71 protein-coding genes, 1 tRNA gene and 1 pseudogene (1 of these 73 running past the window's edge) are annotated in these 82246 nt (G+C 61.0%); 28 read left to right on the forward strand and 45 right to left on the reverse strand.

The features are described 5' to 3' along the window. The 3 genes from WF331_RS11055 to gnd all read right to left on the reverse strand — a co-directional run. Positions 1–1264, reverse strand: the 5' portion of a protein-coding gene (locus WF331_RS11055) for a glycoside hydrolase family 15 protein (protein WP_340622895.1). Its footprint begins 533 nt before the window's first position; only the first 1264 of its 1797 coding nucleotides appear in the window; it begins with the start codon at positions 1262–1264; its stop codon lies off the left edge, out of view. A 144-nt stretch (positions 1265–1408) separates the two neighbouring features. Continuing rightward, positions 1409–2914, reverse strand: a complete 1506-nt coding sequence (gene zwf / locus WF331_RS11060) for a glucose-6-phosphate dehydrogenase (RefSeq protein ID WP_174369994.1) — start codon at positions 2912–2914, stop codon at positions 1409–1411. Next, complete coding sequence (gene gnd / locus WF331_RS11065) at positions 2911–3894, reverse strand: phosphogluconate dehydrogenase (NAD(+)-dependent, decarboxylating) (RefSeq protein WP_016488154.1); 984 nt, start codon at positions 3892–3894, stop codon at positions 2911–2913. The genes zwf and gnd overlap by 4 nt, the downstream gene beginning before the upstream one ends. Before the next feature lie 203 nt (positions 3895–4097). Here gnd and WF331_RS11070 point away from each other — a divergent pair, with 203 nt between their 5' ends. The 9 genes from WF331_RS11070 (at position 4098) to WF331_RS11110 (ending at position 17938) form a co-directional block, all read left to right on the forward strand. Beyond that, positions 4098–4265: a DUF6026 family protein gene (locus WF331_RS11070; protein WP_016498822.1), complete on the forward strand. Its 168-nt coding sequence runs from the start codon at positions 4098–4100 to the stop codon at positions 4263–4265. Positions 4266–4807: 542 nt separating this feature from the next. Then, positions 4808–6367 (forward strand): glycogen synthase GlgA, encoded by a 1560-nt coding sequence (gene glgA / locus WF331_RS11075; RefSeq protein ID WP_016498821.1) that lies wholly within the window; start codon positions 4808–4810, stop codon positions 6365–6367. Positions 6368–6381: 14 nt separating this feature from the next. Continuing rightward, positions 6382–8124: a malto-oligosyltrehalose trehalohydrolase gene (gene treZ / locus WF331_RS11080; RefSeq protein WP_084967436.1), complete on the forward strand. Its 1743-nt coding sequence runs from the start codon at positions 6382–6384 to the stop codon at positions 8122–8124. Then, entirely contained in the window at positions 8121–10190 is a 2070-nt protein-coding gene (gene malQ, locus WF331_RS11085) for a 4-alpha-glucanotransferase (RefSeq protein ID WP_340622896.1), read from the forward strand. The genes treZ and malQ overlap by 4 nt, the downstream gene beginning before the upstream one ends. Continuing rightward, positions 10187–12961 carry a malto-oligosyltrehalose synthase gene (locus WF331_RS11090; RefSeq protein WP_340622897.1) on the forward strand — a complete coding sequence of 925 codons (2775 nt, stop codon included), beginning with the start codon at positions 10187–10189 and terminating at the stop codon, positions 12959–12961. Before malQ ends, WF331_RS11090 begins: the two co-directional genes overlap by 4 nt. A gap of 14 nt (positions 12962–12975) precedes the next feature. Next, positions 12976–13260, forward strand: coding sequence for a DUF2934 domain-containing protein (locus tag WF331_RS11095; protein WP_019470132.1), 285 nt, complete (start codon positions 12976–12978; stop codon positions 13258–13260). Positions 13261–13412: 152 nt separating this feature from the next. After that, positions 13413–15566, forward strand: a complete 2154-nt coding sequence (gene glgX, locus WF331_RS11100; RefSeq protein WP_049275048.1) for a glycogen debranching protein GlgX — start codon at positions 13413–13415, stop codon at positions 15564–15566. A gap of 181 nt (positions 15567–15747) precedes the next feature. Then, positions 15748–16542, forward strand: coding sequence for an endonuclease/exonuclease/phosphatase family protein (locus WF331_RS11105; protein ID WP_016498815.1), 795 nt, complete (start codon positions 15748–15750; stop codon positions 16540–16542). A 319-nt stretch (positions 16543–16861) separates the two neighbouring features. Continuing rightward, positions 16862–17938, forward strand: coding sequence for an autotransporter domain-containing protein (locus WF331_RS11110; RefSeq protein ID WP_016498814.1), 1077 nt, complete (start codon positions 16862–16864; stop codon positions 17936–17938). Positions 17939–18040: 102 nt separating this feature from the next. On the opposite strand, the gene glgB is transcribed toward WF331_RS11110, so the two are convergent. The 3 genes from glgB to WF331_RS11125 form a co-directional block, all read right to left on the reverse strand. After that, entirely contained in the window at positions 18041–20251 is a 2211-nt protein-coding gene (gene glgB, locus WF331_RS11115; protein ID WP_284364095.1) for a 1,4-alpha-glucan branching protein GlgB, read from the reverse strand. After that, positions 20252–23569 (reverse strand): maltose alpha-D-glucosyltransferase, encoded by a 3318-nt coding sequence (gene treS / locus WF331_RS11120; RefSeq protein WP_340622898.1) that lies wholly within the window; start codon positions 23567–23569, stop codon positions 20252–20254. Positions 23570–23724: 155 nt separating this feature from the next. Beyond that, on the reverse strand, positions 23725–25743 hold the full coding sequence (locus WF331_RS11125; RefSeq protein WP_340622899.1) for an alpha-1,4-glucan--maltose-1-phosphate maltosyltransferase: 2019 nt from the start codon (positions 25741–25743) through the stop codon (positions 23725–23727). Between the two features lie 139 nt (positions 25744–25882). Between WF331_RS11125 and WF331_RS11130 the strand changes: the two genes are divergently transcribed. The 3 genes from WF331_RS11130 to WF331_RS11140 all read left to right on the forward strand — a co-directional run bounded on the left by WF331_RS11130 (position 25883) and on the right by WF331_RS11140 (position 27542). Next, positions 25883–26044, forward strand: a complete 162-nt coding sequence (locus WF331_RS11130) for a hypothetical protein (RefSeq protein WP_340622900.1) — start codon at positions 25883–25885, stop codon at positions 26042–26044. 98 nt (positions 26045–26142) lie between these two features. After that, positions 26143–26379, forward strand: coding sequence for a hypothetical protein (locus WF331_RS11135; protein WP_284364087.1), 237 nt, complete (start codon positions 26143–26145; stop codon positions 26377–26379). 302 nt (positions 26380–26681) lie between these two features. After that, positions 26682–27542, forward strand: a complete 861-nt coding sequence (locus tag WF331_RS11140) for an RHS repeat-associated core domain-containing protein (protein WP_340622901.1) — start codon at positions 26682–26684, stop codon at positions 27540–27542. 199 nt (positions 27543–27741) lie between these two features. Here WF331_RS11140 and WF331_RS11145 read toward each other — a convergent pair whose 3' ends face one another. Beyond that, on the reverse strand, positions 27742–29424 hold the full coding sequence (locus tag WF331_RS11145) for an AMP-binding protein (protein WP_284396090.1): 1683 nt from the start codon (positions 29422–29424) through the stop codon (positions 27742–27744). A 322-nt stretch (positions 29425–29746) separates the two neighbouring features. On the opposite strand from WF331_RS11145, the gene WF331_RS11150 reads away from it, so the two are divergent. From WF331_RS11150 to WF331_RS11165, 4 genes are read left to right on the forward strand one after another with little or no spacing between them, the layout of a single operon-like run. Beyond that, entirely contained in the window at positions 29747–30910 is a 1164-nt protein-coding gene (locus WF331_RS11150) for an isovaleryl-CoA dehydrogenase (RefSeq protein ID WP_284396087.1), read from the forward strand. A 19-nt stretch (positions 30911–30929) separates the two neighbouring features. After that, positions 30930–32537 (forward strand): carboxyl transferase domain-containing protein, encoded by a 1608-nt coding sequence (locus WF331_RS11155; RefSeq protein ID WP_340622902.1) that lies wholly within the window; start codon positions 30930–30932, stop codon positions 32535–32537. 3 nt (positions 32538–32540) lie between these two features. Further along, the gene (locus tag WF331_RS11160; RefSeq protein WP_049278012.1) at positions 32541–33356 is read left to right on the forward strand and encodes a gamma-carboxygeranoyl-CoA hydratase; all 816 of its coding nucleotides are present in this window, start codon (positions 32541–32543) and stop codon (positions 33354–33356) included. Beyond that, positions 33353–35305: an acetyl/propionyl/methylcrotonyl-CoA carboxylase subunit alpha gene (locus WF331_RS11165; protein WP_340622903.1), complete on the forward strand. Its 1953-nt coding sequence runs from the start codon at positions 33353–33355 to the stop codon at positions 35303–35305. The genes WF331_RS11160 and WF331_RS11165 overlap by 4 nt, the downstream gene beginning before the upstream one ends. Positions 35306–35641: 336 nt before the next feature. Here the strand turns inward: WF331_RS11165 and WF331_RS11170 are convergent, their stop codons facing one another. Next, entirely contained in the window at positions 35642–36349 is a 708-nt protein-coding gene (locus WF331_RS11170; RefSeq protein WP_033692800.1) for a LexA family transcriptional regulator, read from the reverse strand. A gap of 88 nt (positions 36350–36437) precedes the next feature. Between WF331_RS11170 and WF331_RS11175 the strand changes: the two genes are divergently transcribed. Together WF331_RS11175 and WF331_RS11180 are read left to right on the forward strand one after the other, a co-directional pair. Next, on the forward strand, positions 36438–36749 hold the full coding sequence (locus tag WF331_RS11175; protein WP_016498800.1) for a DUF6124 family protein: 312 nt from the start codon (positions 36438–36440) through the stop codon (positions 36747–36749). A gap of 433 nt (positions 36750–37182) precedes the next feature. Continuing rightward, a complete protein-coding gene (locus WF331_RS11180; RefSeq protein ID WP_174370009.1) occupies positions 37183–37698 on the forward strand; it encodes a DUF4880 domain-containing protein in 516 nt (171 codons plus the stop codon). A 19-nt stretch (positions 37699–37717) separates the two neighbouring features. On the opposite strand, the gene WF331_RS11185 is transcribed toward WF331_RS11180, so the two are convergent. Next, positions 37718–38695 carry a LysR family transcriptional regulator gene (locus WF331_RS11185; RefSeq protein WP_016498798.1) on the reverse strand — a complete coding sequence of 326 codons (978 nt, stop codon included), beginning with the start codon at positions 38693–38695 and terminating at the stop codon, positions 37718–37720. A 155-nt stretch (positions 38696–38850) separates the two neighbouring features. Here WF331_RS11185 and WF331_RS11190 point away from each other — a divergent pair, with 155 nt between their 5' ends. From WF331_RS11190 to WF331_RS11210, 5 genes are all read left to right on the forward strand, one after another. Then, positions 38851–40161, forward strand: a complete 1311-nt coding sequence (locus WF331_RS11190; RefSeq protein WP_016498797.1) for an MFS transporter — start codon at positions 38851–38853, stop codon at positions 40159–40161. Continuing rightward, positions 40161–40919: a class II aldolase/adducin family protein gene (locus WF331_RS11195; protein ID WP_061203163.1), complete on the forward strand. Its 759-nt coding sequence runs from the start codon at positions 40161–40163 to the stop codon at positions 40917–40919. Before WF331_RS11190 ends, WF331_RS11195 begins: the two co-directional genes overlap by 1 nt. Position 40920: 1 nt before the next feature. Next, positions 40921–41853, forward strand: a complete 933-nt coding sequence (locus WF331_RS11200; RefSeq protein WP_340622904.1) for a 2-hydroxyacid dehydrogenase — start codon at positions 40921–40923, stop codon at positions 41851–41853. Positions 41854–41879: 26 nt separating this feature from the next. Next, positions 41880–42896: a histone deacetylase family protein gene (locus tag WF331_RS11205; protein ID WP_197864177.1), complete on the forward strand. Its 1017-nt coding sequence runs from the start codon at positions 41880–41882 to the stop codon at positions 42894–42896. 193 nt (positions 42897–43089) lie between these two features. After that, a complete protein-coding gene (locus WF331_RS11210) occupies positions 43090–44436 on the forward strand; it encodes an OprD family porin (protein ID WP_340622905.1) in 1347 nt (448 codons plus the stop codon). A gap of 382 nt (positions 44437–44818) precedes the next feature. Here the strand turns inward: WF331_RS11210 and WF331_RS11215 are convergent. Continuing rightward, a pseudogene (locus tag WF331_RS11215) lies at positions 44819–45005 on the reverse strand (IS5/IS1182 family transposase); the annotation flags it as partial. Between the two features lie 269 nt (positions 45006–45274). Here WF331_RS11215 and WF331_RS11220 point away from each other — a divergent pair. The 3 genes from WF331_RS11220 (at position 45275) to WF331_RS11230 (ending at position 48856) form a co-directional block, all read left to right on the forward strand. After that, on the forward strand, positions 45275–46501 hold the full coding sequence (locus WF331_RS11220) for a hypothetical protein (protein ID WP_340622906.1): 1227 nt from the start codon (positions 45275–45277) through the stop codon (positions 46499–46501). A gap of 409 nt (positions 46502–46910) precedes the next feature. After that, positions 46911–47315: an InvB/SpaK family type III secretion system chaperone gene (locus WF331_RS11225; RefSeq protein ID WP_340622907.1), complete on the forward strand. Its 405-nt coding sequence runs from the start codon at positions 46911–46913 to the stop codon at positions 47313–47315. 44 nt (positions 47316–47359) lie between these two features. Further along, on the forward strand, positions 47360–48856 hold the full coding sequence (locus WF331_RS11230) for a hypothetical protein (protein ID WP_340622908.1): 1497 nt from the start codon (positions 47360–47362) through the stop codon (positions 48854–48856). A gap of 84 nt (positions 48857–48940) precedes the next feature. On the opposite strand, the gene WF331_RS11235 is transcribed toward WF331_RS11230, so the two are convergent. The 32 genes from WF331_RS11235 to WF331_RS11390 all read right to left on the reverse strand — a co-directional run bounded on the left by WF331_RS11235 (position 48941) and on the right by WF331_RS11390 (position 76404). Next, the gene (locus WF331_RS11235; protein WP_284396073.1) at positions 48941–49387 is read right to left on the reverse strand and encodes a hypothetical protein; all 447 of its coding nucleotides are present in this window, start codon (positions 49385–49387) and stop codon (positions 48941–48943) included. Beyond that, positions 49377–50096 carry an oxygen-regulated invasion protein OrgB gene (locus tag WF331_RS11240; RefSeq protein WP_340622909.1) on the reverse strand — a complete coding sequence of 240 codons (720 nt, stop codon included), beginning with the start codon at positions 50094–50096 and terminating at the stop codon, positions 49377–49379. Before WF331_RS11240 ends, WF331_RS11235 begins: the two co-directional genes overlap by 11 nt. Next, on the reverse strand, positions 50068–50640 hold the full coding sequence (locus tag WF331_RS11245) for a hypothetical protein (RefSeq protein WP_340622910.1): 573 nt from the start codon (positions 50638–50640) through the stop codon (positions 50068–50070). Before WF331_RS11245 ends, WF331_RS11240 begins: the two co-directional genes overlap by 29 nt. Next, positions 50624–51346, reverse strand: coding sequence for an EscJ/YscJ/HrcJ family type III secretion inner membrane ring protein (locus WF331_RS11250; RefSeq protein ID WP_340622911.1), 723 nt, complete (start codon positions 51344–51346; stop codon positions 50624–50626). Before WF331_RS11250 ends, WF331_RS11245 begins: the two co-directional genes overlap by 17 nt. Next, positions 51343–51651: a type III secretion system inner rod subunit SctI gene (sctI, locus tag WF331_RS11255; RefSeq protein ID WP_340622912.1), complete on the reverse strand. Its 309-nt coding sequence runs from the start codon at positions 51649–51651 to the stop codon at positions 51343–51345. The genes WF331_RS11250 and sctI overlap by 4 nt, the downstream gene beginning before the upstream one ends. 68 nt (positions 51652–51719) lie before the next feature. Beyond that, on the reverse strand, positions 51720–51977 hold the full coding sequence (sctF, locus tag WF331_RS11260) for a type III secretion system needle filament subunit SctF (RefSeq protein WP_061203175.1): 258 nt from the start codon (positions 51975–51977) through the stop codon (positions 51720–51722). Between the two features lie 16 nt (positions 51978–51993). Continuing rightward, positions 51994–53163 carry a PrgH/EprH family type III secretion apparatus protein gene (locus WF331_RS11265; RefSeq protein ID WP_340622913.1) on the reverse strand — a complete coding sequence of 390 codons (1170 nt, stop codon included), beginning with the start codon at positions 53161–53163 and terminating at the stop codon, positions 51994–51996. A gap of 179 nt (positions 53164–53342) precedes the next feature. Continuing rightward, the gene (locus WF331_RS11270; RefSeq protein WP_340622914.1) at positions 53343–54146 is read right to left on the reverse strand and encodes a winged helix-turn-helix domain-containing protein; all 804 of its coding nucleotides are present in this window, start codon (positions 54144–54146) and stop codon (positions 53343–53345) included. Positions 54147–54412: 266 nt separating this feature from the next. Beyond that, positions 54413–54754 (reverse strand): acyl carrier protein, encoded by a 342-nt coding sequence (locus WF331_RS11275; protein ID WP_340622915.1) that lies wholly within the window; start codon positions 54752–54754, stop codon positions 54413–54415. Further along, positions 54747–55877, reverse strand: coding sequence for an IpaD/SipD/SspD family type III secretion system needle tip protein (locus WF331_RS11280; RefSeq protein WP_340622916.1), 1131 nt, complete (start codon positions 55875–55877; stop codon positions 54747–54749). Before WF331_RS11280 ends, WF331_RS11275 begins: the two co-directional genes overlap by 8 nt. Positions 55878–55891: 14 nt before the next feature. Further along, positions 55892–56920: a hypothetical protein gene (locus WF331_RS11285; RefSeq protein WP_340622917.1), complete on the reverse strand. Its 1029-nt coding sequence runs from the start codon at positions 56918–56920 to the stop codon at positions 55892–55894. Between the two features lie 19 nt (positions 56921–56939). Next, positions 56940–58697 (reverse strand): type III secretion system translocon subunit SctE, encoded by a 1758-nt coding sequence (sctE, locus tag WF331_RS11290; protein ID WP_340622918.1) that lies wholly within the window; start codon positions 58695–58697, stop codon positions 56940–56942. Between the two features lie 5 nt (positions 58698–58702). Further along, on the reverse strand, positions 58703–59194 hold the full coding sequence (sicA, locus tag WF331_RS11295) for a type III secretion system translocator chaperone SicA (RefSeq protein ID WP_061203182.1): 492 nt from the start codon (positions 59192–59194) through the stop codon (positions 58703–58705). 139 nt (positions 59195–59333) lie between these two features. Continuing rightward, a complete protein-coding gene (locus WF331_RS11300) occupies positions 59334–60365 on the reverse strand; it encodes an EscU/YscU/HrcU family type III secretion system export apparatus switch protein (protein ID WP_284396056.1) in 1032 nt (343 codons plus the stop codon). Position 60366: 1 nt separating this feature from the next. Next, a complete protein-coding gene (gene sctT, locus WF331_RS11305; RefSeq protein WP_340622919.1) occupies positions 60367–61146 on the reverse strand; it encodes a type III secretion system export apparatus subunit SctT in 780 nt (259 codons plus the stop codon). 6 nt (positions 61147–61152) lie between these two features. Further along, positions 61153–61407: an EscS/YscS/HrcS family type III secretion system export apparatus protein gene (locus tag WF331_RS11310; protein ID WP_016498781.1), complete on the reverse strand. Its 255-nt coding sequence runs from the start codon at positions 61405–61407 to the stop codon at positions 61153–61155. A 9-nt stretch (positions 61408–61416) separates the two neighbouring features. Next, positions 61417–62079, reverse strand: a complete 663-nt coding sequence (locus WF331_RS11315) for an EscR/YscR/HrcR family type III secretion system export apparatus protein (RefSeq protein ID WP_284364014.1) — start codon at positions 62077–62079, stop codon at positions 61417–61419. Further along, positions 62072–62791, reverse strand: coding sequence for a FliM/FliN family flagellar motor switch protein (locus WF331_RS11320; protein ID WP_340622920.1), 720 nt, complete (start codon positions 62789–62791; stop codon positions 62072–62074). Before WF331_RS11320 ends, WF331_RS11315 begins: the two co-directional genes overlap by 8 nt. A 185-nt stretch (positions 62792–62976) precedes the next feature. Continuing rightward, on the reverse strand, positions 62977–63963 hold the full coding sequence (locus WF331_RS11325) for a SpaN/EivJ family type III secretion system needle length determinant (protein WP_340622921.1): 987 nt from the start codon (positions 63961–63963) through the stop codon (positions 62977–62979). Further along, positions 63960–64415, reverse strand: a complete 456-nt coding sequence (locus WF331_RS11330) for a type III secretion protein (protein ID WP_284364009.1) — start codon at positions 64413–64415, stop codon at positions 63960–63962. The genes WF331_RS11325 and WF331_RS11330 overlap by 4 nt, the downstream gene beginning before the upstream one ends. Further along, entirely contained in the window at positions 64399–65700 is a 1302-nt protein-coding gene (gene sctN / locus WF331_RS11335) for a type III secretion system ATPase SctN (protein WP_340622922.1), read from the reverse strand. The genes WF331_RS11330 and sctN overlap by 17 nt, the downstream gene beginning before the upstream one ends. 11 nt (positions 65701–65711) lie before the next feature. Further along, positions 65712–67763, reverse strand: a complete 2052-nt coding sequence (locus tag WF331_RS11340; RefSeq protein WP_340622923.1) for an EscV/YscV/HrcV family type III secretion system export apparatus protein — start codon at positions 67761–67763, stop codon at positions 65712–65714. A gap of 21 nt (positions 67764–67784) precedes the next feature. Then, positions 67785–68888 carry a type III secretion system gatekeeper subunit SctW gene (gene sctW, locus WF331_RS11345; protein ID WP_284364003.1) on the reverse strand — a complete coding sequence of 368 codons (1104 nt, stop codon included), beginning with the start codon at positions 68886–68888 and terminating at the stop codon, positions 67785–67787. 1 nt (position 68889) lies between these two features. After that, on the reverse strand, positions 68890–70449 hold the full coding sequence (sctC, locus tag WF331_RS11350; RefSeq protein WP_016498773.1) for a type III secretion system outer membrane ring subunit SctC: 1560 nt from the start codon (positions 70447–70449) through the stop codon (positions 68890–68892). 106 nt (positions 70450–70555) lie between these two features. Continuing rightward, positions 70556–71080 (reverse strand): helix-turn-helix domain-containing protein, encoded by a 525-nt coding sequence (locus WF331_RS11355; RefSeq protein ID WP_080642770.1) that lies wholly within the window; start codon positions 71078–71080, stop codon positions 70556–70558. A gap of 587 nt (positions 71081–71667) precedes the next feature. After that, positions 71668–71743, reverse strand: a tRNA-Gly gene (locus WF331_RS11360). A 63-nt stretch (positions 71744–71806) separates the two neighbouring features. After that, positions 71807–72367: a CDP-diacylglycerol--glycerol-3-phosphate 3-phosphatidyltransferase gene (gene pgsA / locus WF331_RS11365; protein ID WP_016498771.1), complete on the reverse strand. Its 561-nt coding sequence runs from the start codon at positions 72365–72367 to the stop codon at positions 71807–71809. A 33-nt stretch (positions 72368–72400) separates the two neighbouring features. Further along, on the reverse strand, positions 72401–74224 hold the full coding sequence (gene uvrC / locus WF331_RS11370; RefSeq protein ID WP_041167660.1) for an excinuclease ABC subunit UvrC: 1824 nt from the start codon (positions 74222–74224) through the stop codon (positions 72401–72403). 6 nt (positions 74225–74230) lie between these two features. Continuing rightward, positions 74231–74869: a response regulator transcription factor GacA gene (gene gacA, locus WF331_RS11375; RefSeq protein ID WP_023047491.1), complete on the reverse strand. Its 639-nt coding sequence runs from the start codon at positions 74867–74869 to the stop codon at positions 74231–74233. A 63-nt stretch (positions 74870–74932) separates the two neighbouring features. Then, positions 74933–75322: a helix-turn-helix domain-containing protein gene (locus tag WF331_RS11380; protein WP_174370014.1), complete on the reverse strand. Its 390-nt coding sequence runs from the start codon at positions 75320–75322 to the stop codon at positions 74933–74935. A 121-nt stretch (positions 75323–75443) separates the two neighbouring features. Beyond that, the gene (locus WF331_RS11385) at positions 75444–75875 is read right to left on the reverse strand and encodes a GNAT family N-acetyltransferase (protein WP_016498766.1); all 432 of its coding nucleotides are present in this window, start codon (positions 75873–75875) and stop codon (positions 75444–75446) included. A 142-nt stretch (positions 75876–76017) separates the two neighbouring features. Next, complete coding sequence (locus WF331_RS11390) at positions 76018–76404, reverse strand: DUF488 domain-containing protein (RefSeq protein WP_016498765.1); 387 nt, start codon at positions 76402–76404, stop codon at positions 76018–76020. A 127-nt stretch (positions 76405–76531) separates the two neighbouring features. On the opposite strand from WF331_RS11390, the gene WF331_RS11395 reads away from it, so the two are divergent. Beyond that, entirely contained in the window at positions 76532–78148 is a 1617-nt protein-coding gene (locus WF331_RS11395) for an inorganic phosphate transporter (protein ID WP_340622924.1), read from the forward strand. An 88-nt stretch (positions 78149–78236) separates the two neighbouring features. On the opposite strand, the gene WF331_RS11400 is transcribed toward WF331_RS11395, so the two are convergent. The 3 genes from WF331_RS11400 to WF331_RS11410 all read right to left on the reverse strand — a co-directional run bounded on the left by WF331_RS11400 (position 78237) and on the right by WF331_RS11410 (position 80957). Further along, the gene (locus tag WF331_RS11400) at positions 78237–78932 is read right to left on the reverse strand and encodes a glutathione S-transferase N-terminal domain-containing protein (RefSeq protein ID WP_174370017.1); all 696 of its coding nucleotides are present in this window, start codon (positions 78930–78932) and stop codon (positions 78237–78239) included. Between the two features lie 87 nt (positions 78933–79019). After that, the gene (locus WF331_RS11405; protein WP_151326180.1) at positions 79020–79517 is read right to left on the reverse strand and encodes a PaaI family thioesterase; all 498 of its coding nucleotides are present in this window, start codon (positions 79515–79517) and stop codon (positions 79020–79022) included. A gap of 57 nt (positions 79518–79574) precedes the next feature. Further along, positions 79575–80957 (reverse strand): amino acid permease, encoded by a 1383-nt coding sequence (locus WF331_RS11410; protein ID WP_016498761.1) that lies wholly within the window; start codon positions 80955–80957, stop codon positions 79575–79577. Between the two features lie 255 nt (positions 80958–81212). Between WF331_RS11410 and gcvA the strand changes: the two genes are divergently transcribed. Further along, positions 81213–82109, forward strand: a complete 897-nt coding sequence (gene gcvA / locus WF331_RS11415; RefSeq protein ID WP_016498760.1) for a transcriptional regulator GcvA — start codon at positions 81213–81215, stop codon at positions 82107–82109. The last annotated feature ends 137 nt before the right edge of the window (positions 82110–82246 follow it).

Genomic DNA, 82246 nt, shown 5'->3' on the forward strand with positions numbered 1-82246 from the left:
GGCCTTCTTCAGTGGTGTCAGCCAGCCCCGCGGCACGGTCGAAGGCAACCCAGGCCATGACCTTGGAGTGCACGAACTGCTGGCGGCCGCCGCGCACTTCCCAGATGCCTTCGTCCGGCTCGCGCCAGATGCGTTCGACGTAAGGCAGGATCAGGCGGGAGATGGCGGCGCTGCGCGGGTGGCGGGGCAAGCCGCCCTTGATCGCCTGGGCCATGGCATCGGCCAGCTCGCCGTAGATGTCCAGTTGCATCTGTTGCGACGCTGCATTGCCTACCCGCACGGGTTGCGAATGCTCGTATCCGGCCAGCCACGGCAAGGTGTATTCCTGCAGGTCGCGCTCACCGGCCAGGCCATACATGATCTGCATCTGCTCGGGGTTGCCGGCCACTGAGCGCAGTAGCCATTCACGCCAGGCCTGGGCCTCGTCGAAGTAGCCCAGGTTCATGAACGCCAGCAGGGTCATGGTGGCGTCGCGCAGCCAGCAGAAGCGGTAGTCCCAGTTGCGCTCCCCACCCACCCGCTCAGGCAGCGAGGTGGTGACGGCGGCGACGATGCCACCCGTGGGGGCGTAAGTCATTGCCTTGAGGGTGAGCAACGAGCGGCGCACCAGGGCGGTGTATGGCCCTACCTGCGGGCAGCGGGTGGCGAAGGCCTGCCACTGCTCGACGGTTTGGGCAAAAGCCTGGTCGATATCGCAGTCGGGCTGCACTGGCAGGTGCGAGGGTTGGTGACGCAGGCTGAAGATTTGGCGCTCGCCCGTGCCAACACGAAAGCGCGCGACGGTATGGTGGTCGAGTGCATGCGGGGGGACGGTGCTGCACAGGATCAGCCGGTCAGGGCCGGCAACGGCGCTGAGGGTCAGTGGGGCGAGCCGTTCCACCCACGGCACACTGCGACCGTAGTCGAAGCGCATGACCAGGTCCATTTCAAAATTGGTTTCGCCACTCAGACCCTCGACGATCCGCACCACCGAATTGACGTCGCCCAGCGGCATGAAGTCGAGCACCCGGGCACGGCCGGTGGCAGTGACCCAGATGGTTTCCAGCACGAGGGTGTCGTCCAGATATTGGCGGCTGCTGTGCTCGACGGGGTCGCAGGGGGCCACGCGCCAGCGGCCGTTTTCTTCGTTGCCCAGCAGGGCCGCAAACACGGCGGGGGCGTCGAAGCGTGGCAGGCAGAGCCAGTCGAGCGAGCCATCGCGGCTGACCAGGGAGGCGCTGCGGCAGTTGCCCAGCAGGGCGTAGTCTTCGATATGGGCGGGCATTAGGTCTCCTTGATGTGATCGCCAGTGCCGGCCCTTTCGCGGCTAAAGCCGCTCCCACAGGGATACCATTTCCCTCAGGCCTGATGCGATACCTGTGGGAGCGGCTTTAGCCGCGAAAGGGCCGGCACTGGCTTTACAAAAGCATCAGCCCAAGCGGTGCCACTCGCGCTTGTCGCGGGTCAGCAATTCATTGCCAGCGTCAGGCCCGTCTTCACCGGCCGGGTACTGATGCACCTCGCCATCCTGGGCCCAGGCATCGAGAAACGGCTGCACCGCTCGCCAGCCGTTCTCGATGTTGTCAGCCCGCTGGAACAGGGTCTGGTCACCGGTCAGGCAGTCGTAAATCAGCGTCTCGTAGCCGGTCGCCGGGGTCATCTTGAAGAAGTCTTTATAGGCAAAGCCCAGCTCCACATTCTCCATCACCAGCTCCGGCCCTGGCCGTTTGGCCTGCAGGTCGAACCACATGCCTTCGTTGGGCTGAATCTGGATTTTCAGGTAGTTGGGCTTGGGCCGCTCCAGCTCCGACTCGCGGAACTGCGCATACGGCGCGGGCTTGAAGCAAATGGCAATTTCGGTGTCGCGCACGCTCATGCGCTTGCCGGTGCGCAAGTAGAACGGCACGCCGGCCCAGCGCCAGTTGTCGATCATCACCTTCAGCGCCACGTAGGTTTCGGTCTGGCTGTCAGGCGCGACATTGGGCTCCTGCCGGTAACCGGGCAGCTGCTTGCGCCCCTGCTTGCCGGCACTGTACTGGCCGCGTACCGAGTTCTTCAGGGCCATTTTCGCCGACCATGGGCGAATAGCACCGACCACCTTGGCCTTTTCGCCGCGCACCGCGTCAGCCCCGAACGCAGCCGGCGGCTCCATGGCCACCATCGCCAGCAACTGGAACAGGTGGTTGGGAACCATGTCGCGCAGGGCCCCGGTGCTGTCGTAGAACGCACCACGGGTTTCGACGCCGACCGTTTCCGCAGCGGTGATCTGCACGTGGTCGATGTAGTGGTTGTTCCAGAACGATTCGAACAGGCCGTTGGAGAAGCGGCTGACCAGAATGTTCTGCACCGTCTCTTTGCCCAGGTAATGGTCGATACGGTAGATCTGCCGTTCGCCCATCACTTTCAACAGGCAGGCGTTGAGCGCCTCGGCGCTGGCCAGGTCGGTACCGAATGGCTTCTCGACCACCACGCGGCGAAAGCCGCCGCCAGACTCGTCGAGCAAGCCGGCCTGCCCCAGGCGCTGCGCCACCTCGGGGAAGAAACGCGGCGAGGTGGCCAGGTAGAAGATGGCATTGCCGTGGCTGGTTTTGTCGATGCGCTTGGCGAGGGCCTGGTAAGTGGCCGGGTCGAGGAAATCGCCCGTCTGGTAATCCAGGCGTTTGGCCAGGCGTGCCCAGAGCTTTTCGTCCAGACACTTGGCGCTGCCCTCGCCGCCTTTATCCCGCTCGAGCATGAACGCATGCAGGCGCTCTGCAAATTCCTCGGCGCTGGCCGGGTTGTGGTCCACGCCAACGATGCGCAGGTTGCGGTCCAGCAAACCGTCGCGGCTGAGGTTGTACAGCGCCGGCATCAGCAGGCGCTTGACCAGGTCGCCATTGGCACCAAACAGGAACAGGGTACAGGGAGGAGCGGCTGGAATGGTCTGTTTGGTCATTCGCCTTTCTTCTCGACGTGGCCACCGAAGCCCAGGCGCATGGCCGAAAGGATCTTGTCACCATACGTGCCCTGCTGCTGGCGCGAGCGGAAGCGCGCAAACAGTGCGCTGGACAACACCGGCACCGGCACCGCCTGCTCGACGGCGGCATCGATGGTCCAGCGGCCTTCGCCACTGTCGGATACCGAGCCACTGAACTGTGACAGCTGCGGGTCGGCCACCAAGGCATCGGCGGTGAGGTCGAGCAGCCATGAGGTTACCACGCTGCCACGCCGCCACACCTCGGCGATCTCGGCCACGTTCAGGTCAAAGCGCTGGTCTTGCGGTAGCTCGTTGCCACCTTTGCTGCGCAGCAGGTCGAAGCCTTCGGCATAGGCCTGCATGAGGCCGTACTCGATACCGTTATGCACCATTTTCACGTAGTGCCCGGCGCCGGGTGGGCCCGCGTGGATATAGCCGTGCTCGGCGCGCTGATGCTCCCCGCTGCGGCCATGAGTACGCGGGATGTCCCCCACGCCCGGGGCCAGCGCCTTGAACAGTGGCTCCAGGCGCTCGAACACGTCCTTTTCGCCGCCGATCATCATGCAGTAGCCACGGTCCAGGCCCCATACGCCGCCAGAAGTGCCGACGTCCAGGTAATGCAGGCCGCGCTTTGCCAGCTCGGCAGCGCGGCGCATGTCGTCCTTGTAGAAGGTATTGCCGCCGTCGATGATCGCATCGCCCGGTTCCAGCAGGTCAGCCAACTGCGCGATGGTCTGCTCGGTTGGCTCGCCGGCCGGCAGCATCACCCACACTGCGCGTGGGGCTTTCAGCTTTTGTACCAGCGCACCAAGGTCGTGCGCGCCTTGGGCACCCTCGCCCTCAAGCCCGGTAATGGCCTCGCGGTTGCGGTCGTGCACCACGGTGCGGTGGCCGGCGCGCATCAGGCGCCTTGCGATATTGCCGCCCATGCGGCCCAGCCCGACGATTCCCAATTGCATGAGCCGATGCTCCCTTACGAAATGGATGACAACACAGTCCAGCGTTTCAGATTAGTCCAGCATGCCGCCCGAGGGTTCAGCGACGAACGGCAAGACCACGATAAACAAAAAAGTTCCCACCAACTGCAAAAGAATTCAGAATGCGCCCCGCGTGAAGCGTCTACGCTTTGACTTGTCACCAGCCAAAACCGCGAGGTGTGCTCATGGGTACCTTGATGCCTGCAACCCCAACCCAGACACTTTATGTCTCCGTGCGCCGTGATGAGCTGCGTAAACTGAAAGACGAACGTGACCAGCTGCGCCAACAGGTCGCCCAGTTGAACCTGCTGCTGGCGCAGGCGCGTACCGACGGCAAGGCCGTCAATCTCTGACCCTTCCTCTCAGTGGGGGCTTCTAGGGCTCCCACGCTGCTGCCCCTTGCGAAAAAGCAAACACACTTGCAGCGCCCCATTATGGTGCGCCAGCCCACTCCAGCCACAATTCGGCGCACCCTCCAAACACCCCCGCCCTACCTTCGCCCACCCCGTTTCATGACCGGTCACAAACGCCAACGTTTGCGTCTATTCCGCACATAACAATAGTGACCAGTGGGTCACCTTTTTATCACTTTCTCTCCTACACTCGGTTTTCGGCCCGCCATTTGCTCAATGGAAGAGTGACGTAAAAAAGTCGAACTTTCAGGAAAGCGGGCAGGTCAGGAACTAAGTAGGCCAAACGCAGGGGACATTCCCTGGCTCGGCCCACCCATCCCAACCAGTCCAATCGCCTTCGGCCGGAGTGCTGATCGCGTTGTGCCTGCGCGCACGAACCTGGGGCATGGAACGCACTACGCAGTATTCAGAACCAGAGAGAACCAACACGAAACATCGCCACGGGTGCCAGCACCCGGCCAAGCATAGGGACGGAGAGAAGTATGATCAGTGCCGCTGTCGAGCCTCACGTAGATTCATTCAAACCGGACAACCGCGAGCCGCTTACCCCGGATTTCGCCACGACAGGCAAGGCACCCGGCGCGCAGCGCCAGCAAAACCCGAACATGCGCAAGATTCTGTTCGTCACCTCGGAAATCGCAGACCTGGTCAAGACCGGAGGCCTGGGTGACGTGTCCGCCGCCCTGCCCCGAGCCCTGGCGCACCTGCACGATGTACGGGTGCTGATCCCGGGGTACCCCCAGGTGATGGAGAGCGACAACCCGATCCACATCGTCGGTGAACTGGGCGGCCACGCGGCCCTGCCGCCGTGCAAGATCGGGCGCATGGACATGGCCGACGGCCTGGTCATCTATGTGCTGATCTGCCCCGAACTGTATCAGCGCGATGGCACCCCCTATGGTGCCAACAATGGCCGCGACTGGCCCGACAACCACATCCGCTTTGCCCGCCTGGGCCTGGCTGCCGCCGAGATTGCTGCGGGCGAAGGCAAGATCCACTGGACGCCGGAAGTGGTGCACGCGCATGACTGGCCCGCCGGCCTGGCCCCGGCCTATATGCACTGGCGCGGGCTGAATACGCCGACCCTGTTCACCATCCACAACCTGGCCTACCAGGGTGTGTACAGCCGTGGTTGCAGCCCGGAGCTGGCGATTCCCGACCACGCCATGCAGCAGGAAGGCATGGAGTTCTACGGCAAGCTGTCGTTCCTCAAGGCGGGCTTGGCGTATTCCAGCCACATCACCACGGTCAGCGCCACCTATGCCCGGGAAATCACCACCCCGGAATTCGGTTGCGGCCTGGACGGTTTCCTCGCCAGCAAAGCCCAGCAAGGCCTGCTTGGTGGCATCCCCAACGGCATCGATGAAAGCTGGGACTCGGCCACCGACAAGCACCTGCAGCACAACTTCAGCATCAACGACTGGGAAGGCAAGGCGCGCAACACTCAGGAGGTACGCGCTCTGTTCGGTCTGGAGGATTCTGACGGACCGCTGTTCGCCGTGGTATCACGGTTGGTGTACCAGAAGGGCCTGGACCTGACCTTGGGTGTGGCCGACTACATCGTCGAACAAGGCGGGCAGATTGCGATCATCGGCCGTGGCGAGCCGGAAGAAGAACAGGCCATGCGCGAGCTGGCGCTGCGCCACCCTGGCCGCATCGGGGTGCGCATCGGCTTCAACGAAACCGACGCCCGGCGCATGTTTGCCGGCAGCGACTTCTTGCTGATGCCATCGCGCTACGAGCCTTGCGGCCTCAGCCAGATGTACGCGCAACGCTTCGGCTCGCTGCCGGTAGCGCGCAACACTGGCGGCCTGGCCGACACCATCGAGTGCGGCGTCACGGGCTTCCTGTTCAATGAGTCCACCGTCGAGAGCTACCGCCAGGCACTCAGCCGCGCCTTCTATGTATACGGTAAAAAGGATTTGCTGAACGCCATGCGCTGCCTGTCGATGACCCAGCCATTCAACTGGTGCCAGGCGGTGGAACCCTACGCCCGCCTCTACGAGGACCTGGTCAAGCAGGCACAACTGAGCCACTACTGAGCGGGGGCTGGAAGATGCACAGGCATGGCGCACACTTACTGGACGCCACGTCGGCGCGCTTCGCCCTCTGGGCACCCGATGCGCGCAGCGTGAGCGTAGAACTGGAGCAACAGCCGGCCATCGAGCTGCTGCCCGACGACGATGGCTGGTACACCGGTGTGGCTCAGTGCCAGGCCGGTGACCGGTACCACTACCGTATCGACGGTGAGCTGCAAGTGGCGGACCCGGCCTCCCGCTACCAGCCTGAGGGCGTAAAAGGCCCGAGCCAGGTGGTGGATGTGGCCGGTTACCAGTGGCAACACCCTTGGCAAGGCCGGCCTTGGCACGAAGCAGTGATCCAGGAGCTGCATGTCGGTTTACTCGATGGCTACGCCGGGGTTGCCCGGCAGCTGCCGCGCCTGGCCGAGCTGGGCATCAGTGCCGTCGAGCTGATGCCACTGGGGCAGTTCCCCGGCGAGCGCAACTGGGGCTACGACGGCGTGCTGCCCTACGCACCGCAGAACACCTATGGCAGCCCCGAGCAGCTGTGCGCGCTGGTCGACCAGGCCCACGGCGAAGGGCTGATGGTGCTGGTGGATGTGGTCTACAACCACTTCGGCCCCGACGGCAATTACCTGCACCAGTACGCCAGCCCGTTCTTCCGCGAAGACCGGCAGACGCCCTGGGGCGCGGCCATCGATTTCCGCCGCCCGCAAGTGCGTGAGTACTTCATCCAGAATGCCCTCATGTGGCTGTGCGACTACCGCTGCGACGGCCTGCGCCTGGATGCCGTACATGCCATCGACCAGCCCGATTTCCTGATCGAGCTGGCGCAGCGCGTACGCGCCGCCGTAGAGCCGGGCCGGCATGTGTGGCTGGTGCTGGAGAACGAGCACAATCAGGCCGGCCTGCTGGAACAGGGCTTTGACGCCCAGTGGAACGACGACGGCCACAATGCCCTGCATGTGCTGCTGACCGGCGAAACCGAAGGCTACTACGCCGACTACCAGAAGCGCCCCATCGACCAGCTGGCACGCTGCCTTTCTGAAGGCTTCGTGTTCCAGGGCCAGGCAAACCGCCACGGCACGCCCCGCGGTGAACCCAGCGGGCACCTGGAGCCCAGCGCCTTTGTGTTGTTCTTGCAAAACCACGACCAGGTCGGCAACCGCGCGCTTGGCGAACGCCTGACCCGCCTGTGCCCGCCGCCAGCGCTGCGTGCGGCCACCGGCCTGCTGCTATTGGCCCCCATGATTCCGCTGCTGTTCATGGGCGACGACGACGGCAGTTGCCGGCCGTTCCTGTTCTTTACCGACTTCCATGACCAGTTGGCCGACGCCGTACGCGAAGGCCGCCGTGGCGAGTTCGCCCACTTCACTGCGTTCGCCGACCCCGAGCAGCGTGAGCACATTCCCGACCCCAACGCCGAACAGACCTTTGAATCTTCACGCCCGCAAAACAAGGAAGTGATCGCCGGCTGGCACGGCCTGTACCAGCAACTGCTCGAACTGCGCCGCCGCCACGTCATCCCGCACCTGCCGGGCAGCCGCTCACTGGGCGCCGAGGTGCATGGCGACAAAGCGCTGACCGCACGCTGGCGGCTGGGCGATGGCAATACCCTGCGCATCGACCTGAACCTGGCGGCAACTGAGCAGGCGGTCGAGCTGCCCGCTGCCGCCACACGGCTATTCGACAGCAGCGACACCCGACACCCAGATACCCAAATGGCCGCGTACAGCTGCGTGGTCAGCCTGCTTCCCCCTGACCAGGAGCGCCCATGAGCGAAACCGCCCTGCACCGCTTGGCAAACCGCGTCGGGTTGAGCCGCGACTGGATCGACGCCAATGCCCGACCCCAGCGCGTCAGTGACGAGGTGCTGCGCACCATTCTTGAAGGCCTGGGCCACGCTGCCGCTGACGACGACGCCATCGCCATCAGCCTGCGCACGGTGGAAGCCGCCGAAGACAGCGAACACCTGCCGCCCCTGCTGACCGCAGACCTGGGCAAGCCCTTGGCGCTGGCGCGTTACTTCAGCGCCGCCAGCGTCGCCCACTGCACCCTGGAAGACCACGCCTCACTCACCCTGAAACTTGACGACCAGGCACGCCTGCCCGGTGAGCTGCCAATCGGCTACCACCAGGTGGAAATCGACAGCCGCCACTTCACCGTGGCCGTGGCCCCGCCCCGCTGCCACAGCCTCGAAGACACGGTGCAACAGCCACCACCACGCTGTTGGGGCCTGGCCGTTCAGCTGTACAGCCTGCGCCGCCCCGGCGACGGCGGCTACGGCGACTGCCTGGCGCTGGAGCAGCTGGCCCGCTCGGCTGCCGAGCGCGGTGCCGATGCCTTGGCCATCAGCCCCATCCATACACTGTCGGCCATCGACCAGGAGCACTACAGCCCCTACTCGCCCTCCAGCCGCCTGTTGCTCAACACCCTGTACGCCAGCCCCGCCGCCCTGCTGGGCGAACGGGAGGTGCGCATGGCCATCGAAGCCTGCGGGCTGGAGCAACAACTGGAAGAACTTGAGCAACGCCCGCTGGTCGACTGGCCACGCGCCGCCAGCGCCCGCCTGCGCCTGCTTGAAGCGCTGTACCAGAGTTTCAGCCAGGGTGACCACCCGCTGCGCAGCGATTTTGACAGCTTCCGCGAAGCGGGCGGCCAGGCGCTGGAGCACCACTGCCGCTTCGAGGTGCTGCAAGCCCAGGCGGTGGAGCACGGCCTGGGTGCCGACTGGCGCAACTGGCCCAAGGCCTGGCACGACCCCTACCACCCGGAAGTTGAAGCCTTTGCCAACGCCTACCCGGCCAAGGTCGAGTTCCATGCCTTCTGCCAATGGCTGACCGAGCGCGGCCTGCAACGTGCCCAGGAAGCAGCCCGCGGCAACGGCATGGCAGTGGGCCTGATCGCCGACCTGGCGGTGGGTGCCGACGGTGCCGGCAGCCAGGCCTGGAGCCGCCAGGACGAATTGCTGGCGGGCCTGAAAGTAGGCGCGCCACCCGACATCCTCAACCGCGCCGGTCAGGACTGGGGCATCTGTGCGTTCTCGCCCGAAGGCCTCAAGCGCAACGGCTACCGCGCCTTCATCGAGATGCTGCGGGCCAATCTGGCCCATGCCGGTGGCTTGCGCATCGACCATGTGATGGGCCTGCGCCGGCTATGGCTGATCCCGCAGGGGGCCAAGCCCAGCGAAGGCGCTTACCTCAATTACCCGGTGGACGACCTGTTGCGCCTGCTGGCGCTGGAGTCGGTGCGCCACCAGGCGATCATTCTCGGTGAAGACCTGGGCACCGTGCCCGACGGCCTGCGCGAAACACTGGCCGAGAAGGCCGTGCTGGGCATGCGCGTGCTGCCGTTCGAGCAAACCCAGCCAGGCCAGTTCAAACCGATACTGGACTGGCCGGACAACGCCCTGGCCACCACCGGCACCCACGACCTGGCACCGCTGGCCGGCTGGCTGGAAAACCGCGACATCGACTGGAGCCACCGCTTGCAACTGATCGACGCTGCCACCGAACTGCACTGGCGCCAAGGCCGCCAGATAGAACACGACGGCCTGCGCCGTACCCTGGAGACCAACTACGGTGAACTGAAGGACAACGACGCGGTGATCGATGCGGCCATCCGCTTCGTTGGCCATACCCGTGCGCCCTTGGTGCTGATACCGCTCGAAGACCTGCTGGGCTGCGACGAGCAGCCCAACCTGCCGGGCACGACCAGCGGGCACCCCAACTGGCGGCGGCGCTTCACCCGGCCGGTGACAGAACTGCTCGATGACGAGGATGCCGCGCGGCGCCTGGAGCTGCTGGCCCAGGCCCGCGAACAGGCTTGGGAGCGTGACCGATGAAGCCGCTGACCGCGACCCTGCGCCTGCAGTTTCACAGTGACTTCACCCTCGATCACGCCGTACCGCTGGTGCCGTACTTCGCCCAATTGGGCATCAGCCACCTGTATGCCTCGCCCATCCTCAAGGCCCGGGCTGGCTCGCGCCACGGCTACGATGTGGTCGACCCAACCTGCGTCAACCCCGAACTGGGCGGCGAGGCGGCACTGGAGCGGCTGGTCGCCGCGCTGCGCCAGCATGGCATGGGGCTGATCCTCGACACCGTGTCCAACCACATGGCCGTGGGCGGTGCCGACAACCCCTGGTGGCAAAGCCTGCTGGCCTGGGGCCGGCGTAGCCCGTATGCGGAGTTCTTCGACATACAGTGGCACTCCAGCGACCCGCTGCTGGCCGGGCAACTGCTGCTGCCGTTCCTTGGCAGCGACTATGGCGTAGCGCTGAAGAAGGGCGAGATACCGCTTGAATTCGACAAGCAGCACGGCACGCTGCAAATCGCCCATTACGATCACCGCTTCCCGGTGTGCCCGGTCGACTATGGCTGGATTCTCGCCCTCAGCCCGGAGCCGGCGCTCAAGACTCTGGCCGAGCACTTCACGGCATTGGCCGAATCGACCACCCCGCTGGCCGATGCCCTGCCGCTGCACACCGAACTGGCACGCCTGGTGCGCGAAGGTGCCGACCTGGAATCGGCGCTGGTGGCATTCGACAGCCGCGCCGAAAATGGCCTCAAGCGCCTGCACCTGCTGCTGGAGCGCCAGACCTACCGCCTGGCCAGTTGGCGAACCGCTGCCGACGACATCAATTGGCGGCGCTTCTTCGACATCAACGAGCTGGGTGGCCTGAGGGTGGAGCGCGCCGTGGTGTTCGAGGCCACCCACGCCAAGCTGTTCGAGCTGATCGGACACGGCCTGGTGGACGGCCTGCGCATCGACCATATCGACGGCCTGGCCGACCCGCGCGGCTACTGCCGCAAGCTGCGCCGTCGGGTCGATGGCCTGTTGGCGCAGCGGCCTTTGCGGGCGGCCCTGGAGCACTTCCCGATCTATGTGGAAAAAATCCTCGGCGCCGGCGAGCACCTGCACCGCGACTGGCTCACCGACGGCACCACCGGCTACGAATTCATGAACCAGGTCTCGCTGCTGCAGCATGACCCAGCCGGCGAAACGCCGCTGAGCGAGCTTTGGGCGAACGTCACCGAACGGCCGGACTTCCCTGAAGAAGTGCGTCAGGCGCGTTACCTTGTGCTCAATGCCAGCCTCGCCGGTGACTGCGAATCGGTGGCCCAGGCGCTGCTGCAGGTTGCGCGCAACGACCTGATGACCCGCGACCTGACCCTGGGCGCGATCCGCCGGGCGTTGCAGGCACTGGTGGCGCATTACCCGGTGTACCGCACCTACTTCAACGCCTGCGGGCGCCCCGCTGAAGACGAAGGGTTTTTCCAGCAGGCGCTGGCCAACGCCCGGCACGACCTCGGAGAAGCCGATTGGCCGTTACTGGACCACCTTGAACAATGGCTGGGCGGGCAAGCCTGGCGGCAGTTGCCACCGGGTCGCGCCCGCAAGCAACTGCGCCACGCCTGCGTGCGCTTCCAGCAACTGACCGCGCCCAGCGCCGCCAAAGCCGTGGAAGACACCACCTTCTACCGCAGCGCCCGGCTGCTGTCGCGCAACGACGTGGGCTTCGAGGCCGAGCACTTCAGCGCGTCTCCCATGCACTTCCATAACGAAGCCCAGCGGCGCCTGCGCGACTTCCCCGACAACCTGCTCGCCACTGCCACCCATGACCACAAGCGCGGGGAAGACACCCGCGCGCGCCTGGCCGTGCTCAGCGAACGCGGCCCGTGGCTGGCCAGCCGGGTGGAACACTGGCGTGAACTGGCAGCGCCGCTGCGCGCACAGCTGGACGATGGCCTGGCACCCAGCCCCGGCGACGAGCTGATGCTGCTGCAAACCCTGCTTGGCAGTTGGCCGCTGGGCCTCGACCTGCACGACGACAACGCCCTGCGCCAGTACGCCGAGCGTATCCGCCAGTGGCAGCAGAAGGCCTTGCGCGAAGCCAAGTTGCGTAGCAGCTGGAGCGCGCCGAACGAGGCCTACGAAGGCGCCTGTGCCCGCTACATCGAAGGCTTGCTGCTGGACAGCGAGAACCAGCAACTGCGCAAATCCGTGGCAGATGCCGCGCAACTGCTCGCCTGCCCCGGCGCCCTCAATGGCTTGGTGCAGGCCCTGCTGCGCATGACCACACCCGGTGTGCCCGACCTGTACCAGGGCAACGAGTACTGGGACTTCAGCCTGGTCGACCCGGACAACCGCCGCCCCGTGGACTACGCTTCGAGGCGTCGCACCCTGGACGACGCCACGCCGCCAGCCGAGCTGCTGGCGCACTGGCGCGACGGCCGCATCAAGCAGGCCCTGATCGCCCGGGTGCTGGATTGCCGCCAGGCGCACGCCGAACTGTTCCGCCGTGGCGCCTATCTGCCGCTGACCGTGCTGGGCAAACACGCTGACAAGGTGATCGCGTTTGCCCGGTTGGGCGACGGCGAGCGGGCCGTCATCGTTGCGCCACGCCTGGCCAGTACCCTGCTCGGTGGCAACCCTACACCGTTGATCCCGGCACAGAACTGGGACGACACCCGGCTGGTACTGCCGTTTGCCTTGTCACCTGCCAACTCGACGGGACTTTTCCCCTGCGCGGCGGTCAGCTCTTCCAAGGAGTTGATGTTGAGTGCTGTGCTGGCGGAGTTTCCGGTCAACGTGTTGATACAACAATCTTGAGCATCAGGAGCGTCATGATGAGTGTCGATGAAAAGCGTATTCGCGAATTTGCCTACCAGATCTGGGAATCTGAAGGTAAGCCCGTAGGGGAGGAAGAGCGCCACTGGGATATGGCCCGCAAGCTGGCCGAGGCCGAGGCATTGGCCCCCAAGGCCGAGCCCCGCAAGCGGGCGCCGGCCAAGCCCAAGGCAGCCGCTGAGCCCAAGGCGCCTGCCGAGCCCAAGGTAGCTGCCCTGCCGGGGGTCAAACCCGCTGCGGCGAAAAAGCCTCGGGCGGTGAAAAAGCCTACTGCCGGGTAAGCCTGTCCCGGCCACTTCGCGGGTAGACCCGCTCCCACAGGGTCATCACAGGTGCTCAAAGCAGTGCAGTACCTGTGGGAGCGGGTTTACCCGCGAAGTGGCCAATGCAGGACACCACATTCCCCTTCCATCACGGCCATTTGAGGATCGTCATGAGCCCCCGCACCCCTAAGAAAACCCGCTCGGTCGCACCATCGCGCATCCGCGAAGGCATGCCCTTCCCCCTCGGCGCCACCTGGGATGGCCTTGGGGTCAACTTCGCCTTGTTCTCGGCCAACGCCACCAAGGTCGAGCTGTGCCTGTTCGACTCCACCGGCGAACAGGAACTCGAGCGCATCGAACTGCCCGAATACACCGACGAGATCTACCACGGCTACCTGCCCGACGCCCACCCCGGCCTGGTATACGGCTACCGGGTGTACGGCCCCTACGAGCCGGAAAATGGTCACCGCTTCAACCCCAACAAACTGCTGATCGACCCTTACGCCAAGCAACTGGTCGGCAGCCTGGAATGGTCAGAGGCACTGTTCGGCTACACCATCGGCCACCCCGACGGCGACCTGTCGTTCGATGAGCGCGATAGCGCGCCCTTCGTGCCCAAATGCAAGGTGATCGACCCGGCCTTCACCTGGGGCCGCGACCAGCGTGTGCTGATACCGTGGGAGCGCACGATCATCTACGAGGCGCACACCCGCGGCATCAGCATGCGCCACCCGGCAGTACCGGAAGAGCTGCGCGGCACCTTTGCCGGCCTTGCCAATGACGAGCTGCTCAAGCACATCAAGGACCTGGGCGTTTCCAGCATCGAACTGCTGCCGATCCACGCCTTCGTAAACGACCAGCACCTGCTGGACAAAGGCCTGAACAACTACTGGGGCTACAACAGCATCGCCTTCTTCGCGCCCCATCCGCGCTACCTGGCCAGTGGCAAGATCGCCGAGTTCAAGGAGATGGTCGCGCACCTGCACGACGCCGGGCTGGAGGTGATCCTCGACGTGGTATACAACCACACCGCCGAAGGCAACGAACGTGGCCCGACCCTGTCGATGCGCGGCATCGACAACGCCTCGTACTACCGGCTGATGCCGGACGACAAACGCTACTACATCAACGATTCCGGCACCGGCAACACCCTGGACCTGAGCCACCCCTGCGTGTTGCAACTGGTCACCGACTCGCTGCGCTACTGGGCCGGTGAAATGCACGTGGATGGCTTTCGCTTCGACCTGGCGACCATCCTTGGCCGTTACCACGACGGCTACAGCGAGCGCCACGGCTTCCTCGTCGCTTGCCGTCAGGACCCGATGCTGAGCCAGGTGAAGCTGATTGCCGAGCCGTGGGACTGCGGCCCCGGTGGTTACCAGGTGGGCAACTTCGCCCCGGGCTGGGCCGAATGGAACGACCGCTTCCGCGATACCGCACGCGCCTTCTGGAAAGGCGACGAAGGCCAGCTGGCCGACTTCGCCGCACGCCTGACCGCATCGGGCGACATGTTCAACAATCGTGGGCGCCGGCCGTACTCCTCGGTCAATTTCATCACCGCCCACGATGGCTTTACCCTGCGCGACCTGGTGTCGTACAACCACAAGCACAACGAAGACAACGACGAGAACAACCAGGACGGCACGGACAACAACCTGTCGTGGAACTGCGGTGCCGAGGGGCCGACCGACGACCCGGACATCAACGCGCTGCGCATGCGCCAGATGCGCAACTACTTTGCCACCCTGCTGCTGGCCCAAGGCACGCCGATGATCGTCGCCGGCGACGAGTTCAGCCGCACCCAGCACGGCAACAACAACGCCTACTGCCAGGACAGCGAAATCGGCTGGGTGAACTGGGACCTGGACCAGGAGGGCAAAGAGCTGCTGGCCTTCGTCAAACGCCTGACCCGCCTGCGTCTGGCCTACCCGGTGCTGCGCCGCTCACGCTTCCTGGTGGGTGACTACAATGAGGCAATCGGGGTCAAGGACGTGACCTGGCTGGCACCGGATGGCAACGAGATGAGCGTGGAACAGTGGGAGGACCCGCACGGGCGCTGCCTGGGCATGCTGATCGATGGCCGCGCGCAGGTCAGCGGTATCGCCCGGCCGGGTTCCGAGGCCACGGTGCTGCTGATCGTCAATGCCCACCATGATGTTGTGCCATTCAAGTTGCCGACGGTACCTGAAGGTGATTACTGGAGCTGCCTGGTCGATACCGACCGGCCGGAGTTGCGCAAGGGGCAGCACCTGCAGTTCGACAGCACGTTCGAGGTCAAAGGCCGTTCGATGCTGCTGATGGTGTTGCAGCACGAGGAGGAGTGAACCTGGGGTGGCCGCGCCTGTCCGACTGTGTATTGGTTGCCTGTATCGGCCCTATCGCCGGCAAGCCAGCTCCCACAGGTATGGTGCAGGCCATCAGACGGTGCAGAACCTGTGGGAGCTGGCTTGCCGGCGATAGGGCCGGTAGATGCAACACACATGCACCTGCGATCGAGGAGGAATTGTGAACCCCGAAGCCGGCAGCACAGGTTTTGCCAGCGTCAACCAGGCCGCGGCCGTGAAGCGGCTGCGGGTACTGACGGTGAACACCCATAAGGGCTTCACCGCCTTCAACCGGCGCTTCATCCTGCCGGAACTGCGCGAGGCGGTGCGCAGCACCCAGGCCGACATCGTCTTCCTCCAGGAAGTGCTTGGCAGCCACGACCGCCACGCCGCGCGCTACCCGGGCTGGCCGCAGACCTCGCAGTACGAATTCCTCGCCGACAGTATGTGGAGCGACTTTGCCTACGGCCGCAACGCGGTCTATCCCGACGGCCACCACGGCAATGCGCTGCTGTCCAAGTACCCTATCATCGAACACCGCAACCTCGACGTGTCGATCACCGGCCCCGAACGCCGTGGCCTGTTGCACTGCATCCTCGACGTACCCGGCCAGCATCAGGTGCATGCCATCTGTGTGCACCTGTCATTGCTGGAAAGCCACCGGCAGAAGCAACTGCAACTGCTGCGCAAATTGCTCGAGTCATTGCCCGCCGACGCGCCGGTGATCATTGCCGGCGACTTCAACGACTGGAAAAGCCGCGGCAACCGCACCCTCGGCCTGCAGCCTGACCTGCACGAAGCGTTCGAGCGCCACCACGGCCACCTCGCCCGCACCTACCCTGCCCGCCTGCCGCTGTTGCCCCTGGACCGCATCTACCTGCGCAACGCCGAAAGCCATGGGCCGCGGATTCTGGGGCACAAACCTTGGTCGCACCTATCAGATCACTTGCCCTTGGCGGTGGAGGTCAGGCTCTAGCAATCATTCTTCATAGCCACGAAGCGGGAAATAGCGAACCCCGCTATACCCTGGCGTTTTTCTCGGGGAATCAAGTATTTGAGAGAAGTTACACAACCTGAACAGTTCTTTCACGCTTTCTTGACGCAAGCGGCGTCCTCTCCTTAGCTGAACATTACCAAGCAGTAAAGATCTCGCGCCGGGCCTCTAGCTCGCGCCTTCGTGCGCGCTTGCAAAGGCTGGCGTGCTGGTTTGGGTCGCCCACTGTTTTTGCCGTACAGCTCGTGACAACAGGCCAGGTCCTCGGGCTGTACCCCACAAAAACAACAGGAGATCCGCCATGAAAAGCACCTCGAACCCCTTGCGCTTCGACAGCATTTTCTACGCGGTTTCCACGTCGCTGCTTCTGGCAACCCCGGTGGAAACTTTCGCGTACGAACTGCAGGGTGACCCCACCTCGCCCGGTTTTCTGCAACAGCCTGCAATGCCGCAGATGTCGCTCGACCCGGTCAGCGCCAGTAGCTTGAGCATCGGCACCCTGAGTGCGTTTTCGCAAACCATGAGCGCGCGCCACGGGCAGACAGCACCGGACCTGATCGCCAGCCAGTGGGCACAGTTTTTCCCGACCACCTCGCGCAGTGGCACGCAACCCCCAGACCAACTGGAAGCCCCCAGCCAGCAACTGACAATCGGCCCGGACCTGTTCGTGCGTGAAACTGCAGCGGGCACCGTGCACCGCGCAGGGGTTTTCGTAGGGCACAACAACCTGCAGAGCAGCTTCAACGGCATACGCCCGTTGTTGGGCGACAAGCAGCGCAATGCGGTGAACCTGAGCGGGGAAAGCCTGGGCGTGTACTGGAGCATGACCCATGAACAGGGCTGGCACCTCGATGCGGTGGCCATGGGCTCACGCATCGATGTAATGGGCCGGGGTGAAAACGGCCAGCGCCTTGACGAAAGCGGCCATGCGATGACGTTCTCGGTGGAAGGCGGCTACCCGATCCGCCTGGGCGGCAACTGGGTGATCGAACCCCAGGCACAGTTGATCAACCAGCAGTTCTTTCCCGGCAACCAGGTGCAGGAAGAAACCCTGCAGGCCTTCGACAGCCAGCCGAGCTGGAGCGGCCGGGTCGGTGCGAAATTGTCCGGGCGCTACGACGTGCGCGGCATGCCCATCGAACCCTATGTGCGGACCAACGTGTGGTACGACTTCAGCAATCCCGACGAGGTGAAGCTGGACCAGGTCGACAAGATCTCCAGCTCACGCTACTCGACTACGGTGGAACTGGGCTTGGGGCTGGTGGCGCGGGTGACGCCTTCGGTAGCCTTGTTTGTCAGCGCCGATTACAGCAGCGATGTGGATGACAATGACCTGAACGGGCTGATTGGCAGCCTTGGGGTACGGATGCGGTGGTAGGCAGGCGCGGCCCTTTCGCAGCACAAGGCTGCTCCTACAAGGGAATGGCGCCCACCTGTAGGAGCAGCCTTGTGCTGCGAAGAGGCCGGTACAGGCAACCTGTCAGGCCGGCTTCATTATCAGAACGCCAAGCGGCGGCAAATTCAGCGCCAGCGACAATGGCTGCCCATGGCTGGCCAGTGCCTCACTGGCCACTGCCCCCAAATTGCCTACGTTGGACCCTGCATACAGCTCGGCATCGCTGTTCAGCAATTCCTGCCAGCGCTCGCCAAACGGCACACCAATGCGGTAGCCCTCGCGTGGTACCGGGGTAAAGTTGGCCACCACCAACACCGGCTCGCCGCTGCTGCTCCAGCGCAGCCAGGCGTAGACGCTGTTTTGCGCGTCGTCACCGATCAGCCACTGGAAGCCCTGCGGCTGGCAATCCTGCTCGTGCAGCGCCGGCTCTTCGCGGTACAGGCGGTTGAGGTCGCCCACCAGGCGCTGCACGCCTTGGTGCTCGGGGTACTGCAGCAGGTACCAGTCCAGCTCGCTGTCATGGTTCCACTCACGCCACTGGCCGAACTCGCAGCCCATGAACAGCAACTTTTTGCCTGGGTGCGCCCACATGAAAGTGAGGTAGGCGCGCAGGTTGGCGAATTTCTGCCAGCGGTCGCCGGGCATCTTGTCGATCAGCGAGTGCTTGCCGTGCACCACTTCGTCGTGGGAGATGGGCAGGATGAAGTGTTCGGAATAGGCGTAGATCAGCCCGAAGCTCATCTCGTTATGGTGGTGGTTGCGATGCACCGGGTCATTCTGGATGTAATGCAGGGTGTCGTGCATCCAGCCCATGTTCCACTTGTAGGCAAAGCCCAGGCCGCCCTGCTGGGTCGGCTGGCTGACGCCGGGCCAGGCGGTGGACTCCTCGGCGATGATCAATGCACCGGGGGCCTCGTGGGCAGCCACGCCGTTGAGGTGGCGGATGAAGTCGATGGCCTCCAGGTTCTCGCGCCCGCCGTGGCGGTTGGGCACCCATTCGCCGGCCTTGCGCGAATAGTCGCGGTACAGCATCGAGGCCACCGCATCGACCCGCAAGCCGTCGATGTGGAAGTGCTTCAGCCAGTGCAGCGCCGAGGCCATCATGAAGCCACGCACTTCGTTGCGGCCGAGGTTGTAGATCAGCGTGTTCCAGTCCTGGTGGTAGCCCTCCAGGGGGTTGTCGTATTCGTACAGGGCAGTGCCGTCGAAACGCGCCAGGCCGTGTTCGTCGGTGGGGAAATGCGCCGGCACCCAGTCCAGCAGCACGCCTATGCCGCCTTGGTGGCAGGCATCGATGAAGGCGGCAAAGTCCTCGGCACTGCCATAGCGTGAGGTGGGCGCGAACATCGACAGTGGCTGATAGCCCCAGGAGCCGCCGAACGGGTGCTCCATGATCGGCAGCAATTCGATATGGGTAAAGCCCAGTTCCTGCACATAGGGCACCAGCCGCTCGGCCAGTTCGCGCCAGTTGTAGTAGCGCCCGACTTCGCCTGCCTCGTCCAGCTCGCAGCGCCAGGAGCCTGGGTGCAGCTCGTAGATCGACAGGGGTGCGCTGTAGGCATGGCGCTGCGCGCGTTGTGCCATCCAGTCTTGGTCTTGCCACGCGTGGGTGAGTTCACCGGCCACCTTGGATGCGGTGCTCGGCGGCAATTCAGTGGCGCGGGCCAGCGGGTCTGCTTTCAGTGGCAGTATCCCGTCCTTGCCCAGCACCTCGTACTTGTAGGTTTCGCCCACGCCCAGGCGCGGCACGAACAGCTCCCACACCCCGGCGCTGTGGCGCAAGCGCATGGGGTGGCGGCGGCCGTCCCAGTTATTGAAGTCACCCACCACCGACACCCGCCGGGCATTCGGCGCCCACACCGAGAAACATACACCGTCGACGCCCTCGACCTGGATCGGTTGGGCGCCGAAGCGCCCGGACAGGTCGCGGTGGTTGCCTTCTGCGAACAGGTGCAAGTCCATGTCGCCCAGTTGCGGGCCAAAGCTGTAAGGGTCTTCGGTGACTTGCTCGCCACCGGCCCAGCCAATTTGCAGCAGATAGGCTTGTGCATCATCGAGGTGCGCCGTGAACAAGCCCGGTACTGCGCTTTGCACCATTTCGGCCAGTACGCGCCCATCATGGCGCGCCAGCACCCGTGCACTCAGCGCATTGGGCAGGAAGGCGCGGATGAACACCCCGCCTTGGCCATCGCCGTGGGGGCCTAGCACTGCGAAGGGATCGGCGTGCTCGGCGCGGGCCAGGGCATCCAGGTCCCGTTGCCGAAGGCCGCCGTTTTCACGCGTGGTTGCATTCATTTATGACTCTCCCCAGGTACTGATCAGTCCATGCAGGCCATGCAAAGGCACGGCCAGCCAGCTTGGACGGTTTTCGGCTTCATATGTGATCTCGTAGGCGGCTTTTTCCAGGCAGAACAATTCCAGTGCGGCGCGCTCGCCCTCAGCCTGTTGCCAAGCATGGGGCATGGCGGCGGTGGCCAGGCCATAGGCTTCGACAAAGGCGTGGCGCGACTGATGCAGGTACTGCCGGGCAACCCGCTGACGAGCCTGCTGCGCCGGGCCGGAAAGGTCGACCGCAGAGGCGCTGCGCAGGATCATCGCAGCAGCATAGTCGAAGGATCGCAACACGCCGCTGACATCCTTGTACGGGCTGTGTTTTGCCCGGCGTTCTTGCAGTGGACGGGACGGTTCGCCCTCGAAATCGATCAGGTAGGCATCCCCCTGCACCACCAGCACCTGGCCCAGATGCAGGTCGCCGTGCACCCGCATCAGCAAGCCACCCTCGGCCTGCTCCGCCAGGTTGGCGATGTGCTGGGCCAGGCCGTCGCGCTGCTGTTGCAGGTCGTCGACCAGGGCTTGGCTGTCGGGGTCGAGGGCGTCACGGTGCTGGGCCAGCAGGTCGAGGGCGTGGTTCAGTTCGGCGCTGATCTGCGTACCCCAGCGCTGGCTGTCATCAGCATCGCTGGGGCGTGGGCGGAAGGCCTCATCGTCGGTGGGCGCGGCCAGCAGCAGGTGCATCTCGCCCAGGCGTTGGCCAAGCAAGGCGGCAAAGCCGGTGAGTTCCAGCAAGGCATCGGTGTGTGCCTCGGCATCGCGGCTGGGTGGGGCCATCTGGTCGCGGATAGCCCGTTCAAGGGTGTTCTGGGTCCAGGCCCAGGCATCGCCCTGATTGCTCAGGTAGCCTTGGGCGATCATCAGCAGGTGTGGGGCGTTTTGCTCATCCACCCGGCTGACCCAAGCCAGCAATGGCGAGATATTGGCAAAGCCGGCAGCGGTCAGGTAGGCGCTCATTTCCAGTTCCGGGTGAATGCCCGGGTTGACCCGGCGGATCAGCTTGAGCACCACGCGGTCGCCGATCACCACCGAGCTGTTGGACTGCTCGGCGCTGAGGTAGCGCACGGCGCTTTCATCGTTCAACCCAAGGGCTGCCAGCAGGTCGGTGCATTCGAAACGCAGTTCGCCCGCGCCGCTGCCGCAGGGCAGGTGCAGGCCATCCTGGCAGGCGTGCAGCACTGCGCGGATAAACGGTTCGAGCACGAAGGCATCAGTAATCAGGCCAACCTGATGGGCACGGCGCACCCGCGACAAGGCCAGCTGCTGCGGCAGGGCTGTGTTGATCTGGTCTTCGGGCAGCAGGCCAAACGGCAGTTGGTAGTGGTTGGCCGTCCCCCCGCTGAGCACTTCGATTTCGCTGAGCAACACGGGCGTGGTAGCGGTAACGAAGCGCACGCCGTAGCGCAGGCGCACCTCGTCAATGGGCCCCTCCTTGCCGGCGTACCAGCGCCGCTTGGGCAGGTATTGCGGCAGGATGGTGGTTTGCAGGGTGTCGCGGGCGGGTGCGTCCAGCAGTTCTTCCATGCGCTTGCGCAAAACTAGCGTGGTCAATTCGGGCAACCCCTCGGTGGCCTGGATGTGCCAGCTGGGCATGCGGTCATGGGCAGCCAGCAGGAACCAGTAGAAGGCATAGGGTGGCAGGGTGAGCAGGAAAGGCAGTTGCCCGATGGGCGGGAAGGCACTGCCGCCGAGCATCTCCACCGGTACTTTGTCGGCGTATTGTGACAGTTCGAGTTCCGCGGCCTGGGCCGCGCGGGAAACGTTGGCCACGCACAGGATGACCTCGGTGTGGCCATCGGCATCGGTGTACTCGCGGATATACGCGAGGATGCGCCGGTTGCTGGGCGTAAGGGTTCGCAGGGTACCGCGGCCAAAGGCCTTCTGCTGCTTGCGTACGGCCAGCATGCGCCGGGTCCAGTTGAGCAGCGAGTGGGGGTCGTGGCTCTGGGCCTCGACATTGACCGTCTGGTAGCCGTATAGCGGGTCCATGATCGGCGGCAGCACCAGGCGCTGCGGGTCGGCGCGGGAAAAGCCGCCGTTGCGGTCGGGCGACCACTGCATGGGAGTGCGCACGCCGTCTCGGTCGCCCAGGTAGATGTTGTCGCCCATGCCCAGCTCGTCGCCGTAGTACAAGGTGGGTGTGCCGGGCATCGACAGCAGCAGGCTGGTGAGCAGCTCGATACGCCGCCGGTCGCGCTGCAGCAGAGGCGCCAGGCGCCGGCGGATACCCAGGTTGATGCGGGCGCGGCGGTCTTCGGCGTAGTAGTTCCACAGGTAATCGCGCTCGCGGTCGGTGACCATTTCCAGGGTCAGCTCATCGTGGTTGCGCAAAAAGATCGCCCATTGGCAGTTGGCCGGAATTTCCGGCGTCTGGCGCAGGATATCGGTGATCGGGAAGCGGTCCTCCATGGCCAGGGCCATGTACATGCGCGGCATCAATGGGAAGTGGAAGGCCATGTGGCATTCGTCGCCCTCGCCTTCGCCGAAATATGGGCGGGTGTCTTCGGGCCACTGATTGGCCTCGGCCAGCAACATGCGGTCGGGGTAGTTGGCGTCGATTTCAGCGCGAATGGCCTTGAGTACCGTGTGGGTCTCGGGCAGGTTTTCGTTGTTGGTGCCGTCGCGTTCGATCAGGTAGGGGATGGCATCCAGGCGCAGGCCGTCGACGCCCAGGTCAAGCCAGAAGCGCATCACCTTGATCACCGCATTGAGCACCTGCGGGTTGTCGAAGTTCAGGTCTGGCTGGTGCGAGTAGAAGCGGTGCCAGAAGTACTGGCCGGCGACCGGGTCCCAGGTCCAGTTGGACTTTTCGGTGTCGAGGAAGATGATGCGCGTACCGTCGTACTTCTGTTCGTCATCCGACCACACGTAAAAATCCCGCGCCTTGCTGCCGCGCTTGGCATGGCGGGCGCGCTGGAACCACGGATGCTGGTCGCTGGTGTGGTTGATGACCAGCTCGGTGATTACCCTCAGGCCGCGCTTGTGTGCCTCGGCGATGAAGCGGCGGGCATCGGCCAGGCTGCCGTAATCGGGGTGCACGGCCTTGTACTCGGCGATGTCATAGCCGTCGTCGCGCCGCGGCGAGGGGTAGAACGGCAGCAGCCACAGGGTATTGACGCCCAGCTCGGCAATGTAGTCGAGTTTGCTGATCAGGCCCGCGAAATCACCGATGCCGTCGTTGTTCGCGTCGAAGAACGACTTGATGTGCAACTGGTAGATGACGGCGTCCTTGTACCACAGCGGGTCGTCGATGAAGGCTGCCGGGCGGGAACGCTTGGCCATGGGTGACTCCTTTCAATTGCATGCACAGACATCCGAGCTTGCTCGATCCCTGTGGGAGCGGGTTTACCCGCGAAGATGACACCGCGGTGCATGGCACCGGCTTCGCCGGTGTTCGCGGGTAAACCCGCTCCTACAGGTGCACAGTCTGAGCCTTGTTAACGGGCTTTTTCGATGCGCCAGATCCCGAATGGCTGATGCCAGGGCTCGATACGCATCCACTGGGTCTTGCCATGCCAGGTCCAGCGGTGGCCGTTCATCAGGTCTTCACCATGGGTTTCGGCGTTGTCATCAAGCCCCAACTCCCACAGGGGCAGCTCGAAATGCGCCTCCTGGGCGTTGTGCGGGTCGAGGCTGATCGCCACCAGGATGTAGTTGTCACGCTCTGGAGTGCGCTTGGCGAAGTACAGGATGTTGTCGTTCCAGCAGTTGAAAAACGCCACGCCCAAGTGAGTTTGCAAGGCGCGGTTCTGCCGGCGAATGCGGTTGAGCTGGGCGATCTCGGCAATGATGTTGCCCGGCTGGGTGAAATCGCGCGGGCGGATCTGGTATTTCTCCGAATCCAGGTATTCCTCCTTGCCTGGCAACGGCGCGCTTTCGCATAGCTCGAAGCCGGAGTACATGCCCCACAGGCCCGAACCCATGGTGGCCAGCGCGGCGCGGATGAGGAAGCCGGCGCGACCGGAGGTGTGCAGGAAGAACGGGTTGATATCTGGCGTGTTGACGAAGAAGTTCGGCCGGTAGCACTGGCTCCACGGCGGCTGGTTGAGCTGCTCGTAGAATTCGCGCAGTTCCTGCTTGGTGTTCCGCCAGGTGAAGTAGGTATAGCTTTGCGCGTAGCCGACCTTGCCCAGGCGCGCCATCATCGCGGGCTTGGTGAATGCCTCGGCAAGGAAGATCACATCCGGGTAGCGGGCGCGCACATCGGCGATCATCCATTGCCAGAACGGCAGTGGCTTGGTGTGCGGGTTGTCGACGCGGAAGGTCTTCACGCCCTCCTCTACCCAGCCGAGCACCACGTCGCGCAGCGCCAGCCACAGCGAAGGGACGGCGTCCGGGGCGTAGAAATCGACGTTGACGATGTCCTGGTACTTTTTCGGCGGGTTCTCGGCGTAGCGAATGGTGCCGTCAGGGCGCCAGCTGAACCAGCCGGGGTGCTCTTTGAGCCATGGGTGGTCCTGCGAGCACTGGATAGCGAAATCCAGGGCGATTTCAAGGCCATGCTCAGCGGCGGCGGCAACCAGTCGACGAAAGTCTTCCCGCGTGCCCAGGTGGGGATGGATGGCGTCATGGCCGCCTTCGGCACTGCCGATAGCGTACGGGCTACCAGGGTCGCCGGGCTCGGCCTTGAGGGCGTTGTTGCGGCCCTTGCGGTGCTGCGTGCCGATGGGGTGGATGGGCGGGAAATACAGCACATCGAAGCCCATGTCACGGATCATGGGCAGGCGCTGGTGCACGTCATTGAAGGTGCCGTGGCGCTGCGGGTCATCGGTGATCGAGCGCGGGAACAGCTCATACCAACTGGCGAACTGCGCGGCCGGGCGGTCGACATCGACGGGCAACTCGCGGCTGCGGGCCAGGTAACTGCGGTGCCCCGCTTCGCTCATCAGGTGCGCAACGTCCGGGCCCAGCAACAGTGCCACCTGCCCGTCGGTATCCAGCTCCGCCAGGCGCTGCTGTAGCGCTTCGAGCTCATCGCGCAAGGCACCGCTGCACAGCTCGATGCCTTTGCCCAGCATCAAGCGGCCCTCTTCCAGTTCCAGTTTTACCTCGACACCGGCGTTGTACTTTTTCTCCAGGTCATGGCTATAGGTGGCGAACGGGTCGACCCAGGCCTCGATGCTGAAAAGGTACGGGCCAAGTTCGGTGGGGGTGAACTCGGCCAGCCACAGATCGTTGCCCGCCGATTGCATCGGCACGCAATGCCAGCGCCGGCTGTTGGCCTGGCGCCAGTTGAGCATCACCGCCAGGCGGTCGTGGCCATCGCTGTAGACCTTGCTGCTGACCGCCACTGGCTGGCCGCTGATGGCTTTGGCGGCGAAGGTGCCGGCTTCGAGCGCGGGTTCGGTATCTTCGATCACGATACGCGGCGCCAGCAGCGCCTGGGACAGGCTGATGGCCTGGTCCGGGTGATCGTTCGCCGTGGGCACGCTTTCAAAGGGCTCGTTTCGTGACATCGACCTTGCTCCCTCAGGCTGGTGGCGGTAAGGGTTCAGAGCCGGGTACAGGCGCGGGGTTCAAAAAACTTGAGCGAACGGCAGCTGCCAGCGGTCAGAGCCTACAGCACCTCTTCACCCACCCACGCGAGGTCAGGCCATGAACATTCCCATTCCACCGGAAACCCCCGATCCCAATATCGACGACCCCAGCTTGCCGCCGCCCGTACCGGAAGAAGACCCGGACGAGCTGCCGATCAAGCCAACCATGCCGCCAACGGTGGGCGACCCGCCGAACCAGGAGCCACCGGTGAAGGCTTAAGGGTAGACCACGCCACCTGATATTTTTGCCAGTAGCGGTGCCGATGGGTTGCGCTGAAGATTGAGGCTCCAGACATCAAGCCAGGAGCCTCCTTCATCGTGGATACCGCAACCCGCCGGCAGCGTGAGGAATACGAGCGACAAGTGGTCGATATGCTTCAGGATGCAGGTGTGGTCGACTCGGGGCCAGGTACCTTGCTGGCACATCTGGACAGGGACAAATGCGAATTCGCGTTGATGCGCCTCGAGGCGCGTTACAGCGTTCGTTTGCGGCGTGGTTACCTGAGCGTTGCCGAGGTTGCCGACGCACTCTACAAGGCGTTGGATGGGCGTTGACCATTTCGGCCCTTTCGCAGCCCAGCACATCATCCATTTTGACGCGATTTAACTGTGCTCGCCGCTACGAATTACCGTTACTGGTTCACTGAGTCGCGACAGCTGTTAAATCCATTAGCTAGGATTTACACAGAGTTCAATACAACTGACATTTCTGCCAGTAGCACAGGTGTTCACCTTAGAGCATGCTCTCCGTGACTACCCTACTAAAAGCGGCTTGGCTTGGCCGTACATAGACCGAGGCGAAATCACAGCACTTTCAAGAAGCAAGCCGAGAACTGCGCGAAGCAAAGGAGTTATGAATGGCCCCATCAACGCCACACACTCAAAGCCCTCAGCCTGTATGCTTTACCCCCTATGGCCACAGTGGGGCGATCGGCGACGCGGCCATCGCCACTGGTTTCAATGGTGTTCCGTTTGATATTTACGCCAATTGCTACCACTTAGGCCAGGGCTATCGGGCATTCTTTCCCGGGTTAATGCGATTCTCCAGCGCCGATAGCCTTAGCCCGTTTGGGGTCGGTGGACTGAACGCGTATGCCTATTGTAAAGGCGACCCTGTTAACTACGGCGACCCCCAGGGCACAGCCGGAGTGCCCATTGGACGGACTGGGAACACCCCTCGTTCTGCGGTCACCGCGAGAGGGCAATTTGGCATAGGCCAGTCATCGCGTGAAGTAAAATCCCGCAGAAATGAATTGCGCCTCGAACGGATGATAAAGCAGGCGCAGGAGAGGCATGAGCAGGCGCAGGCGCAGGGAGTTGATCTCGCTCTGGATCTCTTAGAGCATAAAGAGGATCTATTCAAGCGCGTAAACCAGCATCTGGGAGTTGGCGTCCTTCATCGCGCCGCCGATAAAAACTTCCGCGTCCAGGAACGGTTCAGCACGGCTGCTACCCGGGCGTATACAAACCACATGAAGGATATATTAAAAGGCCAGGCGCGACATTATGCTGATGATGGTATTTTAGACATCGCGCAACGTACCTACCTAAGTAACCTCGATAGAAGCTTGATAAATGCCTACGCTCCGTTCACTGAAAATCTTAGCGGTAAGTACAGTGGTGGGTATGAATGGGATCACGGACTGTTCATGGCACAATGGAAAATAAGAGAAGCTGAAAAATTTCTCAGTGGCCGTCATTCACACTTTTCCGTATGACGTAAAAGGTGAGTGCGCTTGTCATAGAGGGACCTCTGGCTTTGACTATGACGAGCGGCGCGCAAAGCTGAGAAACGCAAGTCTTCCTGGCATGCAGTGACCTCAATATCGAGCCAGAGTAATAGATCCGGAATCTGATGCTGGCATGGCCTGGCCTCATCGTGGGTTCACCCGCGAAGAGGCCGGATAACTCAGTGCATCAACCTGCAGAAACAGCCGAAATTTCTGCGACACTGATCTCACGCATCCTGAATTTTTGCACCTTGCCGGTCACCGTCATTGGGTATTCGTCAACGAAACGGATATGCCGTGGCACCTTGAAGTGGGCGATGCGTGCCTTGCACCAGCCCTGCAGTTCCTCGACCGTGGCGCTATGCCCCGGGTGCAGCTTTATCCAGGCTACGATCTCTTCGCCATAGCGGCTACACGGGATGCCGATCACCTGCGCATCGGCCACCGCCGGGTGGGTGTAGAAGAACTCCTCCAGCTCACGTGGGTAAATGTTTTCGCCGCCGCGAATGATCATGTCCTTGTTGCGCCCAACGATGCGCACATAGCCCTGCTCGTCCATCACCGCCAGGTCACCCGAATGCATCCATCCGGCCGGGTCGATAGCATCCGCCGTGGCATGGGGGTTGTCCCAGTAGCCCAGCATGACGCTGTAGCCGCGGGTGCAAAGCTCGCCAATCTCACCGCGCACGACGATGCAGCCATCAGCGTCCACCAGTTTGTTTTCCAGCTGCGGCTGGGTGCGGCCGACGGTGGTCACGCGCAGCTCCAGATCGTCGTCCGGGCCGGTCTGCAGCGACACCGGGCTGGTTTCGGTCATGCCGTAGGCGATCTGCACTTCTGCCATGTGCATCTGGTCGATGACCCGGCGCATCACCTCGATCGGGCAGGTGGCACCGGCCATGATGCCGCTGCGCAGGGTCGACAGGTCCATCTGCGCACGCGAGGGGTGATCGAGCATCGCGATGAACATGGTCGGTACGCCGTACAGGATGCTGGCACGCTCCTCGGCCACGGCGCGCAGGGTAAGCTCGGCGTCGAAGGCGTCGTTGGGGTAGATCATGGTGCTGCCGTGGGTGATGCAGCCGAGGTTGGCCATGACCATGCCGAAGCAGTGGTACAGCGGCACCGGGATCACCATGCGGTCGCAGGCCGTCAGGCCAAGGCTTTCTCCCACCATGAAACCGTTGTTGAGGATGTTGTAGTGACTGAGCGTGGCACCTTTGGGCGCACCGGTGGTGCCGGAGGTGTACTGGATGTTCACCGGTTGGTCGAACTGCAGGCCTTGCTGGCGGGCGGTGAAGGCCTCTAGCGTTGTCTGCCCAGCCTTTTCGGCCAGTGCATGCCAGCGCAGGAAGCCGGCAGGCGGGTTGGCGGCCAGGCTGATCACGCCGCGCAAGTCCGGCAGGCGCTCACTGACCAGTTTACCTGGAGAGGCGCAGGCCAATTCTGGCACCAGTTCCTGGACCATGGCGTGGTAATCAGACGTCTTGAAGGCATCTGCACACACCAGCCAGCGGCAGCCGGACTGACGCAACACGTATTCCAGCTCACCCACGCGATAGGCCGGGTTGATGTTGACCAGGATGGCGCCGACCTTGGCACTGGCCAGCTGCAAAATGCACCACTGGGCGCAGTTGGGTGACCAGATGCCGACACGCTCGCCGGTGTTCACGCCCAAGGCCATCAGCGCGCGGGCATGCACTTCGACCTGCTCGGCCAACTGCCGCCAGCTGTAGCGCAGGCCCTGATGGCGCGACACCAGCGCCTCTGCATCGGCACAGCGGGCCACCGTGGCATCGAAGGCCTGGCCGATGGTCTGGGTCAGCAAGGCTTGGTCCTGGCGACCGCGGGTATAGCTCGGTTGACTCATGGGTGTCCCTTCTTGTGGTTGTTCTGGGCACGACTGAAGCAAGCGGGAATACTCTGGCGCAGATTTACGTTTACGTAAAGGTGATGAGTGGATTGACAGTGATCTCACGCAGGTTTACGTTAACGTAAAGGTGATGAACGAAACCGGGATTCATCGGCACGGCACCGACCCTGTGGGAGCGGGTTCACCCGCGAATGCGATCAGTCAGGCAATGACGGTGACCCTGCTGACGCATTCGCGGGTAAACCCGCTCCCACAGGGTCGGCGCAAAGCCCTTGAGCTACGGTGTAACCCAATTTCAAGAACAAGAAGGTGCCCCAGCATGCATTACCCCTCCCTGAACTTCGCCCTGGGCGAAACCATCGACATGCTCCGCGACCAGGTGCGCACCTTCGTGGCCGCCGAACTGGCACCGCGGGCCACGCAGATCGACCACGACAACCTGTTCCCCGCCGACATGTGGCGCAAGTTCGGCGACATGGGCCTGCTGGGCATCACGGTGTCGGAAGAGTATGGCGGCGCCGGCCTTGGCTACCTGGCCCACGTGGTGTCGATGGAAGAAATCAGCCGTGCCTCGGCCTCGGTGGCACTGTCCTACGGCGCCCATTCCAACCTGTGCGTCAACCAGATCAACCGCAACGGCACCCATGAACAGAAGCTCAAGTACCTGCCCAAGCTGATCAGCGGCGAGCACATCGGTGCGCTGGCCATGAGCGAGCCCAACGCCGGCTCCGACGTGGTATCGATGAAACTGCGCGCCGAAAAGCGCGGCGATCACTACGTGCTCAACGGCAGCAAGACCTGGATCACCAACGGCCCCGACGCCAACACCTACGTGATCTACGCCAAGACCGACCTGGACAAGGGCGCGCACGGCATTACCGCGTTCATCGTCGAGCGTGACTGGAAAGGTTTCAGCCGCAGCAACAAGTTCGACAAGCTGGGCATGCGCGGGTCCAACACCTGCGAGCTGTTCTTCGATGACGTGGAAGTGCCGGCAGAAAACATACTCGGCCAGCTCAACGGCGGCGTACGCGTGCTGATGAGCGGCCTGGACTACGAGCGTGTGGTGTTGTCCGGTGGCCCAACCGGCATCATGCAAAGCTGCATGGACCTGGTGGTGCCCTACATCCATGACCGCAAGCAGTTCGGCCAGAGCATCGGTGAATTCCAGCTGATCCAGGGCAAGATCGCCGACATGTACACCCAACTGAACGCCAGCCGCGCCTACCTGTATGCCGTGGCCCAGGCCTGCGACCGTGGCGAGACCACCCGCAAGGACGCCGCAGGGGTCATCCTCTACACCGCCGAACGCGCCACACAAATGGCCCTGGAGGCGATCCAGATTCTCGGTGGCAACGGCTACATCAACGAATTCCCGGCGGGCCGCCTGCTGCGCGATGCCAAGCTGTACGAAATCGGTGCCGGCACCAGCGAAATCCGCCGGATGCTGATTGGCCGCGAACTGTTCAACGAAACCCGCTGAACATAAAGGACGGGCGCACATGGCTACCTTGCACACCCAGATCAACCCGCGTTCGGCGGAGTTCGCCGGCAACAGCGCGGCCATGCTCGAACAGGTTCAGGCCCTGCGCGGCCTGCTCGCCCAGGTGGCACAGGGCGGCGGGCCCAAAGCCCAGGAACGGCACACGTCGCGTGGCAAGCTGCTGCCGCGCGAACGCATCGACCGCCTGCTGGACCCGGGCTCGCCATTCCTCGAAATCGGCCAGCTGGCTGCCCATGAGGTATACGGCGAAGACGTGCCCGCCGCTGGCGTGATCGCCGGCATCGGCCGCGTCGAAGGCGTGGAATGCATGATCGTGGCCAACGACGCCACGGTCAAAGGCGGTTCGTACTATCCGCTTACGGTGAAGAAGCACCTGCGTGCGCAAACCATCGCCCAGCAGAACCGCCTGCCGTGCATCTACCTGGTGGATTCGGGCGGCGCCAACCTGCCGCGCCAGGACGAAGTGTTCCCCGACCGCGAGCATTTCGGGCGGATCTTCTTCAACCAGGCCAACATGAGCGCCCAGGGCATCCCGCAGATTGCCGTGGTGATGGGCTCGTGCACAGCTGGCGGCGCCTACGTACCGGCCATGGCCGACGAAGCGATCATGGTGCGCCAGCAGGCGACCATCTTCCTCGCCGGCCCGCCGCTGGTAAAAGCCGCCACAGGTGAAGTGGTGAGCGCCGAAGACCTGGGTGGCGCCGATGTGCATTGCCGCACCAGCGGCGTGGCCGACCACTACGCGGATAACGACGAGCACGCCCTGGCCATCGCCCGGCGCAGTGTGGCCAACCTCAACTGGCACAAGCTGGGCAAGCTGCAGCGCTTGGCACCGGTGGCGCCGCTGTATGCCGCCGACGAGCTGTATGGCGTGGTGCCAGCCGATGCCAAGCAACCGTTCGACGTGCGTGAAGTGATCGCGCGGCTGGTCGATGGCTCGGTGTTCGATGAGTTCAAAGCCCTGTTCGGCACCACCCTGGTGTGCGGCTTCGCCCACCTGCATGGCTACCCGGTGGCGATCCTGGCCAACAACGGCATCCTGTTCGCCGAAGCCGCGCAAAAAGGTGCGCACTTCATCGAGCTGGCCTGCCAGCGTGGCATCCCGCTGCTGTTCCTGCAAAACATCACCGGCTTCATGGTGGGCAAGAAGTACGAAGAAGGCGGCATCGCCAAGCACGGCGCCAAGCTGGTCACCGCCGTGGCCTGTGCCCAGGTGCCGAAGTTCACGGTGATCATTGGCGGCAGCTTTGGCGCCGGCAACTACGGCATGTGCGGCCGCGCCTACGACCCGCGCTTTTTGTGGATGTGGCCCAACGCGCGCATTGGCGTGATGGGTGCCGAACAGGCCGCTGGCGTGCTGGCGCAGGTCAAGCGCGAGCAAAGCGAGCGCAGCGGCCAGCCCTTCAGTGCCGAGGACGAGGCCAGACTCAAGCAACCGATCCTCGACCAGTACGAGCAGCAGGGCCACCCCTACTATTCCAGCGCCCGCCTGTGGGACGACGGCGTCATCGACCCGGCACAAACCCGCGATGTACTTGGCCTGGCGTTGTCTGCCGCGCTGAACGCACCGATCGAACAGAGCCGCTTCGGCATTTTCCGGATGTGACCCATGAGCGATTTCAGCACCCTTGAAGTGATCCGTGACCCACGCGGCTTCGCCACCCTGTGGCTGAGCCGCGAGGACAAGAACAACGCCTTCAACGCGCAAATGATCCGCGAGCTGATCGTGGCCATCGACCGCCTGGCCGAAGATGCCAGCCTGCGCTTTGTGCTGCTGCGCGGCCGTGGCCGGCACTTCAGCGCCGGTGCCGACCTGGCCTGGATGCAGCAGTCGGCACAGCTGGACTTCAACACCAACCTGGATGACGCCCACGAACTGGGCGAGCTGATGTACGCCCTGCACCGCCTCAAGGCGCCTACCCTGGCCGTGGTGCAAGGTGCAGCCTTTGGCGGCGCGCTGGGCCTGATCAGCTGCTGTGACATGGCCATCGGCGCCGAAGATGCTCAGCTCTGCCTGTCGGAAGTACGGATTGGCCTGGCCCCGGCGGTCATCAGCCCGTTTGTGGTCAAGGCCATTGGCGAGCGCGCCGCGCGCCGCTATGCCCTCACTGCCGAGCGTTTCAGCGGCATACGGGCCCGCGAGCTGGGGCTGCTGGCCGAGGTGTACCCGGCCAGTGAGCTGGACGCCCAGGTGGAAGCGTGGGTGAACAACCTGCTGCAGAACAGCCCGCAAGCGTTGCGCGCCACCAAGGACTTGCTGCGCGAAGTGGACGACGGCGAACTCAGCCCGGCCCTGCGCCGCTACTGCGAGAACACCATCGCCCGCATCCGCGTCAGCGCCGAAGGCCAGGAGGGCCTGCGCGCTTTCCTGGAAAAACGCCGCCCCGCCTGGCAAACCGATGACAAGAAGGAACCGCGCCCATGAGCCGCCCCGTTTTGACCACCCTGCTGGTCGCCAACCGTGGCGAAATCGCCTGCCGCATAATGCGCACCGCCAAGGCCATGGGCCTGACCACTGTTGCCGTGCACAGCGCCACCGACCGTGACGCCCGGCACAGCCGCGAAGCGGATATCCGCGTCGACCTGGGCGGCACCAAGGCCGCCGAAAGCTACCTGCTGGTCGACAAGCTGCTGGCCGCTGCCAAGGCCAGCGGTGCTCAGGCCATTCACCCAGGCTATGGTTTTCTGTCGGAGAACGCTGGCTTCGCCCGCGCTATCGAACAGGCCGGGCTGATCTTCCTTGGCCCACCTGCCACCGCCATCGACGCCATGGGCAGCAAGTCGGCGGCCAAGGCGCTGATGGACGCCGCTGGCGTGCCGCTGGTGCCGGGCTATCACGGCGAAGCCCAGGACCTGGACACCTTCCGTGCCGCCGCCGAACGCATCGGCTACCCGGTGCTGCTCAAGGCCAGCGCCGGCGGCGGCGGCAAGGGCATGAAAGTGGTGGAGGAAGAAAGCCAGCTGGCCGACGCCCTGGCCTCGGCCCAGCGTGAGGCGCAGTCGGCGTTCGGCGATGCGCGCATGCTGGTGGAAAAGTATGTGCTAAAGCCGCGTCACGTCGAAATCCAGGTATTTGCTGACCAGCACGGCAACTGCCTGTACCTCAACGAACGCGACTGCTCGATTCAGCGCCGCCACCAGAAAGTGGTCGAAGAGGCCCCTGCCCCCGGCCTGTCGCCCGAACTGCGCCGGGCCATGGGCGAAGCGGCGGTGCGTGCGGCGCAGGCTATCGGCTATGTGGGTGCCGGCACCGTGGAGTTTCTGCTCGATGCCCGTGGCGAGTTCTTCTTCATGGAGATGAACACCCGCCTGCAGGTGGAACACCCGGTCACCGAGGCCATCACCGGCTTGGACCTGGTGGCCTGGCAGATTCGCGTGGCCTGCGGCGAGCCCCTGCCGATCACTCAGGAGCAGGTGCCGCTGATCGGCCATGCCATCGAAGTGCGGTTGTACGCCGAAGACCCGGCCAATGAGTTCCTGCCTGCCACCGGTACGCTTGCGCTGTACCGTGAGTCGGCGCCAGGCGAAGGCCGGCGGGTGGACAGCGGGGTCAGCGAAGGCGACGTGGTGTCGCCCTTCTACGACCCGATGCTCGGCAAGCTGATTGCCTGGGGTGAAAACCGCGAACAGGCGCGCCTGCGCTTGCTGGCCATGCTCGACGAGTTCGCCATTGGCGGGGTAAAGACCAACATTGCTTTCCTGCGCCGCATTCTCGCCCACCCGGCGTTTGCGGCGGCAGAGCTGGACACCGGCTTCATTCCCCGCCACCAGGATGTGTTGCTGCCGGCGCCCCATGCGCTGCCGGCGGGCTTCTGGGAAGCGGCAGCCGAAGCCTGGCTGCAGGGGCAGCCCGGGCATAAGCGTGATGACGACCGCAGTTCGCCGTGGGGTGCGCACAACGGCCTGCGCTTGGGCCTGCCGGCACGCAGCAGCCTGCATCTGGCAAGCGCCGGGCAGGACCAGGCGGTTGCCTTGGAGCGCAGCGCTGCGTCCACCTGGCAGCTAGCGGGTGAGCAACTGGTGCACGATCAGGCAGGCGTGCGCCGCCAGCATTTGGCAATCCGCCGCGATGGCACCCTGTACCTGCACTGGGATGGCGAGATGCACGCCATTCAGGCCTTCGACCCGATTGCCGAAGCCGAGGCCAGCCATGGCCATCAAGGCGGCCTGGGCGCGCCCATGAACGGCAGCATCGTGCGGGTGCTGGTAGAGCCGGGGCAGGTGGTTGAAGCCGGTACAGCGCTGGTAGTGCTAGAGGCCATGAAGATGGAGCACAGCATTCGTGCGCCGCATGGCGGAACGGTGAAGGCGTTGTTCTGCCAGGAAGGGGATATGGTCAGCGAAGGGACTGTGTTGGTCGAACTGGCTGAGTGAGGAAAGCGGGGCAACTGCCTTGCTCAGATTGTGAAGGTTTGCGCGATCACTGTGGGAGCGGGCATGCCCGCGAACACCGGCAAAGCCGGTGCTATACACCGCGTTGGATTCTTCGCGGGCGCGCCCGCTCCCACAAGTGATGCGCCAACTTCAGCGCAACGCTGTACCTGTGGGAGCGGCTTTAGCCGCGAACACCGGCAAAGCCGGTGCCATACCCCGCGTTGGATTCTTCGCGGGTGAACCCGCTCCCACAGGGCCAGCGCAATGCTTGAGGTCGGCACCGTACTTGTGGGAGCCCGGCTTGCCGGCGATGGGCTGCGCAGCAGCCCCGGCAAACTAGAAGGCCCCATGCACCCGCACGACTACTCCCAGGATCTCACAACCTTCTTCGCATAGTAGCGCCGGGTAGTTGCCGTTCAGTGCCTTCAAATAACGCTGCCCACCTTCCTCGGCCAACTCGCGGAAAATCGCCGGTTTGCCCGGCTGACGAGCGATGACCAACCGCCCAGCCTCAGCCTCCACGCCCGGGTCGACCAGCATCCGCATGCCCTGTGGCACGCTCCGACCACTGACAGCGCTCATCGCGTCATTTTCAACCGTCAGCCAGAAAGCCTTGCCCTGGGCCAGGTAGTCCGTCTGCTCGAACACACCCGGCTCCTCACGCTCTTCAACACCTAGCTCGCTCCAGGCCAACACTGGGTAGCGGAAACACACGATGTATTGCATTAGGTCCAGATCGTCATCGGCGTCATCCATCTGATAAACGCCACGCTCCTCGCCAACCTGCCCCTGAATGCGCAGCTGCAGGCTGACGTTGTAGTGAGGCATGCCAATCTCGACGAACGTACGGTTCATCGACTCGATCTTCGGCTGACGCCGCTTGTTCACCCAATGCCCTACGCTGCCTTGAGACACGCCAACGCGCTCGGCAAGCTGCTCTTGAGTGAGCCCAAGCTCCTCCATCCGGTCACGGACGAGGGCAATCCATTTATCCATATTCATCGCTGGCACGATACGGACTGCCTTTAGCCGCTCAATAAACATTCAGTATTATTTATCAAAGGGCGCTAAAATACCCGAGGTATTATTATCGGTCGGACCCCTTCCCCTACTGGCTCTAGCAGGTATCAGGATGAAACCACCGAAAAACGACGAAACAGATCTCGACAGCGAAGCCGCCCGCCGCGCCCTCGACTACTACCTCAACCCCAAGCCGCAGCGCCCGACCCTCGACAACAAGATCTGGACCCTGCACGAGAGCGTCACCGGCGACCAGGCCCGGGAGCATGCCATCGCCCTGCTGCGCTGCGCCGCCGCTACAGCGCAGGAAACCGCCAGCCACCAGCACGGCAGCCAGCGCGAGCTGACCTACGCGTTGATGCACATGGTGGACATGGCCCGCGCCCTGCTGGAGCACAAGCGCGCCGCAGATCCGGATTTCTGAGTAAAAAAGGAGGGAGAGAACGTGATGGCCGCGAACGGCAGAGGCCCCGACTGCCGGGACAAGGAAGCGCATCGGTAAAACTTTTTTACCGAATTAGCGAAAATTCATTTGACTGGCAAATGATAACGATTATTATTGCACTCAGCTGATCGCGAGATCTGCTGGATAACCTGGAGCTTAGGTCGCTCTCAGATTATCTCCTCATCAGGCTAATCACGGTTTTTGACCCGGCTTTTTGCCGGGTCTTTTTTTTTGCTCTTCAGGCTAATGAAGATCGTGATGGCGCGCATGATAGCAAAGGTGTTTCAGGGCGTGAACGCTCATTACAAAACTTTGCGGAATCAGCACTTGAGAATCAATCTCGTTTCGCCTACGCTGGTCTCGCATCAAGGAAGATGCCCCCACCCCTCCCCCTTCAAGCAAGGAGCTGTCCATGACCCGTCTGCTACTGCCGCTTGAACACCCAACGCCTGTTGCCGAACACGATGCCGACCATGCCCTGCTGCACGCCCTGAAGCGGCTGCCCCGCCGCGTGCAGCAAGTGTTCCTGCTCAACCGCCTCGACCAGTTGGATTTCGCCACCATCGCCGCCCGCCTCGACCTGCCCTTGGCGAGCATCGAGCGGAACATGGACCAGGCGCTGCAGGCCGGTCGCTCGCGTCGTGATGTGCTGTCGAGCGTTGCAGGGCAATGGTATGTGCGCTTGCAGAGCCCACAGGTGACGGCTTGCGAAAGGATCGACTTTCGTCGCTGGCTGGATGCGGATACGGCGAACCTGGAGGCGTTTCACGAAACGGAACTGCGCTGGCGCAGCCTGCTGGCGCCGGCACGGCAACTGGGCCATGACGGCTGGTACCGGCAAGGCCGGGCGGCACTGTCGCTGGGCGGGTGCTCGATTGCGCTCGGGCTTGGCGTGGCGGCCTTGGTGCTGTTTGGTGTCTGGGCCTGAGCACCTTTTGGCCAGCCGATCAAAAGCGCTCGGCCGGGTCTGTAGTCATTAGCATTTGCTGGAACCGCTCCAGAAAGATCGACTCGGCCTGCGTCAACTTCTGCTCCCGGTTCCAGAGCAGGTACACGTTCACATCGATCACCCCTTCCCACGGCGGCAAGCGCCACAGCTCATTGGCCTGCACATCCGCCGCGACGATGTGCTCCGGCAGGCAACCAATGCCATAACCGGCCCCCACCAGCCGCAGGATTTCATCCAGGCTCGGTGAAGATGCGACGATACGCCCGGTAAACCCCTGCTGATCACGAAACACCGTCAGCGGCGACAGGTTGCCGCCCATTTGGTCACTGGTGAAGCTCACGAAGTTCTCGCCCTGCAAGTCGGCCACGGTAAGGTTCTTGCGACCAAACAAGCGATGGCGCTTGCCGCAGAAAAATGCGTAGCGCTGTTCGAGCAGCACCCGTTGCTCCAGCCGGGGCTGGGGGGTGCGGCACAGGCTCAAACCGAATGATGCGGTCTTCTGCAACAAACCACTGGCCACATCCGAACTGCGCAGCACGTCTATTTCCAGCTCCACCTGCGGATAGTCGCTGTGAAACTGTGCAAGGAAGTCATCGTAGGCACGCGACTGGATGCGGCTGATGCTGAGCAGACGGATCTTGCCCGTCACCGTCTCGGCCGGGCTGTCCAGCGCAGGCCCCAGCCGCGAGACCGTGCCGTACAGCTCGGCCGCGATCTGCATTACTTCCTCCCCCGCCTTTGACAGGTTGATGCGTGGCCCGCGGCGTACCACCAAGGCACTGTCCAGCTGCTCCTCCAGGCGCCTGAGCGCCTGGCTAACGGCCGGCTGGCTGAGGTGCAGGCGTGCCGCGGCCCGGCTGATGCTGCCCTCCTGGCCGATCACCAGAAAGGTCCGCAACAGGTTCCAATCGAGGCGGTCATTGAGGAAACGCTTGGCTTCGGGGTCTCTTGCGAGGGTCGTTGTCGTCGGCGTCATTATTTGTTGATCTTATACTTGAGTATTTAAATTAGAAGCTTTTCCTAGCATAGGACTTGGCTCAACATCTAGCAACGCACCGCCAGAGTGCCTTTGCCCTGCCCGTGCAGGGCTCTCCTTCTCCTGCCTATAACAATGACGCCCAGGAGCCTCAGATGAAGAGCAATACCCCCACCCCGCGTCGTGCCGCGGCGGCTGCCTTTATTGGCACCACCATCGAATTCTATGATTTCTACATCTACGCCTTCGCCGCAGCCCTGGTGCTCGGGCAGCTGTTCTTCCCCAGCGAAAACCCGATGCTCAGCACCATGGCCGCGTTCGGCAGCTTTGCCGTGGGCTTTATCGCACGGCCGTTCGCCGGCATGGTGTTCGGCCACCTGGGCGATCGCCTGGGGCGCAAGAAAATGCTGCTGGTCACGATTGTGCTGATGGGCGTGGCCACCACCTGCATCGGCCTGCTGCCGACCTACGCACAGGCCGGTATCTGGGCCCCCATCGGCCTGATATTCCTGCGCCTGCTACAAGGCATCTCGGTCGGTGGTGAATGGGGCGGCGCGGTGCTGATGGCCAGCGAGCATGCGCCCAAGGGCCGCAAGGTGTTCTTCGCTTCGTTTGCCCAGTGGGGCAGCCCGGCGGGCCTGCTGCTGGCGCTGATCGCCTTCCGCTTCATTACTGCAATGGAGACGGAAGACCTGATGAGCTGGGGCTGGCGTATTCCGTTCCTGATGAGCGGGCTGCTGATGATCGTCGGTTTGCTGATCCGCTTCGGCGTGCCGGAGTCACCAGAGTTTGCCGAGGTCAAGGACAGCGACCAGACCAGCGACAACCCGGTGCGCGAAGTGCTGCGCAACCACTGGCGGAACATCGTCTTCGCAGCCCTGGCCGTAACCATAGGCTCTGGCGGGTTCTTCTTCACCAACACCTTCATGATCACCTACGTCACCCAGTATCAGGGCATCGCCAAGACCACCATTCTCGATTGCCTGTTCGTGGTCACCATCCTGCAGTTTCTCTCGCAACCCTGTTCGGCCATGCTCGCCGAGCGCCTTGGTGAAGGGCGCTTCCTGAAGTGGGTCGCGGCGCTGTGCATGGTGGTGCCGTACCCGATGTTCCTGCTGGTGCAGACCGGCAACGTGGTCTACATGACCGCTGGTATCGCCCTGGCCGTGGTCCTGCTGTCGGCGCTGTATGCCGTGATTGCCGGCTACATGGCCGAAGCATTCCCGGCCCGGGTCCGTTACTCGGGCATTTCGATCGCCTACCAGCTGGGCAGCGGCCTGACCGGTGGCCTTACGCCAATGCTGGGCACGTTCGTTGCCGGCCAGTTCGCCGGGCAATGGCTACCGTTGGCGCTGTTCTTCAGCGTGCTGGCCTTGATGTCGCTGGCCGGCGTGCTGGGGCTCTCGCACCTGCGCAACGCCAGCGCCAGGCCGGTCGCCCTCTCCACTTCGCAAGGAATCGCCTGATGAGCAACAAGCCTCACGCCATGTCAGAAACCGAATGGCAAGCACGCTGCGAGCTGGCTGCGCTGTATCGCCTGATCGCCTACTACCGCATGACCGACCTGATCGACACGCACATCACCCTGCGTGTACCCGGGCCTGACCGGCACTTCCTGATCAACCGCTATGGCGTGGCATTCGAGAAGATGCGCGCCAGCGACCTGGTGCTAATCGACCTGGACGGCAACGTGGTCGACAGCCATTTCAACGGCGGCAAGGTCAATGCGGCCGGCTTCGTCATCCATTCGGCGATCCACGAGGCGCGCCCGGACCTGCACTGCATCATCCACACCCACACGGCAGCGGGCATGGCGGTGGCAGCACAACGTGACGGCCTGCTGCCACTGACCCAGCACGCGCTGAAGTTCTACGGCAACCTGGCGTATCACACCTACGAAGGCATCGCGCTGTCACTGGAAGAACGCGAACGGCTGGTCGCCGACCTTGGCGCGCACAAGGCGATGATCTTGCGCAACCATGGGCTGCTGGCCGCAGGTAGCAACGTGGCGGCAGCGTTCCACGAAATCTATTTCCTGGAGCGCGCTTGCCAGGCTCAAATCCAGGCGATGTCTGCCGGCGTGGCGTTGAACATCCCCAATGAGGAAGTGTGCCGGCACACCGCCGCACAGTTCGGGCGCGATGGCATCGACGGCATCATCGACATGGCCTGGCAGGCCGCGCTCAGCCTGATCGACGCGCAGCGCAGCGAGTGGTGCAGCTGACATGGCCAGCCTCGTATTGCTTTGCCAGAACCCGGCGCTGACTGACTGGCTGGCCGCGCTGTTCACCGAGCACGCCCCGCAGCTGAACGTGTTGCGCCCGGAAGATGCCGGCGCAAGGCACGCCGAAGTGGCCGTGTGCTGGTTCCCGCCCGAAGGTAGCCTTGGCCGCTTGCCGAACCTGCGCCTGGTGCACTCGATCGGCTCGGGCATTGATCACCTGGCGCAGGACAGCTCACGCGATGCGTCGCTGCCGGTGTGCCGGGTGGTCGACCCTGACCACACCCAGGGCATGAGCGAGTACGTGCATTGGGGCGTGCTGCACTTTCACCGGGGCTTCGACCGGGTAATCGCCGGCAATGCCAGCCAGCACTGGCAGCGCCCGGTGCAGCGCAAGGCGGGGGATTTTCGGGTCGGCGTGATGGGCCTGGGCGCGATTGGCGCACCGGTGGCGCAGCGGCTGGCGGCGGCGGGTTATGACGTGCGCGGCTGGGCCCGCACGCCGCGCCAGGTCGATGGCGTAAACACCTTCGCAGGCCCGGCTTCGCTGCAAGGCTTCCTCGCCGGACTGGATGTGCTGGTCAACCTGCTGCCCCTCACCGCCAGCACGCATGGCGTACTGAACCATGCCGTATTCCGGCACATGGCCGAAGGCAGCGCCCTGATCAACTGTGGTCGTGGCCAGCACCTCAACCCGCACGACTTGCGCCAGGCGCTGGCCAGCGGGCAGTTGCGCGGCGCCTTGCTCGATGTGTTCGAACAGGAGCCGTTGCCTGCCGATTCGCCGCTGTGGCACACGCCCGGCGTGTGGGTGACACCGCACATGGCGTCGGCCGCGTCCGACCTGTGCATCGCCCGGCAAGTGGCCGACAACGTGTCGCGCCTGAGCGCCGGGCTGGGACTGAACAATCTGGTCGATCCCGAACTGGGTTATTGACCGCACGCGTTACCAAGAGGTGATTCATGAAAACGTTTTTCCATCCTGCTCAACGCCTGCACCACCCCCGCTCCTACCTGTCGCGTGGGCAGATGCGCCAACCGCAGGAAGTGCCGGCCCGCATCGACCCGCTACTGGCAGTAGTCGAAAAACTCGGCTACCCGCTGCTCGAACCCGCCGACCACGGCCTCGCCCCGCTGGCGGCCGTGCATGGCCAGGCGTACCTGGACTACCTGGGCAGCGCCTACCAGCAGTGGCACGAAGTGCCGGAAGACTGGGGCGATGAGGTGATGTCCAACATCTACATCCGCGAAGGCAACCCCTTGCGCGGCATCCTCGGCAAGACCGCCCGCTACCTGGCCGATGGCAGCTGCCCAATCGGCGAGCACACCTGGCAGGCCGCTTACTGGTCGGCGCAGAGCGCGGTGGCCGCGGCACATGCGGTGATCGAAGGCGACCAGGCCGCTTATGCCCTGTGCCGGCCACCAGGGCACCATGCCCGCGCCGAAGCCGCAGGTGGGTTCTGCTTCCTGAACAATGCCGCAATCGCCGCCCAGGTGCTGCGTGGCAAGTTCGGCAAAGTGGCCGTGCTCGACACCGACATGCACCACGGCCAAGGCATCCAGGAAATCTTCTACGAGCGAGACGATGTGTTGTACGTGTCGATTCATGGCGATCCGACCAACTTCTACCCGGTGGTCGCCGGCTTCGATGATGAGACCGGCGCTGGTGCAGGGGCTGGCTTCAACCTGAACCTGCCCATGGCCCATGGCGCCAGCGAAGCGGATTTCTTTGCCTGCATGGACCAGGCGGCAACGGCGCTGCGCGCCTTCGCCCCGGACGTGCTGGTGCTGTCGCTGGGCTTTGACATCTACGAAAACGACCCGCAGTCCAAGGTACACGTCAGCCATGAAGGGTTCCGCCTGCTGGGGCAGCGGATCAAGGCACTGGGCCTGCCTTGCGTGGTGGTCCAGGAGGGTGGCTACGACATTGCGACCCTGGATGAAAACGCCGTGCGCTTCTTTACCGGCATGACTGCCTGAGGCAAAACCCGATGTGCTCCGGGTTGCCCTGAGCAACCCGGCCTACCGAGTAATACAACAATAAAGAGCGCAACTTGCCGCACCCGCAAGTTAGCGATCAGGCCCCCGGCTGCCCGCCGCAGACGCAGACGCAGGGGCAATAACAATAAATCTTCACGCTGCCGTTCTTGGACCTGGCAATAAGGAAGTCTTCATGTCGTTCAAAACTTTCACCTTGGGGATGGCAGGCGCGAGTGCCTGTCTGTTTGGCTCGATTGCCTGCGCGGCTGAATCGGACCATGGTTTTATTGAAGACAGTACCACCACGGTCGGCTTGCGCAACTTCTACTGGAACGCCGACAACCGCAACGGCAGCTACCTCAACCCGGCCGGCGAGCGGCAAAGTTATCGCCAGGAATGGGCGCAAGGTGTGCTGGCCAAGTTCAGTTCCGGCTATACCCAAGGGCTGGTGGGGTTCGGCCTCGACTTGCATTACATAGGCGCAATAAAGCTCGACGGTGGCAAGGGCCGGGTTGGCGACGGTATCGGCAATGGCGGTATCGTCTCCCGCGATAACCAGGGCGACCCCAAGGCTGAATATTCCAAGGCCGGTGGTGCGGTAAAGATGCGCGTCGGCAGCACCGAACTGGCTTATGGCGACCTGTTCCCCGATTCACCGGTGCTGAAGTACGGAGATATCCGCCTGCTACCGCAAACGCTCCGAGGGTGGAACGTCACCGATCGTTCCTTCGCCGGGCTGGCCCTCAATGCAGGGCGCTTTACCTCCAGCAGCGACCGGGCAGCAACCAATCACGGCGGCAAGCTGGGTACCGCTTACGGTGGTCGCCAGGCCGACAGTGACTTTGTCAGTTATTACGGCGGTATCTACACCGGCGTCGACAATGTGAAGATCAAGCTGTTCGGGTCGGAACTCGACAACATCTGGAACCAGCAATTTGCATCTATCGAATACCGGGTGCCTTTGAAGGCGGGTGGCGTGTTCAATACCGGCGCCAATTACTACCGTACGCGTGACACCGGCACCTCGCTGCTTGGCGATATTCGCAACGATGCCTGGAGTGCCCGGGTAGGCTACGCAATGGGTGGTCACAAGTTCGAAGTTGCTTACACCCGCATCGACGGCGACCAGCCTTTCGACTATGTCTGGAACAGTTTCGACATTGAACTGGATGCGGCCTCCCAAGGCAGCGACTTCAACAGCCCCAACGAAAGAGCATGGAGTGCACGTTACGACCTGGACGCCGTCATCTTTGGCGTACCCGGGCTGAGCTTCACGGCGCGCTACATACGCGGCACCGATATTGATGGCCGCGACGCTGGCGGCGCCTATTCACGGTTCCAGGCGGTGCGCGACGGGTCGCAATGGGAACGGGACCTGTGGGTGAAATACGTGGTGCAGTCGGGGCCTGCGAAAAACCTGTCCGTGCGGCTGCTGCATGCGTCGATGCGCACGGGCGGCGATTACGGGGCAATCGCCAATGACCTGGACCAGACCCGAATCATTCTGGACTACCCACTGGACCTGAGCTTTCTTAAATAGCCTGGCAAGCTTGCTCGGGGTTCTGAAAGAGCGAGCTCACCCGGAGCCACCAGGCCAGCCGATGCCGAACATCTCGTTGGATTCTCAGGGATAAATCGGATGGACCCACCGCCGCTCGCAGAGTGGCGGCGCCACACGATGTAACCATGCCAATGTGTAGTCCTCCTCGCCAGCTCTCCCACATTTAGGTTTGACACGGCATCGCAAACGTGGGGAACCAAGTGTGCTTGATTAATGAAACCAAACACCCGCACACCACTAGCACTGCTTTTATCCAAGCCCGAGGGTGCAAAGCAGCGCCTCGCCCAAGGACTCATTGATGCGGCTCCGGCTGTAAAAGCCGTCGCATACATCGCATGACTCAAGCCAGCGAGACCATGGAGCGATCCAAGCGTCTCTGTAAACCGGGCTTGGGTTTGCGCGTCAAGGAGCGCAGTGGGATGACAGGCTGCATGCGATATGGGCCGCTATACCGGCGCAGTGACCAGGCGCCCCCCTTTGTCAGCCAGCAACCATTTGCAGGGTCTGCGAGGACGGCAACGCTGGTTTATCGGAATGCTGACGTCATCCCACGGAAAGTGGGCTTGCAATCGCGGCTGAAAAAGCACCGCCATGAGCTTTTTGTGAAAGCGGGGCGTTCGACTTGGATGCATCTTACGCCCTGTGTGAAAAGTCTGAAACGAAGGTAAGGCAAGGCGAAAACGGCCGACGAACAGCAGGGGTGTCGCACGATTTTGCGGATTATGAGTGGACATTCCTAGGCCGTTCTCACGCTGCGTCACCGAGTTTCAAGATTGCCACACAGATCCTATTGCCCCTATCCTCAACAGATCTGATCATGACTATATCAACTATTACTTCTCAGCCGCGGGTATCTACTTTTACAACTGATAACGCTGCCGCCCGCACCGTTAATGAAGCCGAACCAAGAGCCACACAAAACGAAAAAACCTATCAAAATATGCACTCAATGATCAGTGAGCGGTATCAAGATTTCAATCCGAAGACGGAGCTTGGCTTCCAACAACGCCCTGGCGTTACCGCGAATATAGACCCCATTTCTAAACAGGATCTTATTTCCATACTGGAACACATCAAGACCGACGATAATTTATTTGAAAATTGCAAGGGCAAATCAGCCAAGGCTCCATTTTTTAACAAATTCTATTTGATGTCTAACCCGGAGCAGGGCTGGAATCTTCGCCTTCACAACTTTAGTGTCAGAGGTAGCGGTCTCGGAGGAGAGGACAGCCCTCACTATCATCGTTGGACCTTGGGATCAAGCGTATTGGCGGGAGGGTACCTCAACGTCAACTACCAAGAAGGCCCGAAAACAGATTCAACCTCACAAAGAGATAGTTATTCAAAATATGAGCTTGGCTCGTCAAAGTCTCAAACAGGCACTGGCACCCGTGATGCAAAATTCATTTCAGAAGCAGAAATGAAAGTCATAGACAAAACCTTGTACGCGCAAGGTAGTCTTAATCACTTCCCCATAGCTACACCTCACAGCGTGGAATCCCACGGTGCCGTCATGGGAACTACGCTCACACTTGCCCACACGAGCAAAGCGGTTACGGAAAATTCGTTTGCGTTTGAGAAATCCGATAATATCAAGGAGATTCCTCAGATAAAAATCGAAAGCAACGAAACTTTCAAGGCCATGCTCCAAGAGCAGATAACTCATCTACAGGTGCTTGTATTAAGCGACCACCTCAATACTTCACTGACGGAAAGATTTGAACAAAACTTCCCTCTCACAACTGGAGAGGAGAGACATCTAGCCGATTACAAAGAACCAAATTATGTGGAAACCTCACTCCTACCAGCGCTCGCCATTTACCAGATGGAAACGCTTAACAATATCGAGCACAGTGAGTTTTCCGATGAGACTGTTAAACTCATTGATACTGCACTGACTGAAATAGATCATGAATCCTTGGACACATTGATCGCAAGCAACCAACTCGACCTCTACGACAAGCAACTCACCATCGAAATCGATGACCCTGAATTAGCTAGACAATTGAGCGAACGCGCCAATCAGACGATTGCGATGCACTGATCACTTCCACTAAAAAATCACCCTTAAAGGGCTAATGCCAGTCAGTTAAGCTTTGTGAGGCCGGGGATGTTCGACGGAGTATTTGTATCGTCCGTGCGGTCGAGCGCCCGCTCGCGACACGCCGCGCGGGCGGTGCTCGCCTAACAGGCGCTGCAAATACCCCGACAGGTTCGTATCAACCAGACTTGTTTAACTGACCGGCTTTACTCTTAAAGTTACACATCCCTCAGGAAAACGCTGCAACACGTTTACGAAAAAATGTTCATCGATTTGAGCGCTTTTTGAAAGTCACGGGTGCTGGAGAAATTTAGGCTGCAAGAAAAGCCAAAATCCGCGCATTACAAGAGCGAGAATCATGCAAAACCACGCCAGCACATTCTATGCAGCAATCCCGGGAGACTGCTGAATAATGAACCTTAATATTTCAGAAAACTTACGCACGGCCTTGATAAAACTCGGCATTTCTCAGGAAAAGATCGACGCATTCGATCACCACTCTTCCATAGAGCTATACTTCACAACTATCAACCCAATCATCATTACATTAAAAAACAACAGAGTCTGGATGTGGAGCAAACTAGATGACTTGAATAGCTTCAACATCACTATTCATGCAGAAAATCTACTCAACACACTACAGCACGCATTGCCAGGCGTCTTGACGGGGCAAGCGGTACTGGGAAAAACCAATGATGGTTTCGAAATAAAAGCGTTGCTTGCCGAAGAATGTATCGAATCAACCGACGAGCTCCGACTGGCACTGGATGAGTTTTATAACCTGACGATGTCAATTCACAATATACTTAATCGATGAACCACCCCCGCGAATAGTTCAATTGCCTTATCAGGTGATGAAAAATGCCAATTAACAATGACATAAAATGCATTACACCAGCCACCGCACAAGACCACACCGAGCGCAACGGCCCCAAGAATGCCGAATTTGCCAAAGACTTCGATTTCGCGAGGAACCACTCCATTGATATTAGATCAAATACAACGCTCACTCTGACCATACAAAACGGAAACGAAGAGCCTCCCGAACATTTCCAATGCAATGAGAACAGCACCCCACACATCCAAAACGGCGCAATCCATAACGCGATCACTCAAAGCGACATCATTGAAAAACACTCGAACAACCTTATCCCAGCGGGCGAGGCGCCCATTGAGGACGGCGCGCTGAGTTTTGGCATGAACAGGTTCAGGGTTCCCCCCCCTGAAACCACGGAGACACCAAAAGCGCTCGCCAAGGATTCAATTCATCATACAAAAAATCACTCCAACCCGGCAGGTCCACACGCGCTGAGAGAGACAAAGAATCTCGCCATGAAACAAACAGTAGACGGAAGAAGAGTTCTTTATAGCCCAAGCGACGCACTCATTAAAGAACTGGGCACTGCTGCCAGCGTATTGCATCGAATCATTTCAAAGCTGAGCCCCAACAGCCAAGCAATCATCGCTGCCCGTTTACTAGGGGAAGAAGGTCTGCTCGACGGAAAAACAATCACAGATTTGCTCGCTGCGTTACAGCGAGTCAGTGCAAAAAACAACTCATCCAGTGCAGAGGCTGCCAGTGCTACAGACAGAGCCGCGGTGATTGCTCTGATGGGTGATATCGGCGTATTTTACTCCCGCCCAGCTGACGCGAAGGTGGAGCTGATGACCGAATTAAACAGTCAGCTGGCAGCAGCTGGTCTGCACGTACCAGAGGAATCGGAAATGGAAATTATGCGAGAGAAAGGAGGTTCTCGAACTGTAGGACCAGATAAAAAGTCTGAGCGAAGCGTTGTGGCTTTCGACTCGGGTGCAGACACCCCTTTCCGAACGGGCATTCATAATATGGGGCTGGAAGCAGATAAAGTACTAGGTATTACTGAACACAACCGCATTCCAGAGATCCGTTGGCCGGTCTTCGACATCAGTACGGCCCGCATCAAGGGAACTACAGAGCCGTTTTCCGGGCACATGTCGGGTTCGCCGGCCGAGATCTTACAGACGTGGGACATGTTGTGTGGGGTGCCAGGGGAGGACCAGTATGTGGGCGCTTTACCCCGCAACTCGGCTCGCCAGGAGGGTGAAAAGTTCCGTCACCCCCTGTATGACATGACCTCGACCGAGCAAGCGCAGCGCTATGCTCGCGCGGCAGGTGCCAGTGCCTTTTTAGTCGGGCTGGGTTACCACAGTACCGTCGAAGTGCTTGAGGGTATTCTCGTCTACACCGGGCAAAACATCAGGATAGAAGGCACGCTGTCTCAATCACAACGAGATGCCGCTCATCTATTTGGCCATGGAGCAGCGACGGATCTTATAACAGAATTATTCAAAACCAATACTGCGCGCCAGGTTCTGTAGGTAATGTATTGTCGTAAACACCGCCACCAGGCGGTGTTCCTCAGCCACCTAATAGCCGCTTGATGCCATCAGCCCTGCCTACAATTACCAACTGATATTTTCGCGACTGTCTTCGTCCTCAGATGGCTTGAACACCTCCTGCATAAACTCCTTGACGAACATATTGGCCGATGAAACCGATACCAGCGCAACCCTTATCTCGTTGTAAGTATCGCTGTCTTCCAAACCCTGCTCTTTCATCCGCACCATCACCTGCGTCAACGCGTCCATTTGCTTCTGCGTCGTTTTATAGGGCCCGTCGCCACTGGCATTGGCGTATTCTTTCATGTAAGCCCGAATACTGCCCGGCGAGGGTGTCGTGGCGGCTATCCACTCCATGAACGCGTCATAGAACTGAGCAAATTCCGGGTCCGGATCAGGTCTGGTTTCTGCGGCCTGAAGCCCCATGCGCTGGTTCAGGGGCACAATTGTCTCGGTGGCTGGTGGCAAGGCCTGGCCGGCACCTGCGAGCGAATAATTGTTAATGTTCATCACTGTCATCCGAGTCAGAACCATGATTCGAGCTGTCGCCCTCCTTGTTCAGGTCGGCGGCCCAGCTTGCAATAAAGCGCATCGACGCTTCATCCAGCTCGCGCACGCTCTCCGGTAACTGCTTGAGTTGGGCGATCAGGCGCGGCGACAGGCGCTCCTGGGTGGCGCCGATGTCGAGTTCGACAACTTGATCCGCCAGGCGAAACAAGTAGCGTTCCTGAGCATGGAAACGGATATCCACACGCTCGACTCCCAAGCCCGTCAACTTGTTTTTAAGCGCCAGCTGTTGGGGTTTGCATCGCAGCGGCAGGATAATCTGCAGCGGCTCCTGGCCTTGACCTGTCCAGCCATCCTGCCAGCGCTCCAGCAGCGCATCGAGCAGTCGTTCATCCATCAGCAAATCCCCCAGCAATGACCGGGCGGCCTGTGCCAGTTCAGCTTGCAGCGCGCTCGCCATCAGCCGCGACCGCAGCAGAAGCCCGCTCACGTCAGCAGCAGCTTGTAGCACCCCCTGGGAATAACCTTCCTGAAAGGCGTTCGCACGGACAATGTCAGCCTCTTGTTGCGCCTCTTCCATACAGGACCTGGCACGCTCGCGGGCTTGCTGCATCAACAGCCGGCGATTGCGCGCAGCCGTCCGCTCTTCATGCCTCAGCAGGAGGGCATCCGTCGACGGAATATCAACAAGCGTTCTGATGGATTCGAGCATGTTGTACCGCCAGGATAAAAAGTGATGGATTCGGCGCCAGTAGCGGCAAAGTTTGCTGGAGCTCGACAACGGGTGGCGAGAACTGCAAGAACAGACGCTGCATGAGCGCCTCCGGGATGTGTTGATGCCACGCTGCCAAGGCAGCTAGCCCCAGGGCACTGAGCGACTGCTCAAGCCCATCCGTTTCGCTGACCGCGACCTTTGGCCGATTTCCCAGATCGATACGGGCAAAAGCCCTTGTCGGCGCATTGAGCTCACGCATCCGCGCCCCGAGAGCCAGCTGCGGCCACATCAGGTGCGCCCCCATGAGACGGGAGACTGCGGGCAAATGCTGCCAATTCGCGATCCAGCAATCAGTCCATGGATTGCGCTTGAGCTGCTGCGGGTCGGGGCAACTGAGCTCCAACCTCCTTAGCAACGATTGATTGAGCAACGCCCGGATTGCAGGCTCGGCAAACAGCGCTGGCACAACACCCCGATTTGGATGCAGATAGTCCAGCGGCTGCTGCAGGATGGCGCGCAGCGCTTCAGTTCGGCGCAGCATGTTCGATCTCTTTCGGCTTTCGATACAGCACGACCCAGTACGCCACCGCAGCCAGAATGCCTAACACGAAAACGCCATAGAGCCAGGGAAACCCGGACACGCGAGGCTCCATAAAGGGGGCGGCATGCTGAACTGAAGCCCGCTTGGACAAGACAACCGAAATGTGCTCGTAGTCTATGCCCGAGAAACTGTTCTTGAGAAAACGCTTGATATCGTTGACCAGTCGCTGTGGCTCGCTGTCACGCTCATATATCACCAATGCCGAGAGATGTATCGGCGCAACCTTGCGACCGCTTTCTCCGGCCTCCAGCTCGTAACTCACATGTACCCGCGCCGAAACCACACCCTCCAGGGTGGCCAACGACTGCTCCAGGCGCTGCTCCAGCGCACTGTACAGACGCGCCTTCTCGGCCCGCGGCGAAGCGACCAGGGAGTCGGCAGGGAACATCTGAGCGATTTCGACACGCGGCTTGGAGGGCAGTGAATACAGGGCCAGCAGGTCGACCGCCGCCGCGAAATCCGCTTGCGCGATATGCACCGAGTATCCGACCTTGCCGTTATTGACCTTGGTCGCAGTAATGTTGTTGCGCTGCAGCACCGAGATCACTTCATTGACCTGCTGCTGGTCAAGGCCCTCAAGCAAACTCGGCTGGCGACAGCCAACCAGCATCAGACACAGCAGCACCAGACAGCCATATAACTTCATGACGAACGTAACAAGGTTTCGGCCGTGGACACCGCTTTACGGACCAGGACGTTGAGTAAAGAGACGTCGATGTTGTACTGCGCAGTAAGCAGCTGCAATTCGCTCAAGACTTCCGGGTTGGTAATATCCGGGCGCTTGAGCATGGCATTGATCCTTGCATGATCGCGCTCGGTACCCACGGCGGCGCTGGCGAAACGCTCGATCAAACGCCCCTCCAGTGACACCACCGAGCCTGGCTCGGGACGCGCCAGCTCAACGAGGTGAAGCGAACTCAGGTCCACTGAACCCAAAGAAGAAACAGACATAGGAACACTCACAGAAAAATACCCGGCAGGCACACGAACTCGCTGCCCGCCGAGCGGAACGACAAGACTTAACGCGCGGCAGAAACTATCGCCGTATCAATCTCCTTGAAGCCCTTGACCGTATTGGTCGCAACGTTACGGAAAACGTTGTACGAAGAGAATGCAGCCTGGTAGGCCGCCAATAGCGTGGGGTCCGACGCATCGGCATGCAATGCGGCCAGTGCCTCATCGAGTTTGGTCTTTAGATCGGTAGCGCCGTTCTCAAAACCTTGAGCCTGCCGGCCCAGGAAATCATCAGGAAAGTCGATGGGATTTGAAACACTCATATATCACCTGCCATTATCAAAGGGATTTAGGGAAGTACCAGGATGACGGCGTCATCTTGATGTAGCCCTGCGGGCCATACCGGAACGATTTGCCCTTGAGCCAGTCATCTTCAAGCTTGAATGCGAAATGAACGTATCGCTCACCCCACTGCCGGCCGAACTCCGCGACAAAGTCACCCAAGGCTTGCAACTCAGCGTCCTCTAGCGAGCCCTCGACCGTGAAGGTCACGCCGGTAGCATGCGTATGCCGAGTAAAGCGCAATGCCAGGCGTTGCAAGCCTTGTTCGGCCAGGTGTATAAGTTCGTCGTCGTCACTACGTACAATTTTTATTTCGCGCGCGTAGGGCGCAACTGCACCCAGAGCACTCTCAAGACGGCGCTGCAAATCGGGTGTCAGCACGCTGCGTTGGCGACTGATCAACAGTCGCGGAACAACCGGATCACTGAGGTCCATACGGTGATAGGCGAGTTGCGGCGCGAGACTGGACACCAGACTCTCCAAACGCCGACGCTCGTCATAGGTAGTCATCACCTGAGTTGCCGAGTACCCATTGCGCACCAATACCTGCCTTCCCCACCCGGCATCGCGCTCGGAGTCGGCGAAAACGTAAATCGCCCGGTCGCGCCCATAGACTACGACCATGCTGTTGTTGCCCCCGGCAATAAGCGCTTCAACACTCGACACGGGAGTGGGGCGCGAAGCGTAGTACCCACTAAACAATGCCAAACCTGCCATTATCGCCAGCACCGCGCCAACAGCCACGCGCCGCGATACGGTGCTGGGCACCCAAGCCGGCTCAGGCGCTGTAAGCACAGTCGGCCCTTGTACCAACAACTCGCTCCGCCACGCCTCATCAAACGGGCGCACCGCGATTAGCAACTCCGATATATTCTCCAGTGACTGGAATGGGAGGAGGCGCTCAACCACACCTTCGTCGCCCAAGATACGCACGACACACCCCGAGCACCCCGTAGCGTCAAGCAAAACCTCGAAGTTTCGCCCCCCGCACTCCAGCGGAATGTAGATCGCATCTTCCGGAACACTCAGCGGATGCTCGATCGAGCAAAACTTTGCCTCGCAACCCACGACAAAAAGAGTACGCGGCTGCGCCAGATCAAATTCGCAACCCTGCAGCGGGCCATTGAAAACCCTCAGGACGCATTGCGTTGCAGGGGAATCCTGCATGCTGTTCACCACCCGGCCTATCCATATAGAAAGCGCCTAACGCTTAGACGTGAAATCAATGATAGGGAGTGACAGGCAGACAATCCTGATCAAACTATGAGGATAACTCGATATAAACGATCAGAATCCAGGCAGAGGCGGTTGCGTGTTTTTGATTTACATCAGGCTGTCGGCCGTGATCAACCAGCCGGCAAACTCGGTAGCCAGAGCCATGATGAGTTACACCACTTCCTGGGACACGATCCGCACTGCGATGCCGTCGGACGCAAACCCGGCAGACGCTGCGCCACCAGAGAAACCAGGCGCTGCAATGCTTCTTCCCGCCCACCGCCGGGCACCAGCTTTTCACTGTACAGCAGCGCATGATTGCGACCACGAACCAATTCGACCGCCAACGCCCAGCCGCCCGCCGGCGCGATACAATGAAGACTGAGATAATAATCAGGCATCATTCGCTCAACTATCGACAGGCAATCATCTGAAGCGTGTGCGTTAGCGGTCAGGCCCGCCGGCATCACACAAAGACTTTCACCGAACGCGGCAGCCAGTCGGTGGACCACTTCGCGCTGTATTTCCAGGCCACACGCGTCATCCTGCACCAGCACCGGCAAGACCAATAACGAGGGCACCGATAACGGTGGTGATGGCAGGCCCGCTCGTTCGACGACCCCCCCAGCAAAACGATATCCCTTGCCATAGACCGTCTTGATATAGTCATTTTCACGCCCCAGCAACTTGCGCAGCGCATAAATGCAGCGGGTCAGTGACTCCTCGGCCACGTCGCAGTTGGACCACACCTGGTCCAGCAGCCAATCCTTGGAAACCAGCGAGCCCGCCGCCCCCAACAATAGCCGAAGTACATGCAATTCTTTGGGTGGAAGATGCAGTCCTTTACCGTCATGCAGAAGCAGTCCATCCCGCTGCAATATCCATCGGCCAAAAACAAACGACCGAGTTGACGACTGATCAGTGACACACTCCATAACGCAATTCGCCCCTCCCCAATGCGATGGACAGAACGTACCAAAGGCTCAGTAAACCCGCGCCCCGGCTTGAGCGGTCAACTATAGGGGAATAGATTCTTACGAGATCTGCGACTTCCCTACAACCAACCGGGGACTAATCCACATTACCCATGTAAACGGTCCGTTTAGCGATGAGTCATCGGTGCATGCCGTACAGAATCTACTCGGGATAGCTAACAGAACATGAACGACGCGCCGTCACCGGCGCGTAGGTTAGAGTACGGTCAGACGGCGGCCTGAGCGATTGCCTGGTGAACAAGGCGATACAGATCCTCCACCTTTCGAATGCAGGCCAAACCCTCTGGAGGCAGTTCAATACCCAGGAGGTCGTTGATATCCAGAGCGATATCCAGAAAATTCAACGAATCCGCACCAAGGTCCGCCACCAAACGGGCGTTTGGGGTAACGAACTCGACATCGACCACGAGCCTATTGGCGAGAATCGCGATAATGATGGCTTCTATTTCAAGCTTGATCATTTGCGTCATTTCGGACTGCCCGTGCATGCCCACCACCTCAAAGGCAACTGATTTTCCTTCATTCCCCAAAACGACAACGCTAGCCAATTCCGCTCGCGATCGCCTTGAGCATTTCTGCATACTGGCTCAATTGCGATGAGAGAATCTTGTTGAAATTTTCGTGGTAAGCGTTGGCGTTACCGTACTTGGTGGTGAATAACTGCAACTGGTTCTTCAAGTCACCTTCCTGGCTGTTAAAACCGGTTTGCCAGGCTTGAAACTTCGCGGTATCCCACGTCACCGTACCGTTGGGGGCTGCTGCAATCATTGCATCCAGCGGTGATAAGTCCATCATCACCCGATAGCCACCCTTGCCGTCTTCCTTCACACATGAATCAGGCAAGCCCATGGCCCTGGCCCACTTCAGTGCTTCTTCCTTAGTTGCAGACCCCTCATCTGAAATTGGATAGAGCACGCCATCCGGGGCTTTCTGATACTTATCACGCAATGCTATTAAAGCACTGCGCAACTCCCCACTTATTTCGACTTCCTTACCGTCCGACTTGCCTTTTATCCAGTCCCCCATCTTAGCCATGATGGTTTCGTTGAATTCTTTGTAGAAGGCCGAAAACTTGGTCAGCAGCGCCTCGTAGATCGCCAGGTATTCACCCTTGATAAAACCGATCATTGCCATCAATTGCTCGAAAAAATCGGCATTGCCACTGAACGTATTCAAGGCATTGCACACAGCTTCCGGCGCGCGCGGCAAATCGCTTAGTTTCCTGAGTGTTTCATCCTGCCACTGCTGGATGTCGGGGGTAGCAGGCTGAGGATGGGATGCCCACATGCGTAACTCGGCCTCCAGCAAATGCGCTTGAACCGTACTGGCGTCCACTTTCACGAGCAGCGCTCGTGAGGCTTGCTCCGCCTTGACGCTCTCTGCATGACGCTCGTTGAAGTAATCACGCATAGCCTCTTCCCCGGCCGCGGGATCAACCGGCCCGGCAACAGGAGGCAGCCGAAATGCCTTCACTGCAACACTTATATCATCCAGGCGGGCATTCAAGCCGCCTAACCTGGACATCACCGACTGCGTCATACGCTCAGCCGTCGACGGGGGCGGCAGACGCTGGAACTCATTGCTGCCAACCTGTTCATTTGCTCGCTGATCATTCGTCGGCTGATCATTACGCGCCGCATGGTTGGGGTGGAAACTGCTGATAATAGTCATGGCTCAACTCCTGCTCAGGCGCGCACAGAGGCGAAGCTGCTCAGGGTAGAGCCACGGCTGTCGACCAACTGCTGGATGGCGTCGAGTATCTTGCTGAGCAGCGCTGTATATTCATTGGTACTCTGGTTGGCGACATCACTGACCGCCTTGTTCAGACCCTGCTCGGACTGGTGCAGCACTTCACGCTGACGCTCTGAATACTCTTGCAGACGCAGGATGGCAGACAACCCGGAGCTGATGGTCATCGCCATGGCATTGATGGCACCGCCAACCGTCAGGTTGCGCTCGTAGGTTTTCACCTGCTGGGCACTTTTCATGCGCGCGTCCGTAGCCTGGGTAACCACCTCGCGAATTTTCGACTCAAAGGCTGCCCGCTTGCTCGGGTCAAGTTCCAAGTCAACGCGCATCTGCTGGGCCTTCGCCTCCAACGTAACGGCATTCGTCTGGTTGGTCTTGATATCAGTATGCTTCTGGCTCTGCCCGCGCAAGGTCAACGCGGCACCTGTGGCGGACATGGTGGCGGCAACGACAGCGCCACTGACCGCCGCCCACATCGCAGCTTCGCCACCGGCCATGATTGCAACGCCTTGTGCAATGGCGGCCTCGTAGGCCATCTGGACGAACTTGCCGCTCATTTCAGCGCTTGATTTGCGGGCAACATTGACCGCGACAATCGACGCAATCAACACACCGATATGTTTTTCCCACGCTGCGGGATTGAACGACAACAGGTCCGCCACCGGATCTCTCACCGCGCCCTCAGCGCCCTCTTCCTCCTGCTGGACGACAGTAGCCAGAAACATGCTCACCATCGCCTGGCTTTCGCGCTCGCTCAACCCTGAGGTATCCAGGAGCTGGTTCAACTGTTGGGGCGGCATTGCTTCGACAGCCTGCCGGGGCCGAGACATCAACACCTGCGCATCGAGCCGTCCATTGATACTGCTGATCGACAACGGCTGCCTTTGATCGACGACCTTACCTGCCACCTCTGCAGCGTGAGCGCTGACTAACGATGGCGAACGACTATTAATTGAAAAGTCCATGAATGCTAACCCTGTTGAATCAAATGTTGCGTGCCATGCTCAAGCTGCTGCTATTGATACTGTCCTGGATGCTGAAGGCTTTTCTGATGGAGTCATCCTTGGCCTTCATGGACTGATCGAAGACTTGAACCATGTCGTTCAGGTAGTTTTTCATCGCCTCGGAGATAACCTTGGCCAACTCGAATTCGGCCAAGTGCTCCGAGGCGTTACGCTGGTGAATACCAGACTTGATTTGCAACGCGGACTGGGCGGCGGTACCGCCCGCCTCCACCACTGCCAGCGAAGCCGCCATGCGCGATGCATAGAGATCGAGTGACATCGCATCCGACTTGAGACCTACGCTGGTACGGGCCTTGGTCATGACACTCGTAAAACCATTGCTGACCGCCCTGGCGGCCTGCTTGAGCATTTGTGGCGCCATCTCGTTGGCCAATTTGCCGAACATGTTGCCCATCGCGCTGGCGACCCGCCCCGCAGCGGACTTGCCAACGACCGCGACAACCGCCAGTACCGCGACCATCGCTACGGCGCCAATGATCGCGCCCATGATCATCCCGGCCATCTCGGCCGAGGCACCATCGATGCCAGCCTTTTTCAGAAGATCCGCAATCCCCTTGCCGATGGACTGAATCATCGGGTTGAGTATGTTATCCATCAGAGGCTTCATGGCCTGCTCCATGAACGACACCCCTGTCAACTGCTTGACCAGCATGTCCGCGCCCATCAATGCCACACCGACAGCTGCAAGCGCCAGACTGGCTCCGCCCGTGAAGGCAGCCCCGACGACACTGACCACGGTCAGCACTGCGCCCAGAATCTTGCCGATACACCCCATCGCTTTGCTGGCAGCTTCGGCTTTACGCACTTGCTCCAGGTATTCTTCAGACTTCTTCTCCATGAACGCCTGACGCGCCGCCTGCATACTGCGGAACAACTCCTGCTCCATCTCAATCTTGTTTTCAGCGCTTTCGCCCATCAATTCTGCATACTGTGCAATCAGCAGCACCATGGTCGCGGCGGCGTTCAGCTGATTTTTGACGCCATCGAGCACCGGCTTGTCGCCCAGCCCCGAGTCTTCTACCAACCTGGCTTGAGCCTCAGCCTGTTTGCCAGCCTCACCCGCCACCTTGACTGCGGCCTGAAAGTCCATACTGGCCTTGCCCAGTTGTTGTTGGGCGCCGGTCAGTTTGCCTTGCGCCAGATCGCGCTCGGCCAGGGCTTTGGCATGCTCGGGAGTACCCGGCTCAGTCCGCCCCAGAGCCGACTCGGCATCGGCCAGCGCCCTTTGGGCGCTGTCGAAGTTAGCCTTGGCTTTCGCGAGCGCTTCCTCGGAGCTGCCTGCAGCGGCGACAGCCGCTTCAAACTCCGCCACTGCGCTCAGATAACTATCTGACAACGCCTTATGGCCATCAGCGCGGGCCTTGGCTGCCGACCTCAGGATGTCCATGCGCGACTTGAGCGACTCCATGCTCACGTCACCCAGCAAGTTGATGAGCGAGGCCATCAGCAAGGTGAACTTGTCTTCTGAATCCTTGTTCGCGCTCCTGCCACCTTGCGCCGGCACAGCCAGAAGCGGCCTACCCGGCCCCGCAGCATTACTACCCTGCGACTGAGCGGAGTAACTCACCCCTTGCAGGTTGACCAGTGCCGTATCGGCTGCACGCTGATAGGCCTTGGTGTTTGCCGCTTTACTCGCCGCGTCGGCATAGCTTTCCTTGCTGGCCTGACGGGCCAGAGCGTCCGCGGATATGAGTGAGTACAAAGCCCTGATATCCATTACAACTATTCCTCCGAATGGTCAGCGTCGACGTTGCTTAAAGCATTCAGGTAAGCCTGGGCCCGCTCCCGCAAACCCGGCTCCTGCACGCGCTCGATGACATACTCAAAACACACCTTGGCCTTGCCGGCTTTTCCTAGCGCAAGCTGGCATTGGCCGGTATAGAGCATTGGGCGGTAATCATGCTTACCCTGGGCAAATGCCACGGCATACAGATCAACCGCTTTCTGATAGTTCTGCTTGAGCTGATGCACCGCCGCCAAACCCATCCAGTACTGCGCGTTATAGAAGTCGTAGATACACAGGAAATGGAAAAATTTTTCCGCATCGTCCAGACGCCCCTGCTCATAGAACTCATAGGCAAAGGCGTAAAGGCTATCCATCTGCTCGGTACTAACGCCGCGCAGGTCCTTGAGCGATGCACCATCAAGGACGGCCTGCATCACCTGCTCGGCAATCCGGTCCTCTTCCTGCTCCGTGTGTTTTCGACTGCTCATGACTACTTACTCCTGAATGTTTCTTCAGCGGTGCTGACAAGGCTATTGAGCCAGCTGAAGGCAAGGGGTGCCGTCACAAAACGCTCATCGGGTTATTCGTGAGTCGCTCAGACCTGCAAACGGTTTTGCAGGCAGCCCATCAGGCCTGCTCGACCTGCTCGAGCCAGACCAGCAGCCGCAGAACACTTTCGATTTCCTGCATCTGGATAAAGGTGTAGCGCTGATGGGTCTGGAAGATGCGCCTGGCCAAGGCAATGTCATTGATTACCGGCACGCCTACTTCAGACGCGTACTTGCGCACGGCCAATGCCCGCTGGTTGGTTTCCATCAGTGAGATGAATGGCATCACTGAAACTTCAGGCCGAAAGTAAATCCCTACGGCGATGTGCGTGGGATTGGCGACAATTACTCGCGAACCACGAATGTCGGATTTGACCTGTTCGGATAACAGCTCCAGATGCAGCTCGCGCCGCCGCCCCTTGATTTCCGGATTGCCTTCCTGCTCCTTGTGCTCGCGCTTGACCGACTGTTTGTCCATCTTCAGATCCTTGAGATACAACCAGTACTCGCACAGCGCATCGAGCAGGACCACCAGCACTATGCAGCCCAGAAAGGCCAGTACCAGCACCTGCAACAAATGAGTCCAGATCGGAAACAGGTCGTGGGGTTGGGCATAGAGTTGCGCAAACAGTAAGTGCCGCTGAGTCAGCCAGACCATCCAGAATGCGATCACGAAACTACCCAGATACAACAGGGCTTTAGCGGCATCCTTCAGTGTTCTAAGACTGAACAGCTTTTTGAAACCGTTTACCGGGTTGAGTGCTCCGAAGTTCAGCTTCAGGGCCTCGCTGGCAATGGCCAGGCCGGTCTGCAACAACGTGGGCAAGGCGCTGGCGAGAAAGCACACGACGATCAACGGGGCGACGACCTGGAGCAACAGCACCCCCAGCTCGGCAGCATAACGCTGCTGATCAGCGGCGAAACCCGAAGCGATGATGCGTCGATAAACCTCCATTACCTCCATCAAGCTACCGTTGCTCGTCAGATAGATAATCGCGCACAGCATCAGGCAGGAACTGGAGAGATCCTTGGCTTTGAAGGTCTGGCCCTTTTTCGCCGCGTCGCGACGCTTCTTGGCGGTGGGTTTTTCGGTTTTCGAGGCGCTGGACATATCAGTGGGCCTCTGGCGGTACGAACCACAGCGCAAGCTGATCCGGCTTGGTAGCCATGCGCAGTATTTCGTCCGGCAGGTGAACACCCAAATACTGAATCAACACCAGTAACGCGATGGCTCCCTTTACAGTGAGCGACACTGAAAACGCGTTCATTTGCGGCGCAAAACGCGCCAGTAGGCCGAGCAGCGCCTCGGTGAGCAACAAGGTCGCCACCACCGGTGCACTGATGATCAGCGTTTTGCTGATCAACGGATCGAGCAGCCCGAGCAACGGCTGGATCTGCAGTTCGCATCCGGATACCGGCGAGCAGAGTTGGTAGCTGCGGCTCAGGGTTTCCACCAGCAACCTCATGCCCCCACCCTCCAGGTAGATCACTGCCGCGAACAGCTGGAGAAAATTGGCCAGCTCCGAGGTGTCGTCGCCGTTGGCCGGATCGACTGTGCTACTGAGCATCGCTCCGCGCTGGTTATCGATCAGGTTGCCCATGGCGTGCAACACCCAGAACGGCCAGGACAACAGGCAGCCGATAATCACGCCCACTCCGGCCTCCCGCAACAACAACCCGTAGAAGCCAAGCGAGTCCAGACGGGGCAGCGTACCGGCGGTATAAGGCCAGAGCGCCATGCCAACCAGCACAATCACGGCGTTTCGTGGTGCTCCGGTGAGCACGCGGCTGTTGAGAAACGGCAGCATGAAAAACACCGGTGCCAAGCGAGCGAAGCAAATCACCGCACCGGCCAGCCAGCCATGCAGGTCAAAAAAAAGGCTTACGTTCATCCAGATTCACTTCAGGGCCAGACGCATGACTTCCCGGCTGAAGCCCAGCAGCGTCTCGCCGTACCAGCCAGAAAGCAGAAACAGACAGATCGACACCGCCAGCAGCTTGAAGCCGAAGGGCAAGGTTTGCTCCTGAAGCTGGGTCACGGTCTGAAACAGACCGATCAGCAAACCCACCAACGTAGCGACGATGATCGGCCAGGCCACGAGGATCAATATCAGGTACAAGGTTTGGTTACCGGCAAACACCAGGTCATTCATCGCGGCGTCTCATTGAGCCAGGGACAGGTATTGCCCAACCAGTCCGGTAGAAAGCAGCGACCAGCCATCGAGCGCAACGAACAGCACCAGCTTGATAGGTACCGAGATGATCACCGGGCTCATCATCATCATGCCCAGGGCAAGCAAGATACTGGAGACCACCAGATCGACGATGACGAAAGGCAGATACAAGTAGAAACCGATCTTGAAGGCGGCTTTGATTTCGCTCAGTGCATAGGCAGGCAGCAACGCGAACAACGACGGCTCCAGCTTTTCATCGAACTCGCTGTCGACGGCCCTCGGGTCCACGCGCGCGATCTGTGCCCGCTCGAAGAACTGTGCCAGGTCCGGGTCGGTGTACCTGGCCAGATATTCGCGATAACCGCCCAGACCGTTATCGAGGAAGTCGACCACCGCATCGATGCGGGTGAATTCCACATGATTTTCCTTGTAATAGTCATAGCCCTGCTGCACCACGGGGCTCATGACGAACATCGCCAGCAGCAGCGCAACGGCGTTGAGGGTCATGTTCGATGGCACCTGCTGCAGGCCCAGAGCATTACGCACGATAACGAAGACAATCGAGAACTTGATGTAGCAGGTGCCCGCAGCGATCAGGAATGGCAGCAATGAAGCCACTGCCAACAGCCCGATCATTGAAATGTCATTCATTACCGATGCCCCGACCCACCTCACGCAGTTCGACACCCAGGCGATCGCCAAGCTGGACCAGCTCACCTACAGCGATACACTTGCCACCGACACGAACTTCGACGTTGCTCGCGGCCGTAGCCTCCAGGGGCAGAACCTGGCGCTCGATGAACTCGTTGAGCGTAGCCATGCTCAGGGTGAGCTCGCCCAGCACGAATTCAAGTTTCACCGGCAGCTCAGAGAGCACGCAGGGTGCGCTCGGCGACGGGGTATCCGGAGGAGAGAGTTTCATATGCAGCCCTTGCTTGACGAAGGTGAACTGGCCAATACACCGATCGGCCATGATGAGTTGTAGGGTTTGCTGGGCGATGACCAGCACATCACCCCTCGCCAGTTGCCGAGAGGGCAATCGAGCCAGTTCGCTGTTGCCGAGCACGATTCGCAGAACCTGCGGCACTGCCTGCACCCAAGCCTGTAGTGGGCGCGACGGCTCCTTGCGCTGGCTCGGCCCTTCCATGACCCACAAGTCGCTCTGGGCCGTTGCAATACAGGGCAGACAAGCCCCTTGCAGCGCCTCTGCCTGAATGAGCGTGAACTCGAACAGGCGGTGGTAGTCCAGCAAGTCAGGGGCGATTTCAATGGGCCGGCTTACCGCCGCGAACAGCTCCAGAATCTCCTGACCCGCGCCTTCCTGATGCAGCCATTGCGACCATTGCGGCGCCACGGCTTGCATCCACTCGCGAGCCCCGATCATGCCTTGCCAGGTACCGTGGCAACCTTGTGCCCGGAAGGCTATATAACGTGTCTCTGCCGACAGGTGGCTCCACCGCACAGGGTGCCCCTCACGCTGCCAGCGGGCCACCGCCTGGCGCCGCTCAGAATCACGTAGCGCAACGCAGCGCAAGAACAGTGTGGATGTCACGTCTGATGCTCTCCCCGCTCTCTTCTATCCCGAAACGCTTGACGGCTCGGCTCTTCGACCTCCTCATCCGGTCGTTCCGGCTCTCGCCCCTGACGGAATTCATGCCCCTGCTGGTCAGTCAAACGCCAGCGCGCATCCGGCGCCTGCGCCAGGTTGTCGCTCAAATAGCTGAAAACCAAGGCACTGCTTGGATTGAGCAGCAACTGCTCGGGGCGTTCGGCGCCTGCCTTGCTGACCGTAATCAGACCAACAGCATCACCTTTGCTGAAGGGCACCTGGAGGTAGTTCTTCGCCTCCCTGGCAATGCTGGCTTCAGGCGCCGAGTTCGGTCCAGCGGTCGCTTTGGCAGGCACCGCCACACGCGTGGGCTGGTTCAGATACGATGACTTTGCCAGCACGGGCAATGGTTGCGCCGGTAATGCTTGAGGAGTTTCCTGTTTGATCAGCCTATCGCCTACAGGTTGACCGGAAGCCAAAGGCGCACTGGCACCAACCGCCTGATCAGGCACGTGCGCCGGCATGGCGAGCGGTAAGCGGGTAGACGACAATGGCGCTTTCTGCTCCGCCGGCGCATCGGCGGCAGCCTGATCGGGACTGGCGAGGGCACTGGCAATGGGCGCCTGAACAAGCACCTGCGCAGTGACCGGCAAGCGGTCCGTCAGCGCCAACCGAGCATTAACCAGTGCCGGCGATGAAGGCACGCAAGGCTGCTTCATGGGTAGATCCATCGGCTGAGCCTCCGATACCTTACCCAATGTGGACTCAGTGCCCGCCCCCGAGCGCAGCGCTGGCAGCGATAACTGCAGCGGGAGCTCGCGCAATGGTTGCAATTGCGCCAACAACATCAGCGCACCCTGGGGCAATTCGTCCAGTGCATCACGGTCGTCAGAGACTCGCGATTGGTCTTTATGGCCGGGCTCCTCGCTGGCCAAAAGATCCCTTACCGGACGGAGTTGCGCAGCAGGAAGTCTCACTATGCTCATTTCCAAATCACCAACAGTTCATCGATGTCATTTTCTTCCTCGCGCAACCGACGTGAACGACGCTCGCCCAGCAAACGTTGCTCCAGACTCCGGTACTTCAAATGCTTCCTCTGCAGCGCCTTGCGACGCCCCTGCAAGCGCTCGACCTCTTGAGCCACCTCCTGGTGCTGCTCCACCACGCGGATGCGTTCCAAGGCCAGGTTACCGATCTGCCGCCGAATGACAGCCTGACGCCGCAACAGCGCCAGCAACTGCGCATGGCTCAACCGCTGGTTCTGGGGACGCTGACTTATCAAGAGCTCACTGAGCCCAAGTGACTGCTGCTCGATCTGCTGCAACTCACGCTCAAGTGGAGCCAATGCGCGCACGGCCTTATCAAGCCCTCGTTCACATTCATCCTGCCGACGATCGCTGAACGCCTGCAGGCGCTGGACACTAGCCAAGGAGACCATGCAGGCTCTCCAGCGTGGCCTGAGGTGCACATCCCTCTTTCAAGTCCTGACAAAGCCACGCCATCAAGGCATCGCGACAGGCCATGGCCTGATCGTTGGCGGCATTTTCACCGTGTCGGTATTCCCCCAAATCGAGCAACACCTGCAACGCCTCGAGACGAGCCAACACCTTGCGGGTACTGGCCGCCAGTTGCTGAACATCGGGGCCGGTGACCTGATGCGCTACCCGGCTGGCGCTACGGAGCACATCGATTGCCGGAAAATGACCGCTGGCGGCCAACTTGCGACTCAGGTAGATATGCCCGTCGAGGATGGAGCGAATCTCCTCGGCAATGGGGTCAGTTTCATCGTCGCTTTCCGTCAATACGGTGTAGAACGCAGTAATGCTCCCGTTGGCGGTCACGCCCGGACGCTCCAGCAAACGCGGCAGGGAATCGAACACCGAGGCGGGATAACCGCGCCGCGCCGGTGCCTCCCCCGCCGCCAGCGCGAGGTCTCGGCGGGCGCGGGCGTAACGGCTCATGGAGTCAAGCATCAGCACCACCTGCCGGCCTTGATCACGGAAATACTCAGCGATTGCCGTTGCCTGTAACGCTGCGTTGCAGCGGTCAATCGAGGAGAAGTCCGAGGTCGCGTAGACCACCACGCACCGCGTGCATTTATCAGAATGACGCAACGTCTCGACAAATTCGGTGACCTCCCGCCCTCGCTCACCGATCAGCCCGATAACAAATACATCCGCTTCGCTGTGGGCGATCAGCATGTTCATCAATGAAGTCTTGCCTGATCCGGCGGCGGCAAAAATGCCGATACGTTGGCCTATGCCGCACGTGAGCAGGCCATCGATCGCCCGTACGCCGGTGGCCATCGGCTGGCTCACCGGACGACGCTGGTTGTAGGCTGGGGGAGCAGCATCCACCGGACAGTCGCGACCATCGAATGCATCGCCGGGAGCCAAACGTTCGACTATCCGCCCCTGCGGGTCGATCACACTACCCAGCATGGCAGCGCTGCAATGCAGGCTGAGCAAAGCACCAGTCGGTACAATCAGCGACTCACGGGACAACCCTCGCGCATCACCCAACAAGCTGAGCAATACCGCATCGGGGCTGAAGCCGATCACTTGCGCTCGGGCGCTCACCGCAGCGTGACGCCAGTTGCTTCGCACCTCGCACACTTCGCCGATAACCACATTGTGCAGCGCCGCTTCAAGCAATGGACCATTCAGACGCAGCGGGTGGGCAGCACGGCGCTCCAGCGATGCCTGACTCATTGGCGGTTGCATAAAGCACACTCCTAAAGGGTCTTGATCACTTGTACTGAAATGCTGTCGGAAATCTCACCAAACGAAACCACGTCCAGCTCCCTAAAACGGCCCTCAATCAGTTTTTTGATGTAGCGCCGCACATCCACCGAGGCCAGGATGACCATGTCTTTCTGAGGGATGTGCAGGCTATCGAGCCCGACTGCCAGCCGGTCCATAAGCTCTTCGCTGGCCGAAGGCTCCAGGTTGATGAAGCTGCCCGTAGAGGTCTGGCGTATGCCCCTGCGCACCACGTCCTCGAACTCCGGCGAGAGCAGCAACACTCGCAGGTCGTTGCCGTTGGCAAATTTGTAGCTGATGTAGCGCGCCAGGCCGCCGCGCACGTGCTCGACCAAGGCAATCACGTCCTTCTCGCGCAAAGCCCAGTGAGCAAGCGTTTCAAGAATCAGTTTCATGTTGCGCACGGAGATACGCTCGGCGACCAGGCGCTGCAGCAGCTCCGCGACTTTCTGCACCGACGCGTGGCGATAGACTTCTTTGACCAGGTCGGGGTAGCGGGCTTCCATCTCGTCGAGCAGGACCTTGCTTTCCTGCACGCCGAAAAACTCCGAAATATTGCGAGCCAGCAGGGTCACCAGGCAGCGATAGAATTCATCGTAAGCCGGACGCAACTGATGCCCCAGGTTCTGCAGTTTTTCGCGCTCGGTGCTGCGCACCCATACGCTGGTTTGCATATTGCTGTCGACACCCGTGGTCAGATCCAGACCAAGATGCTCAAGCTCGGGCTTGTAATCGACAACACGTAGCAGATCGAAGTGGATATCGAACTGGTCTGCACGCACTTCGTTGATCAATACCGCGACTTGCCCCGGCGGCAGTGAGTCAGTACCGCGCAATCGGGGTTCGGGGATCCGGATGCCGTAATCGATAAAGAACTGACTACGAAAACGCTCACATAACCGAGCAGCGCGCAGTGCTTCGACGCGGGCGCTCGGCACCAGCAGCATCAAGGCGACTGTTTCGGTGGCCATGTTGTCGACGTTCTCGATCAGGCCCAATTCACTTTCGGCATCTCCCTCATCAGCCGCCAAAGGGGTGACGGGGGCGTTACCCGAGGTTTTCTTCTCGAGCCGGTGGCGAAAGAACAGCAAGGCCACCAATGCACTGGCGATGATCAGAAACACCGCGGCCGGGAACCCTGGCAGCATCCCCACACCGACAGCGAGCAAGGCAGTAATACCCAGCACAAAGGGATGCCCCAACAGTTGGGTCATCATGTTGCGCCCCAGGTTGGCTTCGTCTCCGTTGACCCGGGTCACGATGAAACCCGCTCCGATGGCGATCAGCAGCGCGGGAATCTGCGCCACATGGCCGTCACCGATTGTCAGCAATGTGTAGGTCGACAGCGCCTCGGACATGTCCATTCCCAGCTGCCCGACACCGATTGCGATCCCCCCGAGAAAGTTGACGAAAATGATGATGATCCCGGCGATCGCGTCCCCCTTGATGAACTTCATGGCGCCATCGAAGGATCCATACAACTGGCTTTCGCGCTCTAGCGTACTGCGCCGCTCACGCGCCTCCTTGGCATCGATGACACCGGCCTTGAGGTCGCCATCGATACTCATTTGCTTGCCCGGCATGCCATCAAGGGAGAACCGGGCGGCTACTTCCGCTACGCGCTCGGACCCCTTGGTAATGACAATGAACTGGACGATGGTGACGATAGCGAAGATCACGAAGCCCACCACCAGGCTGTCGCCAATTACAAACTCACCAAAAGACGCGATGATCTCGCCGGCATCCGCCTGCACCAGGATAAGCCGACTGGTACTTATCGATAGCGCCAGCCGGAACAATGTGGTGATCAACAACAGCGCGGGAAAGGTGGAAAAACTCAGGATCCGTTCGATGTAGAACGAGCCCATGAATACCAGGATCGCAATGACGATGTTCAGGCCGATCAGAAAATCCACCAGCGGCGTCGGCAATGGAATGATCAGCATGGCGATGATCATCACCATGAGCGTCAGGATCAGCAGCTCGGGTCGAGAAATGATACTGCGCAAGAATTTATCGAGCATGATAAGTACAGGCCTTGAAAACTAGGAGGGGCAACGAGCAACCAACGCGGCATGCCGCCCAATGGCTTCATGGGCAAACACCAGGTCGGCCAGGCGCGTGAACTGCTCGGCGATCCGCTCTAGTGCCTGGTCATCGCCAAACAGCTCCTGGGGCAACGCCAGGCAGCTCAGTCGCAACAGTTGCAGCAGTTGGGCGCGCTCATGGTGCGCGATTAGCAACAGTCGCTCCCCCACCAGGCCTGACAGCAAATGGTCGAGCTCGTCGGGAAACTGCAGCAGCCCCAGCATGAACACCAGCCAGTCCGGCTCGCTGGCGTTATGCCGGCGAAGCTGTTCCTCTGCGAGCACTCCCCTGATGAACACGACATCGACCGAACGCAGGCGCTTGATATCTCCCAGTCTCCCTAGCAGCTGCCCAAACTCGTCGCGAGAACAACTGGGGTCGTGGGCATCGATGTCGGTCAGTAACGCAGCCTCGATGAACTCCAGGACCGAGCCTCGATGCCGGTAGCCGTAGATAGCTATCCAGTCCTCATAAGACTCGACCGGACCGCCTTCAAACTCCAGAAACGAACGATAGGTGTCACGCAGCAAGGCCGCTCGCAACGCCAGCGCCTTGCCGAACATCTTGGCTTTCAGGGCCGAATTGATACCGGCCTTCAAACGCTTGGGCGGCGACTGAACGAGCACCTGTTGCAGTAACGCCTCCAGACGCTGGCGAGTCGCTTCAGCCATCACTTTTTCACGCAACAGTTCGCGCAGTACCAGCACCAGATCACTGTCATCGGGGAACAGCCCCCGAGCCTGCGCCAGCATCCATTCGATGCTGCGCTCAGCGAGTTTGGCCAGCGACTGGATCTGCCGAGCCTTGGGAACCACATCTTCATCCAGGACCCGCTCGAAGCTTTCCGCAAAGCCTTCGAACTTGCTGCCGAAATCGCCTCTTCGGCGAAACTGAGAACGCAGAGCAGCCGCCATCTCATCGCTGTCCTCAACAAAGCGCTGGACGCTGGCTGCCGGGGTAGCGTCGTCGTCAGGCGCTGCAGCGACCTTGGGCTGGGGCTCGCTGCTCTGATGCGGGCGCAACATCGGCATGCGCAATGGCACTTGGCCAATAGTTGCCATATCAGCGCTCCAGCACGCGAAGCACCGCGCGCTCGGCCGGATCACGGGCCACATTGCCGATCACTTGCGAACCAATCTGCATAGCGCCTGGCTCCAAAGGGCTATCGAGCTCTCTAGGTTGAATCAGGAACACCCGGACTGTGTTGGCTTGACGGGTCTGCCGATAACTGAACACCCTCCCCAGATAAGGAATATGCCCCAGCAGCGGGATACGCTTGATCACCTCTGCACGCTCGTCACGGGTGAAGCCTCCGACCAGCAAGCTTTTACCCTGTGGCACGCGAGCAACAGTACTGATACGCGTTCGGCCAACGGTCGGCAGCGTGTCGGCCCCTGAGGACTGCTCCCTGGCCGACTCGACCACACTGCCGTCCTCGATGTTGAGTGCCATCTCGACCTCTCCGGAGGGTGAAAGCCGTGGCAAGACGCTGACCAAGGTGCCGTAAGTGACGTGTTCAAGTTGAACACTGCGCTCACCAATCAGTCGCGCATAAAACGTGCGGTTATTGTCGAAAATCGCTGGGACGTTTTCTTGAGTCAGCACGACTGGCCGCGAAACCACCCGTGCGCGGTTGTCGGTTTCCAGCGCTGAAATCGCAGCCATGAACGAAGCGCTATCCAGTGTGCTCAGCGAGCCGCCATTGAGCGATGCCGCCACCTTCGAGCCGACCTTGAACGACCCCCTCCAATCGACTCCCAACTCATTGAGATCGTCTTTATGCAGATCGATGATCCACAGGGACAGTTCGACATGACGTTTTGGTTCATCGAGCGCTGCTACCAGATTCTCAATAAACTGCACCTGTTCCGGGAGCCCCTTGACCAACAGGCTATTGGTGTCGGGGTAGGCCACTACGCGGATATTGCCCGCAGCCAGATCGCGCGCGATGATCTGCCGCGATGTGTTGTCGCCAGATGCGGCTTCGTGGGCTCCCAGCTCCTCCAATGGGAAGCTCGGCATGCCACCCGGATGCCCTTCAGCATCCTTGTGGATCACTGCGTCGGCACCACGGCCTTCACCCTTGAGCAGAGTCTCGATAGCCGTCGCAATGCCGGGTACCGTGATGCTTTGCTCGCGCAACTCGTACGTGCGGTCTGCAACGAAGGTATTGCGCAGATTGATAACGCCAATGCGCTGCTGTCCAAGTTGCAAGCTGGCACTTTGGTTATCCATGAATTGCGCGGCCTGTGCCACCAAGTCGACATAGATCGGCGGGCCAGAAATGTAGAAGGTCCGCAAGCCATCGTGCCGCAGAGGGTATCGGGTATCGCGCAAACCGGAGCTGCGCAGGAAGGCGTCCAGCTTATGGACAGTGATGGTATTCAGCGAGATAACGGCGCTTTTCGCCTCGGCCGCCTCATAGATGTACAACGTCTGACCATCGCTGTACCAGACCAGCCCCATTTGCCGAACAACACGCTCCAAAGTCTGCTGCGGTGCGACCATTGAAAAATCGCCACTGATGGTGCGGCGAGCAGCTGCTTTGCTGAGAATGACCGGCTTGTCCAAAGACGCTGACAATGCGTCGAAGAACGTACGCAGGCCTTCTTGACGAGCCACATAGCCCTCTTTTGCATGTACGGAGGCAACCGATAAAGCCGCCGGCAACATACAACAAAGCGCTAGCATGAACGCGCGCGGGCACATAGTTTTAACCATCATGAGTTCATTCGCTCGAAAGGCGGGTTATATCGATCAAACTACTCGGCGCAACCCCGACCAGCTCTCGAATCTCTTTGGAAAAATGCGAGGAAGAGGCATAACCAAACTCCAAGGCAACGTCGGTGAGCGAAGCAGCACCTTCAACCATGCTCAGAAGCGCACGGGCCGTACGCCACCCACGCAACTCGGACTTGGCTGCACCACCCAGCGCTTGACGGCAAAGCCTTCGAAAGTGCGAGACCGATACGCCATATCGACCAGCAAGGTCCTGGAGCTTTTCCCTACCCGAGCCTTGCTCCAACAAAAAACCGAGCAGTTGATAACTCTCACTACTGCGTAAATGACAGGCGAAAGCTCGATAGGCCACACCACCCTGCAACGCAAGGCTGAGATACCAGGACTCCAGCCCCGGGTCCGCGCCCCCCTGACCAAGGCCTTCGCTCAGTACGCCCCAGGGCTCGCTGCGGGCAGGCCGCACCCCAGACACGTCCCCCTGATCGATAAAAAACTGCAATTTGAAGAGGCTCATTTGCGACAACGGGAGCACCCAGGCACTTCCACTGAGCACTTGCAACCCGGGACGTACAACCAACAAGCCCTGCCACCCAGGCGCCAGGCACAATGGGGCCGAATGCTCGCGATGCGCGAGGCACAAAATGTCGCAACCATTGCGAATACGAAGAACCTGCTCACCAGACTTAACAACGGCACACCAATGCCTCAGGGTTACAGCTGAGTCCGGTTTTTCGCCGGCTCCCACATCAGCTACCACCATCACAATCACCCGGAATACATTCCCAGCTACTATGATGAAGATCCGCCGAACAATCTTGATGAGAAGCTGATGGCCATCGCCAATGGATGGCGCTAACGCCTGTCAAACAGGCCGCCGTTGCGTCCGTCAGAAACGTGAGTTCGAAGACCGTGAGGGGTTTCTGGGGTGCAGTGGTGTTGGTCTACCGGCATACCCAGGGCACCGGCCGGGGGTTGGCTGCTGGCACGTCGATGTCGGGCTGAGAGGGGGACTGAGGCAGAATGCGCCGGAACGAAAAAAGGCCCCGAAGGGCCTTTTTTCGACGACTTACAGACTTCGAGCGAAACCTGTAGATCTTTATTTGGAGCGGGAAACGAGACTCGAACTCGCGACCCCGACCTTGGCAAGGTCGTGCTCTACCAACTGAGCTATTCCCGCGTCGTGATGGGTGCCATTCTAGCGATTTCTAAAACAGCGTCAACCCCTTGATTCAAAAAAAGTTTATTTCTGCTCGGAGCCTTCGCGCAGGTGCGGCCAGGCAGCCAGCAGGTAGTGCACCATCGACCACAGCGTCAGCCCCGCCGCCACCAGCAGCAGCCCGTAGCCCAGAATCACCCAGAACGTTACCGCTGGCGGGTTGGCCAGCAGGATCACCAGCGCCAGCATCTGCGCCGCGGTCTTCCACTTGCCAAGGTTGGACACCGCCACATGCGCCCGCGCACCCAGCTCGGCCATCCACTCGCGCAGGGCCGACACCACGATTTCGCGGCCAATGATGACCGCCGCCGGCAGGGTCAGCCAGAAGTTGGCGTGGGTCTGTACCAGCAGCACCAACGCCACCGCCACCATCAGCTTGTCGGCCACCGGGTCGAGGAAGGCACCGAACGGCGTGCTCTGCTGCAGGCGACGCGCCAGGTAGCCGTCCAGCCAGTCGGTGGCGGCGGCAACGGCAAACACGCTGCTGGCTGCCATGTAGCTCCAGTGATAGGGCATGTAGAACAGCAGAATGAAGCACGGAATGAGCAGGACGCGTAGAACGGTGAGCAGGTTTGGAATATTCATCGGTACGACTGGCTGCAAGTTGAGCCCGGCATTCTACTCGCTATGCAGGCTGGCATAAATCGACTCGGCAAGCTTTTTACTGATGCCGGGGGCTTTGGCGATTTCATCGACACTGGCGCGGTTGAGCTCCTGCAGGCCGCCGAAATGTTTCAGCAGGTCGCGCCGGCGCTTGGGCCCTACACCGGCTACATCCTCCAGGCTGGACACCCGGCGGGCCTTGCCGCGGCGAGCGCGGTGGCCGGTAATGGCGAAACGGTGGGCTTCGTCGCGGATTTGCTGGATCAGGTGCAGGGCCGGTGAATCACCTTTCAGCGTGAACTCGTGATGCACGTCGTTCAGGTACAGGGTTTCGAAACCGGCCTTGCGGGTTACGCCCTTGGCTACACCGAGCAAGGTCAGGTCGGTGAAGCCCAGTTCCTGCATCACATCGCGAGCCATGTTGAGCTGCCCCTTGCCGCCGTCCACCAGCAACACGTCGGGCAGCTTGCCCTCACCGTCCTTGATGCGCCCGTAACGGCGGGTCAGGGCCTGGTGCATGGCGGCGTAGTCATCGCCAGCCGTGACGCCTTCGATGTTGAAGCGGCGATAGTCGGACTTCAGCGCGCCTTCTGGGCCGAATACCACACAGCTGGCCACGGTAGCTTCGCCACTGGAATGGCTGATGTCGTAGCACTCCAGGCGCTGCGGCACTTCGTCCAGGCCCAGTACTTCGGCCAAGGCCTCGAAGCGTGCAGCCATGTGCTGGCGGTTGGCCAGGCGAGCATTGAGCGCCTGCTCGGCATTGGTCACTGCCAGCTGCTGCCAGCGAGCGCGCGTGCCGCGTACCCGGTGGCTGATGGTCAGCTCACGGCCCCGCAGCGTGTGCAGTGCTTCGGTGATGGCGTCGAAGTCTTCGTGAACAACGTTGACGATCAGCTCGCCGGGCAGTTCGCGCTCTGCGTTGCCCAGGTAGTACTGGGAGAGGAATGCGGCCATGACCTCGGCCACCTCCTCCTCGATGCCCACCTGCGGGAAGAAGTTCTTGCTACCCAGCACCCGGCCACCGCGCACGCTGATCAGGTGCACGCAGGCACCACCCGGGTTTACGAAGGCAGCGATGACATCGACGTCGCCGCTGCCGCCCTCGATGTACTGCTGGTCCTGCACGCGGCGCAACAGGGCAATCTGGTCGCGCAGCTCGGCGGCTTTTTCGAAATTGAGGGCCATGGCGGCCTTCTCCATCTCGGCATTCAGCTCGTTGCCCAATTGCTGGCTACGGCCTTCAAGGAACATCACCGAATGGCGCACGTCGTCGGCGTATTCCTCGGCGGTGACCAGGTCGGTGCAGGGCCCTTTGCAGCGTTTGATCTGGTACTGCAGGCACGGCCGGGTGCGGTTGGCGTAATAGCTGTCTTCGCACTGGCGCACCGAAAAGGCTTTTTGCAGCAGGCTGAGGCTTTCGCGGATGGCCCCGGCGCTGGGGTATGGGCCAAAGTAGCGGCCCTTGGCCTTCTTCGCCCCACGGTGAATCCCCAACCGCGGGAACTCGCCGTCGGACAGGAACACGTAGGGGTAGGATTTGTCGTCGCGCAGCAGGATGTTATACGGCGGCCGCCATTCCTTGATCAGGTTCTGCTCCAGCAGCAACGCCTCGGTTTCGTTGGCGGTGATGGTGGTTTCAACCTGGGCGATACGGGCTACCAGCGCGGCGGTCTTGGGCGCCAGGCCGGTTTTGCGGAAATAGCTGGCCAGGCGTTTTTTGAGGTTCTTGGCCTTGCCCACGTAAAGCAGCCGGGCTTCGGCGTCGAACATTCGGTAAACGCCCGGGCGACCACTGCAGGTCGCCAGGAATGCGCTGGCATCAAAAGCTTGGGACATGAGGTTTTACAGGCTTGCGTCGACCATACCGTGGCGAACGGCCAGCAAGGTCAGTTCGACGTCGCTGGTGACCGAGAGTTTTTCAAAGATCCGATAACGGTAAGTATTGACGGTCTTGGGCGAGAGGCACAACTTGTCAGAGATGATCTGCACTTTTTGGCAGCCGACAATCATCAGGGCAATCTGGATTTCCCGCTCCGACAACGTGTCGAACGGTGACCCCTGCGGCTGGAACGGTTTCAGCGCCAGCTGCTGGGCGATTTGCGGGCTGATGTAGCGCTGGCCGGCAAACGCCAGGCGGATGGCCTGGACCATTTCGTCAAGGCCTGCACCTTTGGTCAGGTAACCGGCCGCACCGGCCTGCAACAGGCGCGTGGGGAACGGGTCTTCCTCGCACACGGTCACGGCCACTACCTTGATGTCCGGGTGGCTGCGCAGCAATTTGCGGGTGGCCTCCAGGCCGCCGATGCCGGGCATTTTCACGTCCATCAGCACCACGTCCGGTTTCAGCTCACGGGCCAGCTTGAGCGCGGACTCGCCCGAGTCCCCCTCACCCACCACCTGCAGGCCATCGATGTCGGCCAGCATGCGGGTGATACCGGTTCGTACCAGATCGTGATCGTCGACCACTAAGACCCTAATCAAGCACACACCTCGTCAACAGGGCGATTGGATCCCGCCACCTTAACAAAATTTTTCCAAACGGGTCTAACGCATTACTTCTGTAAGAAACGCCTGACGCTCAACAGTGACAGGCCTCACTGTTTGCCTGGGTTTTCTATCGCTGCTCAAGCGGCCCAGCAGGTGCCAGATGGCCGCCTGGTCGTCGAGGGGCAATTGCCGGAAGGCGCCCAGCAGCCCAGACTCATCCGTGCTCAGGCCCTCCAGCGGGGCCGGCGTGCGGATGCCGCTAAGCACGTACAGTGCATCCACCCCCCTGACCGCGAGGGCTGCCAGGTAATCGACCCGTGGCGTGCGCTCGCCGCTTTCGTACTTGCCCTGGGCATTGGGCTCGACCCCACCGATATCGCCAAACACGCGCTGGGTCATGCCCAGGCGCTCACGCTCTTCCCGCAGCCGCGGACCAATCCCGTTCATTGTGGGCTTCTCCTTATACCCTGATCACGCTCATCCCTAACCGCCGCGTCAGCGGGCGACCGTGAGCGCCTGGGTTTACTATGCCCCTGCGCTTCGGTCGCGACAAGCCATCATTGCGCTACTAGCCAATCGTGCGCTGCATGCGCACAAAGCACGCGTCCTCACCCATTTCGACAAAGCCGTGGCGCTGGTACAACCCGCGCGCCGGGTTGCTGCGAAACACCATCAGCCTCAGCAACGGCAGGCGCCGTTGCCCGGCCCACAGCGCCAGCTCCTCCAACACCCAGCTGCCGACACCGCGCCCGCGATGCTCGGGCAACAGGTGCAACTCGCGGATAAACAGTGCCTGGCGGTCCTGGCTGAGGCTGCAGAAACCCAACAGGCTGTCGCCTCCGCTAACCAGCCACTGCTCGCGCCAACCCCAGGCCTGGTCGAAGGCGTCCTCGATCCAGAGCAGGTCAAATTCACGGTAATACGGCAGCATGGCGCGCCGCGTGAGGTCGCGGGCGAACGTACGGTGACTGTCGTTGGCGGGAATCAAATGTAGCGGCATCGCACAATGGGCTCTGGAGTTGGGCAGGGCCGGCCTCATCGCCGGCGAGCCAGCTCCCACAGGTCCAGTACTGGCTTCAAGGCCATCTGTGTGCCTGTGGGAGCTGGCTTGCCGGCAATGAGGCCGGTGCGGCAAATATCACTCACTGGGCATAGCATACGGGTGAACTGCCAGGCCCATGCCGGTCCAGTTCGCTTTCCAGCCATTCGGCCAGCACCCGGGCGTTATTGTGCTCGGTGTCCTTGCCTGCATAAAGCAGGGTTATCGACCCCTTTCCGGCCAAGTCCAGCAGGGGGTACCAATGCTCTGGATGGGCAGCCAATTCTTGCTGGTAGCGCTGGGTAAAACCGGTAAAGTCCACCGCCCCTTGGTGAAACGCCTTGCGCAATTCATTGGAGGGTGCCACTTCGCGCAACCACTGCCCGTGCAGGTTTTCCTTGCGCAGGTTGCGCGGCCATAGGCGGTCTACCAGCACACGCTGGCCATCGTCGGCTGCGGCTGCATCGTAGACACGCTTGCAGCGGATCATGGGTTTCTCCTGTTTTTACCGTCTGTCTTGAGCCTAGATAATTCATTGATCGAGGTCACGGTCGGGTTGCGAATTGTTTCTATGCTCAAGGCCTTCGGCAACTTGCCCAACGCCAACCGGAGCCATCATGGCAACCCCGTCACTGGCCAGCCAGCCGCACCTGGCCCAGCGCGACGCCCGCCCGCAGCTTGCCCACAAGCCTGGGCGCGCCACCCTCGTGTTGTTCTTCGGCCTGCTGCTGGCCGGTATCGCCTACACCGCCTGGAGCCTGAAGCAGGATGTAAACGCCAGCGGCACGGTGATCACCACAGTCACGCCGTTTCTGTTGTTGGGCCTGGCACTGTTGATTGCCCTGGGCTTCGAATTCGTCAATGGCTTCCACGACACCGCCAACGCGGTGGCCACCGTGATCTACACCAACGCGCTGCCGGCACCGGTCGCAGTGGTGTGGTCCGGGCTGTGCAACTTCCTCGGTGTGCTGCTCTCCAGTGGCGCAGTGGCATTCGGCATCATCGCCCTGCTGCCGGTGGAACTGATTCTACAGGTGGGCTCCTCGGCCGGCTTTGCAATGGTCTTTGCCCTGCTGCTGGCGGCGATCATCTGGAACCTCGGTACCTGGTGGCTGGGGCTGCCGGCGTCATCCTCGCACACCCTGATCGGCTCGATCATCGGTGTGGGTGTGGCCAATGCCCTGATGCATGGGCGTGACGGCACCAGCGGCGTGGACTGGGCCCAGGCCAGCAAGGTGGGCTACGCCTTGCTGTTCTCCCCCCTGATCGGCTTTGCCTGCGCCGCCCTGTTGTTGCTCGCCCTTCGAGCACTGGTGAAGCGTCAAGCGCTATACCAGGCGCCGCAAGGCCAGACACCGCCGCCCTGGTGGATTCGTGGCGTACTGATCCTGACGTGCACCGGGGTGTCCTTCGCCCATGGTTCCAACGACGGCCAGAAAGGCATGGGCCTGATCATGTTGATTCTGGTCGGCACCCTGCCAATGGCGTATGCGTTGAACAAGACCATGCCCAATGAGCAGGCCCTGCAGTTTTCCGCCGTCGCCGAAGTGACCCGCCAGGCGCTGGTGCGAAGCAACCCGCAAGCGCCTCCGGCCGACCCACGCCAGACGCTGACCGCATTCATTGGCGAACCCAAGGCCAGCCCGCAACTGGTACCGGCGCTGGCCGCGCTGACCGGGATGATCGGTGAAGAGGTCAAAGGCTACGGCTCACTCAAGCGCATACCCGCCGAAGCCATGGCCAACGTACGCAATGACATGTACCTGACCAGCGAAGCCATTCGCCTGATCGAGAAAAACCGTTTGGTGGCATTCGACGCCGACACCCACAGCCATGTGCAACTGTTCAAGACCCAACTGGACGACGCCACCCGCTACATTCCCCTGTGGGTCAAGGTGGCCGTGGCCATCGCGCTGGGGCTGGGGACCATGGTTGGCTGGCGGCGCATCGTGGTGACCGTGGGCGAGAAGATCGGCAAGACCCACCTGAGCTATGCCCAAGGCGCCTCGGCGGAGGTCGTTGCCATGTGCACCATTGGCGCAGCGGACCTGTTCGGGTTGCCAGTTTCGACCACCCACGTGCTGAGCTCGGGGGTGGCGGGGACCATGGTGGCGAATGGGTCGGGGATTCAGAAGCGCACGCTGTTCAACTTGCTGATGGCCTGGGTGCTGACCCTGCCGGCGGCGATGCTGTTGGCTGGCAGCCTGTACTGGTTGCTGAGCCACATTTTCTAAACCTGTACTGCGCCCTTTGTAGAAGCGGCCCTTTCGCGGCACAAGGCCGCTCCTACAGGGAGCGGTGTACGTGACCGGTTCGGCGTTATCAGCTCGGGATTTTCAGGCCGCGCTGCACCGCCGGCCGTTCGAGGAACGTCGCCAGCACCCGCTGCACTTCCTTGAACTGGTCAAAGCCCACCAACTCACGGGCGTTGTAGCGATCCACCAAATTGCGCACCCAGGGGAAGATGGCGATGTCGGCAATACTGTACTCGTCCACCATCCACTCCCGGCCTTTCAAGTGCCGGTCCAGCACACCCAGCAGCCGCTTGGACTCGTTGACATAACGGTCACGCGGACGCTTGTCTTCATAGTCCTTGCCAGCAAAGAAATGGAAGAACCCGACCTGGCCGAACATCGGCCCGATACCGCCCATCTGGAACATCAGCCACTGCAGGGTCTGGTAACGCTGTGCAGGCTCCTGGCTGAGCAGTTGCCCACTTTTCTCCGCCAGGTACTGCAAGATCGCCCCTGACTCAAACAGCGGCAACGGCTGCCCGCCCGGGCCGTTGGGGTCCAGGATGGCCGGTATCTTGTTGTTGGCGCTGAGCGAGATGAATTCAGGGCTCAACTGGTCATCGTTGTCGAAGCTGACCTTGTGCGCCTCGTAGGCCAGGCCGATTTCTTCGAGCATGATCGACACCTTGACGCCGTTGGGCGTCGGCAGCGAGTACAGCTGCAGCCGTTCGGGGTTTTTGGCGGGCCACTTGCGGGTAACAGGGAAAGCACTGAGATCGGTCATGATCAACCTTGCCTGGGGAATGGACCTGTCACTCTAGAGACATCCCCGGCCGCTGACCATCACCGACCACTCATCAGCCCGGGTCACTCAAGCCTGGCCGTGGGCCTTGAGCTTGAGCTTTTCGGTATCGACACGGACGAACACCGAGTCGGCGGTCACGGTCAGCACATCCTCGGCCCAGACTTCGCAAAGCACCCGGCTCTTGCGCCCCACTTCCCCTTCCACTCGGGCCTTGAGCAAAAGTTCGACGCCCATCGGCGTGGGTTTCAGGTAGGTCAGGTTAAGTGTGCCGGTAACGCAGTCGATACGCGGCAGGCTGCCCGGCTCGCGGCCTTCGTTGCGGTAGTGGTAGGCCATGGCCGTCCAGTTGGAATGGCAATCGACCAGCATCGCCAGCAGGCCACCGTAGACCAGGCCAGGCCAGCCGATAAAGGTGCTGTCGGGTGCATGGCGGCATACCAGGTGGATGCCATCGGTGTCCCAGTGGCTTTGCAGGTGCAGGCCACTGGGGTGGGAACAACCGCAGCCGTAGCAGGTGCCTTCCGGCGCCGCGAGGGCCTGAAGGGAAAGTGGGTGGTCAGTCATACGCTTCCTGTGCTTGTTGGAATGGGGGCGCGCAACGCCCCCATTAAAGCAGATACATCAGGCCGTCTGGGCAACCACCTTGGCATGCCGCTGGGTCAGCGAAACCAGCAGGATGAACGCAGTCACCCCAGCGGTCATCAGCGTTTCATAGCGGTAGGCATCGCTGAACAGCATGTAGCCCAGCACCATGACGATGGTGCCGATCACCAGCCAGGTCAGCCATGGGAACAGCCACATCTTCAGCTCCAGCGGGCGCCCTTCACGGTCGGCGCGGGCACGCATGCGCAGCTGCGACACGGCAATCACCAAATACACCAGCAAGGCGATGGCGCCGGTGGTGGACAGCAAGAAGCCGAAGACCTTACCCGGGAACACATAGTTGACCAGGCACCCGGCAAAACCGGCCAGCGTCGAGAAGATGACCGCCACGGTCGGCACGCCCGAACCGGAGATACGCTTGGTCATGCTCAGTGCCTGGCCGCGGGCGCCCAGCGAATAGAGCATGCGTGACGCGGTGTACAAGCCCGAGTTCATGCAGCTGGTCACCGCCACCAGTACCACCAGGTCGACCAGCAGCTTGGCGCCCGGCACGTTCAGCACTTCCAGCACGCGCTGGAACGAACCGACCGCTTTCAGCGCGGGGTCGTTCCAGGCTACCAGCGACACCACCAGGAAGATCGACGCCAGGTAGAAGATGGCAATGCGGTACACCACCAGGTTGGTGGCACGGCGGATCTTGTCTTTCGGGTTGGCGGTTTCGTCAGCGGCAATGGTGACGATTTCGGCGCCGAAGAACGAGAAGATGGTGATCAGCACGCCACCGAGCACAGTGCCGAACCCATTGGGCATGAAGCCGCCGTTTTCCCACAGCCGGCTGACCCCGGACACCTCGGCCAGCGGCCAGAAGCCGAATACCGCCAGGCTGCAGACCACGATGAAGGCGATGATCGCCACCACCTTGACCAGCGCGAACCAGTACTCGAAGGCACCGAAGTTCTTCACGCTGATCAGGTTGGTACCCGACAGCACCAGCATGATGAGGAAGGCGAACAACCAGGACGGTACGCCTGGGAAGTAAGCATGCAGGATGTCGGCGCCGGCAATCGCCTCGACCGGAATGATCAGCACCCAGAACCACCAGTACAACCAGCCGATGGTAAAGCCTGCCCAAGGGCCGATTGCCTCGGAGGCATAGGTGGAGAACGACCCGCTGTTAGGGTTGGCGATGGCCATTTCGCCCAGCATGCGCATCACCAGCAATACCAGCAGGCCGGTCATGGCGTAGGAAATGAGGATGGCCGGGCCGGCGGTGGCGATGGCGTTCGACGAGCCAATGAACAGGCCGGCGCCGATGATGCCGGCAATGGAGATCATGGAAACCTGACGGGAGGTCAGGCCGTGCTGCAGGGAACGCTGTTTCTTGTTGTCTTGCGAAGCCATGAAGAACCCTCGAATGGGTCGGCCGCTTTGAGGCGGCTGAAGGTCGGAGCAGAATTCTTGTAAATTTCTGATAGTCGTTTTTGTTGTTTTGCAGATGCCGGAAGCGGGTACAGACCTCCTCTTCACATGACCGGTTGTAATCGTTGATCCAGGTCAGTATTAATCTATAGGCCGGGGTCAACAAACGACCTTTTCGAACCACATGATTCCTCTTTGGAATGAACTCCTTCCTTTTTTGCTCGGTATTTGCCTGTCATGTCCAAACGCCTGATGCCTTCGACCACCGCCCTTCAGTGCTTCGAAGCGGCCGCCCGCCACCTCAGCTTCACCCGCGCGGCCCAGGAACTGCACCTGACCCAGAGCGCCGTCAGCAAGCAGGTCGCGCAGCTCGAAGACATGCTTTCGCACTCGCTGTTCCAGCGCATTCGCCGGCGCCTGCACCTGACACCGGCCGGCGCGCTGTACCTCACCGAAGTGAACAAGATCCTCACCCAGATCGATATTTCCAGCCGCTACATCCTCAGCTACGGCGACGAAACCGAAGTACTGCGCATCGCCACCCAGCCCACCTTTGGTGCGCGCTGGCTGGTGCCCAAACTCAAGGGTTTCGGCGATCGCTACCCCCGTATCCACCTGGATGTGCGCAACGAACTGGAGCCATTCGACCTGGTGCAGGCCAAGGCCGACGTGGCCTTTTTCTTCGGCCAGGGCACTTGGCCGGGGGCAACCTGCATCGAGCTGTTCAGCGAAGAAGTGGTGCCGGTGTGCAGCCCGCAGTTGCTGGCCAACCACCCCTTTGAAAGCGCCCAGGCGCTGACCGAGCACCGCCTGTTGCAGTGCGTGTCACGGCCGGAGGCCTGGCATGAATGGTTCCTGGGGTTGGGGCTGCACAGCCAGAACAGCTACCACGGGCCGCGTTTCGACACGTTTTACCTGTGCATTCGCGCGGCGATTGCCGGCTGCGGTATCGCCCTGATTCCGCGCTACCTGGTGGCCGAGGAGCTGAGCGAGGGCAAGCTGGTGGTGGCCTGGAACCATCCGGTGGCGAGCAATGGCCGGCACTTCATTGCCCATGCCGAGCATGCCGCCGAAGTGCCCAAGATCAGGGCCTTTGTACAGTGGATTTGCGAGCGGGTGGCTGAGGGGGACTGATTTGACCTGTGCCGGCCTCTTCGCGGGCTTGCCCGCTCCCACAGGACCACCACAGCTTCGAACAATGTGCTTAACCTGTGGGAGATTCTATGGTTTTCAGCAAGGCGCTTTCCCACCCTTGGTGACATATTCGTCCT

Origin of the sequence: Pseudomonas sp. YNh, assembly GCF_037993085.1 — a bacterium.
GTDB lineage: Bacteria > Pseudomonadota > Gammaproteobacteria > Pseudomonadales > Pseudomonadaceae > Aquipseudomonas > Aquipseudomonas putida.

Coding starts and splice junctions, on each gene's coding strand:
- zwf (WP_174369994.1), bottom strand. CDS start 2,914: ATGACCAAACAGACCATTCCAGCCGCTCCTCCCTGTACCCTGTTCCTG.
- gnd (WP_016488154.1), bottom strand. CDS start 3,894: ATGCAATTGGGAATCGTCGGGCTGGGCCGCATGGGCGGCAATATCGCA.
- WF331_RS11070 (WP_016498822.1), top strand. CDS start 4,098: ATGGGTACCTTGATGCCTGCAACCCCAACCCAGACACTTTATGTCTCC.
- glgA (WP_016498821.1), top strand. CDS start 4,808: ATGATCAGTGCCGCTGTCGAGCCTCACGTAGATTCATTCAAACCGGAC.
- treZ (WP_084967436.1), top strand. CDS start 6,382: ATGCACAGGCATGGCGCACACTTACTGGACGCCACGTCGGCGCGCTTC.
- malQ (WP_340622896.1), top strand. CDS start 8,121: ATGAGCGAAACCGCCCTGCACCGCTTGGCAAACCGCGTCGGGTTGAGC.
- WF331_RS11090 (WP_340622897.1), top strand. CDS start 10,187: ATGAAGCCGCTGACCGCGACCCTGCGCCTGCAGTTTCACAGTGACTTC.
- WF331_RS11095 (WP_019470132.1), top strand. CDS start 12,976: ATGATGAGTGTCGATGAAAAGCGTATTCGCGAATTTGCCTACCAGATC.
- glgX (WP_049275048.1), top strand. CDS start 13,413: ATGAGCCCCCGCACCCCTAAGAAAACCCGCTCGGTCGCACCATCGCGC.
- WF331_RS11110 (WP_016498814.1), top strand. CDS start 16,862: ATGAAAAGCACCTCGAACCCCTTGCGCTTCGACAGCATTTTCTACGCG.
- glgB (WP_284364095.1), bottom strand. CDS start 20,251: ATGAATGCAACCACGCGTGAAAACGGCGGCCTTCGGCAACGGGACCTG.
- treS (WP_340622898.1), bottom strand. CDS start 23,569: ATGGCCAAGCGTTCCCGCCCGGCAGCCTTCATCGACGACCCGCTGTGG.
- WF331_RS11125 (WP_340622899.1), bottom strand. CDS start 25,743: ATGTCACGAAACGAGCCCTTTGAAAGCGTGCCCACGGCGAACGATCAC.
- WF331_RS11130 (WP_340622900.1), top strand. CDS start 25,883: ATGAACATTCCCATTCCACCGGAAACCCCCGATCCCAATATCGACGAC.
- WF331_RS11140 (WP_340622901.1), top strand. CDS start 26,682: ATGGCCCCATCAACGCCACACACTCAAAGCCCTCAGCCTGTATGCTTT.
- WF331_RS11145 (WP_284396090.1), bottom strand. CDS start 29,424: ATGAGTCAACCGAGCTATACCCGCGGTCGCCAGGACCAAGCCTTGCTG.
- WF331_RS11150 (WP_284396087.1), top strand. CDS start 29,747: ATGCATTACCCCTCCCTGAACTTCGCCCTGGGCGAAACCATCGACATG.
- WF331_RS11155 (WP_340622902.1), top strand. CDS start 30,930: ATGGCTACCTTGCACACCCAGATCAACCCGCGTTCGGCGGAGTTCGCC.
- WF331_RS11160 (WP_049278012.1), top strand. CDS start 32,541: ATGAGCGATTTCAGCACCCTTGAAGTGATCCGTGACCCACGCGGCTTC.
- WF331_RS11165 (WP_340622903.1), top strand. CDS start 33,353: ATGAGCCGCCCCGTTTTGACCACCCTGCTGGTCGCCAACCGTGGCGAA.
- WF331_RS11170 (WP_033692800.1), bottom strand. CDS start 36,349: ATGTTTATTGAGCGGCTAAAGGCAGTCCGTATCGTGCCAGCGATGAAT.
- WF331_RS11175 (WP_016498800.1), top strand. CDS start 36,438: ATGAAACCACCGAAAAACGACGAAACAGATCTCGACAGCGAAGCCGCC.
- WF331_RS11180 (WP_174370009.1), top strand. CDS start 37,183: ATGACCCGTCTGCTACTGCCGCTTGAACACCCAACGCCTGTTGCCGAA.
- WF331_RS11185 (WP_016498798.1), bottom strand. CDS start 38,695: ATGACGCCGACGACAACGACCCTCGCAAGAGACCCCGAAGCCAAGCGT.
- WF331_RS11190 (WP_016498797.1), top strand. CDS start 38,851: ATGAAGAGCAATACCCCCACCCCGCGTCGTGCCGCGGCGGCTGCCTTT.
- WF331_RS11195 (WP_061203163.1), top strand. CDS start 40,161: ATGAGCAACAAGCCTCACGCCATGTCAGAAACCGAATGGCAAGCACGC.
- WF331_RS11200 (WP_340622904.1), top strand. CDS start 40,921: ATGGCCAGCCTCGTATTGCTTTGCCAGAACCCGGCGCTGACTGACTGG.
- WF331_RS11205 (WP_197864177.1), top strand. CDS start 41,880: ATGAAAACGTTTTTCCATCCTGCTCAACGCCTGCACCACCCCCGCTCC.
- WF331_RS11210 (WP_340622905.1), top strand. CDS start 43,090: ATGTCGTTCAAAACTTTCACCTTGGGGATGGCAGGCGCGAGTGCCTGT.
- WF331_RS11220 (WP_340622906.1), top strand. CDS start 45,275: ATGACTATATCAACTATTACTTCTCAGCCGCGGGTATCTACTTTTACA.
- WF331_RS11225 (WP_340622907.1), top strand. CDS start 46,911: ATGAACCTTAATATTTCAGAAAACTTACGCACGGCCTTGATAAAACTC.
- WF331_RS11230 (WP_340622908.1), top strand. CDS start 47,360: ATGCCAATTAACAATGACATAAAATGCATTACACCAGCCACCGCACAA.
- WF331_RS11235 (WP_284396073.1), bottom strand. CDS start 49,387: ATGAACATTAACAATTATTCGCTCGCAGGTGCCGGCCAGGCCTTGCCA.
- WF331_RS11240 (WP_340622909.1), bottom strand. CDS start 50,096: ATGCTCGAATCCATCAGAACGCTTGTTGATATTCCGTCGACGGATGCC.
- WF331_RS11245 (WP_340622910.1), bottom strand. CDS start 50,640: ATGCTGCGCCGAACTGAAGCGCTGCGCGCCATCCTGCAGCAGCCGCTG.
- WF331_RS11250 (WP_340622911.1), bottom strand. CDS start 51,346: ATGAAGTTATATGGCTGTCTGGTGCTGCTGTGTCTGATGCTGGTTGGC.
- sctI (WP_340622912.1), bottom strand. CDS start 51,651: ATGTCTGTTTCTTCTTTGGGTTCAGTGGACCTGAGTTCGCTTCACCTC.
- sctF (WP_061203175.1), bottom strand. CDS start 51,977: ATGAGTGTTTCAAATCCCATCGACTTTCCTGATGATTTCCTGGGCCGG.
- WF331_RS11265 (WP_340622913.1), bottom strand. CDS start 53,163: ATGCAGGATTCCCCTGCAACGCAATGCGTCCTGAGGGTTTTCAATGGC.
- WF331_RS11270 (WP_340622914.1), bottom strand. CDS start 54,146: ATGGAGTGTGTCACTGATCAGTCGTCAACTCGGTCGTTTGTTTTTGGC.
- WF331_RS11280 (WP_340622916.1), bottom strand. CDS start 55,877: ATGACTATTATCAGCAGTTTCCACCCCAACCATGCGGCGCGTAATGAT.
- WF331_RS11285 (WP_340622917.1), bottom strand. CDS start 56,920: ATGGACTTTTCAATTAATAGTCGTTCGCCATCGTTAGTCAGCGCTCAC.
- sctE (WP_340622918.1), bottom strand. CDS start 58,697: ATGGATATCAGGGCTTTGTACTCACTCATATCCGCGGACGCTCTGGCC.
- sicA (WP_061203182.1), bottom strand. CDS start 59,194: ATGAGCAGTCGAAAACACACGGAGCAGGAAGAGGACCGGATTGCCGAG.
- WF331_RS11300 (WP_284396056.1), bottom strand. CDS start 60,365: ATGTCCAGCGCCTCGAAAACCGAAAAACCCACCGCCAAGAAGCGTCGC.
- sctT (WP_340622919.1), bottom strand. CDS start 61,146: ATGAACGTAAGCCTTTTTTTTGACCTGCATGGCTGGCTGGCCGGTGCG.
- WF331_RS11310 (WP_016498781.1), bottom strand. CDS start 61,407: ATGAATGACCTGGTGTTTGCCGGTAACCAAACCTTGTACCTGATATTG.
- WF331_RS11315 (WP_284364014.1), bottom strand. CDS start 62,079: ATGAATGACATTTCAATGATCGGGCTGTTGGCAGTGGCTTCATTGCTG.
- WF331_RS11320 (WP_340622920.1), bottom strand. CDS start 62,791: ATGCAAGCCGTGGCGCCGCAATGGTCGCAATGGCTGCATCAGGAAGGC.
- WF331_RS11325 (WP_340622921.1), bottom strand. CDS start 63,963: ATGAGCATAGTGAGACTTCCTGCTGCGCAACTCCGTCCGGTAAGGGAT.
- WF331_RS11330 (WP_284364009.1), bottom strand. CDS start 64,415: ATGGTCTCCTTGGCTAGTGTCCAGCGCCTGCAGGCGTTCAGCGATCGT.
- sctN (WP_340622922.1), bottom strand. CDS start 65,700: ATGCAACCGCCAATGAGTCAGGCATCGCTGGAGCGCCGTGCTGCCCAC.
- WF331_RS11340 (WP_340622923.1), bottom strand. CDS start 67,763: ATGCTCGATAAATTCTTGCGCAGTATCATTTCTCGACCCGAGCTGCTG.
- sctW (WP_284364003.1), bottom strand. CDS start 68,888: ATGGCAACTATTGGCCAAGTGCCATTGCGCATGCCGATGTTGCGCCCG.
- WF331_RS11355 (WP_080642770.1), bottom strand. CDS start 71,080: ATGAGCCTCTTCAAATTGCAGTTTTTTATCGATCAGGGGGACGTGTCT.
- pgsA (WP_016498771.1), bottom strand. CDS start 72,367: ATGAATATTCCAAACCTGCTCACCGTTCTACGCGTCCTGCTCATTCCG.
- uvrC (WP_041167660.1), bottom strand. CDS start 74,224: ATGTCCCAAGCTTTTGATGCCAGCGCATTCCTGGCGACCTGCAGTGGT.
- WF331_RS11380 (WP_174370014.1), bottom strand. CDS start 75,322: ATGAACGGGATTGGTCCGCGGCTGCGGGAAGAGCGTGAGCGCCTGGGC.
- WF331_RS11385 (WP_016498766.1), bottom strand. CDS start 75,875: ATGCCGCTACATTTGATTCCCGCCAACGACAGTCACCGTACGTTCGCC.
- WF331_RS11390 (WP_016498765.1), bottom strand. CDS start 76,404: ATGATCCGCTGCAAGCGTGTCTACGATGCAGCCGCAGCCGACGATGGC.
- WF331_RS11395 (WP_340622924.1), top strand. CDS start 76,532: ATGGCAACCCCGTCACTGGCCAGCCAGCCGCACCTGGCCCAGCGCGAC.
- WF331_RS11400 (WP_174370017.1), bottom strand. CDS start 78,932: ATGACCGATCTCAGTGCTTTCCCTGTTACCCGCAAGTGGCCCGCCAAA.
- WF331_RS11405 (WP_151326180.1), bottom strand. CDS start 79,517: ATGACTGACCACCCACTTTCCCTTCAGGCCCTCGCGGCGCCGGAAGGC.
- WF331_RS11410 (WP_016498761.1), bottom strand. CDS start 80,957: ATGGCTTCGCAAGACAACAAGAAACAGCGTTCCCTGCAGCACGGCCTG.
- gcvA (WP_016498760.1), top strand. CDS start 81,213: ATGTCCAAACGCCTGATGCCTTCGACCACCGCCCTTCAGTGCTTCGAA.